The following is a 114134-nucleotide window of genomic DNA, read 5'->3' as shown; positions in this document are numbered from 1 at the left end:
TCGGGGTGTGCAAGCGGCCAGCCAGGCACTTCTTCCATCGCTCTGCAACCTGTGCTTCAATGTTTGGTAGAACGTGTTCCACATCACGTCGGTTCGAAATTCAGCCGGCGACGTGTGTGGTGCAGTGACGAAATCGCACACGCAGGAGACACCGGTGGCACACCCGAACATCCCCGAAGGTTTCGATTTCACCGACCCGGACATCTATGCGGAGCGCGTGCCCTTCGAGGAGTACGCCGAGCTTCGCAAGACCGCGCCCGTGTGGTGGAATGCGCAGTCGCCCGACAAGGGCGGCTATCACGACGATGGTTTCTGGGTGGTCAGCAAACACGCTGACGTCAAGGAGGTTTCGCGCAGCGACGTGTTCTCCACGCACGAGAACACTGCGATTCCGCGCTTCAACGACGACATCCCGCGCGAGAGCGTCGAGCAGCAGCGCGTCATCCTGCTCAACAAGGACGCGCCGGAACACACGAAGCTCCGGAAGCTGGTTTCCCGCGGGTTCACCCCGCGCGCGATCAACAGCCTTCGAGAAGAGCTCACCTCGCGCGCGCAGCAGATCGTCACCGACGCAGCACAATCCGGCTCGGGCGACTTCGTCGCGCAGGTCGCGTGCGAGCTGCCGCTGCAGGCCATCGCCGAATTGATCGGTGTGCCGCAGGAAGATCGGATGAAGCTCTTCGACTGGTCGAATCAGATGACGTCCTACGACGATCCCGAGTTGGACGTCGATCCGGTCACCGCGTCGATGGAGATCTTGGGCTACGCGTACCAGATGGCCGAGGCCCGAAAGCAGTGTCCTGCCAACGACATCGTGACGACGCTGATCTCGGCGGACGTCGACGGCGACGAACTGAAGCCCGAGGAGTTCGGGTTCTTCGTCATCTTGCTCGCGGTGGCCGGCAACGAGACGACTCGCAATGCCATCACCCACGGCATGGCCGCCTTCATCGACAACCCGGATCAGTGGGAGCTCTACAAGAAGGAGCGCCCTGCCACCGCGGCCGACGAGATCATCCGCTGGGCGACGCCGGTCACCTCGTTCCAGCGCACCGCCCTCGAAGACGTCGAGCTGGGCGGTCAGCAGATCAAGAAGGGCGACCGCGTTGTCATGATGTACAGCTCGGCCAATTTCGACGAGGACGTCTTCGAAAACCCAAAGCAGTTCGACATCACGCGAAACCCGAACCCGCACGTGTCTTTCGGCGGCACCGGAGCCCATTTCTGCCTGGGCGCCAATCTCGCTCGTCTGGAGATCGACCTGATCTTCAACGCGATCGCCGACCATCTGCCCGACATCACCAAGGTGTCAGCGCCGCGCAGGCTGCGGTCCGGGTGGCTCAACGGCATCAAGGAGTTCCAGGTCGACTATCAGACCTGCCCTGTCAAGCACTGAGTTACGAGAAAGGCACCGGCGGATGTGAATCCGTCGGCGCCTTTTCTTCGTGCCTATGCCTTTTCGGTGCTAGGCCTTGGTCGCGGTCGCCATCGCTCGGTCGATTTCCCAGAACGCTCGCAGCGACACGATCTTGCCGTCGTCGTCGACCCGGTACTTGAACACACCCTCGGCGTCGATCTGCCCGCCGCCGATGAGCGTGCGGATGGTCCCGACGAACACGGCTTCGTTGCCACAGGCGAACGAGTCGTGAAACCGGAAGTCGATGGACTCGGTGTGCGCAATGCTCATGTCCCAGAACTTGCCGATGCCGTCACGGCCGTGGTGGCCCTTGCCCTCGGGGTCGTAGCCTGACGGGCCGACCGGGTCCTCGACCCACCCGTCGGCGGCGAACAGATCGAGCCAAGCGTCCTTGTTCTTGCCGCGCACAGCTGCCTGCGATGCCCGGCCGGCGACGCGGGCCGGGTGATCGTCGTTGCTCATGCGATGTTCTCCGCCGCGAATTTCCGCAGCGAATCCTGTTTGGCAGCAAGGTCGCCGTCGAACGGAATGCCGTCGAAAAGCCATGGCACGGTGATGACGTCGGTGATGCCCGCCGCCGCCAGTTCCTCGTTGCCCGCCTTGCCGAACTTGTCGATGCATACCGCCTGCATCTCGAACGGTTCGTCGGCGCGACCGTATTCGGCTCGTAGGTCGTCGAGCTTCTTCTTGGTCTCGACCAGATCGGCGAACTTCATCATCGCCGAGCACCAGCCGTCGCCCACTCGTGCCGCGCGGCGCAGAGCGGGATCGGTGTGGCCGCCGACGTAGAACGGAACCTTTTTGCTCGGCGCCGGACTCATCTGCAGTTTGTCGAAATCGAAGAACTCGCCGTGGAATTCGACCATCCCGCCGTCGAGTACCAGCTTGATCACTTCGATCATCTCGTCGACGCGGGCGCCACGACGCTCGTACGGTGCACCGCACCATTCGAATTCCTCGGGTGCCCAGCCGATTCCGACACCGAAGCCGAAGCGGTTCCCCGTCAGATTGGCGACCGATCCCACCTGTCGGGCCAGCAGCAGCGGATTGCGCGAGCCCAACTTGAGCACGTTGGTGTAGAACTCGATGTCACTGGTGACGGCTGCCATCGCGGTCGCGGCGATCAGCGGGTCCACCCACGGGGTGTCCTGATTCCACATGCGGGAGCCGTCCGGGGTGTACGGGTACTTCTCCGCGGCGGTCTCCATGAAGAACAGCGAATCCGGGAGTGCGATCGAGCTGAAGCCGCATTCCTCCGCGGTCTTGGCCAGCGCCGTCAGCTGGTCCAGTGGGCTCATGGCGATGCCCAGGGTGAACTTCATCCGTTATCGGTCCTTGTCTGCTCGGGTCGATCGGCGCCGACCACCCACATGGAAAAGTACTGTGAGCCACCGCCGTACGCGTGACCGAATGCTTTTCGTGCGTTCTGCACCTGGTGGCCGTCGGCCCGCTCCATCACCTGCATCGCCGATTCGGCGAATCGGATCAGGCCGGACGCGCCGATCGGGTTGGACGACAGCACGCCACCGGAGGCGTTGACGGGAAGTCGGCCGCCGAGTGCGGTGTCGCCCGCTTCGGTGAGCTTCCAGCCCTCACCTTCGCCGACGAATCCGAGGTTCTCCAGCCACATCGGCTCGAACCACGAGAACGGGACGTAGATTTCGGCAGCATCGATTTCGGCCAGCGGGTCGGTGATCCCGGCAGCCTTCCAGAGCGCGGCGGCAGCATCCTTGCCTGCCTGTGGACTCACCTGATCGCGACCGGCGAACGTGGTCGGCTCTGTGCGCATCGCGGTGGCGTGGATCCAAGCGACCTTTCTGCCGTCGGCCTCGACAGCTGCCGCGGCTTCCTCGTTGCCGATGACGATTGCGCATGCACCGTCCGACGACGGGCAGGTCTCGTCGTATCTGACCGGGTCCCAGAGCATCTGGGAGGCCTGCACGGATTCGAGTGTGATGTCGGGTTGCCGCAAGTGCGCGTAGGGGTTTCGGCTGCCGTTGAGGCGGTCCTTGACCGCCACCATCGCGCCGATGTGCTCGGGTGCGCCGGAGCGGCGGATGTACGAGCGGATGTGGGGCGCGAAGTATCCGCCCGCGCCTGCACCGACCGGCATGTTGAACGGCACCGGAATCGACAGTGCCCACATGGCATTCGATTCGGACTGCTTCTCCCACGCCACCGCCAGCACTCGTTTGTGTACGCCGGACTTCACCAGGCTGGTGGCGACGATTCCGGTGGAGCCGCCCACCGACCCCGCTGTGTGGACGCGGATCAACGGCTTGCCGGTTGCTCCCAGCGCATCGGCCATGAACAGTTCCGGCATCATGACGCCCTCGAACAGGTCCGGCGCCTTGCCGACCACGACGGCGTCGATGTCGTCCCAGGTGACCTTGGCGTCGGCCATGGCCGCGTCGATCGCTTCGCGGCACAGGCCGGACATCGAGACGTCGTGTCGCTTGGCTACGTAGTGGGTTTGCCCGGTGCCGAGCACCGCGGCCAGTTCTGCCATCAGTCGCGTCCTTCCATGACGGCAACCAGGTTCTGTTGCAGCAGTTGACCGCTCGTTGCATGGGCGAGCACGCGGCCTGCGCTGCCGTCGAAGATTCGGCGTGCCGATTGGCCGATGCGTTCGAGCCCCGCCGAGAACATCGGGTTGCCCTTCAGTGGTCCACCCGACGGATTGACCGTTGTGTCGCCGCCGATTCCGATCGCTTCGGTGAGGATCAGCTGCTGGTGGGTGAAGGGAGCGTGCAGTTCGGCGACGTCGAAGGCGGTGTCGCCCCGGGTTGCCGTGCGTGCGGCGGCTGTCGTGGAAGGTGACGTGGTCAGGTCGCGGGCACCGAAATTCGGCGAGTCGATGCAGTGCTCCATACCGGTGATCCACGCCGGGCGTTCGCGTAGCTCTCGCGCGCGATCACCGGACGCCAACACGATGGCTGCGGCACCGTCGGTGATCGGCGCACAGTCGTGGGCGCGCAGTGGATCGGCGACGAACGGCTGATCCAGTAGCTCATCGAGAGTCGAATTCTGTTGCAGTGCAGCAACTGCTGCCATATCGCGCTCGGTCCACTTGCCGGCGTCTATGCCTGCCCTGGCTTGCAGTCCCGCCATGGACAGCGAGTCCGGCCACAACGGTCCGACCAGATACGGGTCCAGTTGCATCGCCAGCGTGCGGCTCAGGTTGCCCGCCGACGATTTGCCGAAGCCGTACACCAGCGCGGTGTCCACCTCGCCGGTGAGTATCTTGATCCACGCTTCGTAGAGCGCCCACGCCGCGTCCATCTCGACGTGCGACTCGTTGATCGGCGGTACGGCACCGATCGCGTCGACAGCGGAGATGAAAGAGAACGCCCGCCCGGCAAGGTAGTCGGACGATCCTGAGCACCAGAAACCGATGTCGGACTTGGTGATTCCAAGTTCGTCGTAGAGCTGCTGAAAGCAGGGCACCAGCATCTCGACGCCGTTGGTGGTGCCGGTCGTCGCGCGCACATGGGGGGCGTGGGCGAAGCCGACTACAGCGATGTCGGTCATTCTTTCTCCCTTACAGGTGATGCTTGTAGGAGTCGTAGTCGGCGTCGGGCTCGCCGGTCGGCCGGAAGTGGTCGATGTTCTCCAGCGAATAACCCCACTGCTCGCGCGGTTTCCATACGGCTTCCACGCGCATCCCCATTCGCACCTCCGCCGGATCGCATTCGAGAATCAAGTGCAGGAAGGCGATGTCGGCGCCGTCGACCAAAACGTAGGCGGCGATGTAGGGCGGCTTGATGCGTTGACCGAGGAACGGAACGTTCACGACGCAGAAGGTGGTGACGATGCCGTGGTCGGGTAGTTCGACGTACTCGGTGGTCGGCCTGCCGTCGGCCGGACTGGCGCCGCGCGGCGGAATGTAGATCTTGCCGTTCGGGTCGGTTCGCCCGCCGAGCAGCTTGCCCTGTGCCAGCGCACGCAGATAGTTGCTCTCTGCGTCGGAAGCGGTGTGCATGTACTCCAGCCGTACCGGCGTGGTGATGACGGTGACGGCAGGCTCGTCGGATTGCATTGGAACAGTAGAGGTCTCGGGCTCGCCGGGATCGAAGCACACGACGTCGTGGATGCTGCCTGTCGGCTGCTGCGCCCACCGTGCGTGGACCCGCATGCCGGTGCTCATCCGGTCGGACGTTTCGACGTCGACGGCGTGCAGCAGTGCGGTGTCCGCACCGTCGAGCCGGATCAGCGCGAACGCGAACGGCTTGTCGAGGGGCTGACCGTCGCTCGGTTTCGCGACCCAACTCCACGTGAGCACGGTGCCGACGTCGGCGACATCGATCAGGTCGGTGGGTGGCGCGAAGGTGACGGGATCGTATTCGGGCGGCGGAACGTAGACGCGTCCATCCGAACCACGCGCTCCGACGACGCGTCGTTCACGTAGCGCGGTCAGGAAACCACCGATGGTGGGTCCCACAGACCTGGTGTAATCGAATTGCGGATTCAGCGGCGCGCTCAAAGGCGGTTCGTCGTGTCCGATGCTGTTTCCAACGCTCACTTGATCGAGTAGAACAGGTTCTTATTCTGGTGGCAAGAGGCACTTGTGATCACCGACGATGTGGAGGCTCGCGATGAAGCTGGGGTTGCAACTCGGATACTGGGGCGCCGGACCGCCGGACAACGTCGGCGAGTTGGTCGCCGCGGCCGAAGAGTCGGGATTCGATGCGATCTTCGCGGCCGAGGCGTGGGGATCGGATGCGTTCACGCCGCTGGCGTGGTGGGGATCGTCGACGTCGAAGGTTCGCCTCGGCACGTCCGTCGCGCAACTGTCCGCGCGAACGCCGACCAACTGTGCAATGCACACGCTCACGCTGGATCACCTGAGCGGCGGTCGCGCGATCCTAGGGCTGGGGGTGTCCGGTCCGCAGGTGGTCGAGGGGTGGTACGGCCTGCCGTTCGAGAAGCCGCTGGCGCGGACGCGGGAGTACGTGTCGATCGTGCGTCAGGTGCTGGCGCGGGCCGAACCGGTTCGCAACGACGGACCGCATTACCCGTTGCCGTACAACGGTCCCGGAGCTAGCGGGCTCGGTAAGCCGCTGAACTCGATCACCCATCCGTTGCGTCCCGACGTGCCGATTTGGCTGGGCGCGGAGGGGCCGAAGAACGTGGCTTTGACTGCGGAGATCGCCGACGGTTGGCTCGCGATCTACTACTCGCCGCGGCTTGCGCCGATGTACAACGAGTGGCTCGACGAAGGGTTCGCGCGGGCTGGGGCTCGTCGCAGTCGGGCCGATTTCGAGGTGGCGGCAACTTGTCAGATCATCGTCACCGACGACCGCGACGCCGAGATCGAGCGGCTCAAACCGCTGATCGCGCTGTACGTCGGCGGCATGGGTGCACCGGAGCTCAACTTTCACGCGCAGGTGTATCGGCGGATGGGGTACGAAGCCGAGGTGGCGGAGATCGGGCGACTGTTCCAGGAGGGAAAGAAGTCGGAGGCGGCCGCCGTAGTGCCTGCCGAGATGGTGTCGGAGACCATGATCATCGGCGACGAGGCTAGGGTGCGCGAGGAGATCGACGGGTGGGCTGCGGCCGGTGTAACGATGCTGCTGGTCTCGTGCCGCGACGCCGCTGCGGTTCGCACCGTTGCCGGCCTCGTTGGGTGAACGTTCCCTTCGTTCGGTCAGAACGAACGAAAGGTACATTCGCCCAAGTGTCGGGTCTTGCGGGATCGCTAGAACACGTTCTAAGTTCGAAGAGTGAGCGACATCGAAACGCCAGGCCTGTGGAACATCGCTGCACACGAGCCGGATCGGGTTGCGCTGGTCGACCCGACGGGTGCGACGGTGACGTACGGCGAACTCGTGGCTCGCGCGGATCGGTACGGACGTGGCCTGCAGGCGATGGGTCTGCGGCCGGGCGATGCGGTGGTGATGCTGTTGCCGAACTCGGCCGATCTGGTCGCGTTCTACTTCGCGGCATTCGAAACCGGCCTCTACATCGTTGCGGTGAATTGGCATCTGACCGGTCCGGAGATCGCGTACATCCTGAAAGACAGTGAGGCCAAAGGTTTTGTGGCCGGGGCCGAGTTCGCGGCCGCGGCGCGCCAGGCTGCGGACGAGGCGGAGCTACCTGCGTCGGCGAGGTTCAGCGTCGGGGATATCGAGGGCTTCCGGCCGTTGTCGGAGTTGGGTGCAGGCGAGGTGGGGGCTCCCGACGTCCGGACGTCCGGTGGACCGATGCTCTACACATCGGGAACGACGGGGCGGCCCAAGGGAGTTCGGCGTCCGCTCACCGGCGCGGACCCGTACGACGTGCCGTTGGCATCGAGCGGATTCTTCGCGCTGTTCGGTCTGAAGCCGTTCGACGATCACGTGCATATCTGCGGGTCCCCGCTCTATCACACGGCGGTGCTGAACTTCGTGGCAATCTCGATTCAGTTGGGGCACAAGGTGGTTCTGATGGATCGCTGGGAGCCGGAGGAGATGCTGCGGCTGATCCAGGAGCATCGCGTCACGCACAGCCACATGGTGCCGACGCAGTTCCATCGGCTGTTGGCGTTGCCGGAAGACGTCCGATCGAGCTACGACGTGTCGTCGCTGCGCAACATGATTCACGGTGCGGCGCCGTGCCCGTTGGAGATCAAACGTCGAATGCTCGACTGGTGGGGTCCGGTTGTCACCGAGTACTACGCGGCGACCGAGGGCGGCGGCACGATGATCAGCGGCGGACAGTGGCTGTCGAAGCCGGGATCGGTCGGATTGCCCTGGCCGAATTCGGTGGTCAAGGTGTTGGGCGACGACGGCGCGGAGCTGCCGGTCGGTGAACGCGGCCAGGTGTACATGCGAATGGGCGGCTCGTCGTTCGAGTACCACCACGCGCCGGAGAAGACCCGCGAGGCGCGCGTCGGCGATCTGTTCACCCTCGGTGACATCGGCTACCTCGACGAGGACGGCTATCTGTTCCTGTGCGATCGCAAGTCGGACATGATCATCTCGGGTGGCGTCAATATCTATCCGGCGGAAATCGAAGGCGAGCTGGTCGTACATCCCGGCGTCGAAGACGTCGCGGTATTCGGTGTGCCCCATGAGGATTGGGGCGAAGAGATCAAAGCGGTCGTGCAGCCGGTCGACGGCGTCGTAGCCGATGACGCCTTGACTGCTGACATCATGGCCTTCGCGGCCGAGCGCTTGGCGAAGTTCAAGCTGCCGAAATCGATCGACTACGTAGCGGCGTTGCCCCGCGATCCCAATGGCAAGCTCTACAAACGCAAGCTCCGCGATCCCTATTGGCAATCCCGCACAACTGCCATCTGAGTTGGGTGAATGTACCTTTCGTTCGATCTGACCGAACAAAAGGCACATTCACCCAGCGAAATTGGTGTCGAAGTTATCCACAGGCGCGGCAAAAGACCAGGTCAGCATTCAGGCTGCCTTCGCAGGATCGGTAAGACTGATCGCATGAGGCGGGGGCGCTGGGCTGAACTGGGTGATCTGGCGGCAGTTGTGGGGACGGGCGGTGTCATCCGGGTGGCGGAATTAGAGGGTCTCGGTGTTGCGCGCTCGACCATCTCGGCGCGATGCCAGCCCGGTGGGCCGTGGCGTCGCGTGCTTCCAGGCGTCATCAGTTTGTTCACCGGTTATTTGACCGCGCGGCAACGATCGATTGCCGCCGTCGTCTACGCCGGACCGGGTGCAATGCTCTCCGGCCGTGCGGCTTTGGCCGAATACGGCGTCGGTCGGCATTCCGGCGACGTTCAGGTTCTGGTGAGTGCGGGTCGCCGCGTCCAATCCGCCGGCTTCGTCGTAATCGAACGCACGACGCGCATGCCCGATGCAGTCGATCGCGCGGGAATTCCTTGCGCGCCGATCACTCGGTCCGTACTCGACGCAGCCCGCCGATGTACGACGGTGGACAGCGCACGCGCGTTGATCGCCGACATCGTCCAACGAGGTGCGGCGTCTCCACGAGACCTGTCGACCGAGCTGGAGCAGGGTAGTGGTCGCGGTTCGGCACTGCCGAGAACTGTTCTGCGCGAAGTTCTGGCGAACGTGCATTCTGCGCCAGAGGCGGCGGCGCGCACACTGTGGATGCGCAGCGGTCTGCCTGCGATGGTCTTCAACGTCGATGTGGTCGATGCAGACAGCAGATTCATCGCGCGGCCCGACGGATGGATCGACGCTGTTGCGTTGGCCTGGGAGATCGATTCGTTCGAGTGGCATCTGTCGCCGGCCTCGTATCAAGAGACGGTGCAGCGCCGAAACGCGATGCAGAGTCTTGGGATCGTCGTTCTATCGAGTATCCCGCGCACGCTCAAAGATGAACCCGACCGCGTTATTGCCGACCTTCGCGCACATTTCGCTTTAGCGTCGTCGCGTCCGCGGCCATCCGTACGAATTCACCCAGTTAGGAGCCGGTGAAGGTTGGCGGACGGCGTTCGAGAAACGCGCGAGGGCCTTCCTTCGCATCCTGCGACTTGAACACGTCGACGCCCAACTTCGCGTCGATCTTGAACGCCTCTTCCTCGTGCATACCTTCGGTCTCGCGGATCGTTCGAAGGATCGCCTGGACAGCCAGGGGACCGTTTGCCGCAATCAGATCGGCAAGCTCGAGCGCCTTGGTCAGCGCTTGGCCGTCGGGCACCACATGCCCGATCAGCCCGATCTCCTTCGCCTCGGCCGCCCGAATGTGCCTGCCGGTCAACAGAATGTCCGCCGCGATCGTGTACGGAATCTGGCGCACCAGTCGTACTGCTGAGCCGCCGAGGGGGAACAAACCCCACTTCGCCTCCGACACACCGAATTTCGCGCTCTCGCCTGCTACGCGAATATCGGTGCCCTGCAGGATTTCGGTACCACCCGCGATCGCCGGACCTTCGACAGCTGCGATCAACGGCTTGGTCAGTCGACGACCCTTGAGCAAGGCATCGATTCGCGACATATCCATCCCGCCCGCATTGGATCCCCCGTCGCTTCGCTCGCCCGGTCCGGAAAACGAATCGCCCGGATGCTGCGACGTCATCGCCTTCAAGTCGGCGCCTGCGCAGAACGCGCCGCCGGCGCCGGTGAGGATCGCGACTCGGATTTCGGGGTCCGCATCGACGCGGTCCCAAGCCTCGCGCATGATTGCCATCATCTCGCCGCTCAACGCATTGCGCGCCTCGGGCCGATTCATGGTCACGATCAGCACGTGACCGCGCTTTTCCACCAGTGCGTGCGCGGTTGATTTGTCCGATTCTTGCGCGGTCGACGTCACGGAGTCTCCATGTGAGCTGGGTCTCGATTGGGTCTTGCACGAAACGGTAACACGTTCTACTTTTGTGGACGTGGCCTATAACATTGCTGACCTGGTTGAGCACGCTGTCGACTTGATGCCGGAGCGGGTTGCTCTTCTCGACGACCACCGCGAAGAGACCTACGCCCAGATGGACGAGCGTGCCAATCGCCTCGCTCACTACCTGCAACAACAGGGCGTGCAACAGGGCGACAAGGTCGGTGTCTACTCGCGCAACACCATCGAGGCCGTCGAAGCCATGGTGGCGATTTTCAAGCTCCGCGCAGTGGTGGTCAACGTCAACTACCGCTACGTCGAGAACGAGTTGCAACATATCTTCGAAAATTCGGACATGGTCGCGCTGATCCACGAGCGTCGCTACTCCGACAAAGTAGCCGCCGTTGCGCCGAAGACTCCGCTACTGAAGACGACCGTCGTCGTCGAAGACGGCTCCGATATCGCCTACGGCGGGACCGAGTACGAAGCGGCTCTGGCCGACGCTTCGCCGGACCGCGACTTCGGCGAACGCAGCACCGACGACGTCTACATGCTCTACACCGGCGGCACCACCGGCAAGCCCAAGGGTGTGCTCTGGCGGCAGGAGGACGTGTGGCGCGTGCTCGGCGGCGGGATCAACTTCATCACCGGCGAGTACGTCAAGGACGAATGGGAGCTGGCGAACCTCGGCGCCGCCAACCCGGCCATGACGCGGCTGCCGATCCCGCCGATGATCCACGGCGGATCGCAGTGGGCGACGTTCCAAAGTCTGTTCGGTGGCGGCAAGACGGTCATGGTGGCGGACTTCAGTGGCCACAACGTCTGGCAGGCGATCGACCGTCACGGGGTGAACCTCATCTTCATCACCGGTGACGCGATGGCACGGCCGATGGTCGATGCACTCGTCGAAGGCAACCCCGACACCGGGAATCCGTACGACGCGTCCACCCTGTACGTGATCGCCAGCAGTGCGGCGCTGTTCTCGCCCAGTGTCAAGGACAAGTTCATGGAGTTGCTGCCGAACCGAATGATCAGTGACTCGATCGGTTCGTCGGAGACAGGATTCGGTGGCATCAGCATCGTCGCCAAGGGTGCCGAACACACCGGTGGGCCGCGAGTGAAGATCGACGCCTCCACCTCCGTGCTCGACGACGACGGCAACCCCGTCGAACCCGGCTCCGGTGTGATCGGCGTGATCGCCCGCAAGGGGCACATCCCGCTCGGCTACTACAACGACGAAGCCAAGTCGAAGGCGACGTTCAAAGAGTATGGCGGCGTGCGTTATTCGATCCCGGGCGACTATGCGCGCGTGGAAGAGGACGGCACGGTCACCATGCTCGGACGTGGCTCGGTCTCCATCAACAGCGGCGGTGAGAAGATCTTCCCGGAGGAGGTCGAGGGCGCGTTGAAGGCGCATCCCGACGTGTTCGACGCGCTGGTGGTCGGTGTTCCCGACGACCGATTCGGCGAACGTGTCTCCGCGGTGGTCCAGGCGCGAGAAGGCAAGCGCCCCAGCGTGGAAGAGCTGCGGCCCGCGATGCTGACGGAGATCGCGTCGTACAAACTCCCGCGCAGCGTCTGGTACGTCGACGAGATCAAGCGCTCGCCCGCGGGTAAGCCGGATTACCGCTGGGCCAAGGAGCAGACGACGCTCCGGTCGCCTGACGACGGTGTCGGCGCGACGCCAGTTGCCGCCGGAGCCTGAGATCCGATGCGCACCGAGCTGAGCGACAGATTCGGAATCGACTACCCGATCTTCGGTTTCACGCCGTCCGAGCATGTCGCGGCAGCGATCACCCGGGCGGGTGGGCTCGGTATGCTGGGGTGCGTCCGATTCAACGACGCCGACGAGCTCGACGCCGTACTCGACTGGATGGATGCCAACACCGACGGCAGGCCCTACGGCGTCGACATCGTCATGCCCGCCAAGGTGCCGACCGAAGGTACGACGGTGGATCTCGACGCAATGATTCCAGCGGAACACCGAGCCTTCGTCGACCGCACTTTGGCGGAACTCGGTGTGCCACCGTTGGATACAGGTGCCGAGCATGCCGCGGGTGTGCTCGGGTGGCTACACTCGGTCGCGCGTTCGCACGTCGACGTCGCGCTGAAGCACCCGATCAAGCTGATCGCGAATGCGCTCGGCTCGCCGCCGAAAGACGTCATCGACCAGGCGCACGGCGCGGGTGTGCCGGTCGCGGCACTCGCGGGTGCCGTGTCGCATGCGCGGCACCACATCGACAACGGCGTCGATGTGGTGATCGCGCAGGGGTACGAGGCGGGCGGTCACACCGGCGAAATCGCGTCGATGGTGCTGGTTCCGGAGATCGTCGATGCGGTCGGAAACGACGCGGCCGTGCTGGCGGCCGGAGGAATCGGCAGCGGGCGTCAGATCGCTGCGGCGTTGGCTCTCGGGGCGAGTGGTGTGTGGATGGGCTCGTACTGGTTGACGACCTCGGAGTACAAACTCGGCAGTGCCGCAGGCGAATCCATGTCGACGATTCAGCGTGCGCTGCTCGGTGCGACGTCGGCGGACACGGTTCGCACGCGTATCTATTCGGGTAAGCCGGCCAGGTTGCTCAAGACCAAGTGGACCGAGGCGTGGTCGAAGCCGGGCGCCCCCGATCCGTTGCCGATGCCGCTGCAGAACATTCTGGTCAGCGAGGCGCACCAACGGATCGTGGCATCGAGTGATCCCGAAGTCGTCGCCATGCCGGTCGGGCAGATCGTGGGCCGGATGAACGAAATCCGTCCAGTCGCCGATGTGATGGCCGATCTGCTTGCCGAATTCGACGCCGCTGCCGCCCGGATCAGGGATTCAGCGGGGTGAATGTACCGTTCGTTGCGTCAGACCGAACCAAAGTGGCTTTCACCCGGGTGGGGGTGCGGTTGGTAGCCGGTGGAGGTGCGGCGGTAGAGCAGATCGGTGGTGGACAACGCCTCTGCTTGCAGTGTTCTCGTGAGCACCTTGAACGTCGCTGTCTGCGGTAGGTCATTGCTGACCCTGATGTAGCTGGGCCACTGTTTCGGGCCCAGATCTGATTGCTCGCCCAAGAATTGCGCCAGACTCGCAATGTCGAGCTCGCCCCGTGGCACCAATGCCGCCATAACTTGGTCGCCGGCTGTCGGGTCAGGGATGCCGTAGACCGCTGCTCGCAGAATATTCGGATGCCGCAACAGGATTCGTTCGATCGGGCCTGCTGCCAGGTTCTCGCCGTCGACTCGTAGCCACCCCGAACTGCGGCCTGCGAAATACACGTAGCCCGCGCTGTCGCGATACGCCAGATCGCCGGTGCGAAATTTGCCGCCTCGCATGCGTTCCGCATCGGCCTCGGGATTGTTGTAATAGCCCGCGAATCCGCCTGCGCCTTCCAGGTTCACGAGTTCGCCGATCGCCTCGTCGGCGTTCAGCAGTCGACCATCGGCATCGAATTCGGCTACCGGACAACGCTCGTCGCCGCCGAACTCCAGAATGTCGACGCCCTCGGGCAGCAGACCCATTGCGCCGGCGGGCGCGGTGAAGTCGGGGGAGATCGAGACACCGACCTCGGACGATCCGAATGCATCGAGCACCAGCACGCCGAACCGTTTCGAGAACTCGGCTACGACGGACGACGACGCCTCGTTGCCGTACATCAGTCGCAGCGAATTGTCGGCGTCGTCGGACTGCTCAGGAGTCGCGAGGACGTACGCCAATGGCTTGCCGACGTAGCTGGCGTACGTGACGCCGTGTCTGCGCACGTCGGGCAGAAAGTTCGACGCCGAAAACTTGCGCCTGATAACGACGTTGGAGCCCGCGGTGAGGCCGACTCCCCAGCACGCCATGATCGAGTTCGAATGAAACATCGGCATCGACACATACACGGTGTCGTCGGCGGAGACCCCCATTCGGGTGGCGAGCACGTCGCCGGGAATCACCACCTTGCTGTGGGTGCAGCGCACCGCTTTCGGGTCGCCGCTGGTGCCGGAGGTGAAGATCAGCATGAGCAGGTCGTCGGAGTCGACCGGGTCGGCTTCGACAGGTGACGACTCGAACGGTCGCAACACCGATGTCCACTCGTCCGAATCGATGTCGATCACCCGGCGACCGCCGAGGTCCAGGCCGTCGAGCAGCGGGAGGTGCCGCGATTCGGTGATGACGAACTGAGTGTCGGCGAGTGCGATGTCGTGGGCCAGCGCGGCGCCACGACGCGTCGAATTCACCCCGACCAGAACCGATCCCGACAGGGCTGCGGCGCCGAGGAGGAACGAGAACTCCGCGGTGTTGTCCATCAGCACGCCGAAATGTGGTGGCCGCTCGGAGTCGAACATCGACCGCAGCCACGCAGCCCGATCGGCACTCGCCTGGACGTGCTCGGACCAGCTGAATCGCTGATCCTCGAACAGGATTCCGTGTTCGGTGTCGTCGCGCAGTCGCAGCAGCAGATCCGCCACGGTCACGCTCATGCAGGAACCGACGCCAGTGTTGCGCCGAGCTTGCGCAGGTGGTCTGTTGCGGAGCCCAACGCGAACTCGTTGTGCTTCGCCGCCAGGAAGTATCTATGAACTGGATGTTCGGTATCCAACCCGACACCGCCGTGGACGTGGATGACGGTGTGCGCGACGCGATGACCGGCATCGGCCGCCCAGAATTTGGCCGTATGAACTTCGGTTTCGCTCGGTAGACCTTCGCTGAGACTCCATGCTGCCTGCCACAGCGTCAGGCGCACGCCTTTGACGTCGATGTAGGCATCTGCCAACCGTTGCCCGACCGCCTGAAACGTTCCGATCGGGCGGTCGAACTGCACGCGCTCGCGGGCATAGTCGCCCACCAATTCCAGTGCGCGATCGAGTGTTCCGAGTTGCGATGCGCTGAGCCCCACTGCCGCGCGGGTCAACAACCGGGCGACGATCTCCGCACCCGACTCGACCGAGCCCAGCACGTCCGCACTGCCGACGCGCACACCCGCGAACTCGACGTACGCCTCGGCGCTGAAATCCACCACCCGCTGCGGAGTGATCGTGACGCCGTCGCTCGTCGGATCCACGACGAACACGACAACGCCGTCGGGCGTCGACGCCGGCACCAGCACCCTCGTGGCGCGGGTCGCGACGGGAACGGTGATCTTGGCGCCGGTGAGCAGCCAGCCGTCACCGTCGGGCTCGGCCCGTGTGGCCGGTCGGGCCGGATCGTCGTTGTGTTCCTCGGCCAAGGCCGCCGTCAGGACGATGTCGCCGGTTGCGGCCCGACGTGCCCAATCCTGTTGTTCCGCACTGCCGTAGGCGGCGATCGTGTCCGCAGCGAGCACGATCGAGGAGAGGTAGGGCACCGCGGCAACCTGACGGCCGAGTTCGCGCAGCACCGTGCACTGTTCGAGAATGCCGAAGCCGCCACCGCCGACGGAATCCGGCAACGCCGCCGCCAACACGCCCGCGTCGGCGAGCGCGGTCCACAGGCGCTGGTCGAATCTGTCGTCCGCAGAATCCAATTCCCGCTGTCGCTCGGGTGTCACCAACTTCTCGACGATGCTCCGAGTGAGTCGGCCGAGGTCGTCTTGTGCCTCGGTGGGTGTGAAATCCATCGGTCCGTCCTGTCAGCGTGGTGCGGGCGGCTGCCGCAGTGCGGTCATGGAAATGATGTCTCGCTGCACCTCGTTGGTGCCGCCGCCGAACGTGAGTACCAACGCCGAACGATGGAATCGCTCGATCCGCCCGCGTACCGCGGCGCCCTTCGCGTCCTGGCGCAGATAGGCGATGGGACCGAGCACCTCCATCAACAGTCGATACGCTTCGGTGGCGAGTTCGGTGCCGTAGACCTTGCAGGCCGACGCGTCGAATTTGCTGGGAGCGTGCTCGACGCTCCATGCGATCTCCCAGTTCATCAGCTTGAGGTACTCCACCTTGGCGTGCACCCGAGCAAGATTGATCTGCACCCACTCGCGATCGATGATCCGGTTGCCGTCGGCGGACTTGGTGTGCTGGGCCCACTCGGTGACCTCGCGCAGCGAATGCTGCAGCGGGCCAGCGGAAGTGAGAGCGACGCGCTCATGGTTGAGCTGGTTGGTGATCAGCCCCCAGCCACCGTTCTCCTCGCCGACCAGCGCCGAGGTCGGCACCCGGACGTCTTGGTAGTAGGTGGCGCTCGTGTCGACTCCCGCCATGGTGTGCACGGGAGTCCACGAGAAACCCTCTGCTGTCGCAGGAACGATCAGCATGCTGATGCCCTTGTGTTTCTTGGCATTCGGATCGGTGCGACAAGCGAGCCAGATGTAATCGGCGTAAGGAATCAGGCTGGTCCACATCTTCTGGCCGTTGATCACGTACTCGTCGCCGTCGCGCGTCGCGGTTGTGCGCAAGCTCGCCAGGTCGGTACCCGCGCCCGGCTCGGAATAGCCGATGGAGAAGTGCAGTTCGCCTGCCGAGATCTTGGGGAGGAAGAACTTCTTCTGCTCATCGCTACCGAAGGCCATGATGGTCGGCGCGACCGAGTTGATGGTCAGGAACGGCACCGGCGCACCGGCGGTGGCCGCCTCGTCGGTGAAGATCAGCTGGTCGAGCATGGAGCGGTTCTGGCCGCCGTACTCTTCGGGCCACCCGAGGGTGAGCCAGCCGTCGCTACCCATCTGGCGCACCACATCTCGGTACACGGTCCCTGTGCCGTATTCGCCGGACTGCACGCTGAGCGCTTCGCGGCGTTCCGGCGTGATGAGCTGAGCAAAGTACGCGCGGAGTTCTTCGCGCAGTAGTTGTTGCTCAGGCGTGTAGGTAATTCGCATCCGTCACCTCGCTGTGTGGCCCTTCTTCGATCATTGCACACGAGGTGTAACAGGTTCTAGTTTTCTCGGCGAGATCGCGCCTGTCTCCGACGTGCACTCGGATGTGGCGCATGATTACTTTGTTGCAAAGTTGGTGAAGAGCGGAGCTGACCCACGCAATGACGGAATATCGGATCGATCCGGCCTCCGCGGCACCCGTCGGCGCGTCCGAGTTTGCTGAAGGTCTCGCTCGGCGAAATCTGGCGTTCCGAAATCGCATCGTCGCACTGTGGAGAACGAGATCGAGGTGTTCGGGTTCATCGCTCGCGCCAACGACGATCCACGCGCTTTCAGTCTCCTGGCGATGGTGGTCAGCCTGTTCGAGACCGGCTACCTGGCGCGTGGCGCGGGCTTGTTCGAGGCGGACCGCGGCCATCTTTCCCGTCGTGGCATGACCGATCGGCTCGGCGACGCGCTGCGACGCGCTGCGCTGTGCGCGGGGAGTACCGATTTCCTCGGTAAGGACTGGTTCGCCGTCGCGAATCGACCGGTCGCCGTGTTGCGAGCCGAGTTGGAGTTGCCGCCGAAATCCGTCGAAGCGACGGCGGCAGGCAGCGTCGGCCCGTGGCAACCCGGTGGCATCAGCCTGTATCAACTCGCGGCCGGCCGCCGGCTCGCGGAGCAGCGGCACCGCACCTACGACCCGCGCGGTGCCGGCACCGCGTGACAGGCTCACCTTCGTTGCCCCCTGGTGAAACAGGTTCTAGTCTTGTAAGCCGGTGCGGTATTCGATTCGACGGCTGGACGGCTGTCGGGAGACAAAGGGGTTCCGATGGAGGTCGGTGTCGACTGGGATCAGTGCGAGGCCAACGGCGTGTGCGCCGGAATCGCCCCGGATGTCTTCGAACTCAACGATGACGACGAGTTGATCATCGCCGACGGCCCGGTTCCCGCGGACCGAGAGGACGACGTGCGCGACGCTGTTGCGCAGTGCCCCAAGGCCGCATTGTTCGCCAAGGAGTGATCGTTGTTGCCGCCGACCTAGAACACGTTCTAGAGTTGCCGCCGTGAGCGATGCAGGAGTGAGTCTCGACGGCAAGGTGGCAATCGTGACCGGCGCGGGTGCCGGCCTTGGTAGCGCGGAGGCGATTGCGCTCGCGCGCGCGGGTGCGTCGGTGGTGGTGAACGATCTCGCCGCGGGCGACGCGGTGACCGACACGCTCGATCGGATACGCGCCGCGGGTGCGCAGGTCGAGTTCGTGCCCGGCGACATCGGCGAGCGTGCGACGGCGGACGCTTTGATGGCCACGGCGCAGGACAAGTTCGGCAGCGTCGACATCGTGGTCAACAACGCAGGCGTCGTCCGAGATCGCATGCTGTTCAACATGTCCGACGACGACTGGGACCTGGTGCTCAAGGTCCACCTTCGTGGACACTTCCTGCTTTCGCGCAATGCGGCAACGTATTGGCGCGGCAAATCGAAGGAAGCCGGTGGGCCGATCTACGGCCGCCTGGTGAACACGTCGTCCGAGGCCGGACTGCTTGGCCCAGAGGGCCAGCCGAACTACGGCGCCGCCAAGGCGGGCATCACGGCGTTGACGCTGTCCGCCGCGCGCGGCCTCTCGCGGTACGGCGTTCGCGCCAATGCGATCTGTCCACGAGCTCGTACTGCCATGACCGAGAACGTCTTCGGCGACGCACCGACGGACGGCACCGATCCGTTGTCTCCCGAGCACGTCGCAGCGTTGGTCACCTACCTGTCCTCGCCTGCCGCCGACGCGGTGAACGGTCAACTCTTCGTTGTCTACGGTCCTATGGTCGCGCTGATGGCGGCCCCGGTCGTCGAGCAGCGATTCGATGCCAACGGCGAGCAATGGACAGCTGCGACGCTGGCTGACGAGCTGGGCGGATATTTCGCCGATCGCGATCCGGCGCGGACGTTCTCGGCGTCGCAGGCGTTGGCTCTCGGTAAGATTTGAATGAGAACGTGTTCTAGTTCGATGACGAGGGTGAAAGCCAAGTTCTGTCTTGTAGCAGCGTTGCTCGCACGACGATCGGGCCCCGGCGGTCGTTACGCACCGTGCGAGACCGGATCGAGACCTTGACCGATCGGTCCCATCTGCCCGCAATCGGGGTGGGCATCCGCAACGGGCGTACGCCTGTCAAACTGCTGTTCACATCGGTATTCGGTGCCGAGCCACGCGATCTGATCGACCACGTATCTTTGCTCGACTCAGCCGATCCGGTAGGTCGGGGACGATCCGATTGGGCGCGGGGACGCGCGCAGATGCCCTAAGATCGTTGAGCCGCTCCGGGGGCGGCGGTCGTTGGGTTTTGACACCTGAACGTGTTCCAGTTTACTATGACCCCGGTCACATGGGGTTGGGAGTCTAGGAGGAGCGATGAACGAGCTCCTTGCCGTGCCACTTCGGGCGGTCGGCGGATTCTTCGAACTCACCGGAGCCACGGCACGTGCGCTCGTTCGGCCGCCGTTCCAGCGCCGCGAGTTCATCGATCAGGCCTGGTTCGTTGCTCGGGTGTCGATCATTCCCACTGTGCTCGTCGCGGTGCCGTTCACCGTCCTGGTGAGCTTCACCATCAACATTCTTCTTCGCGAGATCGGTGCTGCCGACCTCAGCGGTGCGGGTGCAGCACTGGGCTCGGTCACGCAGGTCGGTCCGATCGTGACCGTGTTGATCGTTGCCGGAGCGGGTGCAACGGCAATTTGCGCCGACCTTGCCGCACGCACGATCCGCGAAGAGATCGATGCCATGCGCGTACTCGGGATCGATCCGATCCAGCGACTCGTCGTTCCGCGCGTGCTCGCGTCGATGGCAATCGCCCTGCTGCTGAACGGGCTGGTCTGCACCATCGGCATCCTCGGTGGCTTCGTCTTCTCCGTCTTTCTCCAGGACGTCAACCCGGGCGCCTTCGTCAACGGCATCACGCTGCTCACCGGGTTCGGAGAACTGATCATTTCCCAGGTGAAGGCCGGCCTGTTCGGCATGATCGCCGGCTTGGTCGCGTGCTACCTCGGCCTCAACGTCAAAGGCGGCCCGAAAAGTGTCGGTGACGCCGTGAACCAGACCGTAGTCTTTGCGTTCATGGCTCTGTTCGTCGTCAACGTCGTGGTCACGGCCGTCGGACTGAAACTGACGGCGAAGTAAGCAGTGGCCGTCGCAGTGCTCGAAAGTCGGTTTCCGCGCATTTCTCGGCGCATGCAACGCTCGTCCCGATCGCTCGACAGCGTCGGTGAGCACGCCATCTTCTACGCCAAGGCGATCGGACATACGCCGAAGGCTCTCGTTCACTACCGCCGCGAGACCGTCCGCCTGATCGCGGAGATCAGCATGGGCACCGGCGCATTGGCTGTCATCGGCGGCACCGTGGTGGTGGTCGGCTTCCTGACGCTGTTCGCGGGCGGAACCATTGCCGTGCAGGGCTACAGCTCGTTGGGCAATATCGGTGTCGAGGCGCTCACCGGCTTCTTCGCGGCGTTCATCAACGTTCGCATCGCGGCACCGGTCATCGCGGGCATCGGCCTGGCCGCGACGATCGGCGCGGGCTCCACAGCGCAGCTCGGCGCGATGCGTGTCTCCGAGGAGATCGACGCGCTCGAGGTGATGGCGATTCCGTCGGTGCCGTATCTCGTCAGTACGCGGGTGGTTGCGGGGATGATCGCCATCGTGCCGCTGTATTCGTTGGCCGTCATCGCGTCCTTCCTCGCGAGTCGCTTTGCGACGGTGGTCATCTACGGGCAGTCGTCCGGCGTGTACGACCACTACTTCTCCACCTTCCTCATACCCACCGACATCCTGTGGTCGTTCGTGCAGGCGATCGTCATGGCGCTCGCGGTGATGTTGATCCACACCTACTACGGCTTCAACGCCACGGGCGGACCCGTCGGTGTCGGCGTCGCGGTCGGCAATGCGGTCCGTTCGTCGCTGATAGCCGTCGTCTCCGTCACCCTGCTGATCTCGCTCGCCATCTATGGCGCGTCCGGCAACTTCAATCTGTCGGGATAGAGGAGCGACGTGTCGGAGCGGAGTTGGGTCAAGAAAGCGGCAGGGCTGGGCCTCGTGCTCGCCCTCGTCGCGATCGCGGCTGCCGCAATGACGATGTTTGCAGGTGGATTCACCCGCACGTCGCCCATCACTGTCACCGCCCCGCGCTCCGGCCTGGTGATGGACCCCGACGCCAAAGTGAAAATGCGGGGAGTCGAGGTGGGTCGGGTCAAGTCGATCGCGGAGACGACCGACGGCGCAACCTTGGTCCTGAACATGAACCCGGACATGCTGAAGCTGATTCCGTCGAATGCCAAGGTGGACATCAAATCCACCACGGTCTTCGGTGCGAAGTACGTCAACTTCGTCGTCCCGGAGAATCCGTCGCCGAATCACCTCGCGGCAGGCGCGACCGTGGCAGCCGACGCTGTGACCGTCGAGTTCAACACTCTGTTCCAACACCTGTCCGACGTACTGCAGAAGCTGGAGCCGGAGAAACTGAACGCCACGCTCGGTGCGCTCTCGACGGCGTTGAGTGGCCGCGGTGACGAGTTGGGGCAGCTGCTCGGTGACACCGACTCGTACCTGAAGAAGATGAACCCGAGTCTGCCTGCGCTGCAACGCGATTTCACGTCGGCCGCCGGCGTGACCAATACCTACGCCGACAGTGCTCAGGACTTTCTGAAGACGATTCAGAACATCACCGCGACGAGCGGAACCATCGTCGACGAACAGCAGAATCTCGATTCGCTGCTGACGAACGTCACGGGCCTCGCCAACACCGCGGGTGGTGTGCTGAACGACAACGAGAAGAATCTCGAAACCGCGCTGGATCTGCTTCGCCCCACCACAGGCCTGCTCGACGAATATTCGCCGATGCTCAAGTGTTTGATCGTCGGGCTCGATCAGGGGCGCGTGGTCGGTGAAGACATCTTCGGTGGCCTGCAGGAAGGTGTGGCGCTCAATGCCGGGTTCGAGTGGGGCGCACGGCCGTACACCTACCCGAAGGACCTACCCAAGGTCGCCGCAACGGGTGGCCCGAACTGCTGGGGCCTGCCGGACCCGGTACACGGATCGCACGCGCCGTTCGTGGTTGCCGACACCGGCACCGTCCCGTACGTGCCGAACACCCAGTTCGCCGTCAACGGACCCAAAATTTTCCAGCTGCTCTACGCGGGTCTGCTCCCCGGGCAGGTGCCAGGTCGATGAAAAATACTGCCAATACGGTGAAGCTGCTGATATTTACGCTCGTGATGGTGCTGATCTTCGCCGGCCTCGCGATCGTATTCAGCCAGGTTCGCTTCGCGAGCACCGAGAGCTACAACGCCACCTTCACCAGCGCGTCCGGCCTGGGCGTGGGTGACAAGGTGCGTATAGCCGGGGTCCCGGTCGGCTCCGTCAAGGGAGTGAAGGTCGGCAAGGACGATCTGGCGCACGTCGAGTTCGACGTCGACAAGAAGTATCCGATCTTCAAGAGCACCAAAGCGACTGTGCGCTACGAGAACCTGGTCGGCGATCGCTACATGGAGTTGATGGAGGGCACCGGGTCGATGGAGCAATTGGCGGACGGTGGCTCCATCCCCAAAGAGCAGACATCGCCCGCCTTGGATCTCGACTTGCTGCTCGGCGGATTCAAACCCCTACTCCGCGCACTCGATCCGAATCAGGTCAACCAGTTGACCAGCGCTCTGCTGCAGGTCTTCCAAGGCCAGGGTGACCAGCTGGTGTCCTTGCTCAACGGCGCGGGGTCGTTCACCAAGACGCTGGCCGATCGGGACGAACTGATCGGCAGCGTGATCAACAACCTCAACACTGTGATCAAGACGATCGACGATCGTGGGGATCAGTTCTCCACCACCATCGATCAGCTGCAGCAACTGGTGAGCGGGCTGGCTCAGGATCGCGACCCGATCGGCGCGGCGATTCCCCGAATTGCCGGTGCGACAGGCGATCTGGCCAAACTGCTGCAAGAGGCACGCCCGGACCTTCGCGAGACCATTGCGCAAACCGGCAGGACCGCAAACCAATTGGACCTCGGCAAGGACACTCTCGACTCGGTGCTGCAACAGCTACCCGCGACATACCGCAAGTTGGTGCGCGTCGGTTCGTACGGCTCGTTCTTCCAGTTCTACGTCTGCTCGACGCGCATGAAGCTGACCGGCCCCGACGGCAAGGACATCATGATCGTTCTGCCGGGCGGACAAGAGACGGGGAGGTGCGCGCGATGAGTGATCGAAAGATCTCGAACCCCGTGAACGTGGGCATCGTCGGCATCGTGGTCGGCCTCATGATCGTGATCGCGACCCTGCAATACGACCGGCTGCCGTTCCTGCGATCCGGCATCACCTACACCGCCGATTTCGCCGATGCCGGCGGCCTGTTACCCGGCGACCAGGTCGAAGTTGCGGGCATCAAGGTCGGCAAGGTCGAGAAGATTTCGCTGGACGATCAGAAAGTACTCACGCGGTTCACCGTCAGTGAGGGAATTCAGCTGGGCGACAAGACGACTGCGGCGATCAAGACCAACACGGTGCTCGGCCGCAAGTCGTTGACCATCACTCCGGCAGGTGAGGGTGCGATCGATCGAGACGACACCATCCCGCTGGATCGGACCACCTCGCCGTACTCGTTGACGGATGCGCTGGGCGACCTCAGCAACACTGTGCACGACTTGGACACAGCTCAGCTGAGCAACACCCTGAACGCGATGTCCGATTCGCTGCAGAACACACCGGCGCCGCTGCGTTCTGCGCTCGACGGCATCAGCAGGCTGTCGGAAAGCATCAATGCCCGCGACGAAAGTTTGCGCCAGCTGCTGAACAAGGCGAAGGACGTCACGCAGATCTTGGCCGACCGCGGCGGTCAGATCAACGCGCTGCTGTTGGACGGCAATCAGCTGCTCGGCGAGCTGGATCGGCGTCGTGCATCGATCAGTGAGCTGATCTCCAACATCTCGTCGGTGTCGCAGCAGCTGAGCGGTGTGGTGAACGACAATCAACAGCAGATGCGACCGACGTTGGACAAGTTGAATTCTGTGGTCGCAGTGTTGCAGAAGAACAAGGATAACCTCGGGAAAGCCCTGGACGGTCTTGCGCCGTATGCCAATACGCTCGGCGAGGCGGTGGCAAGCGGCCCGTACTTCCAGGCGTACGTGTCCAACATCAACGGGTTCTATACGCAGACGCTGGCCGACGCACTCGTGTGGCCACAACACGTACCCGACGACCTGCGGGCAATGCTGACCCAGCCGGGACCGTCTATCAAGCTGCAGGATCGGCCGAAATGACCGCACTCACCGCACGGCGACCCAGCAAGAAGTGGCTGGCGATCGGAGCGCTCGCTCTGGTCGCGATCCTGCTTGCGGTCGGGGCTTTCGTCTACTTCTCGCGGCTCGGTAAGAACACGATCGTGGGCAACTTCGTGTCGACCACCGGCCTGTATGCGGGCGACGACGTTCGCGTCCTCGGCGTGAAGGTCGGCAAGGTGGACAAGGTGGAACCCGGTGGCGATTCCACCAAGGTGACGATGTCGGTCGATTCGAACGTGCACATCCCCGCCGATGCAAAAGCGGTGATCATTGCGCAGTCACTGGTGTCGGCACGGTTCGTCCAGTTGACGCCCGTCTATTCCGGTGGCCCGGCGATGGCCGACGACGCGTCGATTCCGGTGGAGCGCACCGCTGTTCCGGTCGAATGGGACGACATCAAGACCGAACTGACCAAACTCTCCGATGCGCTCGGCCCCAAGGGAAGTGACGAGCAGGGCTCGTTCGGTCGGTTGGTCAACACCGCGGCTGCCAACCTCGACGGCAACGGCACCAAGCTCAAGGACACGCTGCACCAGCTGTCGCAGACCATCAGCATCCTGTCCGACGGTAGGACCGACCTGTTCTCGACGATTCGCAACCTCCAGGTGTTCGTGTCGGCGCTCGCGAACAGCAACGAGCAGATCGTGCAGTTCGGTGGCAGGCTCGCATCGGTTTCGGATGTGCTCGCAACCAATTCCGACGAATTGGGTACCGCGCTCAACGATCTCGACACAGCGGTGGGCGACCTGAAGCGCTTCATCACCGACAACGGCCAGGCGCTCAGCGAGAGTGTCGGTCGACTCGCCGACGCTACGCAGGTGCTTGCCGAGAAGCGGCCGGATCTGGAGAAGGTGCTCCATGTGGCGCCGACCGCACTGGCCAACTTCAACAACATCTACAAGCCTGCCCAAGGCACGCTGACAGGTGCGGTGGCGTTGAACAACTTCGGTAACCCGGTGAACTTTCTGTGTGGTGCCACCGAAGGTCTGGAGACCAACGATTCGCAGAAGACCGCGGATCTCTGTGTTCAGTATTTGGCCCCGGTACTGAGCACGCTGGCGGTGAACTACCCTCCGATTCTCACCAACCCAGCTACCGGCGTCGGTGCTTTCCCCAACCAAATTCGGTACAGCCCACCGAGTTTGGCCGACTCTGTCCCGCCTCAACGTGCGGATTCCATGCCGGTCAGTAGTACGCCGTCGGTCACCGTTCCCGGAAACTTGGGCGCCCTGATGCTGCCGGGTGGTGGGCGATGATCGGCACCCGACGACACCGTCTCGCCCTGGCCTGCGCCGCAATCGCGCTGTCGCTGAGCCTCAGCGGCTGCGAATGGACAGGGCTGAACTCGCTCCCGCTGCCGGGCACCGAAGGCACCGGCGACGGGTCGTATCAGGTCAAGATCCAAATGCCCAATGTCACTACGCTGTCGCAGAATTCGCCGGTGCGCGTCAACGACGTCACAGTCGGCACGGTCACCGGGATCGAGGTGCAAAGTTGGCACGCGCTGGTCACCGTGTCGCTGAACAAGGGTGTGCAATTGCCCGCCAACGCCACGGCGAAGATCGGTCAGACCAGCTTGCTGGGCTCCAACCACGTCGAGCTTGCGCCACCCGTCGACGAGAAGCCGGTGGGAACACTGGAGCCGGGCGCCACCATTCCGATCGAGCGCGCAGGGGCCTACCCGACGACGGAGCAAACGTTGTCGTCGTTGTCGGTCGTGCTCAACGGCGGCGGACTGGCCCAATTGCAGGACATCACAACCGAATTGAACAAAGCGCTCGACGGCCGGACCAGTTCGGTCCGAGATCTGATCCCGCAACTGAACAGCCTGGTCACCAGCCTCGATCAGCAGCGAAACGACATCGTGTCCGCGCTGAGTGGGCTCGACCGGCTCAGCGGGCAGTTCTCCGATCAGCGAAACGTGATCACCGACGCGTTGGACAAAATTCCGCCTGCACTGACCGTGCTGACCGGGCAACGGCAGAACCTGACCAACGCCTTGGTCTCCCTTGGCAACCTGAGTGACGTCGCATCGCGAGTCATCGATACCAGCGGCGACGATCTGAAAGCCAACATCAAGAGTCTCGGGCCGGTGCTGAAGGAATTGGCGGACAGCGGCAATCACCTCACCGATGTGCTGACTATCGCGCTCACGTTCCCGTTCCCGATGAAGAACCTCGATCACGCGCTCAAGGGCGATTACGCGAACCTGATGATGAGCCTCGACCTCACCGGTCCGCGCCTGGACTCCGACCTCCTCACCGGTACGCCGCTCGGCGGCACGCTCGGTGGCGTCGAAGGAATTCTCGGCTCGGGGGCCGGTGTTGCGGGTCAAGCGGGCAATCCCGTCACCGGGCCCCTGCAGACGCCTGCTGCCGCGCCACCGATGGCCGTGCCGCAGCCGCAGATTCCCGGTTTTCCGAATATCCCTGGCCTGCCGAACATTCCGGGCATCACCACACCGCTGCCGGGAGGTGGCGGCCGATGATGCTCTCGAAGTTCGTCCGTGCTCAGCTGATCATCTTCTCGATTCTCACCGTGATCGGCGTGGTCGCCATGGCGACCATCTACGTGCAGGTTCCCGCGATGCTCGGCATCGGGCGCTACGGCGTCACCGTGAAGCTGGCCTCGACCGGCGGGTTGTACAAGAACGCCAACGTCGCATACCGCGGCACCAACATCGGCAAGGTGGAAGAGGTTCGGCTCACACCGGACGGTGTGGACGCCAAACTGTCGATCGAGAGCAGCTACAAGATTCCCTCGGACCTCGAGGCGTGGGTCAAGAGTGTTTCGGCAGTCGGCGAGCAGTACGTCGATCTGATTCCGAACACGTCGAGCGGCCCCGATCTGGGGAACGGCGATGTGATCCCGGTCGAGAGAACCAAGCTGCCGCAGGATGTCGGTCCCATGTTGGACCAGGCGGATCGCTTGCTCGCCGGCGTCGCCGATACCCGGCTGCAGACGGTCATCGACGAGGCGTTCAACGCGTTTAACGGAACCGGGCCCGATCTGCAGAAGCTGCTGGACTCGGCCCGGTTGTTCATTCAGGAAGCGAATTCCAATGTCGATCAGACGAAGACCCTGATCGACCAGATCGGGCCGTTGCTCGACACGCAGAACGACACCAGCGACGACATTCGGGCGTGGACGCAGAACCTCGCCAGGTTCACGGACCAGTTGCGGCGGAGCGATCCCCAATTGCGTTCCCTTCTCGAACGCGGTCCCGGGGTCGCGGCGCAGGCCGACAAGCTGTTTCAAGATTTGAAGCCGACGCTGCCGTTGCTGTTGGCCAACCTGGTGAGCGTCGGCCAGGTCGGGGTGATCTATCACGCGAGCATCGAGCAGCTGCTGGTGCTGTATCCGCCGATCGTCGCTGCCCTGATCACCGCTGCAACGAACGGACCGCGCGACGAGGGTGCGCTTGTGGATTTCCAGATTCAGTTCAACGATCCGCCTGCGTGCACCACCGGCTTCCTGCCTACTGATCAGCGTCGGTCGGGCAAGGACATCACCGTCCCGGACACGCCGACCAATCTGTTCTGCAAGGTTCCGCAAGACGATCCGATCGCCGTCCGCGGAGCCCGCAATGCTCCGTGCATGGAGGTTCCCGGAAAACGGGCCGCCACACCCGAGCAATGCAAGAGCGAAGAGGGTTACGTACCGTTGGGAACCAATCCGCCGTTCGGACCACCGCAACCGGTGGCGCCGGGAGCGGCAGCGCCTGCCTCGTACGAACCGAGTACCACTGCCAAGCAGTACGACGCCCAGACCGGGACGTTCATCGGCTCGGACGGGAAGACGTACTCGCAGCCCGGGATCGCTCCAGGCGGTGCGGCGCGAACACCGACGGACTGGAAGACGATGATGACCGAGCAGCAGGGTAAATGAGCGAAGACCACAAAGACGAGGCCAAGTCAGAGTCGACAGCAACGGGACGGGTACGACGCCGAGCCAGTCGTTCGGCTGGTCCGCCGGTGGGCGCGGAGCCCGCGAAACCTGCCGCATCGCAGCCTTTTGCCGCATCCAAATCAGCTACAACACCAGAGCCTGTGGCCGCGGTCGATCCGAAGCCTGTCGAGATACCCCCGATCGAAGCCGGGTCGGTCGAAGCCCAGTCGGGCAGCGAGTCGGTTGCCACCGCGTCTCGCAGGCGCACCTGGGCGCGCAGAGTGCTGACCGGCGTCGCTGCGTTGGCCGTGCTGGGCCTGGTTGTCGCCGTCGTTCTGCTCGGTATTGCGAGACACTCTGCACAACAACGTGATTCGAAGCGAGCCGAGTACGTTGCCGCCGCCCGGCAGAGCGTGATCAATATGACGACCATCCACCAAAAGACGGCAAAGCAGGACGTCGATCGGATCGTGGCGGGCGCGTCGGGTGAGTTCAAGGCCGAGTTCGGCGACCGCATGGACCCGTTCATCAGCATCGTCACGGATGCGAAGGTCGATACCGACGGCAGCATCATCGAGGCCGGCCTCGAAAGCGAGAGCGGCGACAGTGCCAATGTCCTGGTGGCCGCCCGATCGACGGTGACCAACGCCGGTGACGCCAAGCCGTCGCCGCGCGACTTCAGGCTTCGGGTGACCATCACCGACACCGATGGAAAGCTGACGACGTCGAAGGTGGAATTCGTCCCGTGACCGCCACGACCACCGAGACCGACAAGCCGACCGATTCGCCGCGCTGGGTCCGCAGAGCGATCATGGCGCTCGCTGCGGCAGTGGTGCTTGCCCTGCTGATCGCCGCGATCCTGCTCGGCTACCAGTACTGGTCCGACAAGCAGACCGAAGACGCGCGCGTAGACGCCGTCGACGCGGCGGGCAGGCAGTCGGTTGCCATGCTGTCCTACGACTTCAACACCGTCGATGCCGAATTACCCAAGGCCGAAGACGGATTGACAGGCGACTTCAAGGACCAATACAAGACTCTGATCGATCAGGCGATCATCCCAGGGGCGAAAGAGAAGCAGCTCACCGTCAAGGTGACCGTGCAGGGCGGCAGCGTCGTATCGGCGTCGCGGGACAAGGTGACGACCCTGCTGTTCCTCAATCAGGCGACCACCAGCAAGGACACCCCACAGGCTGTCATCAGCGGAAGCCGTGTCCGGGTGGATCTGGAGAAGCATGACGGGCGCTGGCTGGTCTCCAGCCTGACTCCGGTCTAGCCCTTCTCGTCCTCTGCTTTTTCGTCCGGCATCAGCGCCGAGCCTGCGACACCGCCGTGCGAGAGCGCGGTGAGGAACGAGCGCGCCCACCGGTCGACATTGTGAGTGAGCACCTGCCTACGCAGGGCACGCATCCGGCGTCGGCCCGCCTCGCGGTCTTGTGTCAGCGCGTCGATCATCGCGTCTTTCACACTGTCCAGATCGTGCGGGTTGCACAGGTAGGCCTGTCGCAATTCGGCTGCCGCGCCGGTGAATTCGCTCAACACCAGGGCGCCGCCGAGGTCAGAGCGACAGGCGACGTACTCCTTGGCAACCAAGTTCATGCCGTCGCGCAGGGGGGTGACCAGCATCAGGTCGGCAGCGACGAAGAACGCGAGCAGTTCCTCGCGGGGGACCGGCTTGTGCAGGTAGTGCACCACGGGGTGGCCGACGCGGCCGTACTCGCCGTTGATCCGCCCGACTTGCTGTTCGATGTCGCCGCGCATCTGCACGTAGCTGTCGACGCGTTCACGGCTTGGCGTCGCCAGCTGCACGATCACTGTTTCTTCGGGATCGACGCGATCTTCTTCGAGCAGCTCACGCAATGCGTTGAGTCGGACGTCGATGCCCTTGGTGTAGTCGAGCCGGTCGACGCCCAACAGGATGTTCGTGGGATTGCCGAGCTCTTTGCGGATCTGTTTCGCACGGTCGCGAATGCTCTTGGATTTCGACAGTTCGTCGAGCTGGCCCGAGTCGATCGAGATGGGAAACGCACCGACTCGGACGGTGCGGAAACCCACCTGCACGACGCCGAGTTTGGACCGCACACCCACGTTGCCGCGCGACGTCGGCTGGCCGGCGAGGCGACGGGCCAGGTACAGAAAGTTCTGGGCGCCGCCCGGCAGATGGAAGCCGATCAGATCGGCACCGAGGAGCCCTTCGACGATCTCGGTTCGCCACGGCATCTGCATGAACAGCTCGACCGGCGGGAACGGAATGTGCAGGAAGAATCCGATGGTGAGATCGGGTCGGAGCATGCGCAGCATCTTCGGGACGAGCTGCAGCTGGTAGTCCTGGATCCACACCGTCGCACCCTGTGCGGCCACCTTCGCGGTCGCATCGGCGAAGCGGCGGTTGACCTCGACGTACGCCGCCCACCACTTTCGGTCGTAGACGGGTTTGACGATCACGTCGTGATACAGGGGCCACAGCGACGCGTTGGAGAAGCCCTCGTAGTAGTCGGCGACTTCCTGCGCGCTCAGCTTGACCGGGTAGAGGTCCAAGCCGTCTTCGACGATCGGATCGACATCCACATCGGGAAGGCCGGGCCACCCGACCCAGGCGCCTTTGTTGCCTCGCAGAATCGGCTCGAGGGCGGTGACGAGTCCGCCGGGGCTGCGCTTCCAGCGGGTACCGCCGTCCGGCAGGGTTTCGAGATCGACGGGGAGCCTGTTGGCAACGACGACGAACTCAGAGCCTGCAGACAACAGTGGTTCCTTTGTGTGGGTGACCGTTTGTTTCCGCCCAAGTGTTCCCGTTGCGGAACGAACTCAACCGCTTTTCGGGTTACTCGCCTCGAACGGCGGGACCGATACCGAGCATGGACAGCAGCATCCGGCACTCGTCGGCATCCGTTGCGTAGGCGGCGACGACGCGCTGCGCCTGACGTGCGGTCTCGTCGGCCAACGGTTCCAGATCATCGTCCGCGAGCTCGTTCGCGCTGGTGGTCTTGGTGGCCATTTTCGTCCTCCTGGCTTGCTGCTCGAAAGAGAGCAGGTAGTTCTTGTAATTCGACTCTAGGAGAATCAGTTGCCCCGACGCCACTTCGGCCGTCGCAATCCCCTGCATCCGGCAAGGTGCACTACCGTGGCCGATGCACAGTACGTCATGTGCGTGTCGCGAGGGAGGACGAGGATGCCGGTTGCAACGGTGAACGGGATTGCGCTGAATTACCAGGTGAAGGGCGACGGTCCGCTGGTCGTGCTGATCATGGGAACCGGCAGCCCGGGCCGGGTGTGGGACCTGCATCAGGTTCCCGCGTTGGTGGCCGCGGGTTACCGCGTCTGCACGTTCGACAACCGTGGCATCGCGCCGTCGTTCGAAAGTGCGGACGGCATGACCCTCGATCAGCTGGTCGCCGACACCGCCGGACTGATCCGGCTGCTCGGCACCGAACCGGCCTTCGTCGCCGGAACGTCGATGGGTGCTCGGGTCGCGCAGGAGTTGGCGCTGCGGCACCCGGAGTTGGTACGCAAGGCTGCGTTCCTGGCCGGGCACGGTCGGTTGGACCAGTTTCAGAAGACGCTGTCGGCAGGCGAGAGCGAACTCGACGCCAGCGGCGTCAAGCTGCCGCCCAAGTACGACGCCGCCGTCACCGCCGTGATGAACCTGTCGCCCGCAACGCTGGCAGATCCGAATGCCGCTCGCGATTGGCTCGACGTCTTCGAATTCAGCGGCGGACCGATCAGCCCCGGCGTGCGTGCGCAGCGCAAAATGGATCGCGATTTCAACCGCGTCGACGCATACCGCAAGATTTCCGTGCCCGTACTTTCAGTGGGTTTCGCCGACGACCGGATGATTCCCCCGTACCTGTCCAAAGAGGTCGCGGATGCCATCCCAGGGGCGGTCTATCAGGAGATTCCCGACGCTGGGCACTTCGGCTACCTCGAACGACCCGACCTCGTGAACAAGGCTTTGCTGGATTTCTTCGCCGCGTGATCGTCGCGGCCGTAACACTGCTCTTGCTAGGGTCGACTGATCGGAGCGGAGTCTTCGCAAACAGCGGGGACTTCGAATCATGCGCTTAAAAGACTAATGAGGTGAAATGAGCACCAATCCCTTCGACGACGAAGACGGCCGCTTCTACGTGTTGGTCAACGACGAGGACCAGCATTCCTTGTGGCCGACGTTCGCCGAGGTGCCCGCCGGTTGGCGAGTCGTGTTCGGTGAAGAGAGCCGGGCCGCCTGCGTCGAGTACGTCGAGACCAACTGGACCGACATGCGGCCGAAGAGCCTGCGTGAGGCCATGGCGGCGGACGAAGCCGCTCGCGGCAAGCACCGCGCCGACAGCTGATCTCTTTCGAATCGGGCCAGTACTTCTAGGAGGTACCGGCCCGATTTGCATGTCAGGTTCGACGACGCAGCGGGCCGACCCGAAGTTGCGGCCGCAGCAGCAGTCCTGCGCCACGCAGAATTCGTGGTCGACGCAGGATTCGGGCGAACCACTCGCCGAGGGTGACGCCCGCGGCCAGCGCGCAGCCGATGCCGAAAGCGCCGAAGAGCGAACTGAACCCGACCAGCAGCTGATCGTTGAGCATGGCGTAGAGGCCGCGGTAGAGCGACAGGCCCGGGAGTAGCGGCGTGATCCCGGCGACGGCGACCACCAGCGGGGGAGTCAGCGCACGGCGGGCCATCAGGCCACCGGCGAAGCCGACCATTGTCGCGGCCACCGCCGACGAGATCACCGGACCGAATCCCGCCGACTGCATCAACACGAACACCAACAGACCGGCCGCACCGCCCGCAGCTGCCGCGGTGAGCGCCCGGCGCTCCGCGTAGCTGGCGAGCGCGAACATCAGTGCGGCAAATGCTCCGGCGATCACCTTGACCGGTAGTTGGGTGATCGTCGACGGTGCCAACGTGCTCAACACCAGCGGTTCCGCGTTGAGCAGCGACGCGATCCGTAAGGTGAACGCGACGCCCGCGATGATGGCGCCCGTCATCATCACGAGTTCGAAGAATCTGGCTGCCGCGGTGATCGGGGCGCCGGTGATCGCGTCCTGCACCGAGCCGACCAGCGACAACCCGGACAGCAGCACTGTCACGCCTGCCGCGATGATCTGCGACGGACTGATGTCCACACCCAATTGGTCCTGAAACGAATACACGGCCATCGCAGGCGCGGACGCGATGACACCGCCGACGACATGCTGGAAGAAGAACGGCAGCCCGTATCGGTTGAGCACGCGGTTGGTGCGGTCGATGGCCATGGTGGTGAAGAAGGCCAAGGCGCCCATCAGGACACCGCCGCCGAGGAGCGCAGAGATCGATGCTGCCATCGCCGACCACGCCAACGTGGCGACCCAGCGGTTGTACGGGTGGGGTGCGGAGACAATCGCGTTGAGCGCCTCGTGCGCCTCGTCGGTCGGGAGCGCTTCGAGTCGTATGCGGCGGGTGAGCCGGTCCACGGCGGCGAGACGCGTGAAATCCATGGACCGGTAGTTGACGATCCGCATGGTGCTCGCGGGTGGCAGCGTCGGCCCGCGGTACGCGCTGATGGTGATCGAGTTGTAGGTGACGTCGACATCGCACCGAGCGAGGCCGTACGTGGCAGTGACGAACTTGACCTGCGTGACCGTATCCATGGCTCCGATACCGGAACCGAGAGCGACTTCGCCGACGCGGACGGCAAGGTCGAGCACGGCGGCCACCGTCGCGTCGTCGGTCAGGTCGATCGGCTGCAGCGGCGTCGGCGCCGACGTGACCGTGTCGACCGTTGCCCGTCGATCGGATATCAGCCGGCCGAGGGTGTCGCCTGCTTTGCGCGCCCACCGCGGACCGGCATCCCCCTTCAGGGGCATCGTCATACCGGCGTGGCTGCGTCGAATGGGGTCGAGCGTCATGAACTCATGCGTCCGCGACGAAGTCTTCCTCGCTCAAATCAGTGGCTGCCAAAGCTGATTCGAGCTCGTCGTGCCGGAACACGGAAGTCACCTGGTCGTGCACGACGCGGAACGAGGACGCGACCGTCGACACGTTGCCGGGGTCGTTGGCCCAGGTTGCTTTTTGCTCGACGACGACAACGCCGTTGTGCGTGTACAGGCGGCCGGGCACCAGCTTCACGCCTGCGGTGGTTGCCCACTCGCGCAGGGACTCGATGCCCTGGGTCGCGCCCTTGGGGCCGCCTACCTCGATGTCGTCGCTCGACAGCTCGAGGAGGGTATCGATGTCGGAATCGTTGAGTGCGTCGTGCCAAGCGAGGACCGTTGCGATCTCCGATGTGCTCATTCCTGCAACCTAGTCGGTTCGGCGCTCAGACCGAAGCCCGATATGCTGTTACGGATTTCCCGCCTCCCTAGCTCAGTGGTAGAGCACTCGCCTTGTAAGCGAGCGGTCATCGGTTCAATCCCGATGGGAGGCTCGATCCTTCCCCGACTTGCATCTTTGCAGGGAGGATGTCAGGTACGCTCCCCGATCGTGGCTGACGTTGTGCGCACCCGGGCAAGATTCCTTACTTCCGTACTGGCTCTGACGAGTTGCCTGGTCGCCGGGGCGATATCGGCGCCCTCGGCCAGCGCGCAATCGCCGGACGATCCGGCGGTGATCGCGCGCTCTATCTTCCTCCCCATGGAGGTCGAAGGCACGGTCCAGCAGATCGACCCCGTCGAGCACCGCGTGGTGCGAACGATCGACGGACTCGGCAGCAACCCGTTCGTTCTCCAGGAACTGCCGGACCATTCGAAGATCTATGCCAGCCGGCTGTTTTCGCTCGAGGCGACGCTGCCGGTCATCGACAAGCGGTCTGGCCGGGTGATCAAGAACATCCCGACTGTCGGCGCGCCGTATACGGATATGCGCACCACCGCAGACGGCAGTGAGCTCTACCTGTCGACCACCGCGTCGGTGGTCCAGGTTGTCGATACGAAGACCGACACGATCGCCCGCACCCTGCCGATCGTATTGCCGCCTGCTCCGGGGCACATCGAGGTATCGCCGGACAACAAGACTCTCTACGTTCTTTCCGAGGCGGGCGTCCTTACCCGCTACGACGCTCACACCGGTGCGCTGATCGGACAGCCGCTACTGCTCGGCGACACCCAGACCGGTTGGGGCGCGTTGAACCGGGCTGGTGACACGATGTACGTGCGCACGCTCAGCGGGGTGCGGATCGTCGATCTGCGTTCGTTCGCAGTGGTGCGGACTATCGACATCGGCTTGCTCGCGGCGCCGTTCGTTTTCACGCTGACGCCGGACGAGCGGCAGCTGTGGGTGTGCAATTTCGGCGACAACACCATTTCGATCATCGACACTGCCTCCGCCCGGATCGTGCACACGATCGCTATGCCCGACGGAATGCCTGCAAGCGTTGGCTTTTCGCCGGACGGATCGAAGGCATACGTCAGCAACCTCGGGCCGACGTCGAACTTCCACTACGTTCCGGCGATTCCGAAGCTCGCGGCGCAGCTCGCCAACAACGGGCCAGGAAGCCTTGACATCTACGACACGAAAACGCTGCAGCGTGTTGACCAGATTCCGGTCGGGCGGACCCCACTGTTCGGCATCTATCCGTCCGCGTAGGTCTGCTCTGTTGCCGGGTTGATCACGAGCAAATGGTGGCGGTTGTCGCGGTGGCAGCCACCATTTGCTCGGTGCCGCGTGCCGCGGTCACGGCGGAGTGATCGGGGGTGCCAGGGGTTGGAGCGGGGTACCGCCACCGCCGATGCTGGTGGGGCCGTTGTTCTTTACCGCCGATAGGCTCGTCATGAGCTTCGCGACGTCGTTGGTCCACGGGGTGTTGTCGTGGAAGCGTTGGGAGAAGTCGAATCCGTAGTCCTGGAAGAACTGGGTGGTGTTCGGTGCCGGTGGGCCAGTAGGCAATTCGTTGTGGAGGTCGCCGAACCAGCCGTTGGGGCTTCGCTCGGTGACGAACGCGAAGGAGGCGCCGCCGGCGTCGTCGTTGACGTAGGCGCCGTAGTTCTGCAGCGTCCAGGCGAGCTCTTTGGCGGGTTCGGTCTGCAGACCGAGGGTGCTGATGTCGACCGACTGCGGAATCGCCAGCAGCGTACCCATTTTCATCCAGGTGTTCGTGTTGTTGTTGAAGGTGCCGTACTTACCGACGGCGTCGCCATCGGCTCCGTTTGCCGGCCAGGTGTAGCAGGCAGAGATGGTGGTGCATTTGAACAGGTCTTGCGTCGTGTCGAGGGTGATCCGCAGAGCATGCGCGGGGCCTTTCTGGCCGGGTCGAAGTTCGCCCAGCCTGATGACGCCGCCTGGGTTGCCCGAGGTACCGCCTGCGCCGACGCCGCCCAAGCCGTTGCCGTAGAGATCGATAGCCGGCGACTGATAGTCGTTGCTCGTTGCGTATCCGCCGGCCGTGCAGCGCGCGAACGCGACCGCGATGTTCACTGTGCGTTTGTCGGCAGCGAGCGTCGCGACGCCCTCGTTGTAGCCGTCGGTTCCGACCACGTAATTGCTCGGAATGGGTGCTGTGAATTGCAGCTGGTTGCCCGTCTTCGCGCATCGGCTCGGTCCATCCCAGCCTGCGCTCGAGTAGTAGACACTCGTTGCAGGCGCGGTTGGAGTGAAGATGATGTTGCTGAAGTCGTTGTTGGGTGTGGGTGCCCAAGGATCACCTTCGGGATCAGCGGGCAGATTCGCAGGTGTGTACTGAGCGCCTGTGCCGATCGGCATGTTCCAGATGCTTGTGGAAGCGAACGGCTGTTGGAGCGGATCGCGGGTAGCGCCCGCGGCCCTGAACGCCACAAGGTGCATCACCCAGCTTGCAGACGGCGACATCGTCGCCGAGGCGCTGTAGGAACCTGATGCAGTGACGGTCTTGTCCTCGACGATGTTGTCGCTGGCGGTCGAGCGCAAGGTGTAGCCGGCTCCGGGGGCGGTGGGGGTTCCGTTGTCGGCGGCTACACCGAGAAGAAGGTCGTTGGCGTAGGTGGTCGCGACTTGGCCGGAGTTGAGGGAGGCCGAATTTCCCTGCGCGGCAACCGAGACGTCCAGCGGGTTGGTCGTATCCAGCCCGGAGTACTCGACCGCGTACGCGTCGACGCTACTGCTGGCAGGATAGGTGACCGTCACACTCGTCGCACCGCCCTTGAGGTTTTTGGCGTAGAAGACCTGTGAGTAACCCGCGTTGTTGTTCCACTTCGTCGGTGCAGCGACAGAGGTGAACGCATCACCTGCGTTGTCCGTCACGGTTGCCGAGCTCGCGTTGATGCCCCAATCCGTGTACACCGCAAGGAGATTGCCCGCACTGGTCGCGGACAGTGGCAGCGTCAGCGATGCCGCGGTCACAGAGGTGCTCGCTACTTGTACGAACGCCGGCGTTGCCGCGCGGGCGATCGCGGGAGACAGCAACGTCGAGGCCGCCGGAACAAGAACTGCCACCAGGCCACCGACGACCAAGGTTGCGGCCCATCGAAAGTTGCTCTGACGCCGCTGCTTCCGGCGCGTATTGAAACCGATCGAATGACTCATGATGTGTCCTCACCGTGTCGGATCCAGCGAAGCGTCATCGATATGGTGGCATCACCTGAACCATCAGCAACACTGGTCTCAGATATCACATAGATAACAATCGGTCGGTTTGTGCGCCTCGCACTTGGCCGCGAACGGGCTCTCAGGGCGGCAACGTCCGAGAAGTGGCCGCCCCCAGAGCCCGCTCGGCGTTCACGTAACCCGCTGGTCGAACCCGAGTAGTGAACTACGCGTGCCTCGCTCTCGTGTGCTCAATACCTTGTGAGAACAAGGAACACCCGACAGCGAGTCGCAAGGAGCTCGACATGAACATCTTCATCGACTACCCAGAGTCCGAGGAACGGCTGATCACGAGCGAAGCCGAGATCGGCGAGCTGTGCCGTGGCGTCGATGGGATCGATGATCAGATCCTTGCTGCGGTCGTCAGTCGCATCGAGCTTTCTCGTCGCATCGCAACAGTCGAACGTGCTGCCGGTCGATGCCACCAGCACAGCCGCGACAACGCCGTGATCAGCCGATACGGTCAGTTGGGTAGGGACGGTCGCGCGCTCGGCCGGTTGATGGTCCGACTCGCGCATCCGCACCGCGCCACGGGGTAGCCCTTTCCCACCCCTTGGGTACCTAGTTCCGCGGGCTTTGCCACCCGAGACTTGATGCAACCAGTCTCGACAAACAACATAGGTGGCAGTCGTGGGTGTCCTGATCGTTCTCGTCGTCCTGGCGGTGCTGGCGGTCCTCATCGCGGGCGCCGCCATCGGGATCTACAACAAGCTGGTTCGCAAACGGAACGGCGTCGACAACGCCTGGGCGCAGATCGGCGTCCAGCTCAAACGGCGCTACGACCTGATTCCGAACCTCATCGTAACGGTCAAAGGCTATGCCGCCCATGAGCGTCAGACGTTCGAGTCGGTCACCGCGGCTCGGGTGGCGGCAATGGCGGCGACCGGACCGGTCGAGAAGGCGAAGGCCGAGAACGCGTTGACGTCGGCGCTGCGAAGTGTGTTCGCTGTCGCGGAGGCGTATCCGCAGCTGCAGGCGAGTCGTAACTTCTCCGAGCTGCAGGGCGAGCTGTCCGACACCGAGAACCGCATCGCGTACTCACGGCAGTACTACAACGACGCGGTGCTCACCTACAACAGCGCGGTGCAGACTGTGCCGTCGAACATCGTGGCAGGCACGTTCGGCTTCGGCCCGCGGGAGTTCTTCACCGCACCGGAGTCCGACCGCGGCCCCGTCCACGTCCGCTTCTGAGCCATGAGCGCGGGTGCCATCGTGGCCGTGTTGTGCGCGGTCGCGACCATCGCCGGTTGGCTGGGTTTGCTTGGCTGGCTGATGTTTTCGACCAAGACACCGTCGATACGGACGGGACCGCCGACACAGGCGCTCCGACCGGAAGCGCCTGCCCTCGTCGACTTCGTCACCGGCGACTGGAAGCTGTGCGACGAAGCCGCATCAGCCACCCTGCTCGATCTTGCCGCTCGCCGATTCGTCACCATCGAAGAGGTTGGGCCGGAACTGTCGCTAGTGCGCCTCGGCAGAAATGTGGACACGAGCGCGCTCACCCGCTACGAGCAGTTGGTCATCGACCACGTCACCAAACTCGCCACCGCGGACGGTGTCGTCGCTACCGGTGCCCTCGCCGAAGGGGCTCGAAATCTCGGCAGCTGGTGGAAGAAGTTCAGCCGCGCCGTCCGCGACGAGGCAAGAGCTGCAGGGCTTTCCGAGGCGCGCTGGCTTCCGGTTCACCGCACCATCCTGACCGGTGCGGCCGCGATTCCGGCTGTGACGACCGCGATCGCTGCCGCTCTGTACCTGCCGCTGAACAGCAGTGGTGAGCGAGACCCCTTCGGTGCGTTGATCTTCGGTTTCTGCATCGTGTTTCTCGCGCTGGTCTCGTTGCAGGAGAAGGTGAACGGCGAACGCGGTACTCGTCTGGGTGCCGAGGTTGCCGGGCACTGGTTGGGCGTGCAGGACCACATGGCCACTGCACGATTCGGCGAGCAGCCGGCCGCGGGCGTCACCGTGTGGGGCCGTCCACTCGCCTACGCCGCAGCCCTCGGGCTTGCGGAACGCGCCGTGGTCAGCCTCCCGATCAGCACGCCTGCCGACGACGGCAAGGCATGGTCGGACTACGGCGGCATGTGGCATCAGGTGCAGGTGCGCTATCACGGCAAAGGGCCGTGGGGTCGCTTCTTCTGGGGTCGGACGGCGTGGAGCGGCATCGGCAACGCGCTGCTCGGGGTGCTGATGTGCGCGGGCCCGCTGTTCATCGTGTCGATCGTCGCGTCCGCATTCCTTGGTTTTCCGAGCAACCCCATCAGGTTCGCGGTGTTCTGCGCGGGTGTGATCGTCGCGGTGCCGTTGATCCTCGGCTTGATCGACATGACCTCGCGAACGACGGTGACGGGTCAGGTGGTTCGGCAACGCCGGTTCGTCAAGAACTCCAACGACAACAACACCACCTACCGTTACTGGATCGGCATCGACGACGGCTCGGCCCGCATCACCCACGCATACGGCGTCGACGAACCCACGTATGCCGGGCTGCTGGAAGGCGACGTCGTCGAAGCCAGGGTGGGAAAGTGGCTCGGGTGGATGTACGACGTCCGAACCGTCACGCCGTCGCGGCACCGCAGCCCGGCCGCCCCGCAGGCAATCGATCCGACGCAGCCGGCGGTGTAGTCGACTAGATTCGGGCCCCATGACGGACATCAAGCTTCAGACGCCCAACGGCGAGATCGATGCAGTCGTGGAAGTGCCGACGGGAGAGGGTCCTTGGCCGGGCGTCGTCGTGGTGCAGGATGCCCTCGGCCTGGGCGACGATCTGCGCAATATCCTGAGACGAGTCGCCGCCAACGACTACATCGCGATCGCGCCGAATCTGTATTCGCGGGGCGGAATGGCGTTGTGCGTCAAGCGGGTGTTCAGCGAAATGCGTGCGCATCGGGGTCGCTCGGTCGACGACTTGCTGGCAGGCCGCAAGTATCTGATCGACCGCGACGATTGCACCGGGTCGCTCGGCGTTGTCGGTTTCTGCATGGGCGGCGGATTCGCGCTTGTGTTGGCGAGCAAGGGATTCGACGCATCGGCGCCGTTCTACCCGTCGATTCCGATTTCGCATTACGACGAAGTGCTCGGCGGTGCCTGCCCCATCGTCGCCAGCATGGGCGCCAAGGATGTGGTGACGCGCGACGAAGGTCGAGCGCTGCGGAAGAAGTTGGAGGACAACGGCATCGAGCACGATCTGAAGACCTACGACGCAGGCCACAGCTTCGCCAACGACCTGCCGATGCAACCGTTGCTGCGCATCACCGGCTTCGGCTACGACAAGGACGCCACCGAGGACGCATGGCGTCGGGTGTTCGCGTTCTTCGACGCGCACGTGGTCGCAAAATAGTCAGACTCGATCTGCCGCCTCGCCGAGGGTCCGGTTCAACGTGCTCAGTGCGCGAACCGCTGCCCTGGCAGGCCCGGATGTGCTCGTCGCGGTCTGCATCACATCCAAGATCATTGTCTCGCTGACCTTTTCCGGTGCAGGCGCGGCTTCGCCCGAGACGGCACGTCGGACGATTTCGACGGTGCTGCGCACCTGATCCGCGGCGTCGCGTAACGCCGCCGACGTCGCGTCGCTCGGTCCGGTATCGCTTTCGGCGCGCGCGGCATTGACTCCGGCACGAGCGAGCGCATGGGCGGGGCGATTGCTCACCTGCAATGCGCGCAGCAGCCGTTTGGCGCCGCGTCGGCTGCGGGTGGTCGGTCCCATCTCCAGCGGCTTGCCTGCCGTGGTGACTTCTTTGAGAGCGTTGTCGAGACGTCGTGTGCTCGACACCAATTCGGTGGTGCCGCCGGGCGCGGTCACCGATGCGATGCCCTCGTCGATCACCTCGAGCATCCGGTCGAGGTAGTCGTCGACCTTGGTGATCAGCGTCGACCGCGTCCCTGTCGAGAAGATGAAATACGCCGACGCTATGCCGACCAGCCCGCCTGCCGCCGTTTCGGCGATGCGCAATTCCAGTACCTGAACGCTGAAGACGCCGAGCAGCCCGTACAGCATGGCGAGCAGCACCGTGACGAAGAAGGTGAGCCAGGCGTAGGCGACGGTGACCAGGTAGAAGGCGCAGAATACGCAGATCAGCAGCAGCGCGATCTGGAGCGGCGGATTGTGCCCGACCAGTGCCGCGAGCAGAACGCCCGCGATGACGCCGCAGATGGTTCCGACGATGCGATGACCTGCGCGCGTAAGGATTTCGCCGCGGGTGGAGGCGCCCGTGAACACCAGGAAGGCGGTGAGTACCGCCCAGTACCAGCGGTCCGGCGAGATCAGTTCGCCGAGAATGGTGGCTGCGCTGGTCGCGACGGCGACCTGAATTGCGGCCTTGGTACTCGGGTCCAGACCCTCCTGCTTCGCCGGTTCCGCGGAGTCCTTGGGCGCCTCCGCCGCCTTGGTGGTGCGCAAAGCTTCGGTGGTGACGTGGTGGATAGCAATATGCGCGGCCACCGCTCGTCGGGCGACCATCGTCGCGACACCGGCAGGCTTGGACGGATCGGCCTTCGATGCTGCCGCGACGGCCAGTTTGCGGGCAGCGCGGAGCTGATCTTCGGACGGGTTGTTCTGCAGGCACGAGCCGAGGGCGGTGACTGCTTGCCCTAGTCCCGTCGGCCAGGGCTTGTTCGGGTCCATCGCCCAGAGTGCGCTCACCAATTGTTCGGTGGCGATCTGGGCGTCGAAAACACGGAAGGACAGATCGTCGTTGGTGATGCTGAGCAGCTGCGACGCATCGTTGCGGTCGAGCCAGTCGTCGATCATCAACGCGGTTTCGCCGAGTGCGTCGAGGCGCTTCCGCAGCAGATCGCTGTCCCGCTCGCTTCGATCCGATGCGACCTCGAGCACCGAAATCGAGACTGCGCGCAACGCGTGAACCAGCCGTCGCACCTCGACGCGCGGGCGAATAGGAAGGATCAGCGTCCGGACCAGCAGCGTGGCCGACAAGCCGACGGCAACCGACAGCGCCAGCGTCGGGAGTTGGTGCGGCGTCGCCTTCAGGAAGAGCGCGAAGAAGTACGAGATGAACGCGACCATGCCCAACGCGTTGCCGCGCGGACCGTAGCGGCGCACCCAGACGGCGGCGAACAGGACGACGATGAAGCCGACGTCCGCGACCTTTCCGATCGGTGTCAACAGTGCGGCGAGCGTCACCGCACCGATCGAGGGGAAGAACAGCAGCACGGTGGTGACGACGCGACTGCGTTGCTGTTTGTCCTTCACCGCCGCAGACGATTGCATGGCGACGATCGTCCCGAGCATCGCCACGGTCACCGGACGATCCGTCAGTTGGGTGTAGGTGAGCAGTGCCGTCATCGCGACGATGACCGACAGTGTGGTCGACGTGGCGCTGCGAAGCCGAACGCGGCCGGGGTCGGAAATCGCAAGAAATCGCGTGGTGGCAGTCAGCGATTTCAGGAGCATCGTCCAATTGTCGGGCAAGCACCTCAGCCCAGGTACTGCACCCGCCACGCGAGCACTCCGATTGCTACGGAGATGGCGATGAGCAGCAGGATCCAGAACACGCGGGGGAGGTGGGTGAGCCCACGCAGCTGGTCGACATCGGTCTGGCCGGAGCGGTTCTGCGCACCTTCGACGATCGTTCGGACATTGCCGATCAGCAGCACCCAGATGGCGAGATAGCCGAAATGCTCCTGCAGACTCGCGGACCCGTAGTACGCGACCAGCCCGAACGCCGCGCCTACGACAACCAGCACCGCCAGACCGAAGACGTTCCGGATGAACAGCAGCATCGCAGCCATCAGCACCAGTGCACCCCACAGCAGCGCGCGCCGCTGGCCTGCGCCGATCAACACCGCGCCTGCCAATCCGAGCAGCGACGGAGCCAGATAGCCCGCCGCGGCGGTCAGCACCATGCCCGGACCTCGGGGTCGACCACGAGACAGCGTCAGCCCCGAGCTGTCCGAATGTAGGCGGATCCCGGTGAGTCGACGACCGGTGGCCAGTGCGGCGACAGCGTGACCGGCCTCGTGTGCGAGCGTCACGGTGTGGCGGGTCAGCGGCCACAGCGGCCGGATCAGCACCAGCGCGGCAGCGACGACAACCGGGATGTATGCCGTCCAGGTGTGCCAATACGTATTCACCGAGTCGATGATCCCAGACGGCGGGCACGGCAATTCACAGGAAACTCGCAGGAACTCCCCAGACGAAAAATAGCCTGATAGGAGAGTGTGAACGTCGTGACCGTTGCAAATCCCGAAGCCCGCGTCCTGGTGATCGACGACGAACCCACGATCGTCGAATTGCTCTCGGTGAGCCTGAGGTTTCAAGGCTTCGAAGTGGCGACTGCGGCCAATGGCCCCGAGGGGCTCGACAAGGCCCGCGTCTTCCGCCCCGAGGCGATGATTCTCGACGTGATGATGCCGGGCATGGACGGCTTCGGGCTGCTGCGCCGACTGCGCGCCGACGGTGTCGATGCGCCGGTGCTGTTTCTCACCGCTCGCGACGAGGTGGACGACAAGATCACCGGTCTGACCCTCGGCGCCGACGACTACGTCACCAAGCCCTTCAGCCTCGAAGAGGTGGTGGCTCGGCTGCGAGTCATTCTGCGGCGGTCCGGCAAGAACGGCGAGGAAGCACGACCGTCGCGGTTGGCGTTCGCCGACATCGAGCTCGACGACGATACCCACGAGGTATGGAAAGCCGGCGAACCGGTTGCGTTGTCGCCCACCGAATTCACGTTGCTGCGCTATTTCATGGTCAACGCCGGAACCGTGCTGAGCAAGCCTCGGATCCTGGATCACGTGTGGCGCTACGACTTCGGCGGCGAGGTGGGTGTGGTCGAATCGTATGTCTCCTACCTGCGTCGCAAGGTCGACACCGGCGACACCCGCCTGATCCACACCCTGCGTGGCGTCGGGTACGTCATGCGCGAACCTCGTTGACGACGTGGTGAAAAGACTGTCCGGAATTCCCCTGCGCTTCACTCTCGTTGCGGCGCTGGTGGTTCTGGCCGCATTGGGGCTGATGGCGTCGGGTGTGGCGGTGACGTCGGCGATCGAGCGATCGTTGACTCATCGCACGGACCAGCAGCTGCACGACGCCGCGCAGGGCTGGGCCAAACCGCGGTTCGGTCGGCCGCTGTCGCCGCCGAAGGAACCGAACCCGGGCAGGCCGCCCACCCAGTTCTACGTTCAGGTCCGCGATCCCGCAGGTAATACGCAACTGATCATCAACGACGGCGGTGTGACGCCGGATCTGCCCGCCACCTTGGGAACGTCTCCGGAAACCGTTCCATCGGTGGGGGATTCGCCCGTCGAGTGGCGAGCGCTGACAACTGCGACACCTGCCGGAACCACCACGGTCGCGATCAGGCTGACCGAGAACAACGAGACCGTCGACAAGCTGATCGTGCTGCAGATGAGCATCGGCGCGGCGGTGCTGATCGCGCTGGCGTTCGGCGGCTACTTCGTGATTCGCCGCAGTCTGCGCCCGTTGCGTGCGGTGGAGGGCACGGCCGCCGCGATCGCCGCGGGTGACCTGCATCGACGAGTACCGGTGCGCAACAACAACACCGAAGTGGATCGACTCTCCGTCGCATTGAACGGCATGCTCGCGCAGATCCAACATGCGTTCGCTGCCACCGCGGCGTCGGAGGCGGCTGCCCGCCGGTCGGAAGACAAGATGCGACGCTTCATCGCCGACGCCAGCCACGAGTTGCGCACCCCCTTGACCACCATTCGCGGCTTCGCGGAGCTGTATCGGCAGGGCGCGACGAACGACACCGCGATGCTGATGAACCGCATCGAAAGCGAGTCGGCGCGAATGGGTCTGCTGGTGGAAGATCTGCTGATGCTTGCCCGCCTCGACGCGCAGCGACCGCTGGAAAGCAAGCCCGTCGACCTGCTCTCCCTCGCCAGCGACGCCGTGCACGACGCGCGGGCTGTTGCCCCGGAACGCACCATCGACATGGAGGTTCTGGACGGGCCGGGCACACCGGAAGTGATCGGTGACGAGGCCCGGTTGCGGCAGGTGCTCGCGAACCTGGTGAACAACGCGCTGACGCACACACCGACCTCCGCGCACGTCACCGTCCGGGTGTCCACCACCGAAGACCAAGCGCTGCTGCAGGTGGTCGACACCGGTCCTGGCTTACCCGACCACGATTCCGAGCGCGTGTTCGAGCGCTTCTATCGCACGGACGCGTCCCGCAACCGCAGCAGCGGCGGAACCGGGCTCGGCCTGTCGATCGTGTCGGCGCTGGTCGCTGCCCACCACGGGGAGGTGTCCGTGTCGAGCGCGCCGGGCAAGGGTGCGACTTTCACGGTCGCGCTGCCGAGAGTGCGGGAACCGGCGCCCGAGCCGGTTCAGGCGGGGACGGTGTCGCCGTAGCCGAGGTCGCGAAGCGCACCCTTCAACGTCGCCGCAGCCTGATCGAGCGACTCCGCCGACGGATTCGCGTCGGCACCGGAGATGTCGAAATTGTTCATCTCCCACGCCGGGAACACATGCAGGTGCAGATGCGGCACCTCGATACCCGCGATGAGCAGCCCGGCTCGGGGCGCGTCCCAGCCCTTGCGGACGCCGCGACCGATCGCCTGCGCGACGGCGGTGACCTTCGCGAAGACCGCGCCGTCGACGTCTTGCCACTGATCGATCTCCTGGCGGGGTACCACCAGGGTGTGGCCTTGCGTGACGGGAGCGATGGTCAGGAATGCGACGACGTCGTCGTCCTCCCAGACGAATCGACCAGGGATGTCGCCGGCGATGATCGCGCTGAAAACGGATGCCATGGGGCCGAGGATAGTGCCGACCCGACCGAGTCGGGTGCGCACAGCCAACTGCCAGCCTGGACGCAGGATCGCGACAGCTTGCCGCAGCAGAGTTCAACCATGACCAAATCGATGCCGCGATCCGGACGCGCATGGCGGCCGGAGAGCTCGGTGGACCTGCTGGCACCCACTCTCGACATCGTCATCCCCGTCTACAACGAAGAAGCCGACCTCGAGGCATGTGTTCGCCGCCTGCACGACTTCCTCACCGAGGAAGTGCCCTACTCGGCACGAATCACCATCGCGGACAACGCAAGCACCGATTCGACGCTGGCCATCGCCTACCGGGTCGCGCTGGATCTCGACGGCATCCGGGTGGTCCACCTCGACGAGAAGGGCCGCGGCCGGGCGTTGCGCACCGCGTGGTGTGCCTCGGACGCCGAGGTCGTGGCGTACATGGACGTCGACCTCTCCACCGATCTCAACGCGCTGATGCCGCTGATCGCACCGCTGGTGTCGGGCCATTCGGACCTGGCGATCGGGTCTCGGCTCAGCCGCACGTCGCGGGTGGTCCGCGGTCCCAAGCGGGAGTTCATCTCGCGCAGCTACAACCTGATTCTGCGCGCGTCGCTGCACGCCAAGTTCTCGGATGCGCAGTGTGGTTTCAAGGCGATGCGGACCGAGGTCGCGCGCCGCCTGCTGCCGGTGGTCGAGGACAGCGAATGGTTCTTCGACACCGAACTGCTGATCCTCGCCGAACGCATCGGCTTACGTATCCACGAGGTGCCGGTCGACTGGGTCGACGACCCGGACAGTCGCGTCGACATCGTCGACACCGTCAAGAAGGATCTCCTCGGTGTCTGGCGTCTCGGTCGCGCACTGACACTCGGAACGTTGCCGTTGGACGAATTGCGCCTCAGCATGGGACGGGAGCCGCTGGTGCCCGGAGTGCCGCGCGGAATGATCGGCCAGCTCGTCCGATTCGGTGTGGTCGGCGTTGCCAGCACCGTCGCCTACGCGATCTTGTACCTGATGCTGCACGGGGCGGTCGGTGCGCAGGTCGCCAACTTCCTGGCGTTGCTCGCCACCGCGATCTTCAATACGGCCGCCAACCGCGCATTCACCTTCGGTGTGCGAGGCGGCGACAAGGCCGCGAAACATCAACTGCAAGGGCTGGCGATTTTCGGCTTCGGTCTGCTCCTGACCAGCGGGTCGTTGTTCGGTCTGCACGAATGGGTGCCGTCGGCGTCCAAGCATGTGGAGCTCGTGGTCCTGGTCGCAGCGAATCTACTTGCGACGCTTGCTCGGTTCGTCGGACTGCGCTGGGTCTTCCGGCAGGCAGTGGCCGAAAGCAGTCAGCCCGGCAAATAGTGGAGAAACTCAGGCTCGACGCCTGAACTGTCCGTTCTGCTTGTGCGGCATCGGTGCGCGGCGCACTATGAATGCCTCACGTTGGCTTGCGGGCAGGAGTTCCCCATGGCGTCGTTGGCAAACCAGGTTCTGCGGCGTAAACCGGTGGTCGCGATGAGCGCCGAGACGGGGGCGGACACCGGCGGTAGCGAGTTGAAGCGATCGATCGGACTCGTCCAGCTCTCGATGTTCGGAATCGGTGCCACGATCGGCACCGGAATCTTCTTCGTCCTTGCCCAGGCAGTGCCGGTCGCCGGGCCAGCAACGCTCATCTCGTTTGTCGTCGCCGGCGTCGTCGCGGGGCTCACCGCGATCTGCTACGCGGAACTAGCTGGCGCCGTGCCGGTTTCGGGATCGTCGTACTCGTATGCCTATGCGACGCTCGGCGAGATGCCCGCGATGGCGGTGGGCGCCTGCCTGCTGCTGGAGTACGGCGTGTCTGCTGCGGCGGTATCCGTCGGCTGGTCGCAATACCTGAACGAGTTGCTGAACAACATCTTCGGGTTCCAGATACCCGACGCCCTGTCGCAGGCACCCGAGCAAGGCGGCATCATCAACCTGCCCGCCGTTGTGCTGGTCTGCCTGTGCGGGGTGCTGCTGGTCCGGGGTGCGAGCGAGTCGGCGAAGACCAACGCTGTGATGGTGACGATCAAGCTGCTGATCCTCGCGCTGTTCGTGGTCGTGGGGCTCGGCGGTTGGAACAGCGATCATTTCGCGAACTTCGCGCCTTTCGGATTCAGCGGCATCATGTCGGCGGCGGGCATCATCTTCTTCTCGTACATCGGCCTCGACGCCGTGTCTACAGCAGGTGAGGAGGTGAAGAATCCGCACCGCAACATGCCGTTGGCCATCCTCATCGCGCTGGTCGCTGTGACCGGTGTCTACATCGCGGTCGTCGCAGTAGCGATCGGCGCCCAGGAACCGTCTGCTTTCAAGGACCAGGAAGCCGGACTGTCCGCGATCCTCGAGCAGGTCACCGGATCCGCTTGGCCGGGAACGCTGTTGGCCGCCGGTGCTGTGGTGTCCATCTTCAGCGTGACCTTGGTGGTGATCTACGGGCAGACCCGAATTCTGTTCGCGATGTCGCGTGACGGGATGATCCCGTCGCTGTTTCACCGGGTGAATCCGCGGACCATGACGCCGGTGCACAACACCGTGGTGGTGTGCGTGCTGATCAGCATTCTCGCCGGCTTCATCCCGATCAACTTCTTGGCCGAGATGACCAGCATCGGAACGCTTGTCGCGTTTCTCGTCGTGTCGATCGGCGTGGTGGTGCTGCGACGAACGGCGCCTGACATTCCGCGCAGCTTCAAGGTCCCCGGGTATCCCGTCACTCCGGTGCTGTCGGTCGTCGGCTGCCTGTGGATCATCAAAGATCTGCGACCGGTCACCATCTACGTGTTTCTCGTCTGGGTGGCGGTCGCGCTGGTCTGGTACTTCTGCTACGGAATCAAGCATTCACGGCTCGGCCGCGGCGAGCCCGCGGGGCTGACCACAGGAGACACGGCATGACGTTGGTCGTCGGTTACGCACCGGACGGAAAAAGCACCGCGACAATACATCTGGCCGCGCTCCTGGCTGCGTCGACGGGTGAAGACCTGGTGGTGTGCTCGATCATCCCGTCCGCACCCGCGCCGGGTCTCGCCCGGATCGACGGTGACTTCCGCGACTACATGGCAACGGCGGCATCCGCTGCTCTGGACACCGCGCGCCAAGAGGTGCCGCAGGGAATCAGCGCGACCTACGTTGTGCACGAGGCGCCATCGACGTCGACGGGCATCCTGGAGCTTGCCAACAGGCACGCGGCAACGATCATCGTGCTCGGCTCGTCGTCGGCAGGCGTATTCGGGCATGTGGCCCTCGGGAGCGTCACGTCGCGCCTGCTCTACAGCTCGGACGTCTCGGTCGCGTTGTCCCCGAGAGGATTTCGGGTCAAGCCGAATCAGACCATCGCTCGGGTCACTGCCGCGTACGACGGGACTCTGGAGCAGGACGAATTGGTGTTGGCATCCGCAGCGGTCGCGGCGCGGCTGAAGGCGAGCCTGCGCCTCGCGGCCTTCGCTGTTCGAGGCCCGACGCCGTACACCACGCAGTTGGGATCGGACGGCGAAAACCTTGTGGTCGCAACGTGGGTCGGCGATGTGGAGCGGCAGACGGCCGCAGCCATCGACAGGGTGCGCGCACTGCCCGACGTCCCGGACGGACTCACATCGGCGATCGGGCACGGTCGCACGTGGTCGGAAGCGTTGGAAGACATCGACTGGCAGCCCGGCGATATCTTGGCGGTCGGCTCGAGCAAGTCGGGTCCGGTGGCGCGGGTGTTCCTCGGTTCGCGCGCTATCAAGATCGTGCGCGATTCGCCGGTTCCGGTGGTCGTCGTTCCTCGATCGGCTGCCGCACGACTGGTCGACTCGGCCGGCGGCTAGCCCGGTTTGCCTTAGCCGAGCTCTCCGGCGATATCGGCGGCAGCGAGGATAAGTACCAGTACCGGAACAACTTTCGGCCCCGCGATCCGATACGTGCCACGACCGTGCGGTTCGACCACGCGTGCACCGGTGAGTGCCCGGAGATGATGGTAGAGCTGACCGGGGGAGCTGAGATCGGCCGCCGCCTCTAGCTCCTTGGTGCTCGTCGGGCCGCGGAGCAATGTCCGAACCAGTGCCAACCGAACCGGACTTCCCAACGCCGCCAACACTTCCGCCAGTTGTTCGCTCGGTATGCGCAATGCAGCTGCTGCGTCGTACCGGATCGCCCAGTCGATGGGCCCACCGCCGACGCTCACGTTGCCTTGATAGCCGACGATCCCCGCGCCGGCAGTCTCGTCGGCAGCGGCGGGAGGTGCGTCGCCTTCCAGCGCGGCGACGCGGGACTCCAATTCGGAGACCCGCGCGTCGAGTCCGCGAGGTTCGCTCACACCGCGCACTGTAGCTGGCCTGCGGCCTCCGGTTTCAGCAGTGCCGCGAGCAGCAATTGCTGCTCGGGCAACGACTGCACAGCGCCGGCCCAAGATTCGGTCGGCATTCGTCGGTTGAGCAGGACAGCTGTGCCGACCGTCCCGTCGGGTCGCCGAATGTAGAAGGCATCCGTAAGCACACCCGGCAACGATCCGCTCTTGAAGCCGACAGCGGTAAGACCAGGGATCGTTGGCTGCCATTCCAGCTGGCGCCGGGCGACATCGGCGCCCGGCCCGAATTCCCCGGTTGCGATGGACCGCATGATCGACGCGACATCGGCAGCCGAACCCGCCTCGGTCGTATCGGCCCATGCGACCTGCTCGTCGATTCCGGGCAGCGGGAGGGCGGCCATCCGCTTGCGATACGCCGGTTCGGCGACGTAGCGACGGGCCGCGTCACGCTCGTTGCCCACGGTGATCGTCGCGTCTTTTGCCCGCAGCATGGATCCGAGTTTCGACGCCGGGGCGAAGTCCTGCCAGCCACCTGTCCGGGCGGCGTCGGTCAGAGCCGTGTCGCCGAGGCGGTCGAGCAGATAGTCGGCGGCGGCGTTGTCGCTCTCCTGCATCATCGCGCTGACCAGCTGGTCGATCGTGACCGAGGTGGGATTGCCGAGCCGAGCGAGCGCCCGCGGATGTGCGTCGCCGTCGCTGCCGGGCAGGTACCAGCGCTCCCAGTCGGCGACGGGGATCTGCTGGTCGGGATCGATTCGCCCAGTTGCTGCGGCCTGCGCGTACGCGGCAAGGTGTACGACCTTGACGGTCGATGCGAGCGGTCGCTTGTCGTCGGGGCGGTGGTCGATTCGGGTGCCTGTTCCGTTGTCGATGGCCAGGCCGGTGTCGTCGCCGTGTGCGCCGAGGTAGCCGATCCAGCCGGGCACAGACGTGGTGTCCGGCTCCGGCAGCGGCGCGCAGTCGGTCGGCTGTGCAGACGGCGCCGACGAGGTGGGCGACGCGCTTGCGTCCTCGTCGGAACCGCACGCGGTGAGCCCGACGACTATCGCAAGGGCGACCGCCGAGGCCAGGTAGCTGGTTGTTCTCATCCGAACCTTCCCGTGGTTCCGGTAATCCAATATTCCGGAATTACGAACTATAAGTTGTCACGGTAGCGGCAGGGCTCGCGGTTGTCGAGAACGGCCGAAGTACGCTGACACCCGTGCGCGTACTCGTAATCGGCTCCGGTGCCCGTGAACACGCTCTAGTTCTCGCCTTGGCGCGCGACCCCGGAGTGACCGAGGTGCGATGCGCGCCCGGCAACGCGGGCATCGCGGCGGTCGCGGCGGTCGATTCCGTCGATGCTTCGTCCTGCGATGCGGTCGTGACCCTTGCGCGCGAGGTGGCTGCCGACCTCGTCGTGATCGGACCCGAGGTCCCGCTGGTACTCGGTGTCGCCGACGCGGTGCGTGCGGCGGGCATCGCGTGCTTCGGTCCGTCCGCGGATGCTGCCCGCATCGAGGGGTCCAAGGCGTTCGCCAAAGATGTGATGGCCGTGGCTGGTGTGCGTACCGCGCACAGCGAGATCGTCGACAGCCCAGCGGCATTGGACGCCGCGCTCGACAGGTTCGGTCCGACCTGGGTGGTCAAGGACGACGGGCTCGCCGCAGGTAAGGGTGTGGTGGTGACGACCGACCGGCTTGCCGCGCGCGATCACGCCGCCGAGTTGTTGGAGAACGGCCACCCTGTGTTGCTGGAATCGTTTCTCGACGGTCCCGAAGTGTCGCTGTTCTGCCTGGTCGACGGCGCAACCGTGGTGCCGCTACTGCCCGCGCAGGATCACAAACGGGTGGGGGACGGCGATGTCGGGCCCAACACGGGTGGCATGGGCGCGTACACCCCGCTGCCGTGGTTGCCGGACGAGACGCTGCGGCAGATCGTCGACGATGTGGTGAAACCTGTTGCCGCAGAGCTTGTTGCGCGGGGGAGCGCGTTTTCCGGGCTGCTGTATGCGGGGCTCGCGATCGGCTCCGACGGGCCCGCCGTCGTCGAATTCAACTGCCGCTTCGGCGATCCGGAGACGCAAGCCGTGCTCGCGTTGCTCGACAGCCCGCTCGGTGAGCTGCTCTACGCCACCGCAACGGGGACGCTCGCCGATGTGGCACAACCGAAGTGGCGTGACGGTGCCGCGGTGACCGTGGTGCTGGCGGCCGAGAACTACCCGGGTCGGCCACGCACCGGCGACGCGATCACCGGCGCCGACGTCGAGGGTGTGTTGCACGCGGGCACCGCCCGACGCGACGACGGCGCATTGGTGTCGGCAGGCGGACGAGTGTTGAGCATTGTCGGCACCGGCGCAGATCTTGCCGATGCCCGCACCGACGCCTACGCGACGATCGCCGCAATCAAATTGCCCGGCGGGCACTATCGCACCGATATCGGCCTCGCGGCTGTCGACGGCACGATCACCGTCTGACGAAGGCAGTAGCCGTCAGCCGACCATGATCCCGTGCAGCGCCAGCCAGCGCTGCGGATCCACATGCTGTCCGTTGATGATGATCTCGAAGTGCAGGTGCGGGCCCGTCGAATCGCCGCGGCTTCCCATCCGAGCGATCTGCATACCTGCGGGGACGCGCTCGCCGACGGAAACGAAGAAGTCGTACATGTGGCCATACACGGAGATCGTGCCGTCGTCGTGCCTGATCCGCACCCACAGTCCGAAGCCGCTAGCCGGACCCGCGTCGATGACGGTTCCTGCGGCAACCGCATACTCCGGGGTGCCGATCGGGCCTGCGATGTCGATGCCTGCATGCAGGACACCCCAGCGCATCCCGAAACCGGAGGTGAACGTGCCGTGCGCGGGCACTACGTAACCGTTCGAGCCGGGCGTGATCGCGCCCGCCATGGTCGCGCTGCCGCCCATCATCGACTGCGGAGTCTGCCCTGCGATCGCTGCGGCGGCCTCGGCTTTGGCGCGCTCCAGGGTGGCCTTGGCGGCCGTTTCGACGACGTGCCCTTCGCGAATCTTCTCGCCCTTGGCGAGCTGGTCGAGGTATTCGGGGCGAGTCCGCGGCGTCATCAACACCTGCTGCTGATGTTCCAGATCGAGCGGTTGCACGTTCGCCGCGTTCTGGTAGATCCCGGGCGCGACCGTGTGCGCGCTGGCGAACGTCATCGGTACAACCGGGGAGTGGACGGCGTCGGCGGCAGCAAAAAGCGCCGCGGCGACAAGCACCGCGCCCAGCACCCGAAATCGGCCCACTTCTACGCTCGGCCCTTCGATCGTTCTCATGCTCGCCCTCAGTCTCAGAGAAATACGTCTGGGCAGGCGTGCATCACCTGCCAGACCATAACAGCGTGTCCTCGAACGCGCGCAGCGTTCTTGGGAACTCGACGCCGGGTCGAGACCTGCCCCGGCTAGCGTCGAGGCTGTGCGGACGGAATCGTTGCGGTCGAAGGTCGAGCCTTTTCATGTGATGGACGTGTGGAAGGCCGCCGCCGAACGGGCGCGAACCCACGGTGACGTGCTTTCCCTCGCGGCGGGCCAGCCGTCGACCCCCGCACCCGCGCCTGTGCTGCGGGCAACGAAGGTCGCACTCGATTCGGAGTTGCTCGGCTATACCGAAACCTTCGGCGTCCGGCCCCTGCGGGAGGCGATCGCCGAACATCACAGTGCGCTCTACGGGATCGAGGTCGACGCCGACGAGGTAGTGGTGACCACGGGCTCGTCGGGCGCGTTCACGCTGATCTTCCTTGCGGCGTTCGATCTCGGCGACACGGTGGTGGTCGCCCGTCCCGGCTATCCCGCCTACCGCAATACCCTTGCGGCGCTTGGGTGTCACGTGATCGAACTCGACTGCGGACCCGAGACCCGATTTCAACCGACGGTCGCCATGCTGGACGCGCTGCATGCGCCGCCCGCCGGCCTGGTCGTCGCGAGCCCCGCGAATCCGACGGGCACGATGATCGACCCGACCGAGCTCGCCGCGATCGCGCGCTGGTGCGACGAGCACGGCACCCTGCTGATTTCCGACGAGATCTACCACGGCATCACCTACGGCGACGATGCCGAAACAGCAAGTGCCTGGGAAACTTCCCGCGAATCCGTGGTTATCGGTTCGACGTCCAAGTACTTCTCGATGACCGGGTGGCGGCTCGGGTGGATGTTGGTGCCGGCCGGATTGCGCCGGGCGTTGCAGCGATTGGCGTCGAACATGACGGTCTGCCCGCCGACCATTTCGCAATACGCTGCGATCGCCGCGTTCTCCGCGGAGGCGAAAGTTGAACTGGACGGGCATGTTCGGCGATACGGCACCAACCGTGAATTGCTGTTGACCGGACTGCCGCAGGTGGGAATCACCGAACTGGCACCGGCCGACGGAGCCTTCTACGCATACGCCCACATCGGTCACCTGACAGACGATTCGACCGCCTGGTGCGCGCAGCTGCTCGCGACGACGGGAGTGGCACTCGCCCCCGGCGTCGATTTCGATACCGCGAGAGGTACCCGGACAGTGCGCTTTTCGTTTGCTGGAGCAACCGCCGAGATCGAGGAAGCACTGGAACGTCTACGCGGATTATGAGCGCAGACGCGAGAAATTACCGTCGAACCGGTCTCCTTTGCGATTTTCCATCGACGGCGTGTCGGTCCCTGGCACGATTGTCCGGTGACCACCGCGACCACCCCCAAGGGCGAACGGCGTCGCCAAGCCTTGGTCGCGGCGGCTGCTGAACTTCTGCTCGAAGGCGGATTCGATGCTGTGCGGCACCGTTCTGTCGCCAGCCGCGCCGATCTACCGCTCGCATCGACCACCTACTACTTCGAGTCGCTCGACGACTTGATCGCTCGCGCAGTGGAGTTCAGCGGAAATCTCGAGCTCGACATCATGCGCGGCCGCATCGGCGACGTCACCCATCGGCGTCGTGCTGCCGAGGCGACGGTGGAGTTGATCGTAGACTTGCTCGTCGGCGCGCCGAGCCACGACGCCGCCGATCAGGAGCAGTTGATCTCGCGGTACGAGCGGTTCATCGCATCGGCCCGCCATCCCGAGTTGCGGGAGGTGCAATCGCGGTTGCGTGCTCAACTCGACGACATCCTCGCCGACGTTCTGCGCCGTTCCGGTCGCGTCGTTCGGCAGGAGCAGTTGCGGCGAGTGGTGGCGATCGTCGACGGTGCTGTGGTGGGTGCCCTCAGCGAGCGCGAGCCCGATCCGCGACGGTCCGCGCGCGGTGCGTTGCTCGAGGTAATCGACATCGTCGCTCCACAGGAGGATCGCTAGTTCTCGGGATCGGTGCGGTCCGTAGACTGGTGAGTCGTGACTACAGTCCCCAACGTCCTGGCCACCCGGTATGCGAGCCCCGAATTGGTTCGGTTGTGGTCTCCCGAGAACAAGATCGTGCTCGAGCGCAAGCTCTGGCTCGAGGTGCTCCGAGCCCAGTCCGAGTTGGGTGTCGAGGTGCCTGCCGGCGTTGTCGACGATTACGAGAAGGTGCTCGACAAGGTCGATCTGGAATCGATCGCCGCCCGTGAGCGAGTGACCCGGCACGATGTGAAGGCGCGGATCGAAGAGTTCAATGCCTTGGCGGGACATGAGCACATCCACAAGGGGATGACGAGCCGCGATCTGACGGAAAATGTTGAGCAGCTGCAGATTCGGCTGTCGCTGCAGCACGTCCACGCACACGGTGTCGCGATCGCCGCGCGCCTCGCGGATCGGGCGGCGCAGTACCAGTCGACGGTGATGGCCGGTCGATCGCACAACGTCGCCGCACAGGCGACAACCCTCGGCAAGCGTTTCGCGTCCGCCGCCGACGAGCTGCTGGTGGCCCTTACCCGGCTGGAAGAGCTGATCGGTCGCTATCCGCTGCGCGGCATCAAGGGCCCGATGGGTACCTCGCAGGACATGCTCGATCTGCTGGGTGGCGATGCCAAGAAGCTCGACGACCTCGAGCAGCAGATCGCCCGCCATCTTGGCTTCGGATTCGTGTTCACCAGCGTCGGGCAGGTGTATCCGCGGTCCATCGACCACGAGGTGCTCTCGGCGCTGGTCCAGGTGGCCGCCGGGCCGTCGTCGTTCGCCCACACGATCCGCCTGATGGCCGGGCACGAGCTGGTCACCGAAGGTTTTCAACCCGGCCAGGTCGGCAGCTCGGCAATGCCGCACAAGATGAACACCCGGTCGTGTGAGCGCGTCAACGGCCTGCAGGTGGTCCTGCGCGGCTACGCGTCGATGGGCGCCGAGCTGGCCGGTGCGCAGTGGAACGAGGGCGACGTGTTCTGCTCCGTCGTTCGACGAGTTGCGCTGCCGGACGCGTTCTTCGCGATCGACGGTCTGATGGAGACGTTCTTGACGGTGCTCGCCGAGTTCGGCGCCTATCCGGCGGTTATCTCGCGCGAACTGGACCGCTACCTGCCGTTCCTGGCGACCACCCGCATGTTGATGGCGGCGGTGCGCGCCGGTGTCGGCCGCGAGAGCGCGCACGAGGTGATCAAGGAACACGCAGTTGCCGTCGCCTTGGCGATGCGCGAGCAGGGCACCGAACCCGACCTGCTGGATCGCCTGGCCGCCGACGATCGCTTCCCACTCGACCGGAAGCAGCTCGATGACGCGCTGGCGGACAAGTCGGCGTTCATCGGCGCGGCCGAGGATCAGGTGTCCGGAGTGATCGAAGATGTTGCCGCGCTGGTGGAGCGATTCCCAGACGCTGCGAAGTATTCGGCGTCGCCGATTCTCTAGCGCTTCGGTTTCTAGCGCTACGGTTGTTCCATGGGCTTGCGCGGACTGTTGACGATCCTCGCGGTCGCCTTTGCGGCCACGGCGTGCGCGAGTTCCGACAACCCCGAGCCGGCGAACGTCGCGTGCACGGCCGAGTCGGCGCCGCCCCCCGGATCGGCACCCGGCCAGACTCCGGTGCTTTTCACACTGGTGACCACACCGAACGGCTGGCAGCGGCGAGCGAACCTGCAGCCGGAGTTGATCGTCTACGCGGACGGTCATGCGGTGTCCACTCCGAACGCGGTCGGCCCGTCCGGTGCGCCCGATCCGCCACCGCCGTCGTTGCCGGGTTACATCCCGAAATGCCTGATCGACGATGCCATCGCGGACACCGTGGCGCTGCGAGGTGTCGATTTCGGCAGCCCGACGATCACCGATCAGGGCAGCCGATCCATCGACTACACCCACGATCCCGCGGTCCACCTCTCGATCTATGCGCCGGGCGCGACCAACGGTCTTACGCAGGCGCAGATTGACGCGCGGGCACGGTTTGCCGCCCTGTACGGCAAGCTGATCGGCGGGTTCGTCGAGGCGGGATCGGGAGCGCCGAAATGAATCCGCACACGATTTTCGCCGACATCGTCGCCGGTCGGGCGCCGGTGAGCACCGTGTACGAAGACGACGACGTACTCGCGTTCATGGACATCCGCCCGTTCACCCCGGGCCATCTGCTGGTGATTCCGAAGGTGCAGGCGGCGAGCCTCGCCGAACTCGATCCGGCGGTCGGCGGCAAGCTGTTCCAGGTCGGCCAGCGCCTCGCTGCCGCACTGCGGCAGAGCGAAGTGGCGTGCGATGGCGTCAACTTCTTCCTTGCCGACGGCGTCGCGGCCGGTCAAGAGGTGTTCCACGTGCACCTGCATGTGATCCCGCGAACCAGCGGCGACGGCTTCGGGCTACGCGGCAGGCCGACGAGCCCACGCAGGCCCGATCTGGACTATCTTGCCGGGTCGATCAAAGGCGCCCTGAGCCGAAACTGATGAGTCGAACCTGCTGAGTCGAATCTGAGCGGCTCACCCGATGACGGACGCGGGGATCGGGTGCGTCCAGAGATAACCCTGCGCTGCCCGGCAACCGAACGACTTCGCCAGCTCGCGCTGCTGCTGCGTGGTGACGCCCTCGATGGTGGTGTCGAGATTCAAATCGTTCGCCAGGACAGCGAGCCCTCGCGCCAGGGCATCGGCGACCGGCGTGCCGAGCGCCGCCGTCACGGCCTGGTCGATCTTGAATCCGGTGATGTCGAGATACAACAGGCGATCGAGCGACGACCAGCCCGATCCGAAATCGTCGAGCACCACTCCGAAGCCATGGCCACGGAGTTCCGCTACCGCCGCGATCACCTGATTGCCGACGTAGAGGCTGCGAGTCTCGGTCAGCTCGAGGTTGACGGCGTCGGGCGGAATCTCGGCGGCACGGACGATCTGGTGAAGAGCAGCTGCGCCGCCGTCTATCTCGAGATGCCGGGTCGAGATGTTCACGTTGACCCGAAGATCGGGCCTCGCGACCCGGAAGGTCCGCAGATCTGCCAACGCCTGTCGCAGGATCGCGTGGTCGAGGTCGAGGACGAGGTCGCTGTCCTCGGCGAGCGGCAGAAACCGTCGGGGATCCTCGACCTCGTTGTCCGGCCGGATCCACCGCGCCAGCGCCTCGTAGGCCACGGTGTGGCCGGTGTCGAGGTCGACGACCGGCTGGTACCACGGCACGATTTCGCCGTTCTCGATTCCCGCCGACAGGCTCGCGGTCGCGACGGTGTCGCCGATCTGGCGTTCGGTCGCCCGCCGCACCCGTTCCAGCTGGTCTTCGACTATGACCCCGAACTGGGTTATCCATTCGAGCTGTGTGGCGTCGATCGTGCGCACATCGCTGTCGAATACGCAGAGGGTGCCGACACGCTCACCTTCGCGTCCGGTCAAGGCAACGCCGACGTAGCTGCGAACCACACCTTCGACCACGCCTTCGAGGTGGTTGAAACGAGGATCTGCCTGCAGATCGCCGACGGCGAGAATCCGGTTGGGCATCTCGATCGTGAATTGGCACATCGTCTGATCGCGGGGCATCGTGTCGAGTCCACCGAACCGATGCCGCGCGATGGTATGCAGGTAGAACTCGTCGAGGATGTTGATCTGCGCGAACGGAAAGCCGAGGGCTTTGGCGGTGAGTGCGGCGGTGGCGTCGAGTCGCTCATGGGCGTCGTCGAACAAATAGTGCTCGACCAGTTGGTGCTGCCTGCGTGCCTGCTGTGCGCGGGCGATGACGAGCTCGTCTCGGGGTGTCATCGTCGTTCACCTGCCTAACGGTTCACTTCATCGTTGCACGGTCATGTCGTAGTCGCCGCATTCGCCCTCCGACGCCTCGGCATCGCAGCCGCTGCCGCGATCATCACGATCGTGGCGCCTGCGACCCCGAGGAACACCAGGTGAACCGCGCCGGACAGCTCGGCAGGCGCCGGGTGATCGGTACCGCCGACCCGCGCATTGACCAGAGCACCGAAGACGGCGACGCCGACGGCGCTGCCGATCGAGCGGGCGAACATGTTGGTGGAGGTGACGACTCCGCGTTCGGACCAGTCGACGCTGGATTGGGCAGCGATCAACGTCGGGCTCGCGACCAGCCCCATTCCGACGCCGATCACGAAGCACACGATCGCGACCTGCCAGATGCTCGATCCGACACCGAGCAAGGTCATCAGCACCGCACCGACAGCCGCCACCGTGGCACCGGTCAAGGCTGTCCGCTGGAAGCCGAACCGCAGGTAGATGCGGCCGGACAGCGATGCGGCGATCGGCCAGCCCAGCGTCAGGGTTGCCAGCGCGAACCCCGCGACAAGGGCGCCGGTGCCGAGCACTCCCTGCACGTAGGTCGGGACATAGGAGGTCAGGCCTAGCACCACGGCACCGACGATCACCGACACCAGACTGCTCGCCACCAGGATCCTGCGCGTGAGCACCCACAGCGGGAGGATCGGATTCTCTGCGCGCCGTTCGACGAACGCGAATACCACCAGCGCCGCGACGCCCACTCCGAACACGGTGAAGCTGGCACCGGAGGTCCACGACCACGACTGGCCGCCTTCCAGCAGCCCCAGAATCAGCGCACCCGCGCCGACGGCGAGGAGAGCGGCGCCTGCGTAGTCGACGCGTTTGCCGGTGCGAGTTCCGCGCTCGTCGAAGTTGCGGATCAACATCGCGGCGGCGACGGCGCACAGCGGCAGGTTGACGAAGAAGATCCAGCGCCAGGACAGGAACTCGGAGAACACGCCGCCCAGGGTCGGCCCCACCACCGACGACATCGCCCACACGCTCGCCAGGTAGCCCTGCGTCTTCGCGCGTTCCTCCAGCGTGTAGATGTCACCCGCGATGGTCATCGACATGGGTTGCACAGCACCGGCACCGATACCCTGCACGGCTCGGAACGCGATCAACGCGAACATGCTCGTCGCGAAGCCGCAGAGCAGTGAGCCAAGCGCAAACACGCCGATTCCCCAGAGCATCACCGGTTTACGGCCGAAGGTGTCGGCCAGCTTGCCGTAGATCGGGACGGTGACGGCCTGGGCGAGCAGGTAGATCGAGAACAGCCATGGGAACTGAGCAAATCCACCGAGATCGCCGACGATCGTCAACACGGCGGTGGCGATGATGGTGGAATCCAGCGCAACCAGCGACGTCGCCAGCATCAGCGACAACAGAATGGGCCCCCGCTCGGAGCGAAGACCCACATCTGCCCTGGTGATCGTCACGCATATTCCCCTCGGTTGTTTCGTATCGTCTTCCTCGCCCAACCACCGGGGATGTGAGGAGTATTCCGCGGATGGGGTTGCCGGCCGATAGGGTGCCATGGTGCGCCCCTCATTGACCTCGTATCAGCATCTCGCGGCAGGCAAGGTTCGCGATCTCTACGCGATCGACGACGATCACATGCTGCTCGTCGCGAGTGATCGAATCTCCGCCTACGACCACGTGCTCAGCACCCCCATTCCGGACAAGGGGCGCGTGCTCACCGCGATGAGCTTCTTCTTCTTTCGCAAGTTGGCCGACGTCAACCATCTTGCGGGCGACGCCGACGACGCCCGCATTCCGCAAGAAGTCCTCGGCCGCTCGATGGTGGTCCGCAGGCTGAAGATGCTGCCGATCGAGTGTGTGGCTCGTGGGTATCTGACCGGTTCGGGATTGCTCGACTACCAGCGCACCGGTGCCGTGTGCGGCATCGACCTGCCTGCAGGCCTCGTCGAGTCCAGCAAGCTTCCCGAGGCCATCTTCACGCCCGCGGCGAAGGCGGATCTTGGCGAGCACGACGAGAACATCGACTTCCAACAGGTGATCGACAAAGTCGGCCCCGATCTTGCGGTGAAGCTGCGCGACGACACACTCGACATCTACTTCCGCGCCGCAGCGTTCGCCGAGGACCGCGGCATTCTATTGGCCGACACCAAATTCGAGTTCGGCGTAGATCACCTGGGCAACCTGGTGCTCGCCGACGAAGTGTTGACGCCGGATTCGTCGCGCTACTGGCCTGCCGACTCCTACCAAGAGGGCCGCGTCCAACCCAGCTTCGACAAGCAGTTCGTCCGCGACTGGCTCACCGGTCCGGATTCCGGATGGGATCGCGCATCGGATACCGCGCCGCCGCCGTTGCCCGACGACGTCGTCACCGCTACGCGGGCGCGCTACATCGAGGCGTACGAACGGATCTCCGGTCTGTCCTTCGACGACTGGCTCCACTAGACCCCGGTAACCGTTCGGCTACGGTGGACGCCATGTCTGTCGACCCCGCTGTCTCGACTCCGCCGATCGCAAAAAAGGTTCCACACCAGCGCTCGCATCACGGCGACACGTTCGTCGACGAGTACGAATGGTTACGCGACAAAGACGACCCCGAGGTGATCGCCTACCTCGAGGCAGAGAACGCCTACACGGATGCACAGACCGCCAACCTGCAACCGCTGCGGGAGAAGATCTTCGACGAGATCAAGTCGCGGACGCAGGAGACCGATCTCTCCGTTCCGATCCGAATCGGCGAATTCTGGTACTACTCACGCAGTTTCGAAGGCAAGCAGTACGGCGTCAGCTGCCGCTGCCCGGTCACCGATCCCGACGACTGGACGCCGCCGGAACTGGCCGTCGGTGTCGACATCGTCGGCGAGCAGGTGCTCCTCGACAGCAACGAGTTGGCCGAAGGCCACGACTTCTTCTCGCTCGGCGCGTTCTCCGTCAGTCACGACGGCAGCTTGCTGGCCTACTCGGTCGACACCGTAGGCGACGAGCGATACACGTTGCGGTTCAAGGATCTCGGCACCGGTGAACTGCTCGCCGACGAGATCCCCGAGACCGCTCCGGGGGCTACCTGGGCGGTCGATCACACGCACCTCTTCTATCAGACGGTCGACGATGCCTGGCGCCCCGACACGGTATGGCGGCACAAGCTGGGTACGTCCAAGGGCGACGACGTCAAGGTCTTCTACGAGCCCGACGAGCGCTACTGGGTGGGAATCGGGTCGACTCGCAGCGAGAAGTACCTGCTGATCTGGGTCGGATCGAAGATCACGTCCGAGGGGTGGATGCTCGAATCCGCAGATCCCGAAGGCGAATTCAGAGTGATCCTGCCGCGCCGAGAAGGCGTGGAGTACAACGTGGAGCACGCCGTCGTCGGTGGCGAAGACCGGTTTCTGATCATGCACAACGACGTGGTCGACGGCGTGAAGGCAGAGAACTTCGTGCTTGCCGATGCGCCGGTGGACGATCCGTCGAACATGACGCTGTTGATCCCGCACCGTGACGACGTGCGGCTCGAAGAAGTCGACGCATTCGAGAACCACCTTGTACTCAGTTACCGGCGAGAAGCGTTGACGCGCTTGGCGATCTGGCCGATCGTCGACGGACGCTACGGCGAGCACACGGAGCTGGACTTCGATCTGGAACTGTTTTCCGTCGGCCTGTCCAGCAACCCGGAATGGTCGCAGCCGACGTTGCGACTGGGTCTCACGTCGTTCATCACGCCCGCCAAGGTGCTCGACTACGACTTGGCGACCGGTGCGACGGTACTGCGTAAGCAGCAGCCCGTGCTCGGCGACTTCGATGCGAACAACTATGAGCAGCATCGTGATTGGGCAGTCGCGGCCGACGGCACCCGGATTCCGATCTCGGTGGTCGTGCGCAAAGGTGTGGAGCGGCCCGCTCCGACCCTGCTCTACGGGTACGGGTCGTACGAGGCGAGCATGGATCCGGCGTTCTCGGTGGCGAGGCTCTCGCTGCTCGATCGCGGGATGGTGTTCGCGGTCGCGCACGTCCGTGGCGGCGGCGAGATGGGCAGGCTCTGGTACGAGAACGGCAAGACCCTCACCAAGAAGAACACCTTCACCGACTTCGTCTCCTGCGCACAGCATCTGGTCGATTCCGGTGCGACGACGCCGGAGCGGCTGGTGGCCGATGGCGGCAGCGCGGGCGGGTTGCTGATGGGCGCGGTGGCGAACCTGGCACCGGAATTGTTCGCGGGAATCATGGCGAACGTCCCGTTCGTCGATCCGCTCACGTCGATCTTGGATCCGTCGTTGCCGTTGACGGTCATCGAATGGGACGAGTGGGGAAATCCGCTGGCGGACAAGGACGTCTACGAGTACATGAAGTCGTACTCGCCGTACGAGAACGTCGCGGCCAAGGACTACCCGGCGATCCTGGCGATCACCAGCCTCAACGACACCCGCGTGCTGTACGTGGAGCCCGCCAAGTGGGTCGCGCGGCTGCGCGCCACCAAGACCGGCGACGCGCCGCTGTTGCTCAAGACCGAGATGAGCGCAGGGCACGGCGGCGTCAGTGGGCGATACGAGAAGTGGAAGGAAGCGGCGTTCGAGTACTCGTGGCTGTTGGTGACCTCAGGCGCCGAGCAAGAGTAATCAGCGGGGAATGCGGATCAGGTCCGGTAGCCGCTCGGCGATGATCGACGCATCGTCGCCGAGCAGGCCCACCAACATGCTCGATCCCATGATCAACACCATGGTTGCCTGGGCATCGCGATCGGCGGCGGTGGGTTCGACGCCGTCGTGACGCAGCGACTCGGCGAGCATGGCCACACCGGGCGCCCCGAACTCACGCCAGAGCGATGCCTGCAGGTCGGGGTGATCGCGCAGCGCCCCGATCAGCCCGGGAACCGCCGCGCGCACTTCCGGTCGAGCGAACAGTCCGAGGGTGTATGCGAACGATTGGCGAGCCCAATCGTCCGGGTCGGCGGCCGCCGCGATGGGTGGTTGCTCGCCGACCCAGCCGAAGAGCGCCTCGAAGACCAGATGCGTCTTGGAAGGCCAGCGTCGATACAACGCGGGTTTGCCCACGTCTGCGCGTTCCGCGATCGCAACCATCGTCGTTGCATCCCAGCCGATTTCGGCGAGTAGGTCGCGCGTAGCGGTCAGCGCGGCGTCGTCGATCGCGGGGTCGCGTGGGCGACCTCGCCGGCGATCGCCTGCCTGGTCCGTCGTGTCGTTCGGGTACATTGCAATTATCGTAACGCCCCGTTACGTTATGGCGTGGATCACGTCGACGATTTTTCAGGAGTCCAGCACATGGGGCAGTTGCTCGACAGCAAGACGGTCATAGTCTCGGGTGTCGGTACCGGGCTCGGTCGCGAGATCGCGCTGGCTGCCTACCGGGACGGAGCCAACGTCGTACTCGGTGCCCGCACCGAGGAGAACCTGCGAGCGGTCGCGAACGAGATCGATCCGACCGGCGCACGAGTCGCCTACGTGGTCACCGACATCCTCGACGCCGCTGCGTGCGAGACGTTGGTTGCGACCGCGGCGGACAAGTTCGGCAGCGTCGACGGCCTGATCAACGTCGCAGCCAAGGAAGACGTGTTCGGCGGGCTGGCCGGAGCGGATCTGAATGCCTGGCGAGCAATGTTGGACGCCAACGTGATCGGCACACTGCAGCTCACCCAAGCTGCGCTTCCCCAGCTGGAACGCAACGGCGGATCGGTCGTGTTCATCGGCACGCAGGCGTCGTATCACCCACAGATTCCGCAGTCGGCCTATGCGACGTCGAAGGGCGCGTTGCAGGCTGCGATGTTCTCCCTCGCTCGCGAGTTGGGCCCCAAGAAGATTCGCTTCAACATGGTGATTCCCACGTGGATGTGGGGACCCAACGTCGAGCTCTACGTCGGCATGATGGCCAAGCAGCGCAACGTATCCGAGGACGACGTCAAGCGCAGCATCTCCAAGAACATGCCGCTGGGTGAGATCCCGGAGGACGGCGACGTCGCGAACTCCGCCATCTTCTTCGCGTCCGACTATGCGCGAATGTTGACCGGCCAAACACTGTTCGTCAACGGCGGCGAATACTTCCGCTGAAGGGATTGTCATGGCACAAAAGGTAATCGTCTGGGGCACTGGCGTTGTCGGCAAACTGGTGATCCGAGAGCTGCTCGATCATCCGCAGTTCGAGCTCGCCGGCGTGATCGTGCACGACTCCGCCAAGGACGGCGTCGATGTCGGCGAACTGATCGGCGGAAAGTCGGCCGGAATCGCGGCGACGACGGATGTAGCGGCCGCCCTGGCGCTGGACGCGGATGCCGTCGCCTACTTCGGGCCGACAGCGGAATTCGCGGTGCAGAACATCGAGAACATGTCTGCAGCTTTGCGCTCCGGCAAGCACGTGGTATCCACGTCGATGACGCCGCTGGTGTATCCGAAGCCGTGCCCACCCGGGCTGCTGACCGAGCTGGAGAAAGCCTGCGCCGACAGCGGGAAAGCCTGCTTCACAACGGGTATCGACCCGGGTTTCGCCAACGATCTGTTTCCGATGACGCTGATGGGCGTGTGCGGGCGGGTCGACAGCGTTCGCATTCAGGAACTGCTGGACTACGCGAACTACGCGGGCGACTACAGCTCGACGATGGGTATCGGCGCACCGGTCGAGCAGAAGGCCGTGCTGGAGTATCCGGAAATCTTGGTCTTCGCGTGGGGCCACACCATCCCGATGATCGCCGACGCGGTCGGTGTGGAACTGGACCGGATCGACACGTCGTACGAGAAGTGGGCGGCGACGGAGCCGATCGAATTCCCGCACGGCGTGATCCAGCCGGGGCACTGCGCGGCGGTTCGTTTCGAGATCCGTGGCTGGGTGGGTGGCGAGGCGAAGATCGTGATCGAGCACGTCAATCGGATCACCAATGCAGCTGCGCCGGACTGGCCGCGGGCGTCGTCGATGGACAACGACGTCTATCGGGTCGAGATCAAAGGCAGCCCGAACATCGTCCAGGAGACTGCGTTCCGTAACGAGGGCGACGACGATCCGATCGCTGGCGGCTGTCTTGCGACAGGAATGCGTGCCATCAACGCCATCCCGTATCTCGATGATGTCGATGCGAAATTGGTTACTGCACTGGATCTTCCGCTGATTCCGGGAAGTGGAACTATCAGATCGGTGGCTCGATGAAAATACTGTTGACCGGTGCCTTCGGAAATATCGGGCCCTACGTGCTCGAGGCGTTGCTCGATCGCGGCCACGAGGTGCGGAGCCTGGCACTCGGAACCGAGCGGGAGCGGCGCAAGGCGCAGCGTTTCGACGGTAGGACGCATGTCGTGTGGGGCGATGTCCGCGACCCGTCGACGGTGCAGGGGGCCGTCGACGGTGTCGATATCGTCATGCACTTGGCCGCGATGATCCCGCCGGGCAGCGAAGCCGCACCCGACAAGGCGCGAGAGATCAATGTCGGCGGCACCGAGAACATCATTGCGGCGTGTCTGGCTCAGCCGACACCGCCGAAGTTGGTGTTCTCGTCCACCTTCGACGTGCACGGCAACACAGTGGACAAGCAGCCGCCCCGGCGAATCGACGATCCCTTCGACGCCATCGACGAATACAGCCAACACAAGATCGAGGGCGAGGCGCTCGTGCGAGCGTCGGGGTTGACGTGGTTCATCCCGCGGTTCGTCGACGTGCCGATCATCGGGCCGCGCAAGGCCGAACCGATCATGTACGAGATCGGGTTGCGCAATCGCATCGAGGTGATTCATCCGAAGGATCTGGGCCTTGCGATGGCAAATGCGCTGGAGACCGACGAGGTCTGGGGCGCAACGATGTTCATCGGCGGCGGGGCGGGCTGCCAGGTCACGTACAAGGATTTTCTGACGCGCATCATGGGTGCGATGGGAATGCGGCCGCTGCCCGAGAGTGCCTTCGCGGACAAGCCGTACGCCACCGATTGGGTCGACACGACCGAAAGTCAGAAGCTACTGAAGTACCAGCGCTACGACTTCGACAAGATCACCGACGACATCGCCGCGTCCCTGGGCTGGAAACGTCACCTGGTGCCGCTGGCACGGCCTTTCGCGGAACGGACGATGCTGAAGATGTCGCCGTACTACAAGTAGGCGTCAGCGCAATATCGCTGCTGCTGCCGCGCGGGCGGCAGCGGGGTCTGCGGTTGCGAGTGCCGCCGCAGCCGCACGTCGACAGTCGTCGAGGGATACTGACGCCAGCTTCGCGCCGACCGACGACACCGCGGCGGCCGCGCACGAGAGCGACGTGATCCCCAATCCCGCTAACACACAAGCCAACAGCGGGTCCGCGGCGGCTTCGCCGCACACGCCGACAGGCTTGGTCACAGCCGTGCCCGCGGCTGCCGTGCGCGCCACCAGATGCAATACCGCGGGCTGCCACGGATCGGTGAGCGCGGCCAGATCTGCCGACTGTCGATCTGCGGCCATCGTGTACTGCGCAAGATCATTGGTGCCGATCGACAGAAATTCGACGTGGGTGAGGATCTGCTCCGCGAGCAGAGCGGCTGCGGGCACCTCGATCATCACGCCGGGTGTCAACCCGCGCTCACGCACCTTGCCCGCGAACGACTCCGCCTCTGCGGCCGTGGCGATCATCGGCGCCATCACCCACGGCTGAGCCTGCGAGGTAACGGCCGCCGCGGCGATCGCATCGAGTTGCCGATCGAGAATTCCGCTGTCGTGCGCGGCAATTCGGATACCGCGCACACCCAGCGCGGGATTCGCCTCGTCGGGATGATTCGCGAAACGCAGCGGCTTGTCCGAGCCGGCGTCGAGCGTTCGGATCACCACCTTGCGGCCTGCGAAGGCATCGAGAACTTCGCTGTAGATATGCGTCTGCTCGGAGACTGTGGGTTCGGTGTCGCGATCGAGGAAACACAGTTCGGTCCGGAACAGGCCGACCCCTTCGGCCGCAGTATTACTCGCCGCCGATTGCGCGCTCGCGCCGTCCTGCACGTTGGCAAGCACGTCGATCCGGTGACCGTCGCTGGTTGCACCTGGCCCTGCCCAACGCGCGACTTTCGCTGCGTCGGCACGATGCGCGTCGACGGCGGCCTCGGCCTGTGCTGGATCGGGTGCAACGGTGATGTCACCGGTGGAGCCGTCGATCAAGATGTCGACGTCGGCCGGGACGTCGTCGAGGCCGGCGACCGCGACCACGCACGGGATTCCCAACTGCCGCGCGATGATCGCGGTATGGCTGGTCGGTCCACCGAGCGAGGTGGCGAGCCCGAGGATCAGCGACGGGTCGAGGCCTGCCGTGTCGGCGGGGGCGAGGTCGTCGGCAAGAAGGATCGACGGGACCGCAGGGGTCGGAACGCCGGGCTCGGGCGCGCCGACCAGTTCGGCGATCACGCGATCGCGCACGTCGCGGAGGTCGGTCACCCGCTCGGCCATCAGCCCACCGAGCTTGGTGAACATGGTGGCGAACTTGTCGGTCGCTCCTGCTGTCGCAGCATTGGCGGAGGAACCGGACGCGATCAGTTTCGACGCGGCGGCGAGCCAGCCGCGATCGCGTGCCATCGCGGCGTTCGCGGCCAGCACCTCCGATGCGGCACCCGATGCGCAAGCGGCTCGGTCACCGAGCCTGTCGGCGACGGTTGCCGCCGCGCGCTGGAACGACGCGAGCTGGCTCTCGCGCTCGGATTCCGGAATCACCGCGGCATCCGTCGCGATCGTAGGCCGTGGACCTGGGCGGATCGACTTGGCGTAGCCGACACCCGGCACAACGGGGGTACCGCGTAGCACTGCTGCCACTGCTGTTTCGTGAATCGAGCGAGTCATGTGATCTCCCTGCCAATGCGCTGTCCGATGTGACGAGTATTACTCACAACCGTTGACAAAGCAACACAATCGGGCGTAAAACAACATTAATCAACATTGTGACGAGGAGCAGGCTGTGTACGCAGAAGAGCGCCACCAAGCGATAGCCACGCTGATCGACCAGCGTGGGCGAATGTCGGTTGCCGACCTTTCGGATCTCTACAACGTCACCACCGAGACGGTCCGTCGTGACCTCGCCGTACTGGAACGGATGGGCTTGGTTCGCCGAGTGCACGGCGGTGCAGTCCCGGCAACGGCGCTGACGGCAATCGAACCAGGCACCGGCGAACGCGAGTCGACTCGGACCGGCGAAAAGGACCGGATCGCCAAGGCTGCGCTCGACCATCTGCCCGGCTCCGGCGGCAGCATCATCTTCGACGCCGGGACGACGACCGGGCGGATCGCAGCGCTGCTGCCCACCGATCTCGAACTCACCGTCGTCACCAATTCGGTTCCGATCGCGGCACGGGTCTCCACCTTCGGCGGTGCCCGCCTGCATCTGCTCGGCGGCCGGGTGCGCGGCTTGACCCAAGCGGCGGTCGGCGACGAGACCCTGCGCATGCTCAGCGTGCTGCGCGTCGACGTCGCATTCATCGGAACCAACGCGCTGAGTGTCGGACACGGCCTGTCCACCCCCGACAGCGAAGAGGCGGCGGTGAAGCGAGCGATGCTCGACTGCGCGCAACACGTTGTGGTCGTTGCGGATTCGTCGAAGGTCGGGCGAGAGCACATGATCAGCTTCGGCACGATCGACCGGATCGATGTGCTGATTACGGATTCCGACATCCACGACGCGCAACGCGACGAACTGAACGAGCATGGAGTGGAGGTTGTCGTCGCATGATCATCACACTCACGGCGAACCCGAGTATCGATCGCACGGTGGCGCTCGCCGAACCGCTCGAGCGCGGCGCAGTGCATCGAACGCAGGCAGCGACGTCGGATCCGGGCGGCAAGGGTGTCAACGTCGCACGAGTCGTTGCCAACGCCGGTGCGTCCACCATCGCGTTGCTGCCCGGCAACGAGGACGATCCGCTCCTGAAAGCGTTGCGCGAGATCGGCATCGGGCATCGCACCGTTCCGTCGCCCGGCACGGCCAGGATCAACCTCACCATCACCGAACCCGACGGCACCACCACCAAGATCAACCAGGCGGGCACGCCGTTGCCGCACGATGTTCGTGCCCGACTGGCGCAGCATCTGCATCAATTGGGTGCGGGTGCCGCGTGGGTGGTGCTCGCCGGGTCGCTACCTCCGGGCGTTCCCGACGACTGGTATGCCGATCTGATCCGCTCGCTGCGCGATCTCTCGGTGCGCGTCGCCGTCGATACTTCCGACGATCCCTTGCGGGCGCTGGCGCTGCGGCTCGACGATTCGGCTCCGCACCTGATGAAGCCCAATGCGGAGGAACTCGCCCAGCTCACCGGTTTCGACGCCGAGCTGCTGGAACAGTCGGCCGCACAGGGAGATCCGACGTTGGCGGCCACGGCATCCCGCGTCTTGATCGACAAAGGGGTGGAGGCGGTTCTCGCCACACTGGGTGCCGCGGGTGCGGTGCTGGTGACGCGCACCGGCGCCTGGTACGCAACCCCGCCACCGATCGTTCCACGCAGCACCGTCGGTGCAGGCGATTCGTCGCTTGCCGGATATCTGCTCGCTCATCTGGAGGGAGCAGATCCGCCCGGCTGCCTCCGGCGCGCCGTCGCATACGGCGCAGCCGCCGCGGCACTACCGGGCACGGCTCTACCCGCCCCGCGCCACCTGAATCTCGACGCTGTGACAGTCACGGCGCTCGCGTCCGATCCGCAATCGAAGGAAGCGTCAAATGTCTGATCCGACAGCATCATCCGGTGACACACCGGCGATCATCACACCCGAGCTGATTGCGCTGGACGCGAATCTGGGTTCCACCAAAGAGGCCGTCATCGCCGCGCTCGCGCAGACGCTCGCCGGGGCGGGACGCGCAACCTCCGCCGACGACCTGCGCGACGCAGCCCTGGCCCGGGAGACCAAGTCCGCCACCGGGCTTCCGGGCGGTATCGCGATTCCGCACTGCCGCAGCGAGTCGGTGACGGCGGCGTCGCTCGGTTTCGCGCGACTCGATCCGAAGGTGGACTTCGGTGCACCGGACGGCCCGGCCGACCTGGTTTTCCTCATCGCGGCACCGGAGGGAGCGGGTGCAGCACACATGAAGCTGCTTTCCAGCCTCGCCCGCGCCTTGGTGAAGCCGGCGTTCGTCGCCGATCTGCGAGCTTCGCAGACGTCTGCGGCCATCGTCGCCCTCGTCGAGGATGTGCTGAAGCCGGCGCCCAAGAAGGCTGTCGCTCCGGTCCCCGCGGCGTCTCCTCCGCCCGCCGACGACCAGATCAAGCACATCGTCGCCGTCACCGCCTGCCCCACCGGGATCGCCCACACCTACATGGCCGCCGATTCACTCGTCGCTGCCGGTGAACGAGCCGGCGTCACGGTGCACGTCGAAACTCAAGGGTCAAGTGGTAGTACGCCGTTGAGTCCGGCACTGATCGAATCGGCATCCGCCGTGATCTTCGCGACCGACGTCGGTGTGCGCGACAAGCAGCGGTTCGCGGGCAAGCCCGTCGTGTCGTCGGGCGTCAAGCGTGCGATCAACGAGCCCGACACCATGGTGGCCGAGGCGATGCGCGCAAGCCTGAACCCGAATGCCGCGACGGTCGAAGGTGCGGCCGCGACAAGCGACGGCGACACGGCCGGATCGATCGGGTGGGGCACCCGGCTGCGGCAGATCCTGCTGACCGGCGTCAGCTACATGATTCCGTTCGTCGCCGCGGGCGGTCTGCTGATCGCCCTCGGATTCTTGCTCGCAGGCTACGAGATCTCCGGCGACGCAAAGACGATCGTTCTCGACAACTCGTTGACGGCGCTGCCGCAAGGCGGACTCGCAACCTACCTCGGCGCGGTGCTGTTCCAGCTCGGATCGCTGGCGTTCAGCTTCCTCGTCCCTGCACTGGCGGGCTACATCGCCTTCTCGATCGCGGACAGGCCCGGGCTCGCACCAGGTTTCACGGCCGGCGCGGTCGCGGTGTTCGTCGGTGCCGGGTTCATCGGTGGTCTGGTCGGCGGCATCGTCGCAGGCTTCGCCGCCCTGTGGATATCGCGGATCAAGGTGCCGCAGTGGGCGCGTGGCCTGATGCCGGTGGTGATCGTTCCGCTGTTCGGCACGCTGATCGTCGGTGCGCTCATGTTCATCGTGCTCGGAAAGCCGTTGGCTGCCATCACCAGTGGACTCACCAACTGGCTCAACAGCCTCTCCGGTAGCTCGGTGATCGTCCTCGGTGTCATCCTCGGCCTGATGATGTGCTTCGACCTCGGTGGTCCGGTCAACAAGGCTGCCTACGCATTTGCCACCGCAGGCCTCAATGTCGCCGACCCCGCGTCGCTGCGGATCATGGCAGCCGTGATGGCCGCAGGCATGGTGCCGCCGCTCGCCATGGCGCTGGCGACGACGGTTCGGCCCGGCATCTTCACCGAGCCCGAGCGGGAAAACGGCAAGGCCGCATGGCTTCTCGGCGCCTCGTTCATCTCCGAGGGTGCCATCCCGTTCGCCGCGGGCGATCCGTTCCGGGTCATCCCGTCGATGATGGCGGGCGGAGCGGTCACCGGTGCGCTGATCATGGCCACCGATACCACCCTCAGCGCGCCGCACGGCGGGATCTTCGTCTTCTTCGCCATCGGTCACCTGGTCTGGTTCCTGGTGGCGCTCGCCGCGGGAACGATCGTCGGCACCGTGTGTGTCGTCGCCGCAAAGCAACTGGTGCAACGCAAGAAGGTGGCCGAGGACACCACCGACTTCACCCTTGCAGCAGCCTGAAAACCCCATCACCCCAACACAAACAGGAGTAGACATGCCCAGCACAACAGTCGTCGTCGGATCGTCGATCGGATTGCACGCCCGCCCCGCAGGAATCATCGCCGACGCGGTCACCGAATCCGGCGCCGAGGTCACCCTCGCCGTCGGAGACGACGAGCCGGTTGACGCAGGTTCGGCACTGATGATCATGACGCTCGGAGCCACCGCGGGCACCGAGGTGATCGTCAGCAGCGACGATCCCGAAGTCCTCGCCGCCGTCGCGAAACTGGTCGCTGCCGACCTGGATGCCTGACCGTCCCTTGCGGGGCGCGTCAGCGCCACACGTAGCGGACCTGGGGGCGACCCGCCTTGCCGTACTCGGTGCGTCGCTCCACAAGTCCGTCGTCCGCCAACTTCTCCAGATAGCGCCACGCTGTGACCCGGGAAACCCCCACCACCGCACCGGCTTCGGCCGCCCCAAGGCCGTCCGGTGCGGCGCGCACAGCGCGGGAGATGTCGTCCGAGGTCTGGGGTGCAATGCCTTTGGGTGCAGTCGCCCGATCGTCGGAGGTGCGCAACGCGCCCATCGCCCGATCGATGTCTCGCTGCGACACCGCCGACTCGCCCGCGGGCAGCGCCTTGCGAAACTCGTGGTAACGCTCCAACTTGTCCCGGAACGCGGCAAAGGTGAACGGCTTCAACAGATACAACATGACCCCGTGTGTCACCGCCGACCGGACCATCGCCAGATCGCGGGCCGAAGTGATTGCGATGACGTCCGGGCTGGGCTGCAGACCACCAAGGGCCGCAGCGACATCCAAGCCGCTGGCGTCCGGTAGGCCGAGGTCCATCAGGACGAGGTCGATCGGTGTGCCGTCCGCCACCGCGGCGGCCGCTATCCGCATGGCGTCGCGACCGGTGTGCGCAACGCCATGCACGGCGAATCCCGGGACTCGACCGACGTACATGGTGTGCGCTTCGGCGATGAGGTCCTCGTCCTCGACGATCAGCACGCGAATCACGACGTGCTCCGTTCGGCTCGGGGCCGCGGAATGGTCACCGCGACGGCGGCAGGTGCCTGCTCAGCGCGGATCGCACCGTCGTGCCGCGCGACCAACTGGACGATGAGGGCGAGCCCGAGCCCGCGGTGATCGGATTTGGTCGAGTAGCCGCGCCCGGTCGCTCGCTCGAACGCCTCCGGTGACATGCCGGGCCCGCTGTCGGCGACGCGCACCAGTAGTTGCGAATCCGTTTGTTGCACAGTCACCTCCACCCACTTGTCGTCGGATTGCAGTGCGACGTCGGTGGCGTTGTCGAGCAGATTTCCGATCAGTGTGACGGCCTCGTGGGTAGTGAGCGGGTGCGGCGATTCCAACGCGGTGTCGTCACTGACCGTCAGTTCCACACCACGCTCGGCGGCTTGATTCACCTTGCCCAGCAAGAGCGCAGCCAGCGCGGGCTCGTGCACCGACGCCATCAATCGATCGATCAGGTTCTGCGACAGCGCCAGTTCCGCGGTGGCGAATTCGACAGCGGCGTCGTAGCGGCCCAACTCGACCATCGTGATCACGGTGTGCAGCCGATTCGCCGACTCGTGCGCCTGCGAGCGCAGCGACTCCGCGAACCCGCGAATCGAGTCGAGTTCGCCAAGCACGCCCTGCAATTCGGTGCGGTCCCGAATCGTCAGCACCGACCCGATGGATCGGCCCTCCCACTCGACCGGGTCCTGATTGACCACCAGTACCCGCGTCGGCGTCACATGCATCTCGCCGCGGACGGTACCGGATGGCAACTCTCGCAACGAATCAGGGAGATCGGCGCGCCGCACGTCGCCGTCTGGCAGATCGAGGAGTCGGCGTGCCTCGTCGTTGACCACATCCGCCGGATCCGATGCGCGGTTGCCGAAGACAACCAGACCCTCGCCGATCGAATGCAGGACGGCGTCGTGATGCTCGTAGAGGGTGCGCAACTCGGCGGGTGCCATCCCGAGAGTCTGACGTCGAAGCCTGCGGCTCAACAGGAACGACCCCACCGCAGCGCCTGCGAGCCCGGCCGCTGCGACGCCGATGATTGCGGGCAAGCCTTGCGCAACCTGCGCGCCGATCCGCTCACGCGTCACCCCTGCCGAAACCAGGCCCACCAGCTTGTCGCCTGCGTACACCGGTGTCACCGACCTGATCGAGGGTCCTAGCGAGCCGGTGTAGGTCTCGGTGAAGGTTTCGCCGTGCAGGGCCCGATCGATGTTGCCGCTGAACGCCTTTCCGATCTGATCGGTGTTGGTATGCGTGTACCTGGTGCGATCGGGTGCCATCACGACGATGAAGTCCATGCCGGTGGCCTTGCGGATCTGTTCGGTCTCCGGCTGCAGCACCGCCGTCGGATCCGGCGACAGCAACGCGGCCTTGGTGGATTCCGCCACGGCGAGGCTGACGGCGATTCCGGTCACCTGCCGTCGCGTCGCCTGATCGCTGTCGTGTCGGGCATCGAGAATCGCGAGGCCTGCGGCGGCGACGATGACAACGGCCAGCACCGCCAGCTGCAAGATCAGCACCTGGCGGGCCAGCGACACTCTGCTGGTCAAGAAATCCCTCGGTTCGTGCGTGAACGTAATGAACACAAGCGTGACTGGCGTCACATTGTGCCTTCTCATTGTTCATCAGAAGTAGACCTACCACTTCACTCGACGGGTTCACACGCAAGGACGGGCAATGACCACCACCGAAAGCACGATCAGCGAACAGCCTCCGGAAAAGAAGAAGCGCGACAAGACACATTGGCTCTATATGGCGGTGATCGTCGCAGTCATCGCAGGAATTTTCGTCGGTTGGCTGGCGCCCGATCTCGGGAAGTCGCTCGGCCAACTCGGCACCCTGTTCATCAACCTGATCAAGATGATGATCAGCCCGGTCATCTTCTGCACCATCGTCCTTGGCATCGGATCGGTGAAGGCAGCGGCAAAGGTCGGCAAGGTCGGCGGCCTGGCGTTGGCCTACTTCGTCAGCATGTCGACGGTGGCACTCGCTATCGGCCTTGTCGTCGGCAACCTGGTCAAGCCGGGTACCGGCCTCGATCTCTCCCAACACATCGGTGCGGGCGCCGAGTACGCGGAGAAGGCGCACGGCGCGGGCGGTGCCTGGGACTTCATCCAGGGCATCATTCCGACGTCCCTGCTGTCCTCGCTGACCGCCGGCAGCGTCCTGCAGACGCTGTTCGTAGCGCTGCTGGTCGGCTTCGGCTTGCAGGCGATGGGCAAGCAGGGGGAGCCGATCCTGCGTGGCATCGGTGCGGTGCAGAAGCTGGTGTTCCGAATTCTGTCGATGATCCTGTGGCTGGCACCGATCGGCGCGTTCGGCGCGATCGCGGCTGTGGTCGGCGCAACCGGGCTCGACGCGGTCACCCAGCTGGCGACCCTGATGCTGGCGTTCTACCTGACCTGCGTGATCTTTGTCTTCGGTGTCCTCGGCGGCCTGCTGCGCGCTGTCACCGGCCTGAACGTCTTCAAGCTCGCACGCTACCTCGGCCGCGAGTACCTGCTGATCGTCGCGACGTCGTCGTCCGAGTCGGCACTGCCGCGCTTGATGGCGAAGATGGAGCACGCTGGCGTACAGCGGACGACCGTCGGCGTCGTCGTTCCCACCGGCTACTCGTTCAACCTCGACGGCACCGCGATCTACCTGACGATGGCGTCGCTGTTCATCGCCGACGCCATGGGCAAGCCGTTGCATTTCGGTGAGCAACTGTCGCTGCTGGCGTTCATGATCATCGCGTCGAAGGGTGCGGCAGGAGTCAGTGGCGCCGGATTGGCAACGCTCGCAGGCGGATTGCAGAGCCACCGGCCAGAACTGCTGGACGGCGTCGGGCTGATCGTCGGCATCGACCGGTTCATGTCGGAGGCTCGCGCAGTCACCAACTTCTCCGGCAACGCCATCGCGACCCTGCTGATCGGCAAGTGGACAGACACCATCGACACCGCCAAGGTGCGGACGGTGCTGGATGGCAACCTGCCGTTCGACGAGCAGACGATGATCGACGACGACCATCCGACCGCGGAGCCTGCAGAGGCTGCCGTACCGGTCGCGACTAGGTAACCTGCGAACATGACTGACTTGCAGAACATCGAACTCGAAACACTCGGCGGCGAGCCCACCAGCCTCAGCGAATACGGCGGCCGCACAGTGCTACTGGTCAACGTGGCATCGAAATGTGGCCTCACGCCGCAGTACTCGGCGCTCGAGAAGCTGGCGACCGACTATGCGGATCGCGGGCTGACGGTGATCGGAGTTCCCTGCAATCAGTTCATGGGCCAGGAGCCGGGGACGGCGGAGGAGATCCAGACGTTCTGCTCCGCCACCTACGGCGTCACGTTCCCGCTGCTGGCAAAGATCGAGGTCAACGGCGGCAACCGGCACCCGCTGTATCGGGAGCTGACGGAAACCAAGGACGCGGACGGTGCCGCCGGTGACGTGCAGTGGAACTTCGAAAAGTTCCTGATCGCACCGGATGGCAGTGTGGTCAACCGTTTTCGGCCTCGGACGGTTCCGGACGCACCGGAAGTGATCGACGCCATCGAAGCTCATTTGCCCACGTAAGACGCATTTTGGGTTGCGTTCACCTGCACCTGTCAGGGTTATGGCATGAGCGGTGAACTGATCGTTTCGATTTCGGGGATCAGGTCCGAGACCCGTAAGCACGCAGTCGACTTCGCGGAGCAGATGGATGCCCGCGGAGTGCGACTGTCTTTGCTTGTCGCCCCACGGTTGAAGGACAAGTACAAACTGGTGCGCGACGACGAGACGCAGGACTGGTTGCGGTCTCGTCGCGACGGCGGCGATGCCATCGTGCTGCACGGCTACGACCAGGCCGCGACCGGGCGTCGTCGTGCCGAGTTCGCCACCCTGCCCGAGCACGAGGCTCGGTTGCGGCTGATCGCCGCCGATCGGGTCATGGAGCAGACGGGACTGCGTACTCGCATCTTCGCCGCACCGCGCTGGAATTCGTCGGAGGGTGCGCTTGCCGCCTTGCCCGGCGCGGGGTTCCGGGTGGCGGCGACGTTGACGGCGGTTCACGATCTGGAACGCGGCACCGCCGAGAAGGCTCGTGTTCTCGGAATCGGTGAAGGGTTCCGCGCCGAGCCGTGGTGGTGCAGGGCACTGGTCATGGGTTCCGGTCGGATCGCTCGACGCGGCGCGACCGTGCGGCTTGCGGTGACCGCAAAGCAGTTGGGGAGCTCGGGTCCGCGGCAGGCCATGCTCGACGCCGTCGACCTCGCGCTCTACCACAGTGCGACGTCGGACGTGTACCGCTGGACTCCGGTGCGAGAGTCACGCGCGGCCTGAACGTCCGCGCGTAGGCTTCGCTGATGATCTTCATAGTCGTGAAGTTTCCGGTGAAGCCCGAATATGCCGACGAATGGCTCACGCACGTAGCCGCTTTCACGCAGGCGACGCGCAACGAGGCAGGCAATCTGTGGTTCGAGTGGTCGCGCAGCGTCGACGACCCCACCACCTACGTTCTGGTGGAAGCGTTCCAGGACGGCGCCGCCGCGGCGCACGTCGAGTCGGATCATTTTGCCGCCGGTATCGCTGCCATGCAGCCGCTGGTCCGGGCTACGCCCGACATCGTCAGCACCACCATCGAGGGCGCCGACGGATGGTCGAAGATGGGTGAGCTGCAGGCAGGCTAGCGGCTACTGTTGCGGCATGAGCGAAGCTGCGGACGTCATTGTCGTAGGAGCCGGCCTTGCAGGCTTGGCCGCCACCGCGGAACTGGTGGATGCCGGTAAACGCGTGATCGTGGTCGACCAGGAGAACGCCGACAATCTGGGTGGTCAGGCCTTCTGGTCGTTCGGCGGGCTGTTCTTCGTGAACAGCCCTGAGCAGCGACGACTCGGCATCAAGGACTCCTACGAGCTCGCCATGCAGGACTGGCTCGGCAACGCGGGCTTCGACAGAGAACGCGAAGACCATTGGGGTCGCAAGTGGGCGCAGGCTTACGTCGAGTTCGCGGCGGGGGAGAAGCACAGCTGGTTGGCGCAGCAGGGGCTCAAGCTGTTCCCTGCCGTCGGTTGGGCCGAGCGTGGCGGGTACGGGGCCAACGGGCCTGGCAACTCGGTGCCGCGCTTCCACATCACCTGGGGCACCGGGCCCGGCCTCGTCGAGATCTTCGCCAAGCGCGTGCAGGCGGGTGTCGATCGCGGGCTGGTGACGTATCAGTGGCGGCACCAGGTGGACGAGTTGGTTCTCACCGACGGTGCTGCGACCGGTGTCAAAGGCACTGTGCTGGAACCGTCGTCGGCTGCGCGCGGGATCACGTCGTCGCGCACCGGCGTCGGCGAATTCGAGTTCTCCGCCCAAGCGGTCATCATCACCTCGGGTGGCATCGGCGGCAACTACGAGATGGTCAAGAAGTACTGGCCGAAGCGAATGGGTGCGGCACCGAAGAACATGTTGTGCGGCGTCCCCGCGCACGTCGACGGTCGGATGCTGGATATCGCAGAATCGTCCGGCGCCAACCTGGTCAACCGAGATCGTATGTGGCACTACACCGAAGGCATCACCAACTACGATCCCGTGTGGCCCAAGCACGGCATTCGAATTCTGCCCGGACCGTCGTCGCTGTGGCTCGACGCGACCGGAAAGCGTTTGCCCGGGCCGCTTTTCCCTGGATTCGACACGCTCGGAACCATGGAGCACATCGTCAAGACCGGCCACGATTACACCTGGTTCATCCTCGACCAGAAGATCATCGAGAAGGAGTTCGGACTCTCCGGTCAGGAGCAGAATCCGGACCTCACCGATCGCAACATCAAGCTGGTTCTCGAGCGCATCAAGAAGGGCGCACCCGGTCCGGTGGAGGCGTTCAAGCAAAAGGGTGTCGACTTCATCGTCAAGGACAACCTTGTCGACCTGGTCACCGCGATGAATCAGCTGTCCGGCGAAAATCTGTTGGACTACAACGCAATCGAGAACGAGGTCACCGCCCGCGATCGCGAGTTCGACAACAAGTACTCGAAGGACGCGCAGGTCACCGCCATTCACGGCGCCCGCGCTTACCTTCCGGACAAGATCGCTCGGGTGGCACCGCCGCACAAGTTGCTCGATCCCAAGGCAGGCCCGTTGATTGCGGTGCGGTTGCATCTGCTGACCCGGAAGTCGTTGGGCGGCTTGGAAACCGACCTCGGTTCACGCGTCATGAAGGCCGACGGCACACTGTTCGAAGGTCTCTACGCAGCCGGTGAGGTCGCCGGTTTCGGTGGTGGCGGCGTGCACGGGTACCGCTCGTTGGAAGGCACCTTCGTCGGCGGCTGCATCTTCTCGGGTCGTGCTGCAGGTCGCGACGCTGCTTCTCGGATTTAGGTCAGATCCAGCGATTCTTCCTCCGGCAGCACGCGGAAGTCGGTGCCATCGGGCTTCATCTCGTCGAGCCGCGCGTAGTAGACAGCGCGCCCGTTGCTGGATGCGACTTCCTGGTGGATGGGGAACGCGAAGCGTGGCTTGACGGCGCGGAGGTACTCAACGGCTTCACTGACCTTCATCCACGGTGCGACCGCGGGGACGGCGAGGACGTCGATCTCGCGATCGGGCACGTAGAGCGAATCGCCGGGATGCATGAGCTGGGCAGGCTTGTCGGCGGTGCCCACCAAATAGACGGTGTTGTCGACCACCGGAATCTCGGGATGGATGACGGCATGCTTGCCGCCGTCACCGGTGATCTGGACATCGCCGATCTGCTGCACATCGCCTGCACGAACCGCTGTCCAGGCATCGCCCAGCTTCTCGGCGGTCTGCGGGTCCGCGAACAGCTTGGCGTTCGGATTGGCGTCGATCAACGCAGGTAGGCGCGCGGTATCGGCGTGATCGGGGTGCTGGTGGGTGATGAAGATGGCGTCGAGGCCGGTGATTCCTTCGAACCCGTGCGAAAACGTGCCCGGGTCGAACAGGATTTTCGAGCCGTTGAGCTCGACGAGGATGCAGGAGTGACGGAAGTGGGCTACTCGCATGTGGCCAGTATGCGCGCTTGCGAGGCCTTAGGCAGGGACCGGTAAACTTCGTGCTCGTCAGGGTCGGCTAGGCCCAAATCGCTTCAAACCGCAGGAGGCTGCACGTGGCTCGTGTCGTGGTCGATGTCATGCCGAAGGCCGAGATCCTCGATCCGCAGGGACAGGCCATTGTCGGCGCACTCCCGCGACTCGGATTCAACGGCGTCTCCGATGTGCGTCAGGGCAAGCGATTCGAGCTCGAGGTCGGTGACGACGTCGATGACGACGAGTTGGCGAAGATCGCAGAATCGCTGCTCGCCAACACCGTGATCGAAGACTGGAAAGTGACGCGTCTGCAGTGACATTCCCCGCCTCGAGGCCTTCCTCCGCTCCTCATTCCGTTCCTCGCTGCGCTCCGGTACTCATTGCGATGCTCAGAAAGGCCCTCGTCTCATGACCGCGCGTATCGGAGTCATCACCTTCCCCGGCACCCTCGACGACGTCGACGCTGCCCGCGCAGTCAATCTTGCAGGCGCCGAGGCTGTCAGTCTGTGGCACGGCGATGCCGATCTGAAGGGTGTCGACGCCGTCGTCGTGCCCGGCGGTTTCTCCTATGGCGACTACCTGCGTGCCGGTGCCATCGCTCGCTTCGCGCCGGTGATGGGCGAGGTCGTCGAGGCCGCCAAGGGTGGGCTCCCGGTTCTCGGCATCTGCAACGGTTTCCAGGTGCTGTGCGAGGCGGGGCTGCTCCCGGGTGCGCTCACTCGCAACCAGGGTCTGCACTTCATCTGCCGCGACCAGTGGCTGAAGGTCGAAGCCAACTCCACCGCCTGGTCGTCGCGTTACGAGGCCGGCGCCGAAATTCTGGTGCCGCTTAAGTCGGGTGAAGGCCGGTTCCAGGCGTCGGAGCAGGTGCTCGACGAGCTCGAAGGTGAAGGCCGAGTGGTGTTCCGCTACGCAGGCGACAACCCGAACGGCTCGCAGCGCGGGATCGCGGGTATCGCATCGGCGAACGGTCGGGTGGTCGGATTGATGCCGCACCCCGAGCACGCAACCGAAGCCCTCACCGGCCCCAGCGACGACGGGTTGGGCCTGTTCCTGTCGGTCCTGGACTCGCTGGTCTCCGCTTAGATCAACTCCGCTTAGATCCAACACCGCTTAGATCAACACCGCTTAGATCAACACCGCTTAGGTCAATATCGCTGCAGCACCGTCTGTGACGGCAATGGTGTGCTCGCTGTGCGCGGTTCGAGATCCATCGGCGGAGCGGATGGTCCACCCGTCGGGGTCGTAGACGATCTTGTCTGTGGTGCGGGCGAACCACGGTTCGAGCGCAAGCGTCAATCCTGGTTTCAACTTCAGGCCTCGGCCCGCGCGTCCGGTGTTGGTGACGTGTGGGTCTTCGTGCATCGTGCGACCGAGGCCGTGCCCACCGAATTCGGTGTTGACCGGATAGCCGCAGTCGGCCGCCACGGCTCCGATTGCCGCCGAGATGTCGCCCAAACGGTTACCGGGCACGGCAGCGGCAATGCCTGCGGTCAGTGCCCGTTCTGTTGCTTCGATGAGGCGCTCGTCTTCGGGTTGCGGGACACCGACAATCAGACTCCGCGCCGAATCCGCTACCCAGCCATCGATCGACACCGCGATGTCCATGGACAGCAGATCTGCGTCGCACAGCACGTAGTCGTGTGGAAGACCATGTAGCACAGCATCATTGACCGACAGGCAGATCACGTTGCGAAACGGACCCCGCCCGAACGACGGCGCGTAATCCCAGTAGCACGACACGGCGCCACGCTCCGTGATCAGTTGGCGGGCGCGGTGCTCGAGGTCGAGCAGGTTCACCCCCGGCTCGGCCATCGCTGCGAGGTCGTCGAGCAGTTCATGAATGAATGCGCCGGTAACGCGCATCGCGTCGACCTCGCGAGGTGTCTTCAGTTCCAGCAAATCGTCTCTCCATCCAGTTCGGGCATGACCGGTATTAAAATACCAGAGTGTTGAGGGCGACCTGGAGCGGCCGCGCACTCGAGTTCCGACCCGCGCGTCCCCAATTCGGGGTGTGCGGGCAGAAACTCGAGTGCGCGAGCGCCGGTCGCGGTGCTAATGTCGCGTCGATCGTTGTCGACCGGCAGGAGGTGAGACCCATGTTCGCAGTATCCGTAGTGGGTGCTCCCCTGCAATGCACGATCGCGCGACCGAACTAGTCGCCACCGGGAGCGCCCGTGAAGACAATTCGCGAAAGGCAACTCCCATGAACACAACACCTTCTTTTCAGAACGTCGATTCGACGACAGCCCGCGGTCGAGCAATAGTCCTCGGCGGCGGCGGTTCGACCGGCAACGCGTGGCTGATCGGCGTCGTTGCCGGTCTGTTCGATGCCGGGCTGGATGTGACAACAGCCGACGTGACCATCGGCACGTCAGCAGGCTCGACGGCTGCAGCCCAGATCGCAGGCGCGAGCCCGACCGACCTGTATGCCGCCACCCTCGTCGCGCCGCCGCAACGGACCGGTCCGGTCGGGTCCGGCCCAGGCCGCGCTCCGATCGCCTCGGCCGCGGACAACATGGAGCGAACGCGCAAGATCATCGTCGCTGCTCACGATGTGGCTGACATGCGCCGCAGCATGGGCGCCGCGGCACTCGACCTGGACCCTGCGGGGGATCGCTCTACCCAGTGGCGCGCAATGGTCGCGTCCCGGCTACCGAGCCAGGACTGGCCGAAACGGACCGTGCTGATCACGGCGGTCGATGCCCGAACCGGTGAATCGGTCGTGTTCGACCGGCACAGCGGGGTCGACCTGGTTGACGCGGTGGCGGCCAGCTGTTCCAGTGGCTTCGCCCATCGGATCGGGGACGGTCGCTACATCGACGGCGGTTACCGAACCAACGCCGAGAATGCCGATCTGGCAGCCGGATGCGGACGGGTGCTGGTGCTGTCACCTTTCGGTGGCAGGTCACGGACTCCGGTGGAGTGGGGAACGCACCTCGAAACTCAGGTCGCCGAACTGCGCGCCAGTGGTAGCAGAGTGGAGACGATCTTCCCGGAAGCCAACGCGGAGCACATGTTCGGCGCCAATGCGATGGATCTGTCGCTGCGTCCGGCGGCCGCCAGAGCGGGCTACGACCAAGGCCGAGCCCGTGCCGAGCAGCTCGCCGATTTCGGCGTCGCTCGACTGCTTGACGTGGAGCGTGCTCCAGCACCTAGTGTGAATTCGTGTCCGCCTATGTGATCTCCGAAGTACGCATTCGTGACGAAAGCCTCGCCGGGCAGTACATGAAGTTGGCCGCGGCGTCCATCGAGAAACATGGTGGGCGCTACGTCGTACGCGGTGCCGAGCCGGTTGTCGCCGAGGGTGACTGGGACGACGACCGGCGGGTGGTCGTAGTCGAGTTCCCCGACATGAAGCACCTCGAAGACTGGTACGCATCGAGCGACTATGTGGAGGCGCTGAAACTTCGCAAAGACGCCGTGGATCGGCGGCTGCTGTTCGTGCATGGTGTCGCGCCATCGAATTCGGAGCGGTGACGGTTATGGGGTGGTGGCGTGGAATCCGCAGGCCCGAGGGGTTGGTTTCGCTGGCTGATGTGGTCAGCGCCGCCGGAGACGACGGCTCCATGGGTTCCTACGATGCCGAAGTCCCGCTCGCGCAGGTGCTCGGCTCGGTCGCACGATCGGACGATTTCGACGACCACTTTCGGCCACGTCGCCGAACGAGCAGGTATTCGGAAGTCCTCGAGAGGTTCGACCGCGGTGAAATACCACCGCCGATCGAGCTGATTCGGCTGGGGGAGTTGTACTTCGTGGTCGACGGTCACCACCGGGTGGCCGCCGGCCGCGAACTCGACTGGACGCACCTTCCCGCACGGGTACATCGGATCTGTTCGGTCGCGTTCGTGTGCAGTTGTCTCACCGCCGACGACCTACCGTCCAAGCGCGCGGAGCGGCGGTTTCTCGAAGAGGTACCGCTTCCGGACGACGTTCGTCGGCAGTTGTGGTTGGACCGACCCGCCGACTGGTCTCGCCTCGCCGATTCGGCGTTGGCATGGGGATTTCGCAGGGACCGTGACGGCCGGAGCTCGCGGGCCGACGTCGACCCGCACAGCCTTGCCAGTACGTGGTGGATCGAAGAGGTGATGCCGACCGTGACGCGACTACGCGAAAGCGCGCCGACCGATCTCGCCGACATTCAGGTCTACATCACCGAACTCGCCCGTCGAGACGGTGTCGAGAACCTGAGTTGGCCCAGTGCGCACTGGTGCCGGTCCGTGCACGGAAACGACCCACCATCGACCGTCGACGCGCCGCCGTAGGCTCTTTCACCATGACCGATCTCGCCGACTCCGTCCGTGCCGTCCTACCAGGTGTTCGAGCCGACCTCGAATCACTCGTGCGCATCGAGTCCGTGTGGGCCGATCCGGCCCGCCGCGATCAGGTACATCGAAGTGCCGAGGCCGTGGCCGATCTGCTTCGTGGAGCTGGGTTTCCCGAGGTGGAGATTGTTGCCGAAGGTGGTGCGCCTGCCGTGATCGCGCACTATCCGGCGCCGGATGGTGCGCCGACGGTACTGCTGTACGCGCACCACGACGTCCAGCCCGAAGGTGATCACAAGCTTTGGGACACAGAGCCGTTCGTTGCGACCCAGCGCGGCGAACGGCTCTACGGACGCGGAGCTGCCGACGACAAAGCGGGCATTGCCGCGCACCTCGCCGCTTTCCGGGCACATGGTGGCACGCCACCGGTGGGTGTGACGGTGTTCGTCGAAGGCGAGGAGGAATCGGGTTCGCCCTCGTTGTCCGCGCTGCTGGCGAAGTACGGCGACAGGCTCAGTTGCGACGTCATCGTCATCGCCGATTCCACCAACTGGGATATCGGTGTTCCCGCACTGACCGTTTCGTTGCGCGGTCTTGCCGACTGCGAGGTCACCGTCAGCACGCTCGAACATGCTGTGCACTCGGGCATTTGGGGCGGTGTGGCGCCGGACGCGCTGACCAGCCTCGCGCGGCTGCTCGCGACCCTGCACGACGACGAGGGTAACGTCGCCGTAGCCGGTGTCACCAGCGGCACGGCAGCCGACCTGGACTACCCCGAAGATCGAGTGCGCGCGGAATCGGGCTTGCTGGAAGGGGTTTCGCTGATCGGCTCCGGCTCGATCGTCGAGCGGATGTGGGTCAAGCCTGCGATTGCCGTCCTCGGCATCGATTGCCCCGCTGCGACGGGTGCGTCGAACACGTTGGTACCCAACGCCAAAGCCAAGGTGAGTATGCGCGTCGCGCCTGGACAGGATGCGTCTGCTGCGCTCGACGCCCTCGTCGAGCACCTCGAATCCCACGCGCCGTGGGGAGCGAAGGTGACCGTGACTCGCGGTGAAACAGGCCAGCCCTATGCCATCGACGCCACCGGACCGGCATACGACGCAGCGCGATCCGCATTCCGCGAAGCATGGGGCACCGCGCCCGTCGACATGGGCATCGGTGGATCCATCCCGTTCATCGGCGAGTTCCACGATGCGTTTCCGTCGGCGTCGATCCTGGTGACCGGCGTCGAGGATCCCGATACTCGCGCCCACGGTGCGAACGAAGGATTGCACTGGTCGGAGTTCGAAAAGGTGTGTCTGGCCGAGACCTTGCTCTTGGCGAAACTGGCGGATCTCTAGTATCGATCCCATGCCTACCGATGCAACTGCCGCCGGATTGTGCACCTTCGTCGATGCGTCACCGTCGCCGTTCCACGTCTGCGCGACTGTCGCAACGCAACTTGGTGCGGCGGGCTTCGCCCAACTCTCCGAAGCCGACGCGTGGCCGAAGGAGCAGGGACGCTACTTCCTGATCCGTGGTGGTTCGCTGATCGCGTGGAGCACGGAGGGCGCAGCTCCGGATGCGGCTTTCCGCATCGTCGGCGGGCACACCGACAGCCCCAACCTGCGGGTCAAGCAACATCCCGACCTGGCGTCCGCAGGCTGGCAATTGCTGGGCTTGGAACCGTACGGTGGCGCGTGGCTGAACTCGTGGCTCGATCGCGATCTCGGTATCTCCGGCCGATTGAGCGTGCGTGACGGAAATGGGTTGCGCGAGAAACTGGTTCGCATCGACCGACCCATTCTGCGAGTCCCGCAGCTGGCGATTCACCTGTCCGAAGACCGCAAGGGCGTGCATCTCGATCCGCAGCGGCACGTCAACGCTGTGTGGGGAGTGGGGGAGTCACCGCGGTCGTTCATCGGATTCCTCGCCGACGAGGTGGACGTCGATGCCGACGCAGTGCTCGGCTGGGAATTGATGACGCACGATCTCGCGCCCAGCGGGCTGATCGGGTCGCGGTCCGAGTTGGTCAGCGCGCCACGACTCGACAATCAAGGAACCTGCTACACAGGGACTCAGGCGCTGCTGGCCGCTGCGGCCGAGCCCGGATCCGCGATTCCGGTACTCGCGTTGTTCGATCACGAAGAGGTCGGCAGCACGTCCGATCGTGGTGCCCAGTCCGATCTGCTCGGGTCGGTGCTGGAGCGAATCGTGTTGGGGCGCGGCGGCGGTCGCGAAGACTTCTTGCGCACGATGGCCGGTTCGATCTGTGCATCCGGCGACATGGCGCACGCCACTCACCCGAACTATTGGGAGCGGCACGAGCCCGCACATCGGATCCAGGTCAACGGCGGTCCGGTGCTCAAGGTGAATCAGAACCTGCGCTACGCCACCGACGCCGCGGGCGCAGGCGCCTTCGCGCTTGCTTGTGATCAGGCGGGAGTGCCGTTGCAGCGCTACGTTCATCGAGCCGATCTGCCGTGCGGTTCCACGATCGGCCCCATCACCGCGGCGCGTACCGGGTTGTCGACGGTCGACGTCGGTGCCGCGCAGCTGGCCATGCACTCGGCACGCGAACTCATGGGCGCCGACGACGTCGCGTCGTATGCGAATGCGTTGGGCGCGTTCCTCACCCCGAGCTAGACGTTTAGCAGCGCTATCGACTCAGCGTGAGTCGAAGCCTGTTGTGCGACATCGGTTCTCTGACACGCTCCGCGGCGACACTGCTGCTCTCTGCGGCGGTGCCTGCATGCGAAGAAGGCAAACCGATGATCGAAGTGAACGACCTGACCAAGGCCTACGGCGACACCGTCGTACTGGACGGCCTCAACTTCGGCGTCGACTCCGGCGAGATCTTCGCCGTCGTCGGGCCGAGCGGTGCGGGTAAGAGCACACTTGCGCAGTGCATCAACCTGCTCGAGCGCCCGACCAGCGGATCGGTCGTCGTCAACGGCGAGGACCTGACGCGGTTGAGCCACAAGCAACTTCGGGTCGCGCGCCGCCGGATCGGGACGGTGTTTCAGTCGTCGAGTCTCCTGTCCCGACGCACCGCCGCCGAAAACATCGCCCTTCCGCTGGAGTATCTCGGCGTCACCAAAGGCGAGGCGACGCGTCGTGTGCAGGAACTACTGGACCGCGTCGGCCTGACCGAACGTGCCGACGCGTATCCGTTTCAGCTCTCCGGTGGCCAACGGCAGCGCGTAGGTATTGCGCGCGCATTGGCGCTACGACCTGCTGTGTTGCTGTCCGACGAAGCGACATCCGGCCTCGATCCGCACACCACGTCGTCGGTGGTGTCACTGCTTCGCGAACTGCGTGACGACTTGAATCTCGCGATCGTGTTCATCACCCACGAGATGAACACGGTGCTGGAGATCGCCGACTCGGTGGCACGTCTCGACCGCGGCCGCATCGTCGAAAGTGGCCGACTGGTAGACCTTTTGACCGATCATTCGTCGGCGCTGGGGCGTGACCTGCAGCCGCAGCGCCTCGACGGTGCAGCCAAGCCCGGCGACGCGGTGTGGGTCGCCACCTACGACTCGCCCGATGTGCCCGCCGACTGGATCGGGAGAGTCGCCGACGAACTCGGCACCCCGGTCGCGCTGCTGGGCGCGTCGGTTCAGGTGGTCGGCGGTGTGAGTGTCGGAAGCGTCACCATCGGTGTCGCAGAGAATGTTTCGGGCCGGGTGCCTGCCGCCCTGGCGCGGTTCGGTCTGCAGACGTCGTCGCATAATGCCGCACGCGAGCTCGAGGTCGTCGCATGAGTAACAAGGTTCCGATCTCGGATCTCCCCGCCCTGCTTCTCCCCGCCTTCGTCGACACCCTGATCATGGTAGGGATCGTCATGACGATCGTTGTGCTGGTGGGTGTTCCGCTGGGCGCCACCTTGCACAATCTCGCGCCGGGCGGGCTATTCGAGAACCCCGCGTTGCACACGCCGGTGAGCTGGATCGTCAGCGTCGGCCGGTCACTGCCGTTCCTGATCCTGATGGCGTCGATCATGCCGTTCACACGGTGGATCACCGGCACCAACATCGGAATACCTGCTGCGGTGGTCCCGATGTCGTTGGCGGGCATAGCATTTTTCACTCGCATCGTCGAAAACTCACTGCGATCGGTGCCGCCGTCGGTCGTTGCGGTTGCGCGCGCATCCGGTGGATCGACCGCGCAGATCGTCTGGACGGCCCAACTCAGTGAGGCAGTGCCGTCGATCATCGGTGGCCTGACCATCAACACCATCGCGATGATCGAATACTCGGCAATTGCCGGAACGATCGGTGCCGGCGGAATCGGCTATGTCGCAGTCACATACGGCTACCAACGCTTCGATCACACGGTGATGATCGCAACCATCGTGATCCTGGTTGCCACCGTCGCCGTCGTCCAGCTGATCGGCGATGCGCTGGTCCGCTTCACCACCCCGCACAGTCGCGCCAAAAACAGTCGCGCCCGCGTCGCTGCCTGAGCAACCCCTCGACAGTCCCACCCCACACAGAGAGACACGACGATGACCGCTACCCCCACCCAGGACAAGGCCGACGACGTCGGCGATCACGGTTTCGAATTGAAGAAGCGGCGCAAGCTGCCGTGGATCGTCGGGCTGGTGGTTGTTGTCATCGCGATCGCCGCGGTCGTGCGGTTTGCATTCTTCGACGACAAGCAGTCGGCGAACGAAATCGCAGGCGCCACTTTGGTTGTCGCCACCGCCGAGGGGAATGCCTCGGAACAGGCGCTGGTGAATTTCGTCGCCGACAAGGTCGCGCCGAAGTACGGCATCAAGGTCGGGTTCCGCGGCCTCGCCGACAGCAACACCATCAACCGCGCAGTGAGCGATGGTGAAGTTGCGGCCACGGTCTATCAGCACAAGCTGTGGCTGGGGCAGGTGCTCGAGGCCAACCCCGACTTCCGCGAAGCCGCGGCAACGCCGGTCTTCCGCTGGGGCTTCGGCCTGTGGTCGGACAAGTACAGCAACCCGTCGCAATTGCCGGACGGCGCAACGGTGTCGCTGTACTCCGATCCAGCGAACGAGTCGCAGGGACTATGGGTGCTCGAGCGTGCCGGGCTGATCCAGCTCGACCCGAAGATCGACAAGTCCAAGGCAACGCAGAAGGACATCGTCGGCAATCCGAAGAATCTGAAGTTCAGCTTGCTCGACTTCGCCGCTCAGTCGCGCGCGCTGCCCGACCTCGATGCCGCCGTCGGCTACACCGAGTACTACCTCGCCGCGAACATTCCGCTGCAGAAGCAGATCTTCGCCCCGCCTGCACCGGACGAGTTCGCCGGGCAGCTGACCATCGGTAGCAAGTGGGCCGATGCCGACAACATCAAGAAGCTCGTCTCGGCCTTCAAGGACCCCGAGGTGCAGCAGTTCTTGGCCACCGATCCGCGCGTCAAGGACATTCTGCTGCCGCTCGACGCGAAGTAGATCGTCGAGTTGATGGTTATGCAGCGCGCCTCTCGGGCGGAATCACGCGGCCGATGCCTGCATAACCATCGACTCAGCGGGTGCGACGCGGCGGTGCCGGGACGTCGAGCACTCCCTTGCACACACTGATCTGCGGGTTCAGGAAACTGAAGAGCGCGCCCGTGGTCTGCGTCGAGGTGAACTCGATACGTCCCGGCCCGGGAGCGACGGTCGCCCGGACGGTCGGGATCGGCTGGGTCTGGTCGAACGTGGTGGATCCGCGCTGGTCGGTGTTGATGTTGTGCCAATCGAAGCGGGTCGACACCGCGTAGGGAGCCAGGTTCAACGCGACCTCGATGTTGCGGTTGTCCGACACGCCGTTGACGAAGATCAGCGACTGCTGCGGCCACGGTGCGTTGGAGCCGTAGCCGGCGCGCACGTCGAGCACATAGTTGAACGCGGGCTGCCACGGGAACGGGTTCTCGCTGTGACACACCGAGGTGACGAAGTTGCCCTCTGCCGACGCGGTACCCGCGCTCAGGCCCGTGCCGAGCGCCAAAACTGCGCCGAGCGCCACAATTCCGGCACCGGCCCGTCGAAACGTACTCACAACGCACTCCCATTCGGTTCTCTTGCTGAAGGCAACTTATTCGATCGCGGCAGGAATTGCCCACTCGAGAACTTGCTGTGAGTCGTCGTAGCTCGGCAGCAGGCAAGGCTGCGTGGCCTGCCGGATAGACTGAACTGCGAATCTCGCCTCTCGTCTCCCCCAGGGAAGGGCATCATCGCCAGTGTCAGCTCAGCAGGTCGATACCGTCACCGCCGCAGCAGCCTCGCCCGACACCGCACAGCCCTACAAGGAATTGGGGCTCAAGGACGACGAGTACGCCCGCATCAAGGAGATCCTCGGTCGCAGGCCGACGGCTGCCGAGCTGGCCATGTATTCGGTGATGTGGAGCGAGCACTGCTCGTACAAGTCGTCGAAGGTGCACCTGCGCTACTTCGGTGAGACCACGACCGACGAGATGAAGGCTTCCATGCTCGCCGGCATCGGTGAGAACGCGGGCGTTGTGGATGTCGGTGACGGCTGGGCGGTCACGTTCAAGGTCGAGAGCCACAACCACCCGTCGTACGTCGAGCCCTACCAGGGTGCTGCAACGGGCGTCGGCGGCATCGTCCGCGACATCATGGCCATGGGTGCCCGCCCGATCGCCGTGATGGACCAGCTGCGATTCGGTGCGGCCGACGCACCGGACACCCGACGCGTCGTCGACGGCATCGTCCGTGGCGTCGGCGGCTACGGCAACTCGCTCGGCCTCCCCAACGTGGGCGGCGAAACCGTGTTCGACGCGTCCTACGCCGGCAATCCGTTGGTGAATGCGCTGTGCGCGGGCGTCATGCGGGTCGAGGATCTGCACCTGGCGTTCGCGTCGGGCGCGGGCAACAAGATCATCCTGTTCGGTGCGCGCACCGGGCTCGACGGCATCGGTGGCGTTTCGGTGCTGGCGTCGGAGACCTTCGACGAGTCCGACGGTGGTCGCCCCAAAAAACTCCCCGCCGTCCAGGTCGGTGACCCCTTCACCGAGAAGGTACTCATCGAGTGCTGTCTCGATTTGTACGCGGCCAAACTGGTGGTCGGGATTCAGGACCTCGGCGGTGCCGGGCTGTCCTGCGCCACTTCCGAACTCGCCGCAGCAGGTGACGGTGGTATGCGCATCGACCTGGAGCAGGTTCCGATGCGCGCCACCGGCATGACCGCTGCCGAGGTGCTCTCCAGCGAGTCGCAGGAACGTATGTGCGCCGTCGTGACTCCGGAGAACGTCGACGCCTTCATGGCTGTATGCAACAAGTGGGACGTGCTCGCGACGGTGATCGGCGAAGTGACCGACGGCGAACACCTCGTCATCGATTGGCACGGCGAGACCGTGGTGGACGTGCCGCCGCGCACAGTCGCGCACGAGGGCCCGGTCTACGAGCGTCCCGTCCAGCGCCCCGCCGATCAGGATGCGTTGATCGCCGACACCTCTGCGGGACTGCAGCGTCCGGGTACGCCCGACGAGTTGAAGGCGACGCTGCTGAAGATGATCGGTAGCCCGCAGTTGTGCAGCAGGCGCTGGATCGTCGAGCAGTACGACCGCTACGTTCGCGGCAACACGGTCCTCGCCGAGCATGCCGACGCGGGAGTCGTCCGCATCGACGAAAAGACCGGTCGCGGAATCGCATTGGCGACCGATGCGTCCGGCCGCTACACCAAGCTCGATCCGTATGCGGGTGCGCAGCTCGCGCTCGCGGAAGCGTTCCGCAACGTCGCAACCACCGGTTCGACGCCCAAGGCGGTCAGCAACTGCCTCAACTTCGGCTCGCCGGAAGATCCGGCAGTGATGTGGCAGTTCCAGCAAGCCGTCCGTGGGCTCGCGGATGGTTGTGCGGCGCTGGGGATTCCGGTGACGGGCGGCAACGTCAGCTTCTACAACCAGACGGGCTCGACGCCGATTCTGCCGACGCCGGTGGTCGCTGTGCTCGGCGTGATCGATGATGTCGCCCGTCGCATCCCGACCGGCATCGGCCGCGAGCTCGGCGAGACCTTGATCTTGCTCGGGGAGACCCGCGACGAATTCGACGGATCGATCTGGGCGCAGGTGGAGCACGACCATCTCGGCGGGGTGCCGCCGAAGGTCGACCTCGCGCGCGAGCAGCTGCTTGCCGAGATTCTGCTGGCCGGATCGCGGGACGGCATGATCAGCGCCGCGCACGACCTGTCCGAAGGTGGTTTGGCGCAGGCCGTGGTCGAGGCTGCGTTGGCGGGTGAAACCGGTTGCCGCGTTCTGATTCCCGAGGGTGCCGATCCGTTCGTGACATTGTTCTCCGAGTCGTCGGGCCGTGTGCTGGTTGCCGTCCCGCGCACCGAAGAGACCCGATTCACCAACATGTGCACTGCGCGCGAGGTGCCGTGGACCAAGATCGGTGTTGTCGATCAGGGCTCCGTATCGGTGGAGGTACAGGGCCAGTTCGAGCTGACTCTCGCGGAGCTACGCACCACCTTCGAGGCAACACTTCCGTCGATCTTCGGAAACACAACGGACTGAAGTCTGCCTATGGCTCTCGTACTGCTCCGGCGAGCGTGGCGGGAGGCCGATCTGAATTTCGTCGGGCTGATCGTCGCGGGATTGTTCTTCGCGTGGTCGGTGACGCCGTCGCTGTTGCCGCGTGACTGGCTGTTCCAGGGCTTGATCAGCGGCATCAACGCCGCGCTCGGCTACGGCGTCGGATGTGTCCTGGAATGGTTGTTCCGCAAGCTGATTCGTCCGAGGCTGACAATTCCAGCGCCACCGTCCTGGGTGATCGCCGCGGTGAAGGCGGCTGTACTGGTCAGCGTGGTTGCCGGCGCGGGCATCATGTTGGTGCAGGCGGCGGGCTGGCAGCGCGAACTGTCCGCGCTGATGGGTATGGAAGGCTCCACCACGTCGGGGTACCTGCGAACCGGCGGGCTGAGCTTCCTTGTCGCGGTTGGCGTTGTCGCAGTGTTTCGCACGGTGCGTGCACTGGTACGACTGGTGGCTCGTCCGTTGAACCGGTGGGGGCGGATTCCTCGGTCGCTCGCGCCGACGGTCGGTGCCGTACTCGTGTTCACCGTTGCGGTGACGCTCTACAACGGCGTGCTGTCGAAAGGCCTGTTCGCGGTGGCCAACTCTGCGTTCAGCGTTCGCAACGACCAGACTTCGCCGGCCGCCGTCGTCCCCCAGCGCGCCGAGCGCTCGGGTAGCCCCGATTCGCTGGTTCTATGGAACACGTTGGGGTCGGAAGGGCGTTGGTTCGTTTCGCAGGGCCCCGACGCTGCCCAGATCGGGCTGATCACGGGAGGTGCTGCGCGCGAACCTATTCGGGTGTACACGGGGTTGGAATCAGCGACGGACCCCGAAGCGCAGGCCGAGCTGGCTGTCGCCGAGTTGGAACGAACCGGAGCCTTCGACAGGCAGGTGATGGTGGTCGTGACCACCACCGGTACCGGGTGGGTCAACTCGACAGCTGCGGCCGCCATCGAATTGATGTACGGGGGCAACTCGGCGATCGTCGCGACGCAGTACTCGTATCTGCCCAGCGTGTTGTCGTTTCTCGCCGACCGCAACAAGGCAACCCAGGCGGGTGAGCTGCTGTTCGACAAGGTGCACGAACATTGGGCCGCTCGCCCGGAACCGTTGCGCCCCAAGCTGTTGGTCTACGGCGAAAGCCTGGGCTCCCAGGGGTCGGAAGCGCCGTTCACCGGGCTGAACGAACTGCGCGAACAGGTAGACGGTGCCCTGTGGGTAGGCCCGCCCAACTCCAATCGTTTGTGGGGGCAGATAGTTTCGCGTCGTGACCCCGGTTCGCCGGAGGTGGAGCCGGTGTACGCGGACGGGCTGGTGGTGCGCTTCGGCGGTGACTCGGGCGATCTCGCCCGACCGGACACTCGATGGGTGGAACCTCGCATCGCATATCTGCAGCATCCGTCGGATCCGATCGTCTGGTGGTCACCAGACCTCATCTTCTCGCGGCCGGACTGGTTGCGGGAGCGGCGAGGATCGGACGTGTCGTCGCAGATGACGTGGCGTCCGTTCGTCACGTTCTGGCAGGTGGCAGCCGATCTGACCAATGCGCAGGCAGTCAAGGCCGGGCACGGCCATCGTTACGGGACATTGGTGCTCGACGGTTGGGCGGCGGTTGCGCCGCCGCCGGGTTGGAATGCGCAACTCTCCGAACGGATTCGGTTGGCACTCGACGCCTGGGATGTCCACGAGCAGGCAGTGAAATGAGAGTTGTTGCGGCCGCGGCGCCGGTGGTGTGGAGCAACCTGGTGCTGCCGAATCTGCGGCTGGGCATGCGAGGCAGGACTGCGGCCAACGCGACGTTCGCGACGGCCTATGCGCTGGCGCTGAACCAACCGGTACCGCTACTGACTGCCCGGGGTGTGCGGTGGGGTATCGCTGCTGGGCTGGTCCCGACGGCAGGCTATGCCGTGGCACTCGCTGTTCCGCGGTTTCGCAGGACTATTGCCGACCGGTCCGCCGACTCGGATGTCGCGTTCACCGAGTGGCTCCTAGTGCACATCCCAGTCGGAACCGTGTATTCGGAGGAAGTGGTATTCCGTAAGACGCTGGATCCGATGCTCGGAACACCCGCTGCTGCAGCGGTATTCGGTCTCTGGCACATTCAACCAGCTCGAGCGGCCGGCGACAACGTGATCGGCACCGTCGTCGTGACCGCTGCTGCAGGACTGGTGTTCGGCTGGTTGCGACGCCGGACGAACAGCGTGATCGCGCCCGCGCTGGCGCATCTGGCCATCAACGCCGGTGGTGCCGTGGCAACCCGGGTTGCGGGAAGAGGAGGCTGGTGATGGCGGTGACAGCCGCGCAACTGCGGGAATCGATACTGGCAGTTGCCGATTGGGTGCGGGACGAGGGTGTGCCGAAACCGGCGCGGGCCGAGATCGCTGCGGCGGTGCGGGCATCGGCACGAACGCTGGCGCAGGCAGCGCCCGGCTATTCCGTCGAGGTGCGCGTGCCGCCGTTCGTTGCCGTGCAATGTATTTCGGGTCCGCGTCATACGCGGGGCACCCCGCCCAACGTCGTCGAAACCGATCCGCGCACGTGGCTGCTGTTGGCTACCGGGCTCCTGACCTTCGACGATGCCGTCGCGTCCGGCACACTGACCGCATCGGGAAGTCGGGCGTCAGAGGTGGCGCACTGGTTGCCGATCGTGCCCCTTTAGACCGCGTCTTCTAAACCGCTGCTGGAGTGTTCCCGCGAGTGAAGCCCTTGCGGTCGTAGATTCGCGTGACGACGAAGCCGAGCACCGGTCCGATCCCCAAGCCCAGCAGCGTCATCCAGAACGCCTCGAGCAATCCCGAGTCGAAGTTTCCGTCGAAGTACAGGATCGAGTGCACTCCGACGAACACCTGGCGCATCGGAATGAATCTGGCCAACCACTCGTAGGCGTGCGGCATCGCCTCGATCGGGATCGTCCCACCGGACGACGGTAGGCCGAGCACCACGAACACGATCAGATTGACCAGCAGACCTGCGCTGCCGAACGTTGCGATGATCGACGACGCGGTGACGCCGACAGCGGCGATAGCGAACGCGCCGAATTCCCAGAGCAGCAGTCCGTTGTCGATCGGCATGCCGAGCCACTTCGCGATCCCGATGTACATGGCGGACAGCAGTAGGCCGAGGATCACCATGATCGCCCACTTGACCAGCAGCGTCTGGAATCGGGAGACACCGACGGACTCACGGGTGATGTACCACGGGCCGTACTCGGTGGGTGCGAAGCCGAGCATCGAATCGACCAGATTGCTGACGATCATCGCGCCGGTGAAGCCGGCCAGCAGGAGCAGCAAGGTGTAGTAGAAAGCCGACAGGCCGTTGCCTGTGCCGTCCGGGAGCGGTCGGAACGGCACCGTGTGGATCTCGACCGGTTCGGACAGGGTGAGCGCGCTGGCGCCGGCGATCGGTGTCGGTGGGCCGGCCTTCAGCGCTTCGTCGACCTGAGCTCGCAGCTTCTGGCCGACCGTCGCGTTGACCTTGCTCAGTGCTTGATCGGCGATGGACGTCACGATGCCCGTCGCGAAGGTGCCGACCCGAGGATTGGTGTTCACCGTGATCGCGGGCCTTTCCACCTCTCCGGGCACCACGCTTGCTTGGCCGAGGATCACCAGCCGTTTGGTGAAGTCGCTGGGGATGATGATCGCGCCGTAGATGGAACCCTTGCTGAGCAGGCCTTGCGCTTCGGAAATGCCGATTCGGCGCAGATCGACCTTGTCGGCCGGAATTCCCTCTGCCATGGCGTCGGCGATCTGGTCGCCGAAGTTCTGGCGTTGGTCACCGTTGGGTCCGGGCACGGTCTCGCCTTCGTCCTGGTTGACGAGGGCGATGGGGAAGTCGTGCAGGTTTTTCTCCGGATTGAGAATGCTGCCGAGATAGAGGGTGGCCAACAACGCCATGACGATGCCGACGACCACCATCGGCGCGAGCCAGAATCGTGGGGTACGCAGGACTTTGCCGGTGGCTGCCGAATCGTTGCGTTCGTATCTCATCGAAACGTGACGCTAGCAGCGAGCGGTGTGATTTTCGTGACGTTGGGAATGGATTTGCCTCACACAGGCTGTTGATGTCATGTGGCGCGGCAAAACACCCGTAGACTTGCCCGTGCCCCCCTCACCCAGCCGCAAAGGGAGCACTCGTGACTCGAGCCGATCTGTCGGTCAACAGTCCAAACCTTCTCGAGACTCGTCGACCCGACGAAGACGAGAACGAACCCCGCGAAGAATGCGGAGTCTTCGGTGTTTGGGCGCCCGGTGAGGATGTGGCCAAGCTCACGTACTACGGCCTGTATGCGCTGCAGCATCGCGGACAGGAAGCGGCGGGCATCGCCGTTTCGGACGGTTCGCAGATCCTCGTGTTCAAGGATCTGGGCCTGGTGAGCCAGGTATTCGACGAGCAGACGCTGGCAGCGATGCCGGGGCATGTCGCCGTCGGACATTGCCGCTACTCCACGACGGGCTCGACGACGTGGGAAAACGCGCAGCCGGTGTTCCGGACGACGGCAGTCGGGAGCGGATTGGCACTCGGTCACAACGGCAACCTGGTCAACACCGCCGAATTGGCACAGCGCGCCCGCGTCGCAGGTGTTGCGAACGATCGCCGCGCAGGCGCAGGCACCACCGACTCCGACCTGATGACGGCGCTGCTCGCCGACGCGGCGGCGGACACCACCATCGAGCAGGCCGCGATGAAGTTGCTGCCGACGCTGCGCGGCGCTTTCTGTCTGACCTTCATGGACGAACACACTCTCTATGCCGCACGCGATCCCTATGGCGTGCGGCCTTTGTGTTTGGGTCGCCTCGACCGTGGCTGGGTCGTGGCGAGCGAGACCGCTGCACTCGACATCGTGGGCGCGTCGTTCGTGCGAGACATCGAACCGGGCGAGTTGCTGGCGATCGATGCCAACGGCGTTCGGTCTGCCCATTTCGCGAACCCGGAGCCCAAGGGCTGCGTGTTCGAGTACGTCTACCTCGCTCGCCCGGACAGCGTGATCTCCGGTCGGTCGGTGCATGGCACGCGCGTCGAGATCGGACGACGGCTCGCCAAGGAGCACCCGGCCGACGGCGACCTGGTGATCCCGGTTCCGGAATCCGGAACTCCCGCTGCTGTCGGTTACGCGCAGGGCTCGGGCATTCCGTACGGCCAGGGTCTGATGAAGAACGCCTACGTGGGTCGCACATTCATCCAGCCGTCGCAGACCATTCGCCAGCTGGGTATCCGGCTGAAGCTCAATCCGCTGAAGGATGTCATTCGCGGGAAGCGGCTGATCGTGGTCGACGACTCGATCGTGCGCGGTAACACCCAGCGTGCCCTGATCCGAATGCTCAGGGAGGCAGGCGCATTGGAGATTCACGTGCGCATCGCCTCGCCGCCGGTGAAGTGGCCGTGCTTCTACGGTATCGACTTCGCCTCGCCCGCCGAGCTGATCGCCAACGGTGCCGACACGGTCGACGAGATGCTCGAAGGCGTGCGCCGCTCGATCGGCGCCGACACCCTCGGCTACATCTCCATCGACGGCATGATCGCAGCGACCGAGCAGCCTCGATCTCGTTTGTGCTCAGCATGTTTCGACGGAAAGTACCCGATCGAGCTGCCGACCGAAGCGATCAGCAAGAACATCCTCGAGGGTGTTTCCGGCTCGACCACCGTGCAGACGACCTCCGGCGACAACGTGAGTGCGCTGAGCAGGCCGTAGGTCCTGTTCTCGCGCCGAGTGCGCACAAATCGAGCGCTCTACTCGGGCGGATGCAACCGATGTTTGCGACAGCAAGTGCGCATTTCGGCGGCGCACGATTGCGTCGATAGGTTTTCAATCGGGGATCCGCCCGCACACGAACCTTCGATCGCGACGCGAGCAAGTGTGTTCGTTGAATCCCGCTCTCTGCACTGTCGAATTATTCGACAGTGACAGTCGCAACCTCGACCGATGCGAGCGTGGTTGAGCGGTGCGCTAATCGTCGAAAAATTGGCATCGAAATACGCGGTGAGCTGCAGATTTCCACTTGTTATCGAACGTACATTCGAGTAGAATTGCGATATGGGGTTAGGGGAGATTCTCGAAGAGATCAGGTCGGTGAGCCGCGAGTCGTGGCAGCTGACCGACGACGCGTTGGCGTCGTCTCTCGTCGAGGTGTGCTCAGCGATTCATGGTCTCGAAGCGTTGCGGTATCGGTTGATCAGCGACATGGGCGAGCGCGGTGCGGTGCCGTCCGGGTACACGGGTGTCGCCGCGTGGTTGGCGTGCAGCACCTCGCTGAATACGCGTGAGGCGGTTCGGATCGAACGGCGCGCGGACGCGTTGCGTTCCAGTCCGGAGGTGCGGGCGGCGTTCGAAGGCGGCGATATCTGCGCCGATCATGCGGCGATGGTGATCAATTTCATGGAACGACCCCCGGCGGCGATGCCTGCCGAGGCGGCACCCGCCGCGCTGAAGTTTCTGTTGGATGCTGCGAAGGATCGGGATACTCGGGTGCTGCGCGGTGCGGTCGCGAAGTTGAAGCAGGTCTTCGAAACCGATGATCCGCCACCGGCCGAGGATGTCGATCGCAACGAGTTCTTCGCCTCTCCCACCAGCAACGGGCGGGTTCTGCTCAAGGGTGATGTGGATGCCGAGACCGGGGAGATGCTGCTCTCCGCGTTGTCGCCGTTGTCGAAGCCACGACCCGACTCCGATGCCGAACCCGACCGACGCACCCCAGCCCAACGCCGCGCGGATGCGTTGACCGAGGTGCTGCGCCGCTACCACGATGCCGCGTGCGGGCCCGACGAAGGCAACGAACGCCCGCACCTGCACGTCCACATCAACGCCCAAGATCTCGTCGAAAAGCCGCCAGCGGATCGTGGTGCCTACGACGAGATGTTCGCCGCCACCGATGTCGGGTGGACGCCCTGGATGGGGCCCTTATCGGTGGACACGGTTCGCCGGTTGGCCTGTGACTGCACCCTGTCACCGATCTTGTTGGACGAGAACGGCACCCCGATCGACCTCGGCAGAACCACCAAAGTCATTTCGCGGAAACTGCGGCGGGCGTTGGTGGCTCGGGATCACGGGTGCGCGTTCCCTGGCTGCGGACGCCCCCCGTCGTGGTGCGACGGGCATCATGTCAAGCATTGGGCGGATGGCGGACCGACGGATTTGGATAATTTGGTACTGCTCTGCCGGTTTCATCACCGGATGATTCATCACAGCGGCTGGGACGTGTTCATGGGCGAGGATCGTCACCCGTGGTTCATCCCACCCGTACGACGAGACCGATTCCGAGAACCCATACCCGCCAACAACCGCGGCACACCCGTTCGCGTCTGACAACTACGCACAACGGCTTCGCATCGTCCGAAATATTTCAGGACCGATGCGGGGCTTTTGTGCGTTTGTGTGGGATATCAGGTCAGGCGACCAAAAACAACGAATTTCCTGTGCGAATGCAACGTATCGGAAACGGTTCATCGGTACTGTGCCCACAGTTGAAAATTCACGCGATCGCTCTCGATCGATCGCCACCACTCGAAGATTTGAAAGGCATATCGATGCACGGGTCGGGTAGACGCAATAAGAGGACAGTGACCGCGATCAGCGTGGTCGGGGTTGCCGCGTTGTTGGCAGCAGGTTGTGGATCTGGTCGCACGGACGACGGTGGCGACGCCAGCTCCGGTGACTCGATCGTCGTCGGTACCACCGACAAGATCGTCACGCTCGATCCCGCAGGTGCGTACGACAACGGTTCGTTCACACCGATGAACCAGGTGTATCCGTTCTTGATGAACTTCGCGCCCGGCGATGCGACGCCCAAGCCGGACGCTGCCGAGAAGTGCGAGTTCACGCAGCCCGTCGTTTACACCTGCACACTCAAGGACGGTCTGAAGTTCGCCAACGGCAACCCGCTGACGGCCAACAGCGTCAAGTTCTCCTACGACCGGATTCTGAAGATCAACGATCCCAACGGTCCGGCTTCGCTGCTGACCCAGCTGGCCAAAACCGACGTGGTCGACGACAAGACCGTCGCATTCACGCTCAAGAACGCCAACGACCAGACCTTCCCGCAGGTGCTCGCAACCAACGCGGGGCCGATCGTCGACGAGAAGTCCTTCCCCGCCGACAAGATCATGGACGACAACGACATCGTGAAGGCGAAGCCCTTCGCCGGTCCCTTCACCATCGAGAGCTACGACAAGAACCGGTTGGTCGAATACAAGGCGAACCCTGATTACAAGGGCATCCTCGGCAAGGCGAAGACGCCGCAGGTGTCGGTGAAGTACTACGCCAGCGCAGACAACCTGAAGCTCGATACGCAGAACAACTCGATCGACGTCGGCTTCCGCTCGTACAGCCCCACCGACATCGACTCGCTGCGCAAGGACGACAAGGTAACCGTCCATGAGGGCCCGGGTGGCGAGCTGCGTTACATCGTCTTCAACCTCAACACCATGCCCGGTGGCACGCCGGAGCAGAAGCTGGCAGTCCGCAAGGCGATCGCGTCGTCCGTCGACCGAGATGCGTTGTCGCGGGACGTATACAAGGGCACGTATACGCCGGCGTACTCGTCCATCCCGCAGGGCGTGCCCGGTGCGGTGGAGTCCTACAAGGACATCTACGGCGCAACCCCCAACAAGGAAGCTGCTGCCAAGTTCCTGGCCGACGCAGGCATCCCGACCCCGGTTCCGGTGAGCCTGCAGTACAACCCGGATCACTACGGCGGCAGCAGCTCCGAGGAGTACGCCGCCATCAAGTCGCAGCTCGACGGCACCGGGCTGTTCAACGTCAACCTGCAGTCCACCGAGTGGGTCACGTATCAGAAGGAACGCACCCAGGACGCGTACCCGCTCTACCAGCTCGGCTGGTTCCCGGACTTCCCGGACGCGGACAACTACCTGACGCCGTTCTTCGCGCCGAACAACTTCTTGCAGTCGCACTTCGAGAATCCGGTCATCACCGACCTGCTGGTCAAGGAGACCACCGAACCGGACCGAACCAAGCGCGACGCGATCCTGAAGGAGACCCAGGATCAGTTGGCGCAGAACTTCATTCCGATGCTGCCACTGCTCGCCGGTAAGCAGATCGCAGTGGCGGCCAAGAACGTTCAGGGTGTGGACGACACATTGGATGCGTCGTTCAAGTTCCGCTACACCGTGCTCAGCAAGGGCTGAGTATGACCGCCCTGTCACCGGGCGAGACGGCGCCGGCTGCTGATTCCGATCAGCAGCCGGTTCGCCGGGGGAGCGCACGATCGCGTCGTAGTGCGCTGCTCCGGTATCTCGGAATCCGGTTGTTGCTGATCGTGCCCACCGCCTGGATTCTGGTCACGGTGGTGTTCTTCCTGATGCGGGTGGTCGGCGATCCCATCACCGCCGCCATGGGTGGTCGTCTCACCACCGAACAGATCAACGAGCGCAAAGAAGCTGCTGGGCTCAATCGTCCTATCCTCAGCCAGTATTGGGACTATCTGACCGGCCTGCTCCATGGTGACTTCGGTCGCTCGCAGGACAACCGACAGATCAGCGAGGTCATCGCCACCAACGGTGCGGCAACGCTCGAGCTGGTGGTGTGGGCGCTGATCGTCGCGTTCATCGTCGGTGTGCCGCTGGGGCGCTACGCCGCGACGCATCGGGACAAGGTTGCCGACGTAGGCTTGCGGCTGTTCGCGATCCTCGCGTACGCAGCGCCCGTATTCTTCGTCGGCTTGCTGCTGAAGCTCTTCTTCGCCGTCAAGCTCGGCTGGCTTCCCGTCGCGGGTCGTGCCAGCACCAACGTCGAGCTTGCGCTGCAACATGTTTCGCCGAAAACCAACATCATGATCGTCGACGCGTTTCTCTACGGCGACGTCGGTTACATCGGCGATGTGCTCAAACATGCGGTACTGCCCGCGCTGACGCTGGGCCTGCTCACCGCGGGTGTGTTCCTGCGGCTGGTGCGTATCAACCTGCTGCAGACGTTGCGCAGCGGATATGTCGAAGCCGCTCGCGCTCGTGGACTCACCACCCGGGTCGTCACCGGACGCCACGCCTTCCGCAACGCGCTGATCCCGGTGGTCACGGTGATGGGCATGTACATCGCCATGATGCTCGGCGGTGCGGTGCTGACCGAGACGACGTTCGAGTGGAAGGGGCTCGGCTATCAGCTCGCGCAGTATCTGACGGCCCGCGATTTCGTTGCGGTGCAAGGCATCGTGGCATTCCTCGCGATCGTCGTCGCGCTGATGAGCTTCCTGGTCGACGTCATCGTCTCCCTCATCGATCCTCGGGTGAGGTTCTGATGAACGAGGTACTGGCATGACTGCTCCCCAACTCGCCAACGAACCGTCCGCGGCCACCGCCGCCGACCGCGCCCCCAAACGCGGTCTGCCCGGCCTGCGACTGTTCGCCATGACGTCGGGACTGCAACGTGCGACGCTGATTCTGGGCCTCGTGCTGATCGCCGGCTTCGTCATCTGCGCGCTGTGCGCGCAATGGATTGCGCCGTACGGATTTTCGCAGAGCGCTGCCGACGGAGTCGACTTCGTTCGCCAACAAGCACCGTCCGGCCAGCACTGGTTCGGCACCTCCGTTCGCGGCGAAGACGTGTTCTCGCGCGTGATCTACGGTGCGCGAACGGCGTTGCTCGTCATTGCGATGTCGCTGGTGCTGTCGCTGCTGGTCGGTGTTCCGCTCGGCCTGATCTCGGGGTACCTGGGTCGCTGGGTGGACCGGATTCTGGTGCTGTTCATGGATGCCATGTACGCGTTTCCGTCCTTACTGCTCGCGATCGTCGTGTCGATCGTGGTGGCGGGCGGCAACTCCAGCAGCTTCGGCGGGGTCCTGTCCGCCGCGGTCGCCATCACGGCAATCTTTGTCCCGCAGTACTTTCGGGTGGTTCGCAACGCGACTGTGTCGGTGAAGCAGGAGCCGTACGTCGACGCCGCGCGGGTCACCGGCGCATCGACAGCCCGGATTCTGTTTCGGCACATCCTGGCCAACGTCACCCAGTCGCTGCCGGTGATCATCACGCTCAACGGCGCCGAAGCGATCCTGACGTTGGCGGGCCTCGGGTTCCTCGGCTTCGGTATCGAGCCGACGTCGGCATCGGAGTGGGGCTACGACCTCAACAAGGCACTTGCCGATGTGTCCAACGGAATCTGGTGGACCGGAGTGTTTCCCGGCGTCGCCATCGTCTTGGTGGTGCTCGGCATGACCCTGGTCGGCGAAAGCCTCAACGAGGTGCTCAACCCGCTGCTCCGTACCCGTCGGGTAGCCAAGCAGACGGTATCCAAGGAGACGGCGACAGAGGAGGCGGCATGACCGAGATCGTGACGAAAGAGCCCGCACTGTCGGTCGAATCGTTGTCGGTGACCTTCGCTACCGATGCCGGCCCGGTCAACGCCGTATCGGATGTGTCGTTCGAAGTGTTCCCCGGCGAGGTCCTCGCCGTCGTCGGCGAATCGGGTTCGGGTAAGTCGGTCAGCTCGCGTACAGCGATGGGTCTGCTGCCACCGACCGCACAGGTGCGTGGCCTGGTTCGGTTGGGCACCAACAAGATCACGTCGATGAGCGAACGCGAACTGACGGCGTTGCGCGGCGGCGCGGTATCGATGGTGTTCCAGGAACCGGGCAGCGCACTCGATCCGTTGTTCACCGCGGGCTTTCAGATCGGCGAGGCGCTGCGGGCACACACCTCGATGTCGAAAAAGGATGCGCGAGCGCGAGCGGTCGAACTGTTGCGCATGGTCGGCCTACCCGACCCGGAGCAGCGGGTCGACTTCTATCCGCACGAGCTCTCGGGCGGCCAGAAGCAGCGCGTAGTCATCGCCATCGCGATCGCCTGCGAACCCAAGGTGATCATCGCCGACGAGCCGACCACCGCGCTCGATGTCACCGTGCAGGCCGAGATCCTGGACCTGTTGTGCGACTTACGAGATCGGATCGGCAGTGCCATCGTTTTGATCACCCACAACATGGGGGTGGTGGCCGACATGGCGGACCGCGTCGTGGTGATGAAGGACGGTCGTTGCGTCGAAACCGCGCCCGTCGACGAGCTTTTCGCGCATCCGAAGCAGGCTTACACCAAGGCGTTGCTCGCCGCGGTCCCGCACCTCGGCACCGGAGGAGATCTGCACTCCGGACCCGCCGTCGCCGCGGGGGCGGCAGAGCAAATTCTCGAGGTGTCCGGGCTGACAGTCGAGTTTCCAGGCGCTCTCGGTAGGCCGAACTTCAAGGCCGTCGACAACGTGAGCATCACCATCGCCAGCGGTGAAACGCTGGGATTGGTCGGTGAATCCGGCTCTGGAAAGTCGACCATCGGGCGGTGCGTCGCGGCGCTGCAGAAGCCGACGTCGGGCGTCATTGAAATTCACGGGCAAGATATTTCGGGCCTGCGCGAACGTCAGCTCAAGCCGATCCGCCGACGCTTCGGCTTCGTGTTCCAAGATCCGGCGACGTCGATGAACCCGCGCCTGACGGTCGGCGAATGCATTGCGGAACCGCTGATCGTGCACAAGGTCGTCAAGGGCCAAGCCCTGCGCGATCGCGTCGAGAAGCTGCTCGACGACGTGCAACTGCCCAAGGGGGCCAGAGCTCGCTACCCGCACGAGCTGTCCGGTGGGCAACGTCAACGAGCCAGTCTGGCACGGGCATTGGCCCTCGACCCCGACCTGCTGGTCGCCGACGAACCGACCAGCGCACTCGACGTGTCGGTGCAGGCGAAGGTGTTGGAACTCTTCGAGCAGCTGCAGCAGGAGTGCAAATTCGCGTGCCTGTTCATCAGTCACGACCTCGCCGTCGTCGACCTGCTCGCCGATCGGGTCGCGGTGCTCTGCAACGGTGCGCTGATCGAGGAAGGGACGCGATCGCAGATCCTGCACGCTCCGACGCAGGAGTACACCAAACGCCTCGTCGCGGCGGTTCCGGTGCCGGACCCAGTGGAGCAGCGTCGTCGTCGCGCAGAGGCGCTGGCGGGGAGAGCGGGTGGCGTGTAGCAGCACGTCTGCGCCGTCGAACTATTGTGTCGTTCCATGACTGACACGGCCGTGGACAACGGTGTCACCGCAGACAATGGCGAGCACCTGAAGTCGCGTGAGGGCTACCACTACCGGATAGACGACTACTACGAAGTGGGCCGCGAGAAGATTCGCGAATACGCCCGAGCTGTGCAGGATCGCAATCCTGCGCACTCGAGCGAGCAGGCGGCGGAGGAACTCGGCTTCGACGGCCTGATCGGAACGCTGACGTTCGTGTCGATTCCGGCGTTGATCGCCAACCGGCGCATCTTCGAGAAGGTCATCACCGAGTACGACGTGTTCGTCCAGACCGAGCAGGTGATCGAGGTACACAAACCGGTGGTCGCGGGCGACCGGCTGATCACCGACGTCGAACTGTCCTCGGTCCGACGCATCGCAGGCAAAGACCTGATCACGGTCACCAACACGTTCAGCGACGACACCGGCGAGGTGGCGGTCGTCATGCACACCACCGTCGTCGGTGTGTCGAGCGACGAAGTGGAAGCGGGCATCACCGAAGCGGTCGACGGCGTGTTGATGCAGGCGATGAACGCCGAATCGCGGCGCGAAGCCGCCGCGAGTTACGACGAAGCCGACGTGGGAAAGTTTCCTGTCGCAGCCACGTTGTCGACCGTGAGCGTCGACCGGAAGACCAAGTCGCTTGCGTTCGAAGATGTTTCGGTCGGCGACGAGCTGCCGGCTGTGGTCACGCGGATCACCCGGGGTGACCTGGTGAACTACTCGGGCGTCTCCGGCGACGGTAACCCGATTCACTGGGACGAGAACGTAGCCGGCCTCGCCAAACTGCCCGACGTGATCGCGCACGGCATGCTGACCATCGGCATCGCCGCGGGCTACGTCTCGTCGTGGCTCGGCGATCCTGCCGCGATCACGCGATTCGGCGCGCGGTTGTCCAGCTTCGCCATCGTGGAAGCGGGCAAGGCAGGCGAGGTCGAATACACCGGGCGAGTGAAGTCGCTCGACCCCGAGACACGTACCGCGAAGATCCTGGTGACCGCGAAGTCCGGCGGCAAGAAGATCTTCGGCCTGGCAACCGCCGACGTGCGTCTCAGCTAGCCCGCAGCGTCTCGATGGTCGAGACCGCCCGTGGCCCGCGCGCGCACCACGCTCCGGTACCGTTGGGCGGCATCCTTACGCCAACCGAAGTTGGAGCCGCACCCGATGAAAGACCAGACCAACCACCGCTCAGGTGCTTCCTACGCAGCGGCCGGAGTGGACATCGAGGCGGGGGATCGGGCGGTCGAACTGTTCGCGCCGCTGGCGAAGAAGGCCAGCAGGCCCGAGGTTCAGGGTGGACTCGGCGGGTTCGCCGGCCTCTTCGCGCTCAAGGGCGGCTACCGCGAACCGCTGCTGGCAGCGTCCACCGACGGTGTCGGCACCAAGATCGCAGTCGCCCAGGCGATGGACAAGCACGACACCCTCGGCCTCGATCTGGTCGCCATGGTGGTCGACGACCTGGTGGTCTGCGGTGCCGAACCGCTGTTTCTGCAGGACTACATCGCGGTCGGTCGCGTGGTGCCCGAGCGGGTCGCCGAACTGGTCGGTGGCATCGCCGACGGCTGTGTCCAGGCGGGCTGCGCTCTGCTCGGTGGCGAGACCGCCGAGCACCCCGGATTGATGGCGGACGGCGACTACGACCTGTCGGCCACCGGTATCGGCGTCGTCGAAGCGGATGCCGTGCTCGGACCCGACCGTGTTCGACCGGGCGACGTCGTCATCGCGATGGGATCGTCGGGACTGCATTCCAACGGCTACAGCCTTGCGCGCAAGGTCCTGCTCGAGATCGATCACATGTCGCTGAGCGGGCACGTGGAGGAATTCGGCCGCACCCTCGGCGAGGAAATGCTGGAGCCGACCAAGATCTACGCCAAGGACTGCTTGGCGCTCATCGCCGAGACCGACGTGCGGACGTTCGCCCACGTCACCGGCGGCGGACTCGCCAACAATCTGGCGCGGGTCATGCCGAAGGGTCTGGTCGCCGAACTGGATCGTGGCACCTGGAGCCCCGCTCCGGTGTTCAAGATGATCGCCCAGCGCGGACGCGTCGAGCGCATCGAGATGGAACGCACCTTCAACATGGGCGTCGGCATGGTCGCCGTCGTCGCACCGGAAGACGTGGACCGGGCGCTGGCCGTGCTCACGGCACGCCACATCGACTGCTGGGCCCTCGGCACTGTCAAGAAGGCGAGCGACAAGAACAGCGACCAGGAACGGTCACATCTCGTCGGAGATCACCCGCGCTTCTGAGCAGACAAAAGTGAAACGAGGGGGAAGCCGACGTCGGTCGGCTTCCCCCTCATTCATGTCTTATGCGTCAGCGACGCCACTCTTCGTATTCGTCGTCGTCCCAGCGGGACTTGTCCTGATCGTCGGATCGGACGCTGTTCTGGTGCGCGTTAGGCGAACCTCCACCTGAAAGCTCCCGTTGGAGACTTTGGAGGTCGGTGGATGGCGAGCTGTACTTGAGCTCACGTGCAACCTTGGTCTGCTTTGCCTTAGCCCGGCCGCGGCCCATGGCTAACCCCCTCGCGCTTCGGCGGGGCGGCCTGGGGAATTTGGCGGCCCCGTTCGAGTGTGTATTTTCCTGTCTCACACTCTAGCGTGCGAATCGCGGTCGCGCTCCCAGGAGATGCGCGTAACGGTCACCGGTTTTTCGATCGGCGTCAGAAAAGGCCCGGGATCGCGCGAACGGTACCCACTCGAGCACCCCCGCCGAGCACCGGTTGCGACGCCATATCGGCGTAATCCTCGTTCCAGTCGACCCCGATTCGATGCAGAATCGCCGCGGTCAACGGCAGTCGAGGCCGCTCGCCGCCGTCGTCGATCTTGAAAGCGAAGGCCGTTCCGTCCGGAAGAGCGCCTGCTTGGACGCCGTCGGCCCCTGCCTTGCAGAGCAGACCCGGTACTGCCGACATCAATACGAGGTCGTCCTTGTCGGTCCCGGACACCAGGAACGGATGCTCCCGGACGGCGTCGGCGACGTTGCGCTCCGGCGACCCGGGTTCGGCGGTGACGAACTTCGCATAGGCGCGCGCCAGATTGGTCAGCGAAACGGGGACGATGGGTAGTCCGCAGCCGTCGATGCCGAGCTCGGATTCCGGTTCGCCGGTCAGGTCGGCGACGGTGTCGACGACCGCTCGTTGCAGGGGGTGCGCCGAATCGAGGTAGTTCTCGGTGGGCCAGTCGTTGGCCTGGCAGGTGGCCAGCATCGCGGCATGCTTGCCCGAGCAATTCATGAAGATCCGACGGGATCGGGCCCCGCCACCCGTGATCACCGCGGCGCGCGCGAACTCGTTGCCGGGCAGCTCAGGCGGGCAGAGCAGTTGATCCTCGACGAGGCCGTGCCGATCCAGGAGCCGCTTCACCAACTCGATGTGCTGGCGCTCGCCCTCGTGGGATGCCGTCGCGATGGCCAGCTCGTCGGTATCGACTGGCTGAAAACCGTTGCGCAGCAAAGTGAGCACCTGCATCGGCTTGTTCGACGATCGCGGATAGATCGGTGTGTGGACGGCGCCCAGTTCCAGATCCGGTTCGCCGTCGGGTCGCAGGATCACCACCGACCCGCTGTGGACGCACTCGCGAAAGCCGGAACGCACCACCTCGACCAGTTCGACGCCCATCAGCGAAGCACCCGATCCAGTGCCTTGGTCGCTCGCGCGCGTTCGTAATCGCAGAGGGACGGTTCATCCGAAAGCAGCAGCCGCATCCGGTTGCGATCCGTTCCGCGGAACAGATCGCGCACCGTGACGCCGTGGTCAGGAATGGACACGACATCGATGGTGTCACCCGCCGCGATCGAGCCTTCTGTCAGGACCCGCAGATAGGCGCCGACGTCACCGCGCACGGTGAAACGCTTCACCCAATGCGCCTGCTCGGACCAACGCTGAAAGGTTCCACACGGCACACGCGGACCACTGACCTGCAGGACCGCACCGCCGATCCGCCAGATCTCGCCGATCACCGCATCGGTGACCGGGAGACCGGCGACGCGCAGGTTCTCGCCGAACCAGCCGTTGTGCAACGGCACGCCGAGTTCGTCGGCCCAGCGCGCGGCCTCGTCGTCGCCGTATGCGTAGACGGCTTTGTCGAGCCCGCCGTGATCGACGGTGTTGCACACGTGGTCGCCGTCCAGGCCCAATGCCGCCGCCCGAACAGGACCGTCGACCGGTCTCTTGTCGATTGCCGTGAGACCGACACGACCGCTGTCGTAGCGATCGGCATGGACTACGCAGACGGCAAGGACCGTCGCGCTCATCGGCCCCGCAATCGCTCGACGGCTGCCCGGCCGGCTTGGATCTCGTCGCGCGTCCGGATCGAGTCGGGGTCGATGGACGCCGCGCACGGCCCGGCTCCCAGCGCGGTATCCACCGGTACCGAGCGCTTGACCAGCGCCAAGGCGATCGGACCGTATTCGTAATGATCGATCACGGTGCCGACGCGGCCGACGGCTCGGCCGTCGGCTGTCACCGGATCGCCGGTGTTCGGCCTGCCATCGGCGGACCCGTCGAGGTGCAGCAGCACCAGTTGGCGCGGCGGCTTGCCCAGGTTGTGGACGCGCGCGACCGTTTCCTGCCCCCGGTAGCAGCCCTTGTCCAGGTGAACGGCACCGGCTTCGTCGATACCGCCGATCCAGTTGACCTCGTGGGGGATGGTCCGATCGTCGGTGTCGAGTCCGATCCGTGGGCGGACGGCGGCAACGCGCAGCGCCTCGAAGGCCCACAGCCCGGCGGGCTTCGCACCCGAGTCGGTCAGTCGCGACCACACGGCGGCGAGCTGGTCGCGCGGGACGATCAGGTCGTAGGAGTGCGCCGTCGGCCACGGCACCTTCCGGACGAACCCGCCGTCGGGCAACGGCTCGGCGCGGTAGTCGTCGGTGGGCAGGACGTCGAGAACCTTCGCAGCGTCCGGTCCGAGCAGGCTCAGGACGGCGTGGTCGTTGGCGTCACGCGGCTCTGCCTTGGCCCAGAACACCATCTTCTTCAGGAAACTCAGCAGGTCGGGGCCGTTTTCCTGCTCGGTGTCGATCCACAGGGTGCCGCCGATGTCAGTCATGACGAAGTGGTGTTCGACTCGCCCGTTGACGTCGAGGCTCAAGTTTTCGGCGGAACCGCCGTCGGGCAGGTTCGTGACGTGCTGACTGGAGATGGTGTGCAACCACGACAGCCGCTCGGCGCCCTCGATCGCGATGACGAATCGGTGGGAACGGTCGACGATCGCTACCGACGCAGCGGCTGCGCGTTGTTCGGGAAACGGATCGCCGTAGTGCCACGCGACGGAGCCGTCCGGCGAGTCGGGAGCGCCCGGTGCGGCGCCGTGCGTACCGAGGATTGGGCTGGGCGACACAACTGCGGATTCGGACACGCCTCCAGTGTAGGAGCGCTGCCAGGTTCGATAGCTACCCTGATGCCATGGCTGCGCGGGTACTGGTGACATTGGATGGAACAAGCCATGACGCGGATACACCGCTGTTGTGCGCGGACGACATGGCGGCGGTCCGTGGCGACGGGGTGTTCGAGACCGTCCTGGTGCGGTCGGGTCGGGCCTGTGTGCTCGAATACCACCTCGAGAGGCTGGCGACGTCGGCAGGCGCTCTCGAATTGCCGAAGCCCGACTTGGACGAATGGCGATCTGCGGTGGAGGTTGCCGTCGCAGAGTGGGGCTCGGATGCCGAAGGGATGCTGCGGATCGTCCTGAGTCGTGGCCGGGAGTCCGGTGGCGAGCCGACGGCGTTCATCACGGTCGGCCCTGTCGCGGATCGGGTTCAGCACGCCCGCACCGAGGGAGTCTCGGCGATGACGCTGGCGCGGGGGCATTCGATCGAACTCAGTCAGACCGCGCCGTGGCAGCTCCTCGGCGCGAAGACGCTGTCCTATGCGACCAACATGGCTGCGTTGCGTTTCGCGGCGCGCTACGACACCGACGACGTCATCTTCGTCAGCAGCGAGGGTCGCGTGCTGGAGGGTCCACGCTCGACAGTCGTGATCATGCGGGACAAGACCCTGATCACGCCGCCTGCGAAGCACGGCATTCTGTCCGGGACCACGCAGCGCGCCCTCTACGAGGTCGCCGAGGACAAGGGCTACACCTGTGAGTACGAGCCGATGTTCCCTGCCGACCTGATCACGGCCGATGGAGTGTGGCTGGTGTCTGGTGTCACCTTGGCTGCTCGGGTGCACACCCTGGACGGACTGCCGCTGGACAAGCCCGCCGCAGCGGCCGAATTCGCGGAGATGGTGGACCTCGCCGTAGAGACGATCGGCACATAACCAGCTCTTGACCTGCCTACTACCGCCGGTAGTATCTACTACATCATGTAGTAAGGACCGGCAGGAGTGGCGATGGACGCCTTGGACGTCTCCAGGTGGCAGTTCGGCATCACGACCGTCTATCACTTCATTTTCGTTCCGCTGACCATCGGCCTTGCTCCGCTGATCGCGGTGATGCAGACCCTGTGGGTGATCACCAAGAAGGATCACTGGTATCGGCTGACGAAATTCTTCGGCAAGCTGTTCCTGATCAACTTCGCGCTCGGTGTCGCCACCGGAATCGTGCAGGAATTCCAGTTCGGCATGAACTGGAGCGAGTACTCAC

General features: G+C 64.6%; 109 protein-coding genes and 1 tRNA gene (1 of these 110 cut by a window edge). 76 read left to right on the top strand and 34 right to left on the bottom strand.

Annotation, left to right across the window (positions count from 1 at the left end):
• Positions 1-154: 154 nt before the first annotated feature.
• A complete protein-coding gene (locus FOY51_RS16375; RefSeq protein ID WP_149431454.1) occupies positions 155-1396 on the top strand; it encodes a cytochrome P450 in 1242 nt (413 codons plus the stop codon).
• Positions 1397-1465: 69 nt separating this feature from the next.
• On the opposite strand, the gene FOY51_RS16370 is transcribed toward FOY51_RS16375, so the two are convergent.
• Genes FOY51_RS16370 through FOY51_RS16350 form a run of 5 tightly spaced genes read right to left on the bottom strand, consistent with a single transcriptional unit; the run spans position 1466 to position 5939 of the window.
• Positions 1466-1879, bottom strand: a complete 414-nt coding sequence (locus FOY51_RS16370) for a nuclear transport factor 2 family protein (protein ID WP_149431320.1) — start codon at positions 1877-1879, stop codon at positions 1466-1468.
• A complete protein-coding gene (locus FOY51_RS16365; protein WP_149431319.1) occupies positions 1876-2739 on the bottom strand; it encodes a TIGR03619 family F420-dependent LLM class oxidoreductase in 864 nt (287 codons plus the stop codon). The genes FOY51_RS16370 and FOY51_RS16365 overlap by 4 nt, the downstream gene beginning before the upstream one ends.
• Positions 2736-3929, bottom strand: a complete 1194-nt coding sequence (locus tag FOY51_RS16360; RefSeq protein WP_149431453.1) for a thiolase family protein — start codon at positions 3927-3929, stop codon at positions 2736-2738. The genes FOY51_RS16365 and FOY51_RS16360 overlap by 4 nt, the downstream gene beginning before the upstream one ends.
• Positions 3926-4948 (bottom strand): thiolase family protein, encoded by a 1023-nt coding sequence (locus tag FOY51_RS16355; protein ID WP_149431318.1) that lies wholly within the window; start codon positions 4946-4948, stop codon positions 3926-3928. Before FOY51_RS16355 ends, FOY51_RS16360 begins: the two co-directional genes overlap by 4 nt.
• 10 nt (positions 4949-4958) lie before the next feature.
• Entirely contained in the window at positions 4959-5939 is a 981-nt protein-coding gene (locus FOY51_RS16350; protein ID WP_149431317.1) for a Zn-ribbon domain-containing OB-fold protein, read from the bottom strand.
• A gap of 73 nt (positions 5940-6012) precedes the next feature.
• Between FOY51_RS16350 and FOY51_RS16345 the strand changes: the two genes are divergently transcribed.
• The 3 genes from FOY51_RS16345 (at position 6013) to FOY51_RS16335 (ending at position 9801) form a co-directional block, all read left to right on the top strand.
• Positions 6013-7047, top strand: coding sequence for an LLM class F420-dependent oxidoreductase (locus FOY51_RS16345; RefSeq protein WP_149431316.1), 1035 nt, complete (start codon positions 6013-6015; stop codon positions 7045-7047).
• Between the two features lie 102 nt (positions 7048-7149).
• A complete protein-coding gene (locus tag FOY51_RS16340) occupies positions 7150-8697 on the top strand; it encodes an acyl-CoA synthetase (protein WP_149431452.1) in 1548 nt (515 codons plus the stop codon).
• 144 nt (positions 8698-8841) lie between these two features.
• On the top strand, positions 8842-9801 hold the full coding sequence (locus FOY51_RS16335; protein WP_149431315.1) for a hypothetical protein: 960 nt from the start codon (positions 8842-8844) through the stop codon (positions 9799-9801).
• On the opposite strand, the gene FOY51_RS16330 is transcribed toward FOY51_RS16335, so the two are convergent.
• Positions 9788-10555 carry a crotonase/enoyl-CoA hydratase family protein gene (locus FOY51_RS16330; protein WP_371830455.1) on the bottom strand — a complete coding sequence of 256 codons (768 nt, stop codon included), beginning with the start codon at positions 10553-10555 and terminating at the stop codon, positions 9788-9790. The genes FOY51_RS16335 and FOY51_RS16330 overlap by 14 nt on opposite strands.
• A gap of 151 nt (positions 10556-10706) precedes the next feature.
• On the opposite strand from FOY51_RS16330, the gene FOY51_RS16325 reads away from it, so the two are divergent.
• Together FOY51_RS16325 and FOY51_RS16320 are read left to right on the top strand one after the other, a co-directional pair.
• Positions 10707-12356, top strand: a complete 1650-nt coding sequence (locus FOY51_RS16325) for an acyl-CoA synthetase (protein WP_149431313.1) — start codon at positions 10707-10709, stop codon at positions 12354-12356.
• Between the two features lie 6 nt (positions 12357-12362).
• Positions 12363-13481 (top strand): NAD(P)H-dependent flavin oxidoreductase, encoded by a 1119-nt coding sequence (locus tag FOY51_RS16320; protein ID WP_149431312.1) that lies wholly within the window; start codon positions 12363-12365, stop codon positions 13479-13481.
• A 17-nt stretch (positions 13482-13498) separates the two neighbouring features.
• Here FOY51_RS16320 and FOY51_RS16315 read toward each other — a convergent pair whose 3' ends face one another.
• From FOY51_RS16315 to FOY51_RS16305, 3 genes are read right to left on the bottom strand one after another with little or no spacing between them, the layout of a single operon-like run.
• The gene (locus FOY51_RS16315; protein ID WP_149431311.1) at positions 13499-15097 is read right to left on the bottom strand and encodes a long-chain-fatty-acid--CoA ligase; all 1599 of its coding nucleotides are present in this window, start codon (positions 15095-15097) and stop codon (positions 13499-13501) included.
• Positions 15094-16212: an acyl-CoA dehydrogenase family protein gene (locus tag FOY51_RS16310; protein WP_149431310.1), complete on the bottom strand. Its 1119-nt coding sequence runs from the start codon at positions 16210-16212 to the stop codon at positions 15094-15096. Before FOY51_RS16310 ends, FOY51_RS16315 begins: the two co-directional genes overlap by 4 nt.
• Positions 16213-16224: 12 nt before the next feature.
• A complete protein-coding gene (locus FOY51_RS16305) occupies positions 16225-17406 on the bottom strand; it encodes an acyl-CoA dehydrogenase family protein (protein ID WP_149431309.1) in 1182 nt (393 codons plus the stop codon).
• Positions 17407-17674: 268 nt separating this feature from the next.
• On the opposite strand from FOY51_RS16305, the gene FOY51_RS16300 reads away from it, so the two are divergent.
• From FOY51_RS16300 to FOY51_RS16235, 13 genes are all read left to right on the top strand, one after another.
• The gene (locus FOY51_RS16300; protein WP_149431308.1) at positions 17675-18112 is read left to right on the top strand and encodes a hypothetical protein; all 438 of its coding nucleotides are present in this window, start codon (positions 17675-17677) and stop codon (positions 18110-18112) included.
• Positions 18113-18217: 105 nt separating this feature from the next.
• Entirely contained in the window at positions 18218-18409 is a 192-nt protein-coding gene (locus FOY51_RS16295) for a ferredoxin (protein WP_149431307.1), read from the top strand.
• A gap of 43 nt (positions 18410-18452) precedes the next feature.
• Complete coding sequence (locus FOY51_RS16290; RefSeq protein ID WP_149431306.1) at positions 18453-19364, top strand: 3-oxoacyl-ACP reductase; 912 nt, start codon at positions 18453-18455, stop codon at positions 19362-19364.
• A 423-nt stretch (positions 19365-19787) separates the two neighbouring features.
• The gene (locus FOY51_RS16280) at positions 19788-20552 is read left to right on the top strand and encodes an MlaE family ABC transporter permease (protein WP_149431304.1); all 765 of its coding nucleotides are present in this window, start codon (positions 19788-19790) and stop codon (positions 20550-20552) included.
• Between the two features lie 51 nt (positions 20553-20603).
• Positions 20604-21410, top strand: a complete 807-nt coding sequence (locus tag FOY51_RS16275) for an MlaE family ABC transporter permease (protein WP_149431303.1) — start codon at positions 20604-20606, stop codon at positions 21408-21410.
• A 9-nt stretch (positions 21411-21419) separates the two neighbouring features.
• On the top strand, positions 21420-22598 hold the full coding sequence (locus FOY51_RS16270; protein WP_149431302.1) for an MCE family protein: 1179 nt from the start codon (positions 21420-21422) through the stop codon (positions 22596-22598).
• Positions 22595-23617, top strand: a complete 1023-nt coding sequence (locus FOY51_RS16265) for an MCE family protein (RefSeq protein ID WP_149431301.1) — start codon at positions 22595-22597, stop codon at positions 23615-23617. Before FOY51_RS16270 ends, FOY51_RS16265 begins: the two co-directional genes overlap by 4 nt.
• A complete protein-coding gene (locus tag FOY51_RS16260; RefSeq protein WP_149431300.1) occupies positions 23614-24675 on the top strand; it encodes an MCE family protein in 1062 nt (353 codons plus the stop codon). The genes FOY51_RS16265 and FOY51_RS16260 overlap by 4 nt, the downstream gene beginning before the upstream one ends.
• On the top strand, positions 24672-25952 hold the full coding sequence (locus FOY51_RS16255; RefSeq protein ID WP_149431299.1) for an MCE family protein: 1281 nt from the start codon (positions 24672-24674) through the stop codon (positions 25950-25952). The genes FOY51_RS16260 and FOY51_RS16255 overlap by 4 nt, the downstream gene beginning before the upstream one ends.
• On the top strand, positions 25949-27184 hold the full coding sequence (locus FOY51_RS16250) for an MCE family protein (RefSeq protein ID WP_149431298.1): 1236 nt from the start codon (positions 25949-25951) through the stop codon (positions 27182-27184). Before FOY51_RS16255 ends, FOY51_RS16250 begins: the two co-directional genes overlap by 4 nt.
• Positions 27181-28584: an MCE family protein gene (locus FOY51_RS16245; RefSeq protein ID WP_149431297.1), complete on the top strand. Its 1404-nt coding sequence runs from the start codon at positions 27181-27183 to the stop codon at positions 28582-28584. The genes FOY51_RS16250 and FOY51_RS16245 overlap by 4 nt, the downstream gene beginning before the upstream one ends.
• On the top strand, positions 28581-29333 hold the full coding sequence (locus FOY51_RS27625; protein ID WP_235916405.1) for an Rv1363c family protein: 753 nt from the start codon (positions 28581-28583) through the stop codon (positions 29331-29333). Before FOY51_RS16245 ends, FOY51_RS27625 begins: the two co-directional genes overlap by 4 nt.
• Before the next feature lie 62 nt (positions 29334-29395).
• Complete coding sequence (locus FOY51_RS16235; protein ID WP_149431450.1) at positions 29396-29857, top strand: Rv1363c family protein; 462 nt, start codon at positions 29396-29398, stop codon at positions 29855-29857.
• On the opposite strand, the gene FOY51_RS16230 is transcribed toward FOY51_RS16235, so the two are convergent.
• Entirely contained in the window at positions 29854-31323 is a 1470-nt protein-coding gene (locus FOY51_RS16230; protein ID WP_149431296.1) for an alpha,alpha-trehalose-phosphate synthase (UDP-forming), read from the bottom strand. The two genes, FOY51_RS16235 and FOY51_RS16230, sit on opposite strands and share 4 nt — an antisense overlap.
• 79 nt (positions 31324-31402) lie before the next feature.
• Positions 31403-31576 (bottom strand): hypothetical protein, encoded by a 174-nt coding sequence (locus tag FOY51_RS27250; protein WP_187776355.1) that lies wholly within the window; start codon positions 31574-31576, stop codon positions 31403-31405.
• A 174-nt stretch (positions 31577-31750) separates the two neighbouring features.
• On the opposite strand from FOY51_RS27250, the gene FOY51_RS16225 reads away from it, so the two are divergent.
• Together FOY51_RS16225 and FOY51_RS16220 are read left to right on the top strand one after the other, a co-directional pair.
• Complete coding sequence (locus FOY51_RS16225) at positions 31751-32554, top strand: alpha/beta fold hydrolase (RefSeq protein ID WP_149431295.1); 804 nt, start codon at positions 31751-31753, stop codon at positions 32552-32554.
• A gap of 106 nt (positions 32555-32660) precedes the next feature.
• Positions 32661-32909: an MbtH family protein gene (locus tag FOY51_RS16220; protein WP_149431294.1), complete on the top strand. Its 249-nt coding sequence runs from the start codon at positions 32661-32663 to the stop codon at positions 32907-32909.
• Positions 32910-32961: 52 nt separating this feature from the next.
• Here FOY51_RS16220 and FOY51_RS16215 read toward each other — a convergent pair whose 3' ends face one another.
• Together FOY51_RS16215 and FOY51_RS16210 are read right to left on the bottom strand one after the other, a co-directional pair.
• Positions 32962-34416, bottom strand: coding sequence for a threonine/serine exporter family protein (locus FOY51_RS16215; RefSeq protein ID WP_149431449.1), 1455 nt, complete (start codon positions 34414-34416; stop codon positions 32962-32964).
• 46 nt (positions 34417-34462) lie between these two features.
• Positions 34463-34843 (bottom strand): nuclear transport factor 2 family protein, encoded by a 381-nt coding sequence (locus tag FOY51_RS16210; protein ID WP_149431293.1) that lies wholly within the window; start codon positions 34841-34843, stop codon positions 34463-34465.
• Between the two features lie 61 nt (positions 34844-34904).
• Between FOY51_RS16210 and FOY51_RS16205 the strand changes: the two genes are divergently transcribed.
• Both FOY51_RS16205 and FOY51_RS16200 read left to right on the top strand, forming a co-directional pair.
• Positions 34905-34976 (top strand) — tRNA-Thr (locus FOY51_RS16205).
• 56 nt (positions 34977-35032) lie between these two features.
• On the top strand, positions 35033-36133 hold the full coding sequence (locus tag FOY51_RS16200) for a YncE family protein (RefSeq protein WP_149431292.1): 1101 nt from the start codon (positions 35033-35035) through the stop codon (positions 36131-36133).
• A gap of 87 nt (positions 36134-36220) precedes the next feature.
• On the opposite strand, the gene FOY51_RS16195 is transcribed toward FOY51_RS16200, so the two are convergent.
• Complete coding sequence (locus FOY51_RS16195) at positions 36221-38044, bottom strand: hypothetical protein (protein WP_149431291.1); 1824 nt, start codon at positions 38042-38044, stop codon at positions 36221-36223.
• A 305-nt stretch (positions 38045-38349) separates the two neighbouring features.
• Here FOY51_RS16195 and FOY51_RS16190 point away from each other — a divergent pair, with 305 nt between their 5' ends.
• The 4 genes from FOY51_RS16190 (at position 38350) to FOY51_RS16175 (ending at position 41441) form a co-directional block, all read left to right on the top strand.
• Entirely contained in the window at positions 38350-38643 is a 294-nt protein-coding gene (locus FOY51_RS16190) for a chorismate mutase family protein (protein WP_149431290.1), read from the top strand.
• Positions 38644-38734: 91 nt separating this feature from the next.
• On the top strand, positions 38735-39295 hold the full coding sequence (locus tag FOY51_RS16185) for a LemA family protein (protein ID WP_214633111.1): 561 nt from the start codon (positions 38735-38737) through the stop codon (positions 39293-39295).
• A gap of 3 nt (positions 39296-39298) precedes the next feature.
• Positions 39299-40726 (top strand): DUF2207 family protein, encoded by a 1428-nt coding sequence (locus FOY51_RS16180; protein WP_149431289.1) that lies wholly within the window; start codon positions 39299-39301, stop codon positions 40724-40726.
• A 19-nt stretch (positions 40727-40745) separates the two neighbouring features.
• Positions 40746-41441 (top strand): dienelactone hydrolase family protein, encoded by a 696-nt coding sequence (locus FOY51_RS16175; RefSeq protein ID WP_149431288.1) that lies wholly within the window; start codon positions 40746-40748, stop codon positions 41439-41441.
• Here FOY51_RS16175 and FOY51_RS16170 read toward each other — a convergent pair whose 3' ends face one another.
• On the bottom strand, positions 41442-43511 hold the full coding sequence (locus FOY51_RS16170) for an FUSC family protein (RefSeq protein WP_149431287.1): 2070 nt from the start codon (positions 43509-43511) through the stop codon (positions 41442-41444).
• A 23-nt stretch (positions 43512-43534) separates the two neighbouring features.
• Positions 43535-44191 carry a M50 family metallopeptidase gene (locus FOY51_RS16165; protein ID WP_149431286.1) on the bottom strand — a complete coding sequence of 219 codons (657 nt, stop codon included), beginning with the start codon at positions 44189-44191 and terminating at the stop codon, positions 43535-43537.
• Positions 44192-44287: 96 nt separating this feature from the next.
• On the opposite strand from FOY51_RS16165, the gene FOY51_RS16160 reads away from it, so the two are divergent.
• On the top strand, positions 44288-44992 hold the full coding sequence (locus FOY51_RS16160) for a response regulator transcription factor (protein WP_149431285.1): 705 nt from the start codon (positions 44288-44290) through the stop codon (positions 44990-44992).
• A gap of 25 nt (positions 44993-45017) precedes the next feature.
• Positions 45018-46439 (top strand): sensor histidine kinase, encoded by a 1422-nt coding sequence (locus FOY51_RS16155; RefSeq protein ID WP_371830453.1) that lies wholly within the window; start codon positions 45018-45020, stop codon positions 46437-46439.
• Here FOY51_RS16155 and FOY51_RS16150 read toward each other — a convergent pair.
• Positions 46415-46840 (bottom strand): HIT family protein, encoded by a 426-nt coding sequence (locus tag FOY51_RS16150; RefSeq protein WP_149431284.1) that lies wholly within the window; start codon positions 46838-46840, stop codon positions 46415-46417. The genes FOY51_RS16155 and FOY51_RS16150 overlap by 25 nt on opposite strands.
• Positions 46841-46951: 111 nt before the next feature.
• Between FOY51_RS16150 and FOY51_RS16145 the strand changes: the two genes are divergently transcribed.
• The 3 genes from FOY51_RS16145 to FOY51_RS16135 all read left to right on the top strand — a co-directional run bounded on the left by FOY51_RS16145 (position 46952) and on the right by FOY51_RS16135 (position 50655).
• Positions 46952-48190, top strand: a complete 1239-nt coding sequence (locus FOY51_RS16145; protein WP_235916418.1) for a bifunctional glycosyltransferase family 2/GtrA family protein — start codon at positions 46952-46954, stop codon at positions 48188-48190.
• A 105-nt stretch (positions 48191-48295) separates the two neighbouring features.
• Positions 48296-49741 carry an amino acid permease gene (locus tag FOY51_RS16140; RefSeq protein WP_149431282.1) on the top strand — a complete coding sequence of 482 codons (1446 nt, stop codon included), beginning with the start codon at positions 48296-48298 and terminating at the stop codon, positions 49739-49741.
• A complete protein-coding gene (locus FOY51_RS16135) occupies positions 49738-50655 on the top strand; it encodes a universal stress protein (protein WP_149431281.1) in 918 nt (305 codons plus the stop codon). The genes FOY51_RS16140 and FOY51_RS16135 overlap by 4 nt, the downstream gene beginning before the upstream one ends.
• A gap of 11 nt (positions 50656-50666) precedes the next feature.
• On the opposite strand, the gene FOY51_RS16130 is transcribed toward FOY51_RS16135, so the two are convergent.
• Both FOY51_RS16130 and FOY51_RS16125 read right to left on the bottom strand, forming a co-directional pair.
• The gene (locus tag FOY51_RS16130) at positions 50667-51143 is read right to left on the bottom strand and encodes an ArsR/SmtB family transcription factor (RefSeq protein WP_235916403.1); all 477 of its coding nucleotides are present in this window, start codon (positions 51141-51143) and stop codon (positions 50667-50669) included.
• Positions 51140-52222 (bottom strand): serine hydrolase, encoded by a 1083-nt coding sequence (locus FOY51_RS16125; RefSeq protein WP_235916402.1) that lies wholly within the window; start codon positions 52220-52222, stop codon positions 51140-51142. Before FOY51_RS16125 ends, FOY51_RS16130 begins: the two co-directional genes overlap by 4 nt.
• A 113-nt stretch (positions 52223-52335) precedes the next feature.
• Here FOY51_RS16125 and purD point away from each other — a divergent pair, with 113 nt between their 5' ends.
• The gene (gene purD / locus FOY51_RS16120) at positions 52336-53589 is read left to right on the top strand and encodes a phosphoribosylamine--glycine ligase (RefSeq protein ID WP_149431279.1); all 1254 of its coding nucleotides are present in this window, start codon (positions 52336-52338) and stop codon (positions 53587-53589) included.
• A gap of 15 nt (positions 53590-53604) precedes the next feature.
• Here purD and FOY51_RS16115 read toward each other — a convergent pair whose 3' ends face one another.
• Complete coding sequence (locus FOY51_RS16115) at positions 53605-54405, bottom strand: M23 family metallopeptidase (protein WP_149431278.1); 801 nt, start codon at positions 54403-54405, stop codon at positions 53605-53607.
• Positions 54406-54544: 139 nt separating this feature from the next.
• On the opposite strand from FOY51_RS16115, the gene FOY51_RS16110 reads away from it, so the two are divergent.
• From FOY51_RS16110 to FOY51_RS16090, 5 genes are all read left to right on the top strand, one after another.
• A complete protein-coding gene (locus FOY51_RS16110) occupies positions 54545-55696 on the top strand; it encodes a pyridoxal phosphate-dependent aminotransferase (protein WP_149431277.1) in 1152 nt (383 codons plus the stop codon).
• 84 nt (positions 55697-55780) lie between these two features.
• The gene (locus FOY51_RS16105) at positions 55781-56392 is read left to right on the top strand and encodes a TetR/AcrR family transcriptional regulator (RefSeq protein WP_149431276.1); all 612 of its coding nucleotides are present in this window, start codon (positions 55781-55783) and stop codon (positions 56390-56392) included.
• Positions 56393-56428: 36 nt separating this feature from the next.
• Positions 56429-57850, top strand: a complete 1422-nt coding sequence (gene purB / locus FOY51_RS16100; RefSeq protein ID WP_149431275.1) for an adenylosuccinate lyase — start codon at positions 56429-56431, stop codon at positions 57848-57850.
• Between the two features lie 30 nt (positions 57851-57880).
• Positions 57881-58444, top strand: a complete 564-nt coding sequence (locus FOY51_RS16095; protein ID WP_149431274.1) for a hypothetical protein — start codon at positions 57881-57883, stop codon at positions 58442-58444.
• Positions 58441-58866 (top strand): HIT family protein, encoded by a 426-nt coding sequence (locus FOY51_RS16090; protein WP_149431273.1) that lies wholly within the window; start codon positions 58441-58443, stop codon positions 58864-58866. Before FOY51_RS16095 ends, FOY51_RS16090 begins: the two co-directional genes overlap by 4 nt.
• Before the next feature lie 33 nt (positions 58867-58899).
• Here FOY51_RS16090 and FOY51_RS16085 read toward each other — a convergent pair whose 3' ends face one another.
• Positions 58900-60162 carry a sensor domain-containing phosphodiesterase gene (locus FOY51_RS16085; protein WP_149431272.1) on the bottom strand — a complete coding sequence of 421 codons (1263 nt, stop codon included), beginning with the start codon at positions 60160-60162 and terminating at the stop codon, positions 58900-58902.
• 41 nt (positions 60163-60203) lie between these two features.
• Complete coding sequence (locus FOY51_RS16080; protein ID WP_235916400.1) at positions 60204-61622, bottom strand: MDR family MFS transporter; 1419 nt, start codon at positions 61620-61622, stop codon at positions 60204-60206.
• Between the two features lie 100 nt (positions 61623-61722).
• On the opposite strand from FOY51_RS16080, the gene FOY51_RS16075 reads away from it, so the two are divergent.
• Positions 61723-62607, top strand: coding sequence for a phosphoribosylaminoimidazolesuccinocarboxamide synthase (locus tag FOY51_RS16075; RefSeq protein WP_149431270.1), 885 nt, complete (start codon positions 61723-61725; stop codon positions 62605-62607).
• Between the two features lie 32 nt (positions 62608-62639).
• Entirely contained in the window at positions 62640-64772 is a 2133-nt protein-coding gene (locus FOY51_RS16070; protein ID WP_149431269.1) for a S9 family peptidase, read from the top strand.
• Here FOY51_RS16070 and FOY51_RS16065 read toward each other — a convergent pair whose 3' ends face one another.
• Positions 64773-65366: a TetR/AcrR family transcriptional regulator gene (locus tag FOY51_RS16065; protein WP_149431268.1), complete on the bottom strand. Its 594-nt coding sequence runs from the start codon at positions 65364-65366 to the stop codon at positions 64773-64775.
• Between the two features lie 69 nt (positions 65367-65435).
• Between FOY51_RS16065 and FOY51_RS16060 the strand changes: the two genes are divergently transcribed.
• Genes FOY51_RS16060 through FOY51_RS16050 form a run of 3 tightly spaced genes read left to right on the top strand, consistent with a single transcriptional unit; the run spans position 65436 to position 68243 of the window.
• Positions 65436-66218 carry an SDR family oxidoreductase gene (locus tag FOY51_RS16060; protein WP_149431267.1) on the top strand — a complete coding sequence of 261 codons (783 nt, stop codon included), beginning with the start codon at positions 65436-65438 and terminating at the stop codon, positions 66216-66218.
• A 10-nt stretch (positions 66219-66228) separates the two neighbouring features.
• On the top strand, positions 66229-67305 hold the full coding sequence (locus FOY51_RS16055; RefSeq protein ID WP_149431266.1) for an NAD(P)H-dependent amine dehydrogenase family protein: 1077 nt from the start codon (positions 66229-66231) through the stop codon (positions 67303-67305).
• Complete coding sequence (locus tag FOY51_RS16050; RefSeq protein WP_149431265.1) at positions 67302-68243, top strand: NAD-dependent epimerase/dehydratase family protein; 942 nt, start codon at positions 67302-67304, stop codon at positions 68241-68243. Before FOY51_RS16055 ends, FOY51_RS16050 begins: the two co-directional genes overlap by 4 nt.
• Positions 68244-68246: 3 nt before the next feature.
• Here the strand turns inward: FOY51_RS16050 and ptsP are convergent, their stop codons facing one another.
• Positions 68247-69935 carry a phosphoenolpyruvate--protein phosphotransferase gene (gene ptsP / locus FOY51_RS16045; RefSeq protein ID WP_149431264.1) on the bottom strand — a complete coding sequence of 563 codons (1689 nt, stop codon included), beginning with the start codon at positions 69933-69935 and terminating at the stop codon, positions 68247-68249.
• A gap of 115 nt (positions 69936-70050) precedes the next feature.
• Between ptsP and FOY51_RS16040 the strand changes: the two genes are divergently transcribed.
• The 4 genes from FOY51_RS16040 to FOY51_RS16025 are packed head-to-tail and all read left to right on the top strand — an operon-like array spanning position 70051 to position 74113.
• Positions 70051-70818, top strand: a complete 768-nt coding sequence (locus FOY51_RS16040) for a DeoR/GlpR family DNA-binding transcription regulator (RefSeq protein WP_149431263.1) — start codon at positions 70051-70053, stop codon at positions 70816-70818.
• The gene (gene pfkB / locus FOY51_RS16035) at positions 70815-71807 is read left to right on the top strand and encodes a 1-phosphofructokinase (protein WP_149431262.1); all 993 of its coding nucleotides are present in this window, start codon (positions 70815-70817) and stop codon (positions 71805-71807) included. The genes FOY51_RS16040 and pfkB overlap by 4 nt, the downstream gene beginning before the upstream one ends.
• Positions 71800-73821: a PTS fructose transporter subunit IIABC gene (locus tag FOY51_RS16030; protein WP_149431261.1), complete on the top strand. Its 2022-nt coding sequence runs from the start codon at positions 71800-71802 to the stop codon at positions 73819-73821. Before pfkB ends, FOY51_RS16030 begins: the two co-directional genes overlap by 8 nt.
• Positions 73822-73855: 34 nt before the next feature.
• A complete protein-coding gene (locus FOY51_RS16025; protein ID WP_149431260.1) occupies positions 73856-74113 on the top strand; it encodes an HPr family phosphocarrier protein in 258 nt (85 codons plus the stop codon).
• Positions 74114-74132: 19 nt separating this feature from the next.
• Here the strand turns inward: FOY51_RS16025 and FOY51_RS16020 are convergent, their stop codons facing one another.
• Positions 74133-74822 (bottom strand): response regulator, encoded by a 690-nt coding sequence (locus FOY51_RS16020; protein ID WP_149431259.1) that lies wholly within the window; start codon positions 74820-74822, stop codon positions 74133-74135.
• Positions 74819-76369, bottom strand: coding sequence for a sensor histidine kinase (locus FOY51_RS16015; protein ID WP_371830452.1), 1551 nt, complete (start codon positions 76367-76369; stop codon positions 74819-74821). Before FOY51_RS16015 ends, FOY51_RS16020 begins: the two co-directional genes overlap by 4 nt.
• A 139-nt stretch (positions 76370-76508) precedes the next feature.
• Here FOY51_RS16015 and FOY51_RS16010 point away from each other — a divergent pair, with 139 nt between their 5' ends.
• From FOY51_RS16010 to FOY51_RS15990, 5 genes are read left to right on the top strand one after another with little or no spacing between them, the layout of a single operon-like run.
• Entirely contained in the window at positions 76509-77888 is a 1380-nt protein-coding gene (locus FOY51_RS16010; protein ID WP_149431257.1) for a cation:dicarboxylate symporter family transporter, read from the top strand.
• 9 nt (positions 77889-77897) lie between these two features.
• Complete coding sequence (locus FOY51_RS16005) at positions 77898-78389, top strand: glutathione peroxidase (RefSeq protein ID WP_149431256.1); 492 nt, start codon at positions 77898-77900, stop codon at positions 78387-78389.
• 45 nt (positions 78390-78434) lie between these two features.
• A complete protein-coding gene (locus FOY51_RS16000) occupies positions 78435-79136 on the top strand; it encodes a DUF2334 domain-containing protein (RefSeq protein WP_149431255.1) in 702 nt (233 codons plus the stop codon).
• A gap of 23 nt (positions 79137-79159) precedes the next feature.
• Positions 79160-79483 (top strand): putative quinol monooxygenase, encoded by a 324-nt coding sequence (locus tag FOY51_RS15995; RefSeq protein WP_149431254.1) that lies wholly within the window; start codon positions 79160-79162, stop codon positions 79481-79483.
• A gap of 16 nt (positions 79484-79499) precedes the next feature.
• Positions 79500-81155, top strand: coding sequence for an FAD-binding dehydrogenase (locus FOY51_RS15990; protein WP_149431253.1), 1656 nt, complete (start codon positions 79500-79502; stop codon positions 81153-81155).
• Here FOY51_RS15990 and FOY51_RS15985 read toward each other — a convergent pair.
• On the bottom strand, positions 81152-81799 hold the full coding sequence (locus tag FOY51_RS15985; protein ID WP_149431252.1) for an MBL fold metallo-hydrolase: 648 nt from the start codon (positions 81797-81799) through the stop codon (positions 81152-81154). The genes FOY51_RS15990 and FOY51_RS15985 overlap by 4 nt on opposite strands.
• A 104-nt stretch (positions 81800-81903) precedes the next feature.
• Here FOY51_RS15985 and purS point away from each other — a divergent pair, with 104 nt between their 5' ends.
• Positions 81904-82140 carry a phosphoribosylformylglycinamidine synthase subunit PurS gene (gene purS / locus FOY51_RS15980; RefSeq protein ID WP_149431251.1) on the top strand — a complete coding sequence of 79 codons (237 nt, stop codon included), beginning with the start codon at positions 81904-81906 and terminating at the stop codon, positions 82138-82140.
• A gap of 91 nt (positions 82141-82231) precedes the next feature.
• A complete protein-coding gene (gene purQ, locus FOY51_RS15975) occupies positions 82232-82909 on the top strand; it encodes a phosphoribosylformylglycinamidine synthase subunit PurQ (RefSeq protein WP_149431250.1) in 678 nt (225 codons plus the stop codon).
• 57 nt (positions 82910-82966) lie between these two features.
• On the opposite strand, the gene map is transcribed toward purQ, so the two are convergent.
• Positions 82967-83725: a type I methionyl aminopeptidase gene (gene map / locus FOY51_RS15970; protein ID WP_149431249.1), complete on the bottom strand. Its 759-nt coding sequence runs from the start codon at positions 83723-83725 to the stop codon at positions 82967-82969.
• Positions 83726-84029: 304 nt separating this feature from the next.
• Here map and FOY51_RS15965 point away from each other — a divergent pair, with 304 nt between their 5' ends.
• From FOY51_RS15965 to FOY51_RS15930, 8 genes are all read left to right on the top strand, one after another.
• Positions 84030-85007, top strand: coding sequence for a patatin-like phospholipase family protein (locus FOY51_RS15965; protein WP_235916396.1), 978 nt, complete (start codon positions 84030-84032; stop codon positions 85005-85007).
• Positions 84992-85303 (top strand): DUF1330 domain-containing protein, encoded by a 312-nt coding sequence (locus FOY51_RS15960; RefSeq protein ID WP_149431248.1) that lies wholly within the window; start codon positions 84992-84994, stop codon positions 85301-85303. Before FOY51_RS15965 ends, FOY51_RS15960 begins: the two co-directional genes overlap by 16 nt.
• The gene (locus FOY51_RS15955) at positions 85300-86088 is read left to right on the top strand and encodes a ParB N-terminal domain-containing protein (protein WP_187776353.1); all 789 of its coding nucleotides are present in this window, start codon (positions 85300-85302) and stop codon (positions 86086-86088) included. Before FOY51_RS15960 ends, FOY51_RS15955 begins: the two co-directional genes overlap by 4 nt.
• Positions 86089-86099: 11 nt before the next feature.
• A complete protein-coding gene (locus FOY51_RS15950; RefSeq protein ID WP_149431246.1) occupies positions 86100-87431 on the top strand; it encodes a dipeptidase in 1332 nt (443 codons plus the stop codon).
• 10 nt (positions 87432-87441) lie between these two features.
• Positions 87442-88716, top strand: coding sequence for a M18 family aminopeptidase (locus FOY51_RS15945; protein WP_149431245.1), 1275 nt, complete (start codon positions 87442-87444; stop codon positions 88714-88716).
• A gap of 125 nt (positions 88717-88841) precedes the next feature.
• Complete coding sequence (locus tag FOY51_RS15940; RefSeq protein ID WP_149431446.1) at positions 88842-89837, top strand: methionine ABC transporter ATP-binding protein; 996 nt, start codon at positions 88842-88844, stop codon at positions 89835-89837.
• Positions 89834-90538, top strand: coding sequence for a methionine ABC transporter permease (locus FOY51_RS15935; protein ID WP_149431244.1), 705 nt, complete (start codon positions 89834-89836; stop codon positions 90536-90538). Before FOY51_RS15940 ends, FOY51_RS15935 begins: the two co-directional genes overlap by 4 nt.
• A gap of 42 nt (positions 90539-90580) precedes the next feature.
• On the top strand, positions 90581-91498 hold the full coding sequence (locus tag FOY51_RS15930; protein ID WP_149431243.1) for a MetQ/NlpA family ABC transporter substrate-binding protein: 918 nt from the start codon (positions 90581-90583) through the stop codon (positions 91496-91498).
• A gap of 73 nt (positions 91499-91571) precedes the next feature.
• Here FOY51_RS15930 and FOY51_RS15925 read toward each other — a convergent pair whose 3' ends face one another.
• Complete coding sequence (locus FOY51_RS15925) at positions 91572-92087, bottom strand: hypothetical protein (protein ID WP_149431242.1); 516 nt, start codon at positions 92085-92087, stop codon at positions 91572-91574.
• A gap of 181 nt (positions 92088-92268) precedes the next feature.
• On the opposite strand from FOY51_RS15925, the gene purL reads away from it, so the two are divergent.
• From purL to FOY51_RS15905, 4 genes are read left to right on the top strand one after another with little or no spacing between them, the layout of a single operon-like run.
• Positions 92269-94563: a phosphoribosylformylglycinamidine synthase subunit PurL gene (purL, locus tag FOY51_RS15920; protein ID WP_149431241.1), complete on the top strand. Its 2295-nt coding sequence runs from the start codon at positions 92269-92271 to the stop codon at positions 94561-94563.
• A 9-nt stretch (positions 94564-94572) separates the two neighbouring features.
• Positions 94573-96267, top strand: coding sequence for an alpha/beta hydrolase (locus tag FOY51_RS15915; RefSeq protein WP_149431240.1), 1695 nt, complete (start codon positions 94573-94575; stop codon positions 96265-96267).
• Positions 96264-96848, top strand: a complete 585-nt coding sequence (locus FOY51_RS15910; RefSeq protein ID WP_149431239.1) for a CPBP family intramembrane glutamic endopeptidase — start codon at positions 96264-96266, stop codon at positions 96846-96848. The genes FOY51_RS15915 and FOY51_RS15910 overlap by 4 nt, the downstream gene beginning before the upstream one ends.
• Positions 96848-97222 carry a sterol carrier family protein gene (locus FOY51_RS15905; RefSeq protein ID WP_149431238.1) on the top strand — a complete coding sequence of 125 codons (375 nt, stop codon included), beginning with the start codon at positions 96848-96850 and terminating at the stop codon, positions 97220-97222. Before FOY51_RS15910 ends, FOY51_RS15905 begins: the two co-directional genes overlap by 1 nt.
• Before the next feature lie 10 nt (positions 97223-97232).
• Here the strand turns inward: FOY51_RS15905 and FOY51_RS15900 are convergent, their stop codons facing one another.
• A complete protein-coding gene (locus FOY51_RS15900) occupies positions 97233-98549 on the bottom strand; it encodes a DUF3533 domain-containing protein (protein WP_149431237.1) in 1317 nt (438 codons plus the stop codon).
• Between the two features lie 146 nt (positions 98550-98695).
• Here FOY51_RS15900 and purF point away from each other — a divergent pair, with 146 nt between their 5' ends.
• From purF to purM, 8 genes are all read left to right on the top strand, one after another.
• Positions 98696-100252 (top strand): amidophosphoribosyltransferase, encoded by a 1557-nt coding sequence (gene purF, locus FOY51_RS15895; RefSeq protein WP_149431236.1) that lies wholly within the window; start codon positions 98696-98698, stop codon positions 100250-100252.
• 342 nt (positions 100253-100594) lie between these two features.
• Positions 100595-101863, top strand: a complete 1269-nt coding sequence (locus tag FOY51_RS15890; RefSeq protein ID WP_149431235.1) for an HNH endonuclease signature motif containing protein — start codon at positions 100595-100597, stop codon at positions 101861-101863.
• A 221-nt stretch (positions 101864-102084) separates the two neighbouring features.
• A complete protein-coding gene (locus FOY51_RS15885; protein WP_149431445.1) occupies positions 102085-103701 on the top strand; it encodes an ABC transporter substrate-binding protein in 1617 nt (538 codons plus the stop codon).
• Positions 103702-103703: 2 nt separating this feature from the next.
• Positions 103704-104807 (top strand): ABC transporter permease, encoded by a 1104-nt coding sequence (locus FOY51_RS15880; protein WP_149431234.1) that lies wholly within the window; start codon positions 103704-103706, stop codon positions 104805-104807.
• 109 nt (positions 104808-104916) lie between these two features.
• On the top strand, positions 104917-105828 hold the full coding sequence (locus tag FOY51_RS15875; protein WP_149431444.1) for an ABC transporter permease: 912 nt from the start codon (positions 104917-104919) through the stop codon (positions 105826-105828).
• Positions 105825-107501, top strand: a complete 1677-nt coding sequence (locus FOY51_RS15870; RefSeq protein ID WP_149431233.1) for an ABC transporter ATP-binding protein — start codon at positions 105825-105827, stop codon at positions 107499-107501. The genes FOY51_RS15875 and FOY51_RS15870 overlap by 4 nt, the downstream gene beginning before the upstream one ends.
• Positions 107502-107537: 36 nt before the next feature.
• Entirely contained in the window at positions 107538-108599 is a 1062-nt protein-coding gene (locus FOY51_RS15865) for a fused (3R)-hydroxyacyl-ACP dehydratase subunits HadA/HadB (RefSeq protein WP_149431232.1), read from the top strand.
• Between the two features lie 105 nt (positions 108600-108704).
• Positions 108705-109790 (top strand): phosphoribosylformylglycinamidine cyclo-ligase, encoded by a 1086-nt coding sequence (purM, locus tag FOY51_RS15860; protein ID WP_149431231.1) that lies wholly within the window; start codon positions 108705-108707, stop codon positions 109788-109790.
• Between the two features lie 67 nt (positions 109791-109857).
• Here the strand turns inward: purM and FOY51_RS15855 are convergent, their stop codons facing one another.
• From FOY51_RS15855 to ygfZ, 4 genes are all read right to left on the bottom strand, one after another.
• Positions 109858-110058 (bottom strand): DUF3073 domain-containing protein, encoded by a 201-nt coding sequence (locus FOY51_RS15855; protein ID WP_149431230.1) that lies wholly within the window; start codon positions 110056-110058, stop codon positions 109858-109860.
• A 148-nt stretch (positions 110059-110206) separates the two neighbouring features.
• Positions 110207-111163, bottom strand: coding sequence for an asparaginase (locus tag FOY51_RS15850; protein WP_149431229.1), 957 nt, complete (start codon positions 111161-111163; stop codon positions 110207-110209).
• A complete protein-coding gene (locus tag FOY51_RS15845; RefSeq protein ID WP_149431228.1) occupies positions 111163-111798 on the bottom strand; it encodes an MOSC domain-containing protein in 636 nt (211 codons plus the stop codon). The genes FOY51_RS15850 and FOY51_RS15845 overlap by 1 nt, the downstream gene beginning before the upstream one ends.
• Positions 111795-112904, bottom strand: a complete 1110-nt coding sequence (gene ygfZ, locus FOY51_RS15840) for a CAF17-like 4Fe-4S cluster assembly/insertion protein YgfZ (RefSeq protein ID WP_235916394.1) — start codon at positions 112902-112904, stop codon at positions 111795-111797. Before ygfZ ends, FOY51_RS15845 begins: the two co-directional genes overlap by 4 nt.
• Before the next feature lie 47 nt (positions 112905-112951).
• Between ygfZ and FOY51_RS15835 the strand changes: the two genes are divergently transcribed.
• Both FOY51_RS15835 and FOY51_RS15830 read left to right on the top strand, forming a co-directional pair.
• Positions 112952-113809 carry an aminodeoxychorismate lyase gene (locus FOY51_RS15835; protein ID WP_149431226.1) on the top strand — a complete coding sequence of 286 codons (858 nt, stop codon included), beginning with the start codon at positions 112952-112954 and terminating at the stop codon, positions 113807-113809.
• A gap of 72 nt (positions 113810-113881) precedes the next feature.
• Positions 113882-114134, top strand: partial view of a cytochrome ubiquinol oxidase subunit I gene (locus tag FOY51_RS15830; protein WP_149431225.1) — the 5' portion only. Its footprint extends 1211 nt past the window's final position; 253 of the gene's 1464 nt are visible here — the first part of the coding sequence; its start codon is at positions 113882-113884; its stop codon lies off the right edge, out of view.

This window comes from Antrihabitans cavernicola, assembly GCF_008297975.1.
GTDB lineage: Bacteria > Actinomycetota > Actinomycetes > Mycobacteriales > Mycobacteriaceae > Antrihabitans > Antrihabitans cavernicola.
This window is presented reverse-complemented; position numbering and strand designations above follow the sequence as displayed.

What these genes read in the sequence shown, in the direction of transcription:
- FOY51_RS16030 (WP_149431261.1), top strand. Translation starts at nt 71,800, where the DNA reads ATGTCTGATCCGACAGCATCATCCGGTGACACACCGGCGATCATCACA.
- FOY51_RS16145 (WP_235916418.1), top strand. Translation starts at nt 46,952, where the DNA reads ATGCCGCGATCCGGACGCGCATGGCGGCCGGAGAGCTCGGTGGACCTG.
- FOY51_RS16065 (WP_149431268.1), bottom strand. Translation starts at nt 65,366, where the DNA reads ATGTACCCGAACGACACGACGGACCAGGCAGGCGATCGCCGGCGAGGT.
- FOY51_RS16070 (WP_149431269.1), top strand. Translation starts at nt 62,640, where the DNA reads ATGTCTGTCGACCCCGCTGTCTCGACTCCGCCGATCGCAAAAAAGGTT.
- FOY51_RS16140 (WP_149431282.1), top strand. Translation starts at nt 48,296, where the DNA reads ATGGCGTCGTTGGCAAACCAGGTTCTGCGGCGTAAACCGGTGGTCGCG.
- FOY51_RS16315 (WP_149431311.1), bottom strand. Translation starts at nt 15,097, where the DNA reads ATGAGCGTGACCGTGGCGGATCTGCTGCTGCGACTGCGCGACGACACC.
- FOY51_RS16355 (WP_149431318.1), bottom strand. Translation starts at nt 4,948, where the DNA reads ATGACCGACATCGCTGTAGTCGGCTTCGCCCACGCCCCCCATGTGCGC.
- FOY51_RS16150 (WP_149431284.1), bottom strand. Translation starts at nt 46,840, where the DNA reads ATGGCATCCGTTTTCAGCGCGATCATCGCCGGCGACATCCCTGGTCGA.
- FOY51_RS16000 (WP_149431255.1), top strand. Translation starts at nt 78,435, where the DNA reads ATGAGCGGTGAACTGATCGTTTCGATTTCGGGGATCAGGTCCGAGACC.
- FOY51_RS16170 (WP_149431287.1), bottom strand. Translation starts at nt 43,511, where the DNA reads ATGCTCCTGAAATCGCTGACTGCCACCACGCGATTTCTTGCGATTTCC.
- FOY51_RS16180 (WP_149431289.1), top strand. Translation starts at nt 39,299, where the DNA reads ATGAGCGCGGGTGCCATCGTGGCCGTGTTGTGCGCGGTCGCGACCATC.
- FOY51_RS16275 (WP_149431303.1), top strand. Translation starts at nt 20,604, where the DNA reads ATGCAACGCTCGTCCCGATCGCTCGACAGCGTCGGTGAGCACGCCATC.
- FOY51_RS15835 (WP_149431226.1), top strand. Translation starts at nt 112,952, where the DNA reads ATGGCTGCGCGGGTACTGGTGACATTGGATGGAACAAGCCATGACGCG.
- FOY51_RS15845 (WP_149431228.1), bottom strand. Translation starts at nt 111,798, where the DNA reads ATGAGCGCGACGGTCCTTGCCGTCTGCGTAGTCCATGCCGATCGCTAC.
- FOY51_RS15885 (WP_149431445.1), top strand. Translation starts at nt 102,085, where the DNA reads ATGCACGGGTCGGGTAGACGCAATAAGAGGACAGTGACCGCGATCAGC.
- FOY51_RS16245 (WP_149431297.1), top strand. Translation starts at nt 27,181, where the DNA reads ATGATGCTCTCGAAGTTCGTCCGTGCTCAGCTGATCATCTTCTCGATT.
- FOY51_RS16295 (WP_149431307.1), top strand. Translation starts at nt 18,218, where the DNA reads ATGGAGGTCGGTGTCGACTGGGATCAGTGCGAGGCCAACGGCGTGTGC.
- FOY51_RS16255 (WP_149431299.1), top strand. Translation starts at nt 24,672, where the DNA reads ATGACCGCACTCACCGCACGGCGACCCAGCAAGAAGTGGCTGGCGATC.
- FOY51_RS16320 (WP_149431312.1), top strand. Translation starts at nt 12,363, where the DNA reads ATGCGCACCGAGCTGAGCGACAGATTCGGAATCGACTACCCGATCTTC.
- FOY51_RS16370 (WP_149431320.1), bottom strand. Translation starts at nt 1,879, where the DNA reads ATGAGCAACGACGATCACCCGGCCCGCGTCGCCGGCCGGGCATCGCAG.
- FOY51_RS16085 (WP_149431272.1), bottom strand. Translation starts at nt 60,162, where the DNA reads ATGACACCCCGAGACGAGCTCGTCATCGCCCGCGCACAGCAGGCACGC.
- FOY51_RS15870 (WP_149431233.1), top strand. Translation starts at nt 105,825, where the DNA reads ATGACCGAGATCGTGACGAAAGAGCCCGCACTGTCGGTCGAATCGTTG.
- FOY51_RS16195 (WP_149431291.1), bottom strand. Translation starts at nt 38,044, where the DNA reads ATGAGTCATTCGATCGGTTTCAATACGCGCCGGAAGCAGCGGCGTCAG.
- FOY51_RS16025 (WP_149431260.1), top strand. Translation starts at nt 73,856, where the DNA reads ATGCCCAGCACAACAGTCGTCGTCGGATCGTCGATCGGATTGCACGCC.
- FOY51_RS16055 (WP_149431266.1), top strand. Translation starts at nt 66,229, where the DNA reads ATGGCACAAAAGGTAATCGTCTGGGGCACTGGCGTTGTCGGCAAACTG.
- FOY51_RS15865 (WP_149431232.1), top strand. Translation starts at nt 107,538, where the DNA reads ATGACTGACACGGCCGTGGACAACGGTGTCACCGCAGACAATGGCGAG.
- FOY51_RS15990 (WP_149431253.1), top strand. Translation starts at nt 79,500, where the DNA reads ATGAGCGAAGCTGCGGACGTCATTGTCGTAGGAGCCGGCCTTGCAGGC.
- FOY51_RS16190 (WP_149431290.1), top strand. Translation starts at nt 38,350, where the DNA reads ATGAACATCTTCATCGACTACCCAGAGTCCGAGGAACGGCTGATCACG.
- FOY51_RS16135 (WP_149431281.1), top strand. Translation starts at nt 49,738, where the DNA reads ATGACGTTGGTCGTCGGTTACGCACCGGACGGAAAAAGCACCGCGACA.
- FOY51_RS15900 (WP_149431237.1), bottom strand. Translation starts at nt 98,549, where the DNA reads ATGAGATACGAACGCAACGATTCGGCAGCCACCGGCAAAGTCCTGCGT.
- FOY51_RS16365 (WP_149431319.1), bottom strand. Translation starts at nt 2,739, where the DNA reads ATGAAGTTCACCCTGGGCATCGCCATGAGCCCACTGGACCAGCTGACG.
- FOY51_RS16280 (WP_149431304.1), top strand. Translation starts at nt 19,788, where the DNA reads ATGAACGAGCTCCTTGCCGTGCCACTTCGGGCGGTCGGCGGATTCTTC.
- FOY51_RS16235 (WP_149431450.1), top strand. Translation starts at nt 29,396, where the DNA reads ATGGCGCTCGCTGCGGCAGTGGTGCTTGCCCTGCTGATCGCCGCGATC.
- purM (WP_149431231.1), top strand. Translation starts at nt 108,705, where the DNA reads ATGAAAGACCAGACCAACCACCGCTCAGGTGCTTCCTACGCAGCGGCC.
- FOY51_RS16010 (WP_149431257.1), top strand. Translation starts at nt 76,509, where the DNA reads ATGACCACCACCGAAAGCACGATCAGCGAACAGCCTCCGGAAAAGAAG.
- FOY51_RS16060 (WP_149431267.1), top strand. Translation starts at nt 65,436, where the DNA reads ATGGGGCAGTTGCTCGACAGCAAGACGGTCATAGTCTCGGGTGTCGGT.
- FOY51_RS16345 (WP_149431316.1), top strand. Translation starts at nt 6,013, where the DNA reads ATGAAGCTGGGGTTGCAACTCGGATACTGGGGCGCCGGACCGCCGGAC.
- FOY51_RS15890 (WP_149431235.1), top strand. Translation starts at nt 100,595, where the DNA reads ATGGGGTTAGGGGAGATTCTCGAAGAGATCAGGTCGGTGAGCCGCGAG.
- FOY51_RS15930 (WP_149431243.1), top strand. Translation starts at nt 90,581, where the DNA reads ATGACCGCTACCCCCACCCAGGACAAGGCCGACGACGTCGGCGATCAC.
- FOY51_RS16330 (WP_371830455.1), bottom strand. Translation starts at nt 10,555, where the DNA reads ATGAATCGGCCCGAGGCGCGCAATGCGTTGAGCGGCGAGATGATGGCA.
- FOY51_RS27625 (WP_235916405.1), top strand. Translation starts at nt 28,581, where the DNA reads ATGAGCGAAGACCACAAAGACGAGGCCAAGTCAGAGTCGACAGCAACG.
- FOY51_RS16175 (WP_149431288.1), top strand. Translation starts at nt 40,746, where the DNA reads ATGACGGACATCAAGCTTCAGACGCCCAACGGCGAGATCGATGCAGTC.
- FOY51_RS16220 (WP_149431294.1), top strand. Translation starts at nt 32,661, where the DNA reads ATGAGCACCAATCCCTTCGACGACGAAGACGGCCGCTTCTACGTGTTG.
- FOY51_RS15940 (WP_149431446.1), top strand. Translation starts at nt 88,842, where the DNA reads ATGATCGAAGTGAACGACCTGACCAAGGCCTACGGCGACACCGTCGTA.
- FOY51_RS16265 (WP_149431301.1), top strand. Translation starts at nt 22,595, where the DNA reads ATGAAAAATACTGCCAATACGGTGAAGCTGCTGATATTTACGCTCGTG.
- FOY51_RS16050 (WP_149431265.1), top strand. Translation starts at nt 67,302, where the DNA reads ATGAAAATACTGTTGACCGGTGCCTTCGGAAATATCGGGCCCTACGTG.
- FOY51_RS27250 (WP_187776355.1), bottom strand. Translation starts at nt 31,576, where the DNA reads ATGGCCACCAAGACCACCAGCGCGAACGAGCTCGCGGACGATGATCTG.
- FOY51_RS16125 (WP_235916402.1), bottom strand. Translation starts at nt 52,222, where the DNA reads ATGAGAACAACCAGCTACCTGGCCTCGGCGGTCGCCCTTGCGATAGTC.
- FOY51_RS15950 (WP_149431246.1), top strand. Translation starts at nt 86,100, where the DNA reads ATGACCGATCTCGCCGACTCCGTCCGTGCCGTCCTACCAGGTGTTCGA.
- FOY51_RS16115 (WP_149431278.1), bottom strand. Translation starts at nt 54,405, where the DNA reads ATGAGAACGATCGAAGGGCCGAGCGTAGAAGTGGGCCGATTTCGGGTG.
- FOY51_RS15880 (WP_149431234.1), top strand. Translation starts at nt 103,704, where the DNA reads ATGACCGCCCTGTCACCGGGCGAGACGGCGCCGGCTGCTGATTCCGAT.
- FOY51_RS15965 (WP_235916396.1), top strand. Translation starts at nt 84,030, where the DNA reads ATGAACACAACACCTTCTTTTCAGAACGTCGATTCGACGACAGCCCGC.
- purQ (WP_149431250.1), top strand. Translation starts at nt 82,232, where the DNA reads ATGACCGCGCGTATCGGAGTCATCACCTTCCCCGGCACCCTCGACGAC.
- FOY51_RS16215 (WP_149431449.1), bottom strand. Translation starts at nt 34,416, where the DNA reads ATGCCCCTGAAGGGGGATGCCGGTCCGCGGTGGGCGCGCAAAGCAGGC.
- FOY51_RS16250 (WP_149431298.1), top strand. Translation starts at nt 25,949, where the DNA reads ATGATCGGCACCCGACGACACCGTCTCGCCCTGGCCTGCGCCGCAATC.
- pfkB (WP_149431262.1), top strand. Translation starts at nt 70,815, where the DNA reads ATGATCATCACACTCACGGCGAACCCGAGTATCGATCGCACGGTGGCG.
- FOY51_RS16225 (WP_149431295.1), top strand. Translation starts at nt 31,751, where the DNA reads ATGCCGGTTGCAACGGTGAACGGGATTGCGCTGAATTACCAGGTGAAG.
- FOY51_RS15875 (WP_149431444.1), top strand. Translation starts at nt 104,917, where the DNA reads ATGACGTCGGGACTGCAACGTGCGACGCTGATTCTGGGCCTCGTGCTG.
- FOY51_RS16095 (WP_149431274.1), top strand. Translation starts at nt 57,881, where the DNA reads ATGGGCTTGCGCGGACTGTTGACGATCCTCGCGGTCGCCTTTGCGGCC.
- FOY51_RS15915 (WP_149431240.1), top strand. Translation starts at nt 94,573, where the DNA reads ATGGCTCTCGTACTGCTCCGGCGAGCGTGGCGGGAGGCCGATCTGAAT.
- FOY51_RS16335 (WP_149431315.1), top strand. Translation starts at nt 8,842, where the DNA reads ATGAGGCGGGGGCGCTGGGCTGAACTGGGTGATCTGGCGGCAGTTGTG.
- FOY51_RS15855 (WP_149431230.1), bottom strand. Translation starts at nt 110,058, where the DNA reads ATGGGCCGCGGCCGGGCTAAGGCAAAGCAGACCAAGGTTGCACGTGAG.
- FOY51_RS16305 (WP_149431309.1), bottom strand. Translation starts at nt 17,406, where the DNA reads ATGCGAATTACCTACACGCCTGAGCAACAACTACTGCGCGAAGAACTC.
- FOY51_RS15985 (WP_149431252.1), bottom strand. Translation starts at nt 81,799, where the DNA reads ATGCGAGTAGCCCACTTCCGTCACTCCTGCATCCTCGTCGAGCTCAAC.
- FOY51_RS16090 (WP_149431273.1), top strand. Translation starts at nt 58,441, where the DNA reads ATGAATCCGCACACGATTTTCGCCGACATCGTCGCCGGTCGGGCGCCG.
- FOY51_RS15905 (WP_149431238.1), top strand. Translation starts at nt 96,848, where the DNA reads ATGGCGGTGACAGCCGCGCAACTGCGGGAATCGATACTGGCAGTTGCC.
- FOY51_RS15850 (WP_149431229.1), bottom strand. Translation starts at nt 111,163, where the DNA reads ATGGGCGTCGAACTGGTCGAGGTGGTGCGTTCCGGCTTTCGCGAGTGC.
- FOY51_RS15995 (WP_149431254.1), top strand. Translation starts at nt 79,160, where the DNA reads ATGATCTTCATAGTCGTGAAGTTTCCGGTGAAGCCCGAATATGCCGAC.
- FOY51_RS16310 (WP_149431310.1), bottom strand. Translation starts at nt 16,212, where the DNA reads ATGGATTTCACACCCACCGAGGCACAAGACGACCTCGGCCGACTCACT.
- FOY51_RS16260 (WP_149431300.1), top strand. Translation starts at nt 23,614, where the DNA reads ATGAGTGATCGAAAGATCTCGAACCCCGTGAACGTGGGCATCGTCGGC.
- FOY51_RS16005 (WP_149431256.1), top strand. Translation starts at nt 77,898, where the DNA reads ATGACTGACTTGCAGAACATCGAACTCGAAACACTCGGCGGCGAGCCC.
- FOY51_RS15935 (WP_149431244.1), top strand. Translation starts at nt 89,834, where the DNA reads ATGAGTAACAAGGTTCCGATCTCGGATCTCCCCGCCCTGCTTCTCCCC.
- ptsP (WP_149431264.1), bottom strand. Translation starts at nt 69,935, where the DNA reads ATGACTCGCTCGATTCACGAAACAGCAGTGGCAGCAGTGCTACGCGGT.
- FOY51_RS16210 (WP_149431293.1), bottom strand. Translation starts at nt 34,843, where the DNA reads ATGAGCACATCGGAGATCGCAACGGTCCTCGCTTGGCACGACGCACTC.
- FOY51_RS15910 (WP_149431239.1), top strand. Translation starts at nt 96,264, where the DNA reads ATGAGAGTTGTTGCGGCCGCGGCGCCGGTGGTGTGGAGCAACCTGGTG.
- FOY51_RS15945 (WP_149431245.1), top strand. Translation starts at nt 87,442, where the DNA reads ATGCCTACCGATGCAACTGCCGCCGGATTGTGCACCTTCGTCGATGCG.